The sequence below is a fragment of the Pseudomonas sp. MYb2 genome (assembly GCF_002979955.1).
Lineage (GTDB): Bacteria > Pseudomonadota > Gammaproteobacteria > Pseudomonadales > Pseudomonadaceae > Aquipseudomonas.
Genome location: NZ_PCQC01000008.1, coordinates 1 through 115,343 on the forward strand (window position 1 = coordinate 1; position 115,343 = coordinate 115,343).

The following is a 115,343-nucleotide window of genomic DNA, read 5'->3' on the forward strand; positions in this document are numbered from 1 at the left end:
CCCTCACCCCAGCCCTCCCGAAACGTCGGACCGCCCCCAAGGGGGCGAGGGGGAAAGGGAGCTCGACCGAGTTGTGCTCTGGATTAGCGGCCGCCCATGATCGCGATGTAGTCCTGCGTCCAGCGGCTATACGGCACAAACTTGCCACCTTCAGCCTGCGGGGTTTTCCAGAAGGCGATCTTGTCGAACTGGTCGAAACCGTTAGTCTTGCAACCCTCAGCGCCAAGCAACTCACTCTCCTTGCACGCCGCAGGAACAGCCGGCAACGAACCAAACCACGCCGCCACATCACCCTGGACTTTCGGTTTCAACGACCAGTCCATCCACTTGTACGCGCAGTTCGGGTGCTTGGCCTCGGCGTGCAACATGGTGGTGTCAGCCCAACCCGTTGCGCCTTCTTTCGGAATCGTCGAAGCAATCGGCTGCTTCTCGTTCATCAAACCGTTGACCTGATACGGCCATGCGCTCGACGCCACCACACCTTCGTTTTTGAAGTCGCTCATCTGCACCGTGGTGTCGTGCCAGTAGCGGTGGATCAGCGGCTGCTGCGCGCGCAACAGGTCGAGCACGGCTTTGTACTGATCTTCGGTCAGTTGGTACGGATCCTTGATGCCCAGTTCAGGCTTGGTCGACTTCAGATACAACGCCGCGTCGGCGATGTAGATCGGGCCGTCATAGGCCTGCACGCGACCCTTGTTCGACTTGCCATCGGGCAGGTCCTGCGCGGCGAACACCACGCTCCAACTGGTCGGCGCGGTCTTGAACACGTTGGTGTTGTACATCAACACGTTCGGGCCCCACTGGTACGGGGTGCCGTAAGTCTGGTTGTTGACCACGTACCACGGCGCGTCTTTGAGGCGTGGGTCGAGGGTGTTCCAGTTCGGGATCAACGCAGTGTTGATCGGTTGCACACGCTTGCCGACGATCAATCGCAGCGAGGCATCGCCCGACGCGGTGACCAGGTCGTAACCGCCCTTGGCCATCAGGCTGACCATTTCGTCCGAGGTTGCAGCGGTCTTCACATTGACCTTGCAGCCGGTTTCTTTTTCGAAACCGGTGACCCAGTCGTAAGCCTTGTCGCTCTCGCCACGTTCGATGTAACCCGGCCACGCAACGATATCCAGCTGACCTTCGCCAGCACCGATAGTCTTCAGCGGCTCGGCAGCTGAAAGGCTGGCGCTGGCCAGCAGGGCCGTGGTGATTGCACTGAGCAGTGCGGTCTTGTGCACGAACATGGTTGAACCCTCTTCTTTAAATTATGGTCGGGGCAGTTGTGAACGCGGTGAAGCATGCCGTTTTCGGCTTGTTATTAGCGTAGTCAGAGATGCTGGCCGTGGCGGGCCATGATGTGCCGCACCACGCTGTAGTCCTGCAGCGAATCACTGGATAAGTCTTTGCCGTAACCCGAACGTTTCAGGCCACCGTGGGGCATTTCGCTGACCAGCATGAAATGGCTGTTGATCCACGTGCAGCCGTACTGCAGACGCGCGGCGACCTGCATGGCCTTGTCCAGATTCTGTGTCCACACCGACGAGGCGAGGCCGTATTCGGAGTCGTTGGCCCAGTCGACGGCCTGCGCGAGCTCGTCGAAACGGGTCACGGTGACCACCGGGCCGAACACTTCGCGCTGGACGATTTCGTCGCTCTGTTTGCAACCGGCGAGCAACGTCGGTTGATAGTAGAAACCGGCGCCGGAATGCACCGCCGCACCGGTTACGCGTTCGATGTGCGGCTGACCGAGGGCGCGTTCGACGAAACTGGCGACGCGGTCGCGCTGGCGGGTGCTGATCAGCGGGCCGATCTCGTTGTCGGCATCACGTTTGCCGGCGAAGCGCAGGCTGCTGACGGCGGCGCCAAGCTCTGCGACCAATTTGTCGTGGATCCCGGCCTGCGCGTAGATCCGGCAGGCGGCGGTGCAGTCTTGGCCAGCGTTGTAGTAACCGTAGGTGCGCACGCCTTCGACCACGGCCTGAATGTCAGCGTCGTTGCAGACGATCACCGGGGCTTTGCCGCCGAGTTCGAGGTGCGTGCGTTTCAGGGTTTTCGCGGCGGCCTGAAGGATTTTCTGGCCGGTGACGATATCGCCGGTCAGCGAGACCATGCGCACCTTGGCGTGGCCGACCAAATGGCTGCCGACGCCTTCGCCGCCACCGCAGATGATGTTGATCACCCCGCGCGGAAGGATTTCGGCCAGCGCTGGCGCCAGGGCGAGGATCGACAGCGGAGTGTGCTCGGACGGTTTGAACACCAGCGTGTTGCCAGCGGCGAGGGCCGGGGCGATTTTCCACGCGGCCATCATGATCGGGTAGTTCCACGGCGCAATCGAAGCGACCACGCCAATCGGGTCGCGCCGGACCATGCTGGTGTAGCCCGGCAGGTATTCGCCGCTGAGCTGGCCAGTCTGGCAACGCACGGCGCCGGCGAAGAAACGGAACACATCGACGGTCGCCGTCAGATCGTCCTGACGCGCCAGGTGCAACGGCTTGCCGCAGTTCAGCGACTCGAGGCGGGCGAGGTGATCGGCGTGTTTTTCGACGGCGTTGGCGATGTCGAGCAGCAGGTTCGAGCGTTGCTGCGGCGTGGTGCGTGACCACTCGGCGAAGGCACGGTGGGCGGCGAGGATGGCGGCTTCGACTTGCTCGGTGCTGGCCTCGGCGATGTGCGTAAGGATTTCACCGGTGGCCGGATTGAGGATCGGCTCGACGAAACCCTGGCCTGCGACCAGTTCGCCGTCGATCAACAACGCGGTACACATCGGGGTCTGCGCGCCAGCCATTTTCCGCGATCTCTTTTCTTGTGTGGCCATTGTTGCTCCCTGATATCGGGAGCCGACCGTCTTATAGATGCAGCAAGACTAGTGCGCGGCTCCTAGGTCGACAAATTCTAAATACTGAAGGCAGCGTTCGATTAAATAGATGGCTTGCGCCCGCCGTGGGGTTGCTCGCGCGCGACGGTGAGGAAAGGGTCGACGAGAGCAGGGCGGGCGGTGCCTCGGCGCCAGGCCAATCCTACGTCCAGCGTCTGATTGAGGTCGGCGATTGGCCGTGCTTCGATGATGTCGCCCTCAAGTGACCACGGGCGGTAAGTCATGTCCGGCTGGATCGAGACACCCAAACCGGCTGCGACCAGACTTCGCACAGCCTCCGTCGATGCGGTTCTCAAAGTGATTTTTGGTTGCAGGCCAGCGCCGCGCCACAGGCGTTGGGCGTTGCGATCCATTTCATCAACGTTGAGTTGAATTAGTGGTTCGCGAGCGACGTCGGCGAGGTTGATGCTGTCGTGTTCCAGCAGCGGATGCTGGGCTGGAAGCCACAATCGGTGCGGCGAATGGGTCAGCACTTCAGTCTGCAACGCGTGGCGGTCTTCGAGGTTGGAGAGGATCAGCACACCGACATCAATCTCGCCGCTGACCAGCAAATGCTCGATGTACGGGCGCTCGTCTTCCATCACGCGGATTTCGACGTTGGGGTAGGCACGTTGAAACCGGGTAAGCAAATCCGCCAGGTAATAACCCGCAACCAGACTGGTCACGCCGACGATCAACTGCCCGGCAACTTGGTCGGTGCTCTGTTGCAGGCTGCGCTTGGCGTTATCCACGGTGGCGAGAATCAGGTGCGCCTGGCGTAGGAATTGGTGACCCTGATGCGTAAGGGTCATGCCCTTGGCGTGACGACTGAACAGACTGACGCCAATTTCCTCTTCCAGTTGCTGGATCGCCAGGGTCAGGGTCGATTGGGAAATGAATGCGGTTTGCGCGGCAGCGGAGATCGAGCCTGTCTCGGCCACAGCGATGAAGTGACGAATCTGACGCAGGGTCATCATGACAAGGTTACCCAGTGGGCGGTTTTTATAGATTGGCCTGAGTGTATATCTATTTTTGCGAAGGGCCTGTGTGAGCTGAGCAACATCTGGAAGCACACTCGTAAGTCGGTCAGGGGCACTTTCGAACTAGGCTGGAGGCCTTATAGATCCGGATAAACCCTGTTTTGGAGGCGGAACATGAACACCCGTGGATTGCTCGATCAACTGCTCAGATCCGGTCAGGATCTGTTGCAGAACAAGGCTGGCGGAACGCAAAACAAACCGGCTGCGGGCGGCTTGGGCGGTTTGCTAGGCGGCGCTTCTGGTTCCGGTGGCCTCGGCAGTCTGCTATCAGGTGCAGGTGGCGGTGCGTTGGCGGCTGGCGCAATGGGCCTGCTGCTCGGTAACAAGAAAGTGCGCAAGGTCGGCGGCAAAGTCGCGATCTACGGCGGCCTCGCTGCGCTGGGCGTGCTGGCTTACAAAGCCTACGGCAACTACAACGCGCAGAAAGGCACTGCACCGCAAAGCGAACCGCAGACACTCGATCGCCTGCCACCGGCACAAGCCGAGCAACACAGTCAGGCGATTCTCAAAGCGCTGGTCGCTGCCGCCAAGGCCGACGGCCACATCGATGATCGCGAGCGGCAATTGATCGAAGGCGAGTTCATCAAGCTCGACAACGACCAGGAGCTGCAGCACTGGCTGCACGCCGAGCTCAACAAACCGCTCGACCCGACCGATGTCGCCCGCGCTGCGGGTACGCCGGAAATGGCGGCGGAGATGTACATCGCCAGTGTGATGCTGGTGGATGAGGAGAACTTTATGGAGAAGGCGTATCTGGATGAACTGGCGAAGCAGCTTAAGCTGGAGCCGGGGTTGAAGGTGGAGTTGGAGAAGCAGGTGCGGTTGGCTACTGTTTAAGGCCGCACTTCAGAGAAAAACCGTAGCAATTTGCTGCGGTTTTTTTGCGAGTATAGAGTCAATTTTAAAAAAACCTGGAGAAGATTACGCTGCTGTAGTTGATTCCGGTGCGGCAAGTATTAAATCCCGACTGGTGTCACTTGAATGGTGGTGAGTCGGGGGAATCAAGGTCCAGTATTCGCCGGTCTGTTATTTTCTGTTTTCATAGAATCTTGTGCTATTTCACCAATGGGTGTGGTACCTGAAAATTTTTGGTAAAAAACGTGCCACCGTCTAATTCATTCCATGTATCAATTCTATTCTCTTTAGTTGAGTTGATAGTTGGTTGGGTACAATTTATAAAGCCTGCGTTTTGCTATTGATCCACTTGTCTAAAGGCAAATCTTCGGTTTTTTTTGAAAACTTCTCCTTCGCTTCTCTCAGGGTCATGTGATTGGGGGGACTATACTTTTCAAGCTCTGATGTGCCGTCATCCTCCCAGCTGCACAAATCGCAGACTTCATAGTTCGCTAGCGAAGGAAGTGTGCGATAGCCACAGCAAGGGCAAGCCTCTAAAAACTCTACTTTCCCATGCGTTTCATATTTCCCTATATTGAGTGAGTTTAGTTCTCTCGATAGGAATGAGTTTGTTACTCCTTTATATGCTGATCTTAGAGCTAGCAGGATGAGTTCGTTGTATTTGCTGTCTTGAATGTCATAGGGCAAGTCATCGTTAGCGAGAATTGTCTGCTGCAGGGTCTCTGAAAGGGAGAAGAAGTCAGGATTGCTTTCATCGATACTCCACCAGTTGAGAAGCTGAGATTCTCGCTCTTCGTGACTAAGCGAATTCAGAGTGTTTGTTGTGATTTTTTCTATTGCTTCGCTTCGGTCAATAATGTTCATTTTACAGCCCCTTGGCTAAGTCAATAGCGGATTGAAATGGGTCCGCGCTTCTCCCGTCCTCCCGATAGAATGTCCTGATCTCTCGCGATTTCAAATTCCCTATAAATATTCTTCCAGTAGCTGGATCATGCTTGATTATAGTGTTTCCGACATTCGTTTCGTTGAAAGCTCCCGATTCCTTGGAAAATTCTTTAGCCTGTTTAAGATATTCAGCTTGGCTTATATCTCCGAACTCCTTCTGGTCAACTACGTGCTTCTGATAATGAGGCTGCAATTTTCCGGCCGAAAATCCTCTCCAGTTTATTGAAGCCGCTGTAGGTGGCGACATTTCTCCCTGATTGACACGAGCTTTCTCCTCTGGAGTTTCAGCGCCTTGGCCGGGAGTGCATTTTCCGCCACCAGGACAATTATTCAACCCCAGCGGATCCACCCACCCTGTAGGGTTAGGCACGTACTGGTAGCTATTCAACCCACCCGCAAGTTTGATCGGATCCGGCGTCAAAAACCGCCCAGTGCCCGGATTGTAGTAGCGGTGTCGGTTGTAATGTAGCCCGGTTTCGGCATCGAAATACTGGCCTTGGAATCGCAGCGGGTTGTCGATTTTGGCGACGTCCAGTGCGGCAAGATTGCCGTAAGCGCGGTAATTCGCTGACCACATGATCTCGCCGCTGTAATCAGTCAGTTCCTGTGGCGTGCCGAGGTGGTCGAGTTGGTAGTAAAACGGTGTGGCCTTAAGTGGGCCTTCACCATCGAGCATCGCCAGTGGGCGGAAGCTGCCGGGCTCATAGATGTAGCTGCGGTATCGATTATCGGCGCTTTCGGCGATGAGGCGTTCGCCTTGCCAGAGAAATTCTGTGGTTTGTCCGTCGACGGTTTTTTCGATGCGGCGGCCAAAGGCGTCGTATTTGTAGCTAGCGATTCTGCCGTCCGGCAGGCTGAGGCTGATCAACCGTTGTTGGCAGTCGTAACGGTATTCGGTGACCAGCCTCTGGCCAGCACCGCGACGTTCACGGCTCAAATTACCGTAAGCGTCGTAATCGTAGTGGCGGTCGCCTTGCATGAGCAGGCGGTTGCCTTTGACATTGGCGAGGTTGGCCACGGGCAGGTCGTTCTGGCCGAGGAGATTGCCCGCCGGGTCATGGGCGAAGCTTTCCGGCATCGCACCACGGACGCTGAGGAGACGATCGAGCGGATCGTAATGATAGCTGCGGTTGCCTTTGCGGCTGTCGTCGACGCCCACGAGGTTACCGTTCGCCGCGTAGTTATAACGACGGTGAAACAGGTTTTTATCCCGCTGGCTGATGCTATGGGCTTGCAGGCGGCCCTGTTCATCGTATTGGTATTGGCTGAGCAGCAAACCCTGTTGGCGTCGCTGTTCTCGACCGGCGCTGAATTGGTGAGCTGTCAGGCGTGAACCGTTGAGGTCAATGCTGCTCAGGCGCCCGCCGGGCAGATGGCGGTAATCAAGCTTGCTGCCGTCCGGGAGACGGCAATGGCTCAGTTGGCCGACGCTGTCGTATTCATAACGCGTAGTGCCCCAGCCTTGGTGCTCAGTGATCAGACGATCCTGCTCGTCGTATTCGTAGGCGAGCGGCCAGTTTCCGTCATCGACATTTACCAAGCGCCCGAGGGCATCGTAGCCGTAGTGGATTTCATCGCCGTCGGGCAAGATTTTTACCAACAGTCGTCCGGCGGCGTCGCGCTGATACTCGGTGACCAGGTCGCTGCCGTTGTCTCCGAATTCGGTTTTCTTCAGCAGTTGGCCATTGAGATCGTATTCATACGCGGTCCGACGGCCATCGAAACCGGTTTCCTGCTGGATCAAGCCATTGGCGAAGTAATCGAGGTGGTAGTGCTCGCCGTGCTCGTTTTCGATTTCGGTGAGCAGCAGACCTGCGTTGTCGTAGCGATAACGCAGCTGGCTGCCGTCAGGATTGATCCGGCGGCTGACGAGATGCAGGTTATCAGCGTATTCGTAACGGGTGATCCGCCCAAGTTCATCCCGTTCAGCGGTGACGCGACCGTAAGGGTTGTAACTGAAAGCCCGGGTGGCGCCGCCCGGCAGAGTGATCTGGGTCAGGCGATCGACAGCGTCCCATTGGTAATGGGTGATCGCGCCAAATTCGTCCTGTCGGGTTATTTGCCGGCCGAGCGCATCGTAGCGATATTTGCGTTGACCTCCGTCCGGCAGGCGTTCTTCCAGCAACTGGCCGAGATTGTTCCAGCCCAACTGATGGTGGCTGCCATCGGGATGACGAATTTCCAGCAATCGACCCTGTGGGTTGTAGCTGTAGTGGGTTTCGTTGTCGTCGGGATCGATTTGCCGGGTGATATCACCCTGACGGTTGCGCTCGTATTTCCAGCGAGCCTTGCCTCTGCGCACGTAAGTGAGCTGCCCGTTGAAGTAGTTGTAACAGGTCGGCTCTCCTTCCGGCGGGAACACCGCCATCAAGCGCCCCGCGTTGTTGTACTGATACTCGGTGATCGCGCCCATTGGATCTTTTATGGCGACCAGACGACCTTGATCGTCATAGGCGTTCTGTGTTTCGCCGCCGTCCGGAGCCGTCTCGCTGAGCAAGCGCGCGTTTTTGTCATGCAGGTAAACCTGGGTGCTGCCGTCCGAGTTGTATGCGGTGACAGAGCCTTTGTCATCCCATTCGTACCGCGCTTCCAACTGCGAATAGTTGGCCCAGTGGCGAACGCAGCGAGACAGTTTTCCTTCACGCTCCCACTCCCAGAAGAAACGGGCTCCGCCGGCTAATTGCCGTTCCACAATGACGTGTCGTTCGTTGTATCGATAATGTTCGGCCTCACCTGCCGCATTGGTCGCGCAGACTAGCTGACTGTGGTCGTTGTAGCTGTAGGTGACCAGCGTCTGGAGGGTTAGCCAAGGTTCCTGACGCTCACCGCGATCGTTGTACCCGACACGTAGTTGCTGTCGGTCGACCGCCACGATGTGACGATCGTCATAACGCAGCAGCAGGCAGCTGCCCGCGCCATTGTCGATGCGTTGAATGCGACCGACAAAGTCATAGCTGAGATGCAGGCGATTTTCGTAGGCATCGCTGAGGGCTGTCAGTCGCCCTGCGCGGAAATGGTAGAAGCGTGTTTTCGGCCCGGCCTGGGTCAGAATGAGTTCGCCCGGCACATCCCCCAGAAAAATGGCCGCTTGCGCCAGACTATTGCTGATCGCCGGCCGTTGTTCAGTCGGCATGGGGAAGCGGGTTTGACGGTTTTCATGGTCAGTCCAGACGACGCCTTCATCTTCGATATCCAGTCGGTGTGAAAGCGAATGGCTCCAGCCATGGCCCAGACGACTGTCGATTTCAACCGCGCTGGTACGGTAGAGGCGGGTCCACTCCAGGGGTAACGAGCCGGCGAGTTCGCCGTCAGTCAGGGTGAGCAATTCTTCGCCGGTGACCATCGAGACAGGGTCATCTTTGGCGCAGGTTTTTTCAACGCGCTGTATAGGCTGATCCGCCGCGTTTCTGGATTGCTCAGGTGCGTTATCAATCTTTTCCTGTTGTTCCACGCGCGTGTCGCTGCGGGTTTTACGCCGTGCGTGAATCTGCGAATCGGGTATGACTTCTCCCCCTGCGGCGGGGGCGGGCGGTTTCATGGGGGAGGCTAGTTGTGCCGGCACGTGGGGAGTAATGTTGCTTGTTGCCTTGGTGCCCGTACTGGCGACCGTTGTCCCACTCAAAGCTACCGGCGTGTACGCCTGCGCATGGGTTTTGAAGTGCTTGCGACTAATGGCCACCAGGTTCGCGGTCAGTTTTTCAATCAACTTGAGCGCTTTGTCTGCTTTCAACGTAACGGTCACGGCCTTTGCACTGGCTCGTAATGCGATGCCAAGACCTGCGGTGAATATGACGCTGAGGACGACGTAGAGTATTTCCGTTTTCAATCTGGCCAGCACTTCCGTGCGGGTCTGGGGAGGCAGCATGGACGCCCAGGCCCAGGCAGCAGAAATGTAAATCCACAGCAGCGGCTCGTCGCAGGCAATCAGCATTGCTATTCGGCGCGCTTCGGTCGCAGCGTCATATATGCGCTTGATGCTGTCGTCGGTGAAAAATTTCTTCAGCTTCTCATAGTGTTTGAGCGGATCGCTTACCAGATCGAAGAGATCCTCGAGATCTTCCCAGATGCTCATGACGAAGCCCCAAAACCCGCCAATCTCAGCCAGCAACAGTTTGGCCGCGCGCCCGGGCAAGGATGCGTTGGTGTGCTCTTGCCAGAGAAATCTGAATTCTTTCCATTCGCTCTCCAGCCAGAGGCTCACGTCATTGATGACGACATCGTAGGACTGGAACAGACGCTCAATGTCATCTTTGCCGGTGGAGGGGAAAAACGTAATCCGGTAGCGTTGGGCGGGCAGAAGATTCGGCACTTCTTCAATACCACTCGGCCCGATGTTGGTGAGAGTCGATTTACCGATGATGTTGTTGTTCGCGTCTACCGGTTCCAGTAGCACAGGTGTGTTGCCAATCGGCACGAATCGCGCGGACTCGAAGCTGTGGATCAAGGTGAGTTTGCCGCTCTTGGGGCAGGTGGCGAAGTGCTTCGGCTGTTCTTTGATGTCTAGTGGCGTCGAAAGATGAAGTTCGTCACCGACTTTGAATTTTTGCTCAACCTCCAATGCTGGCAATTTTTTGACTGCGGACTTGTAGTCTTCCAGGCAGTTTTTGAATTTACCGATAACTATCTTGGGATCCGGCTGCTTTTCGAAGATTGCAATGACTAACGGGCTCATGCGGTCACCTCTTTCCTTGAGTTAACCAGCCCCAATCCCGGGAAGCCGGCGAAGCTCATCAAGCGTGCCATTCCGTTAACCAGGCGACGGTCCTGTCGCTTTGGTTAACCCCTTGAGAGCGCCTGTAACCTGACAAAACGTTGCTGAACTTTCCAGTGACTATTCAAGCCATTTGCGCTTTTCCTGTAGCAAAAAGTTTCAGAGCGTCTACTCCGGTACTTGTATAGGGTTGAACCCTGATAAAGCGTCTTATAAATGAAACACCGCCCTCGGCTATACTCCCCGCATTTCGACCTAGGCACGAGGAATCACTGTGAAGAACTGGACGTTGCGCCAACGCATTTTGGCGAGTTTTGCGGTGATTATCGCCATCATGTTGCTGATGGTGGTGCTGTCGTACTCGCGACTGTTGAAGATCGAAGCCAGTGAAAACAGTGTCCGCGACGATGCGATTCCCGGTGTCTATTACAGCTCGATGATTCGTGGTGCCTGGGTCGACAGCTATCTGCAGACTCAGGAATTGCTCGGCCTCAAGGAAGGTCAGGGCATCAGCAGCGAAGACGCTGCCGAGTACAAGTCCTTTGAGAGCCGTCTGCAGGAGCAGATGGAGAATTACCGCAAGACCATGGCGACCGACGAGGACCGTAGCGAATTCGCCGCTTTCGTGAAGTACCACGATAACTACATGCAGATTCAAGACGCGGTGCTCGATTTGCACAAGCGCAATCTGGAAGCCGATGCGGTGAAACTGTTCCACGAGAAGCTCACGCCGGCGTGGTACAGCGGTCGCACGAAACTCAACGACATCATCGGCGAGAACAAGAAAGTTGCCGACCAGGCCATGGCCAATATCGACGATGCCGTGGCCGCCGCCAAAGTCAGTATGTTCATTTCCCTGCTGGTTGCGGTATTGGCTGCCGGTCTCTGCGGTTTGCTGTTGATGCGCGCGATCATGGCGCCGATGAACCGTATCGTGAAGATCCTCGAAACCATGCGCACCGGCGACCTCAGTTCGCGCCTGAACCTCGACCGCAAGGACGAGTTCGGCGCTGTCGAAACCGGCTTCAACGACATGATGACCGAGCTGACCTCGCTAGTGTCCCAGGCCCAGCGTTCGTCGGTGCAAGTGACCACGTCGGTCACCGAAATCGCTGCTACCTCCAAACAGCAACAAGCTACCGCCACCGAAACCGCCGCGACCACCACTGAGATCGGCGCGACCTCCCGCGAGATCGCCGCCACCTCGCGCGATCTGGTGCGCACCATGACCGAAGTATCGACCGCCGCCGATCAGGCTTCGGTGCTCGCCGGCTCGGGCCAGCAAGGCTTGGCGCGGATGGAAGACACCATGCACTCGGTGATGGGCGCCGCCGATCTGGTCAACGCCAAACTGGCAATTCTCAATGAGAAGGCCGGCAACATTAACCAAGTGGTGGTGACCATCGTCAAAGTCGCCGACCAGACTAACCTGCTCTCGCTCAACGCCGCGATCGAAGCGGAGAAGGCCGGTGAGTACGGTCGCGGTTTTGCCGTGGTCGCCACCGAAGTGCGACGTCTGGCGGATCAGACCGCTGTCGCCACTTATGACATCGAACAAATGGTCCGCGAGATTCAGTCGGCGGTGTCGGCCGGGGTGATGGGCATGGACAAATTCTCCGAAGAAGTGCGCCGCGGCATGTCCGAAGTGCAGCAGGTCGGCGAGCAGCTGTCGCAGATCATCCATCAAGTGCAGGCGCTGGCGCCGCGGGTGTTGATGGTCAATGAAGGCATGCAGGCCCAGGCCACCGGCGCCGAGCAGATCAACCATGCGCTGGTGCAGTTGGGCGATGCCAGCAGCCAGACCGTCGAGTCGCTGCGTCAGGCCAGTTTCGCCATCGACGAACTGAGCCAGGTGGCCGTCGGGCTGCGCAGCGGCGTTTCGCGATTCAAAGTCTGATGAGCGACATCATCGCCAAACGCGGTGCCGCGCCCGTGGCGAAGCCGGCGCTGTTCCTGCTGTTTCGCATCGGCAGCGAGCGTTACGCCTTGCGCGCCACCGAAGTGGCGGAAGTGCTGCCGCGCCTGCCGTTGAAAGCGATTGCCCGCGCGCCCCAATGGGTCGCCGGAGTGTTCGCCTATCGCGGCGCGGTGGTGCCAGTGATCGACCTCAGCGCGCTGACGTTCGGCCAATCGGCCGAGGCGCGCACCAGCACGCGTCTGGTGCTGGTGAACTACCGCCCGGACGGCACGCAAGCGGCGCAATGGCTCGGGCTGATCCTCGAACAGGCCACCGATACCCTGCGCTGCCATCCGCAGGAATTTCAGCCTTACGGTCTCGATAACCGTGAGGCGCCGTACCTCGGCCCGGTGCGCGAAGATGCGCAAGGGCTGGTGCAATGGGTGCGGGTCAATGACTTGCTCGATGAGTCCGTGCGTACGCTGTTGTTCCCCACTCCACCGCTGGACCCGGCGCAGCTTGAGGCGCAGCCATGAGCAACGATCAGCGCTTTTTCGACTTCCTCAAGGAACGTATTGGCCTCGACGTGACATCGGTGGGCCCGGCGATCATCGAGCGCGCGGTGCGGCAGCGCACGACGCTCTCGCAGGCCGCGCATGCCGATGAGTATTGGCAACTGCTGCAAGGCTCGCGCGATGAACAGCAAGCGCTGATCGAAGCAGTGATCGTCCCGGAAACCTGGTTTTTCCGTTACCCGGAATCGTTCGCCACCCTGGGCAAACTGGCGCGCAATCGCCTCAACGAGCTGAATAACATGCGCGCCTTGCGCATTCTCAGCCTGCCGTGTTCCACCGGCGAAGAACCCTATTCGATTGCCATGGCTTTGCTCGATGCCGGGCTCAAGCCGCATCAGTTCAAGGTCGATGGCATGGACGTCAGTCCGCTGTCGGTGGAAAAGGCGCGGCGGGCGCTGTACGGCAAGAACTCGTTTCGCGGCCAGGATCTGGACTATCGCGAACGGCATTTCAGCGCCGAGCAGGACGGCCATCGGGTCAATGAAAATGTCCGCGAGCAGGTGCGTCTGCAAGTCGGCAATGTGCTCGATCCGGCGTTGCTGGCCAGCGAACCGGCATTCGATTTCGTGTTCTGCCGCAACCTGCTGATCTATTTCGATCAGCCCACGCAGAAGCAAGTGTTCGAAGTGCTCAAACGCCTGACGCATGTCGACGGCGTGCTGTTTATCGGCCCGGCCGAGGGCAGTCTGCTTGGACGCTTGGGCATGCGTTCGATCGGCATCCCGCAGTCTTTTGCGTTCAGTCGTCATAGCGATCCGCATCCCGAGCCGCTGCCGACGCCAAAACCTGTCACGTTGCCGATCAGTCCAGCGCCACGCAGCCCGTCGCCGCTTCCGGTGCGCAATCGGCCGTTCAGCGCCGTAACGCCACTGCCGATCACCCGCAACAGTGCCAACCCGGACGCGGCAACATTGCTGGCGAACATCGCCGCGCTGGCCAACGAAGGCAAAAGCGCCGAAGCCCGGGCTGCCTGCGAACAGTATCTGCGCAGCCACGAGCCGGTGGCCCAAGTGTTTTACTGGCTCGGCCTGCTCAGCGATGTCGCTGGCCTGACGCTGGAAGCCCAAGGTTTCTACCGCAAGGCGCTGTATCTAGAACCGCAACATCCCGAAGCGTTGATGCACCTGGCCGCATTGCTGCAGGCCCAGGGCGACAGCGTCGGTGCCAGACGATTGCAGGAGCGCGCCGCCCGCAGCGGCCGCACCGCCGACAGTGAGCGTAAACGATGATCCCGTCCGACACCTTGAACGTCACCCACGAAGACGCCCGGGCGATCGACGATTGCTGGAACCGCATCGGCATCCATGGCGACAAGTCCTGTCCGCTGCTGGAAGAGCACATTCATTGCCGCAATTGCTCAGTGTATTCCGCCGCCGCCACGCGCCTGCTTGACCGATATGCCTTGCAGCAGGACGAGCGCGACCCGGTGGCCAGCGCCGTCGAAACGGATGTGAAAACCCGTTCGCTGCTGATGTTTCGCCTCGGTGAAGAATGGCTGGGGCTGGCCACGCGCAGCCTGGTCGAAGTCGCGCCGCTGCAGGCCATTCATTCCTTGCCGCATCAGCGCTCGCGGGCCTTGCTCGGCGTGGCCAATGTGCGTGGCGCGCTGGTGGCGTGTCTGTCGCTGGTTGAATTGCTTGATCTGGATGGCAACGCCGCACCAGCCAATGGCGCGCGAATCATGCCGCGCATGCTGATCATCGCCGCCCATGGCGGGCCGGTGGTGGTGCCGGTGGATGAGGTCGACGGTATTCATGCCATCGACGAGCGCATCCTTGATGCCGCCTCGCAATCCGGTGAGCAAGCCAGTGCCAAATTCACCCGTGGCGTTTTGCAGTTTCGCGGTCGCAGCCTGCGTTGGCTGGATGAAGAACAGTTGCTGTCCGCCGTGACCCGGAGCCTGACATGACCCCCGAGCAAATGCGCGACGCCTCCTTGCTGGAGCTGTTCAGCCTCGAAGCCGAAGCGCAGACCCAAGTGCTGAGTGCCGGGCTGCTGGCGCTGGAGCGTAATCCGACCCAGGCCGATCAACTCGAATCGTGCATGCGTGCGGCGCACTCGCTCAAGGGCGCGGCGCGGATTGTCGGCATCGACAGCGGCGTCAGCGTCGCCCATGTCATGGAAGATTGCCTGGTCAGTGCGCAGGAAGGACGGTTGTTGCTGCGTCCGGAACACATTGATGCGTTGTTGCAGGGCACGGATTTGCTGATGCGCATCGCCACCCCGGCGAATGCGCCGCAGCCGAGTGATATCGACGCTTACGTGGCGTTGATGGCGAGTTTGCTCGATCCGTCGACGCCGCCGGCAACGCGGATTGCACCGCCGATGGCCGAGTTGCAACTTCAAGCGCCGCCGCTCTTTGAACCCGCGCCAGCTCCGATCATGGACGCGCCGGTTGAATCCTCCGAATCGGCGCCACGCAAAAACAAGCGCACCACCGAAGGTGGCGAACGCGTCTTGCGCGTGACCGCCGAACGCCTGAACAGCCTGCTCGATCTGTCGAGCAAATCGCTGGTGGAAACCCAGCGCCTCAAGCCGCATCTGGCCACCATGCAGCGCCTCAAGCGCATGCAGAACAACGGTCTGCGCGCGCTGGAAAACCTCAACGTACACCTCAAGGAACACGCGCTGAGCCTTGAGGCGCAGGAAGCGCTGGAAGATGCACGGCGTCTGCTCGCCGAATCCCAGCAACTGCTCAGTGAGAAAAACGCCGAGCTGGACGAGTTCGCCTGGCAGGCCAGTCAGCGCGCCCAAGTACTCTACGACACTGCGCTGGCCTGCCGCATGCGCCCGTTCGCTGACGTGCTCACCGGTCAGGTGCGCATGGTTCGTGATTTGGGCCGTAGCCTGGGCAAGCAGGTGCGTCTGGAAATCGAAGGGGAAAAGACTCAGGTCGACCGCGATGTACTGGAGAAACTCGAAGCGCCGCTCACCCATTTGCTGCGCAACGCGGTCGATCACGGCATCGAAACCCCGGAGCAACGCCTGCTCAAAGGTAAACCCGAAGAGGGCCTGATCCGCCTGCGCGCCTCGCACCAGGCCGGTCTGCTGGTGCTGGAGTTAAGCGATGACGGCAACGGTGTCGACCTGGAAAAGGTCCGCCGCAGCATCGTCGAACGCCAGTTGTCCCCAGCCGAAACCGCGGCGCAGTTGAGCGAGGAAGAACTGCTGACCTTCCTGTTCCTGCCCGGTTTCAGCCTGCGCGACACGGTCACCGAAGTTTCCGGTCGGGGAGTCGGCCTTGATGCCGTTCAACACATGGTTCGCCAGTTGCGCGGTGCCGTGGTGCTGGAACAGGCAGCGGGCGAGGGCAGTCGCTTCCATCTCGAAGTACCGCTGACCTTGTCGGTGGTGCGCAGTCTGGTGGTGGAAGTCGGCGAAGAGGCGTATGCCTTCCCGCTGGCACATATCGAACGCATGTGTGATCTGGCACCTGAAGACATCGTGCAGGTCGAAGGCCGGCAGCATTTCTGGCACGAAGGCCTGCACGTCGGGCTGGTTGCGGCCAGCCAGTTGCTCAACCGCCCGGCCAGTCAGAACAGCGGCGAAACCCTTAAAGTCGTGGTGATTCGTGAGCGCGATGCCATTTACGGTGTTGCGGTCGAGCGCTTCATTGGCGAGCGCACGCTGGTGGTCTTGCCACTCGACGAGCGTCTGGGCAAAGTGCAGGACATCTCCGCCGGCGCCTTGCTCGATGATGGCTCGGTGGTGCTGATCGTCGATGTCGAGGACATGCTGCGCTCGGTCGACAAGCTGCTCAATACCGGACGCCTGGAACGCATCGCCCGCCACGGCAATCAGGCCGCCGAGGCCGCGCGCAAGCGGGTGCTGGTGGTCGACGATTCGCTGACCGTACGCGAACTGCAACGCAAGCTGCTGCTCAATCGCGGCTACGACGTCGCGGTGGCGGTGGACGGCATGGACGGTTGGAACGCACTGCGTTCGGAGGACTTCGATTTGCTCATCACCGACATCGATATGCCGCGCATGGACGGCATCGAGCTGGTCACCCTGCTGCGCCGCGACAACCGTCTGCAATCGCTGCCGGTGATGGTCGTGTCGTACAAGGATCGTGAAGAGGATCGTCGCCGTGGCCTGGACGCCGGGGCGGACTATTATTTAGCCAAAGCCAGTTTTCATGACGACGCCCTGCTCGACGCAGTGGTCGAGCTCATCGGAGGAGCGCGGGCATGAAGATCGCAATCGTCAACGACATGCCAATGGCGGTGGAGGCGCTGCGCCGGGCACTGGCCTTCGAGCCGGCGCATCAGGTGGTCTGGGTCGCCCGCAACGGCGCCGAGGCGGTGCAGTTGTGCGCCGAAAAAACCCCGGATCTGATCCTGATGGATTTGATCATGCCGGTGATGGACGGCGTTGAAGCCACCCGGCGGATCATGGCCGAGACACCGTGCGCCATCGTCATCGTCACGGTCGACCGCCAGCAGAACGTCCATCGCGTCTTCGAGGCCATGGGCCACGGCGCGCTGGACGTGGTCGATACCCCGGCACTCGGCGCCGGTGATGCACGTGAAGCGGCGGCGCCGTTGCTGCGCAAGATCCTCAATATTGGCTGGCTGATCGGCGACAAGGCACCGCGCTCGCGCCCGGCACCGACACCTCCGCGCAGCTCGGGATCGCGCCAGCGACTGGTGGCGATCGGTTCATCGGCGGGCGGCCCGGCAGCGCTGGAAGTGTTGCTCAAAGGCCTGCCCCGGGACTTCTCGGCAGCGATTGTGCTGGTGCAGCACGTCGATCAGGTCTTTGCCGCCGGCATGGCCGAATGGCTGGCCAGTGCCAGCGGCCTGGATGTACGTCTGGCCCGCGAAGGCGAACCGCCGCAAGCCGGCGCGGTGCTGCTGGCCGGCACCAACCATCATATTCGTCTACTCAAGAACGGCACGCTGGCTTACACCGCCGAGCCGGTCAATGAGATCTACCGGCCCTCCATCGACGTGTTTTTCGAAAGTGTCGCCAGTTACTGGAACGGTGATGCGGTCGGGGTTTTATTGACCGGGATGGGACGCGACGGGGCGCAAGGGCTTAAGCTCATGCGCCAACAGGGGTACCTGACCATCGCGCAGGATCAGCAAAGCAGTGCGGTGTACGGCATGCCCAAGGCCGCTGCAGCCATTGATGCCGCCGTAGAAATTCGTCCACTGGAAAAGATAGCGCCACGATTGCTGGAGATTTTCCCCAAATGAACCGATTTATCCGCAATCCTGGCCCGCGCAGTACTCAGGTGACCGCCCATGAATGACTTACAGATCGACGACATTAAAACCGACGAAAACGCCGCCATGGTGTTGTTGGTGGACGATCAGGCGATGATCGGCGAAGCCGTGCGCCGTGGGCTGTCGAACGAAGAGAACATCGACTTCCACTTCTGCTCCGACCCGCATCAGGCCATCGCGCAAGCGGTGCGGATCAAGCCGACGGTGATTCTTCAGGATCTGGTCATGCCCGGTCTCGATGGCCTCAGCCTGGTGCGCGAATACCGCAATCACCCGGCGACCAAAGACATTCCGATCATCGTGTTGTCGACCAAGGAAGATCCGCTGATCAAGAGCGCGGCGTTTTCGGCCGGGGCCAACGATTATCTGGTGAAACTGCCGGACACCATCGAACTGGTAGCGCGCATCCGCTATCACTCGCGTTCCTACATGACGCTATTGCAGCGGGATGCGGCCTATCGCGCGTTGCGGGTCAGCCAGCAGCAATTGCTCGACACCAATCTGGTGCTGCAACGGCTGATGAACTCCGATGGCCTGACCGGTTTGTCCAATCGCCGTCACTTTGACGAGTATCTGGAACTGGAATGGCGCCGTTCGCTGCGCGATCAGAGCCAGTTGTCGCTGCTGATGATCGACGTCGATTACTTCAAGTCCTACAACGACAGCTTCGGTCACGTCGAGGGCGACGAAGCGCTGCGCAAGGTCGCCACGGCGATTCGTGACGCCAGTGCGCGACCGTCGGACTTGCCGGCCCGTTATGGCGGCGAAGAGTTTGCGCTGGTGTTGCCGAATACCTCGCCGGGCGGCGCGCGGCTGGTGGCCGAGAAGCTACGGCAGACCGTGGCCTCGCTGAAGATTCCGCACAACACCCCGGCGGATGGCGCGAGCCTGACCATCAGCATTGGCCTGGCGACCATGGTGCCGCAGGCGGGCAACGATTGCCGCCTGCTGATTTCGGCGGCAGATCGTGGCCTGTACCTGGCCAAAAACAACGGTCGTAACCAGGTCGGCATCGAATAACCGCCGCAATTCCCTGTAGGAGCTGCCGCAGGCTGCGATCTTTTGATCTGTTTCTAAAATCAAAGTCAAAAGATCGCAGCCTTCGGCAGCTCCTACAGGTGAAATGTGTCAAGCGAATCGCCTCAACACCCGCCAGACGGGCTGCCGTCACAGCCTGATTACGTTATACTCGCCGGCTTTCAAAAGTTCGCCAACGAGTGCTGCCCGTCATGGAAATCAACCCGATCCTGAACACCATCAAGGACCTGTCCGAGCGCTCCGAAACTATTCGGGGGTATCTTTGACTACGATCAAAAGCATGAGCGTCTGACTGAAGTCAATCGCGAGCTTGAAGATCCAAGCGTCTGGAACAAACCTGAATACGCCCAGGAACTGGGTCGCGAGCGCGCCGCGCTGGCACAGATCGTCGATACCCTCGACGAACTGAACGCCGGTCTGGCCGATTGCCGCGACCTGCTGGACATGGCCGTCGAAGAAAACGACGAAGGCGCAGTGGGCGATGTCGTCGCCGAGCTGGCCCGTCTCGAGGAAAATCTGGCCAAGCTGGAATTCCGCCGCATGTTCAGCCATGAAATGGACCCGAACAACGCCTACCTGGACATCCAGGCCGGTTCCGGCGGCACCGAAGCCCAGGACTGGGCCAACATCCTCCTGCGCATGTACCTGCGCTGGGCGGATAAACGCGGTTTCGACGCGACCATCATGGAACTGTCGGCCGGTGAAGTTGCCGGTATCAAAGGTGCGACCGTGCACATCAAGGGCGAATACGCCTTTGGCTGGCTACGTACCGAAATCGGCGTGCACCGTCTGGTGCGCAAGAGCCCGTTCGACTCCGGCAACCGTCGCCACACCTCGTTCTCCGCGGTGTTCGTCTCGCCAGAGATCGACGACAAGGTCGAAATCGAAATCAACCCGGCAGACCTGCGGATCGACACCTATCGTTCCTCCGGTGCCGGTGGTCAGCACGTAAACACCACCGACTCGGCCGTACGTATCACCCACGTACCGACCAACACCGTGGTCAGCTGCCAGAACGAACGTTCCCAGCACGCCAACAAGGACACCGCCATGAAAATGCTGCGGGCCAAGTTGTACGAGCAGGAAATGCAGAAACGCAACGCCGCGTCGCAAGCGCTGGAAGACACCAAGTCGGACATCGGCTGGGGTCACCAGATTCGCTCGTACGTGCTCGATGCGTCGCGGATCAAGGATCTGCGCACCAACATCGAACGCAGCGACTGCGACAAGGTACTCGACGGCGACATCGACGAATACCTGTATGCCAGCCTGAAATCCGGGCTGTAAAAAGACGCGATACAGCATCGGCAGATCCAAGCCGATCCCTGTAGGAGCCAGCCCTGCTGGCGATCCCCGGGCCGCAAGGTCCGGGGGCAACGAACCTGATGGAATATCTAAAGACATGAGCGACCAACAACTCGACCCGCAAGCCCTGCAACAGGAAGAAAACTCCCTGATCGCCCTGCGCAAGGAAAAGCTGGCTGCCGAGCGCGCCAAGGGCAACGCCTTCCCGAACGACTTCCGCCGCGAAAACTACTGCGAAGATCTGCAGAAGAAATACGCGGACAAGACCAAGGAAGAGCTGGCAGAGGCTGCAATCCCGGTCAAGGTTGCCGGTCGCATCATGCTCAACCGTGGCTCGTTCATGGTGATCCAGGACATGACCGGTCGCATCCAGGTCTACGTCAACCGTAAAACCCTGTCGGAAGACACTCTGGCCGCGGTGAAAACCTGGGACATGGGCGACATCATTGCTGCCGAAGGTACCCTGGCGCGTTCCGGCAAGGGCGACCTGTACGTTGAAATGACCAGCGTGCGTCTGCTGACCAAGTCGCTGCGTCCGCTGCCGGACAAGCACCACGGCCTGACCGACACCGAACAGCGCTACCGTCAGCGCTACGTTGACCTGATCGTCAACGACGAAGTGCGCCAGACTTTCCGCGTGCGTTCGCAAGTGATCGCGCACATCCGCAGCTTCCTGATGAAGCGCGACTTCCTTGAAGTCGAAACGCCGATGCTGCAGACCATTCCGGGCGGCGCTGCGGCCAAGCCGTTCGAAACCCACCACAACGCGCTGGACATGGAAATGTTCCTGCGTATCGCCCCGGAGCTGTACCTCAAGCGTCTGGTGGTCGGTGGCTTTGAAAAGGTCTTCGAGATCAACCGCAACTTCCGTAACGAAGGCGTTTCGACGCGTCACAACCCAGAATTCACCATGTTGGAGTTCTACCAGGCGTACGCCGACTACGAAGACAACATGGACCTGACCGAAGAACTGTTCCGTGAACTGGCGCAGCTGGTTCTGGGCAGCACCGACGTGCCGTACGGCGACAAGGTGTTCCACTTCGGCGAGCCGTTCGTACGCCTGTCGGTGTTCGACTCGATCCTCAAGTACAACCCTGAGCTGACCGCCGATGATCTGAACGACATCGACAAGGCTCGCGCCATCGCCAAGAAGGCCGGTGCCAAGGTGCTGGGCTTCGAAGGTCTGGGCAAGCTGCAAGTGATGATTTTCGAAGAACTGGTCGAGCACAAGCTGGAGCAGCCGCACTTCATCACTCAGTACCCGTTCGAAGTGTCGCCGCTGGCCCGTCGTAACGACGACAACCCGAACGTCACTGATCGTTTCGAGCTGTTCATCGGTGGCCGTGAAATCGCCAACGCCTACTCCGAGTTGAACGACGCGGAAGACCAGGCCGAGCGCTTCATGGCGCAGGTGGCCGACAAGGACGCCGGCGACGACGAAGCCATGCACTACGACGCCGACTTCGTTCGCGCGCTGGAGTACGGCATGCCGCCAACGGCCGGTGAAGGCATCGGCATCGACCGTCTGGTGATGTTGCTGACCAACTCGCCGTCGATCCGCGATGTGATCCTGTTCCCGCACATGCGACCGCAAGCGTAAACGTTTCAGTTAAAAAGCCGCCTAAAACAGGCGGCTTTTTATTGCCTGTCTGGTACAAATGTATCAATTGGTTAATTTCGCAATAGCAGAGGAAGTTCTGTCGTGATGGGTGCAATAGCTCAAGAAGGTGCAGCGGGTATCGCCACTGCGGTCGCTGAAAGTGTTCAGTACCAGGGTCGCAAGGCCAGCCGACAGGGCAGTGAGCAGCGTCGACAGGACATTCTCGACGCGGCGATGAGGATTGTCGTGCGCGACGGCGTACGTGCGGTGCGCCATCGCGCAGTGGCCGCCGAGGCTGGTGTGCCGTTGTCGGCGACTACCTATTACTTCAAGGACATCGACGACCTGCTCACCGATACCTTCGCTCAATACGTCGAGCGCAGCGCGGCGTACATGGCCAAGCTGTGGATCAACAATGAAGGTCTGCTGCGTGACATGGTCGTCAGTGGTGACGGCAGCCCCGAATCGCGTTCGCAACTGGCCGATGACATTGCGCGGTTGATGGCCGACTACGTGCATCGACAATTGGTTAACCGTCGCGAGCATTTGATGGCCGAGCAGGCATTCCGTCAGGAAGCGCTGCTCAACCCGCGCCTGGCAATTCTGGTGCGTTCGCATCAGCAGATTCTGCTGCAGGGCACCTGCCAGTTGTTCCAGGTCTTGGGTTCGCGTGAACCGCAGCAGGATGCCAAGGTGTTGACGGCGATTATCGGACGGATGGAATATCAGGGCCTGCTCAACGACACCGAGCCTTTGGCCGAAGAGGACATGCTCGGGATTCTGACGCGCTACATGCACTTGGTGCTCGCATCGGTCTGAACTGCGCTGATCGTTCCTCACGCTCTGCGTGGGAATGCCGCCCGGGACGCTCCGCGTCCCTTGCCGACATGACGCAGAGCGTCAGTGGATGCATTCCCACGCAGAGCGTGGGAACGATCGATCACCATGAGGGCGGCGAATGTTCATAGGGAGTATTGAATGAAAGCCTGGCGTGGCGTGCTGATCGCCTTGTCGTTCCTGCTGCTCAGCGGCTGTCTGGTGACCTTCAAGGAACCGCTGGCCACTACTGACCCGGCGCCCAAGGGCTTGCTCGGCAAATGGTCGAGCACCAATGCCTGGGGCGAGCCGATGAACCTTGAGCTGACGCGCCTGGGCAACGATCGCTATCAGGCCGTCACGTACTTCAAGGCCAAGCCCCGTGAACGCGAAGCCTATCCGTTCACCGTCTCGCGCCACGGCAGCCGCTGGTACCTGTCGGCGAAAGTCCCGGCGCAGTACGGCGGCCACTACACCATCGCCGGTTTCGAACTCACCGATAAACACGAACTGGTGGTCTATAACCTCGACCTTGAGCAGATCAACCAGGCGATCAAACAAAAAAACCTCGACGGTCAGGCCTTCCAGACCGACGATGGCGACGGTGTGCAAGTCGACAGCAGTCTCGACAAGGTCTTTGCTTACCTCGACGATCCGGCCAATTCCGATGTCTTCGTTGAAGCCGTGCGCTACCAGCGCCAGACCCGCGCCCAATAATTCATTACGTCAGGTTTTCTACAGGAGTTTCGGGTGGACGATTACCAGCAGACGATACGCATGTTGTCCGACCGCATTGTGCTGGCGCAGACACCGATCCGTGTGCTCGACGCGGTCAAGTGGGACGAGAACATCCGCAAGGGCTTCCTCAAGGCCAAAGGCAAGGAAATGCCGGCGGTGGATCGCGACTACTACCTCAATCGGCCACTGAGTTTCGATTCAAGCAAGGTCAAACTGGAATTCCAGAACATCGAGCGTGACATCACCCGCCAGCTCGGCCAGTTCAACCCGGTCGGGCAGATCATGCGGCGCATGTGCAAGGAATACCGCATGGTGGTGCGCATGCTCGAAGCGCGCGGCACCGAGGATTTCGGCCTGATCTCGCAGGAGTTGTACGGCGCCGCGTCCGATGCCTTCCACGCCGGTGACCCGACCCTGGCTGACCTCGGCCTGATGATGTCCGACTATTTGAACAACATCGATGGCCGTGGCGATCTGAAGGATGAGCCAAAAGTCCTCACCGCCAAAGACGCGGTGCATCTGCTGCAGACCCGTCTGAACAAGGTGTTCGGTGAAGCTGAAGAAACCATTCGCGTGTTCGAGTCCGACGGCATCGTCGCTGACGCGGCGGCGGGCGCGGATTACATCAAGATCCGCACCGACGCGATGTTCAACGATCGCGACGTGCGTGCGCTGGAAGTCCATGAGGGGCTGGTGCACGTAGGCACCACGCTTAACGGCCTGAACCAGCCAATCTGCACCTTCCTGTCCAAAGGCCCGCCATCTTCGACGGTGACCCAGGAAGGCCTGGCGATCCTGATGGAGATCATCACCTTTGCTTCCTACCCAAGCCGTCTGCGCAAACTGACCAACCGCACCCGCGCCATTCATATGGTCGAGGAGGGCGCCGACTTCCTGCAGATATTCGAATTCTTCCGCGAGCAGGGCTTCGAAATGGCGGAAAGCTACGGCAACGCCAGTCGCGTTTTCCGTGGATCGACACCGAACGGTCTGCCATTCACCAAAGACTTGTCCTACCTCAAGGGCTTTATCATGGTTTACAACTACATTCAGTTGGCCGTGCGTAAGGGCAAGCTTGAGCAGATCCCGCTGTTGTTCTGCGGCAAGACCACGCTGGAAGACATGCGTACGTTGCGTCAATTGGTGGATGAAGGGTTGGTGGTGCCGCCTAAGTATCTGCCGGAGCAGTTCCGCGACATGAATGCGTTGTCGGCGTGGATGTGTTTCTCCAATTTCCTCAATCATTTGAGCCTGGACCGGATCGAAGCGGATTACTCCAACATCCTCTAGCCCACTACAGACCGATCGTTCCCACGCTCCGCGTGGGAATGCCGCCATGGACGCTCCGCGTCCACTGTGACGCAGAGCGTCACGGGATGCATTCCCACGCAGAGCGTGGGAACGATCTGAACCTGAATTTTTGCGAGGTTTCACCGGATGAGAATCCTCGGCATCATCTGCCTGCTTCTGACCCTCAGCGGTTGCAGCTCTTTGTTGTTCTACCCCGAACCGGGGCAGATCTTCACCCCGGAAAAAGCCAGGCTCGAATACCGCACCGTTACGCTGGTCACGGCGGATGGCCTCAAGCTCAACGCCTGGTGGCTGCCGGCCAAACCCGGCGTCGAGGTCAAAGGCACCGTGCTGCACCTGCACGGTAACGGCGGCAATCTGCCGATGCATCTCGGCGGCAGTTGGTGGTTGCCAAAAAACGGCTATCAAGTGCTGTTGGTGGACTATCGCGGTTATGGCCTGTCCGAGGGCAAGCCGAGTTTGCCGGCGATCTATCAGGACATCGACGCCGCGTTCGCCTGGCTCGACAAGGCGCCGGATGTCAAAGGCAAGCCGCTGATTCTGCTCGGTCAGAGCCTCGGCGGTTCGATGGCCGTGCATTGGCTGGTGCAGCATCCAGAGCGGCAGAAACAGCTCAAGGCCTTGGTGCTCGATGGTGTACCCGCCAGCTATCGCAGCGTCGGCCAATACGCGCTCAGCACCTCGTGGCTGACCTGGCCGTTCCAGGTGCCACTGTCGTGGCTGGTGCCGGACAGTGACAGCGCAATCCATTCGATGCCGCAGCTCAACGGCGTGCCGAAGCTGATCTTTCACAGCATTGACGATCCGCTGGTGCCGCTTTCCAACGGCATCCGCCTGTATCAAGCTGCGCCGCCCCCGCGTGTGCTGCAACTGACCCGTGGCGGCCATGTGCAGACCTTCGGTGATCCGGTGTGGCGCCAGGTGATGCTGCGCTATCTGGACGATCCCGAGCATTTCAACGGCCTGCGCCGCCTCGGCGAAATCCCTAATTTCCCGACACCCCCGAATTCTGAAGATGAGAGTCCGCAATGAGTGAAGAACGTAACGCCATCCCGCTGATCATCACCGGTATCTGCAGCATCCTCGGCACCGTCGGGGCGTTGTGGTACTACGGTTACCTGCATTTCGCCAAACCCGAGGATGCGTTGCTGCTCAACGACTTCACCATGCTCAAGACCGTGCCGGGCGAAGACTACAAAGTCTCGCTCGACCCGGCGCCGCAAGTGGCGCAGTGCATCGATGGCGTGCTGGTGTTGTTCGATACCGAGCAGAAAGGTTTGACCGGTGTACTGATCAACGCGCAGAAAAAAGCCGTGCGCTGCATGGGTGAAGAGACCCCGCAAAAACTCCAGCCTTAAAAGCAAAAGATCGCAGCCTTCGGCAGCACCTACAGGAAACGCATTCCAATGTAGGAGCTGCCGAAGGCTGCGATCTTTTGATCTAAAAAAGCCCCGCCTGATCACTCAAGCGGGGCTTTTGCGCTACAGCAGGGCGCTTAGTTCGAGCTGACTGCCGAACGTGGCACAACCGGCTGGTTGTCGTTGGAAATGGTCACTTCCACACGACGGTTCATCGCACGGCCGGAGACGCTGCCGTTCTCGGCAACCGGGTATTCCTTGCCGTAGCCCTGAGCGACGATGCGCGCGGGATCAACGCCCATTTTCACCAGAGCGGTACGTACGGAATTGGCGCGACGTTCAGACAGAGTCTGGTTGTGGCTCGCAGTACCGGTGCTGTCGGTGTAACCCTCGACGATCACTTTGCGATCCGGGTTTTCCTGAAGGAACTGCGCCAGTTTGTTGATGTTGACCAGACCGCTGGATTTCAGGTCGGCACGGTCGGTGGCGAACAGCACGTCGCCGAAGGTCACCAGCGTACCGCGATCGGTCTGCTTGGCGTTCAGGCTGTCCTGCAGCTGTTTGATCTGCTGATCACGCGCATCCAGACGCGCCTGGGCACGTTGGGCTGCAGCGTTCTTCAGATTGTTTTCAGCGGTGCGCAGGGCGATGGTCTGCTTGGCCACTTCCACGCGCTGGTTGGTCAGGTAGGCCAGTTGGTCGACCTTGGCTGCGTCTTGCTTGTCCAGATAAGCCTTGTCGGCCTTGTCGAGGTAATCACTGGCGTCTTTGGTTTCCAGCGCCGCGACTTTGCTCGCTTGCGGGTTGGCTTGCAGGCCGGCGTAGTTGGTGCGTGCCTGTTCCAGATTCGGGTTAGGTGGAGTCGAGCAGGCAGCCAGAGCGACACTTGCGGCCAGAAGAGCTGGAATCATCAGTTGCTTACGCATAATTTTTCGTCCTTTCTATCGATAAAGTTTCAGCGTTGCCATCGGGATGCGCGCTTACTGCACGGTGCGCTGACTTTCCTGACGCAGTTCCTGAACACCTTTCTGGGAATCCTTCACAGCCTGTTCGGCTTTTGCGGCCTGAGCCTTGCGTTCGGCTACGCGAGCGTCCCACTCGGCTTGCTCGGACAGAGTGCGCGCTTCGTCATACTTCTTGTCATGCATGGCGATTTCGGCTTGTTTCAGTTTGTCCTGCGCCTGCTTCATCTCAACGGCAGCGAATTCGGTACCGCCGGCGCTGACCGCGCTGTTCACTGCCGATTGAGTCACGGCGTATTGCTCGGTCGGTGGGTTACCGGCGCAACCGGCCAGTACGAAGCTGGTGCCGATGGCCAGAGCCGCCAGTTTCAGACCGCGCAGGTGGGTAAACGAGGTTTGGTTTTTCATGGTCTTCAACTCCATTGGGCATCTCCTGAAAACATCTGAATCCATCCTGGTCGAGGAGCCGAAAATGTCGTATCCAAGTGCGTTATTTGAAACGCTCGTTCCAGGCGTGGTTACAGCTTCCGACCGGAGGCGTTTTTCAAAAGTTCAGAAAAGATGGCCTATCGCCAAAATATTTTTTGACCGAATGGACAAGGCTCTAGAGCGGGAACTTTGGCGGGATGAAGCGGTACGCGCGGGGATTTACGACGCCAAAAACACATCGATTTTCAGCTTGAAATACGATCCCTGTAGGAGTGAGCCTGCTCGCGATGGCGTCGTATCAGACAACAAAAATGTTGAATGAAAAACCACCATCGCGAGCAGGCTCACTCCTACAGTTTGATGTGTGTTGTGTCAGTGTTTTGGCTTGCCTTCAACAGCCGAGAGGTCATGCAAGTGCCGGCGCGACAACGCCAGAAACCGTGGCGTAGGCCCGACATCCTCATACAACGGATCACCTTCCTCATCGGTCGCTACCACCGTCGATCCCTTCACATACGGCAAGCTCGCTTCAAACTCTTCAAGGGCTGCGCCGATCAATTCGCCGAGCAGCTCTTCGGCATGCCGTTTGGGGTACATCTCGGCAATCGCTGCCAGACGCGCAGCGGCTTCAACGTCCAGATGAATCGTGTAGCCAGTGTCGGTCAGGCGACCCTTGGCGTTTTCTTCCCAATGCTGGGCGAGTTCACGAATTTTCATGATGACCTCATTTCGCGCCTGCTCTTGGCAGGCCTGGGTGAGTGTCCGGCAGCGCCGGCGGCAAGCCGTTGTACGGCTTACTGTTGAGACTAGCTTTCACCCACAAGGTTTAAAGTCCCTTGGTCGGATGCTTGTAAGAAGCGTCGTAGAGCGGCACTCTCTAGGTCATGCACTCGTTTCTAAGCCGTCCGGATTACTGCTGGGGAATTGCTGATGACCGATATTGATGCACGCTTGCGCGAAGACGTTCACCTGCTCGGAGAGCTGTTGGGCAACACCATTCGAGATCAGTACGGCGAGGCGTTTCTCGACAAGATCGAGCAGATTCGCAAGGGCGCCAAGGCCGACCGGCGTGGCTCGATGGACGCTGAACTGAGCGCCAGCCTCGATCAATTGAGCGAGGACGAATTGCTCCCCGTGGCGCGGGCGTTCAACCAGTTTCTCAACCTGGCGAATATCGCCGAGCAGTATCAGTTGATCCATCGGCGCGAAGAATCGCAGCCGGCGCCGTTCGAATCCCGCGTGTTGCCGGAATTGCTTGCGCGTTTGCGCAACGAAGGTCACAGCGCCGAGTCGCTGGCACGTCAACTGTCACGGCTGGAAATCGAGCTGGTGCTGACCGCGCACCCCACCGAAGTCGCGCGACGCACGCTGATCCAGAAGTACGACGCCATCGCCGGGCAACTCGCCGCGCAAGATCATCGCGACCTGACCACAGCCGAACGCGAACAGATCCAGAACACCCTGCAGCGGCTGATCGCCGAAGCCTGGCACACCGAAGAAATCCGCCGCACGCGCCCGACACCGGTCGATGAAGCCAAGTGGGGTTTCGCGGTGATCGAACATTCGCTGTGGCAAGCGATCCCCAACCATATGCGCAAGGCCGACAAGGCTTTGCATGAAGCGACCGGCCTGCGCTTGCCGTTGGAGGCGGCGCCGATTCGCTTCGCGTCGTGGATGGGCGGCGACCGTGACGGCAACCCCAACGTAACCGCTGCGGTAACCCGCGAAGTGTTACTGCTGGCGCGTTGGATGGCCGCCGATTTGTACCTGCGTGATGTCGATCATTTGGCTGCCGAGTTGTCGATGCAGCAAGCCAGCGATGCGTTGAAAGCCAAGGCTGGCGACAGCGCCGAACCGTACCGCGCAGTCCTTAAGCAACTGCGCGAACGCCTGCGTGCGACGCGCAACTGGGCACACGCCGCACTGACCGCGCCAACGCCTGCGCCGGCCGATGTGCTGCACAACAACCGCGATCTGCTCGATCCGCTGGAGCTGTGCTTCAACTCGCTGCACGAATGCGGCATGGGCGTGATCGCCGACGGCCCGCTGCTCGATTGCCTGCGTCGGGCGGTGACCTTCGGCTTGTTCCTCGTGCGTCTCGATGTACGCCAGGATTCGTCGCGACACAGCTCGGCGATGACCGAAATCACCGATTACCTCGGTCTCGGTCGCTATGAAGATTGGGATGAAGAACAGCGCATCACTTTCCTGACCCGCGAACTGAGCAATCGTCGGCCTTTGCTGCCAGCGCATTTCAAGCCATCAGCCGACACCGCAGAAGTGCTCAACACCTGCAAGGAAATCGCCGCCGCACCGGGCGCTTCGCTCGGTTCCTACGTGATCTCCATGGCCGGCGCCGCCTCCGATGTGCTCGCCGTGCAACTGCTGCTCAAAGAGTCCGGCGTGCTGCGGCCGATGCGTGTAGTACCGCTGTTCGAAACCCTCGCCGACCTCGACAATGCCGGGCCGGTGATGGAGCGGCTATTGCTGCTGCCGGGCTATCGCGCACGGCTGCAAGGCCCGCAGGAAGTGATGATCGGCTACTCCGACTCGGCCAAGGACGCCGGCACCACGGCGGCGGCCTGGGCGCAATACCGTGCGCAGGAACGCCTGGTGGAGATCTGTCGCGAACAGCAAGTTGAATTGCTGTTGTTCCACGGTCGCGGGGGCACCGTCGGACGTGGCGGTGGTCCGGCGCATGCGGCGATTCTGTCGCAGCCACCGGGTTCGGTGGCGGGGCGTTTCCGCACCACCGAGCAGGGGGAAATGATTCGATTCAAATTCGGCCTGCCGGACATCGCCGAGCAAAACCTCAATCTGTATCTGGCGGCGGTGCTTGAAGCAACGCTGCTGCCACCGCCGCCGCCAACACCTGAATGGCGCCATTTGATGGACGAATTGGCGGCTGACGGTGTCAGTGCTTACCGTCAGGTGGTGCGGGAAAATCCGCAGTTCGTCGAGTATTTCCGCCAGTCCACACCGGAGCAGGAACTGGGGCGTTTGCCGCTCGGCAGTCGTCCGGCCAAACGCCGTGCCGGCGGCATCGAAAGCCTGCGGGCGATCCCGTGGATCTTCGGCTGGACACAAACGCGCTTGATGTTGCCAGCGTGGCTCGGTTGGGAATCGGCGTTGAGCAAAGCGCTGGAGCGTGGCGAAGGCGAGTTGCTCGGGCAGATGCGCGAGCAGTGGCCGTTCTTCCGCACCCGTATCGACATGCTGGAAATGGTGCTGGCCAAGGCCGACGCCGACATTGCGTTGTCCTACGACGAGCGTCTGGTCGAGCCGGATCTGCTGCCGTTGGGCGCGCAGTTACGCGACCTATTGTCGCAGGCGTGCGCGGTAGTGCTCGGCCTGACCGGTCAGTCGCAGCTGCTGGCGCATAGCCCGGACACCCTCGAATTCATCCGTCTGCGCAACACTTACCTCGACCCGCTACATCTATTGCAGGCCGAGTTGCTGGCCCGTTCGCGGCAACAGGATGTCGAGCAGGGCAGCCCGGTGGAACAGGCGTTGCTGGTGTCTGTGGCGGGGATTGCCGCCGGTTTGCGCAATACCGGCTAAGGTTTTTGGCGTGGCGCGCGGCACCGGCAACATGCATCGGTTGCCGCTTGGCCTGACAGGCGAAAGTGCCGTCAGGCGACAGTTAATGATGGGGTTGCGACTTGGGTTACCGCGTCGCAAGGTCGCGGGGGCCGTCGGTTTCTCCGACTTTTGGCGTCTTGTGTGGGCGCAGCCTGCTGTGTATCTTGATCAGCCTTTGGCCGTTTCTGCGGCCACGACCCGTATTTTCAGGATTCGTCCCAAGAGGCGAATCCTTTGTTTTGTAAAAGCTTTTTATAAAAAAATTGAGGAGCACATCTAATGCGCGTCATTCTGCTGGGAGCTCCCGGGGCCGGTAAAGGTACTCAGGCAAAGTTCATCACCGAAAAATTCGGCATTCCACAAATTTCCACTGGCGACATGCTGCGTGCAGCGGTCAAGGCCGGTACTCCGCTGGGCGTGCAAGCCAAGAGCATCATGGATGCCGGCGGCCTGGTGTCGGATGACCTGATCATCGCACTGGTTCAGGACCGTATCGCTCAGCCAGACTGCGGCAACGGCTTCCTGTTCGACGGCTTCCCGCGCACCATTCCGCAGGCTGAAGCACTGGTCACTGCCGGCGTTGAGCTGGATGCAGTGGTTGAGATCGCTGTTGAAGACGAAGAAATCGTTCAACGCATCGCCGGCCGTCGTGTTCACGAAGCCAGCGGCCGCGTTTACCACATCGTCTACAACCCGCCGAAAATCGCCGGCAAAGACGACATCACCGGCGAAGAGCTGGTACAGCGCAAGGACGACACAGAAGAAACCGTGCGTCATCGCCTGTCGGTCTACCACTCGCAGACCAAGCCGCTGGTGGAGTTCTACCAGAGCCTGTCCGCCAAGAACGCTGGCAAGCCGAAGTACAGCCACATTCCGGGCGTTGGTTCGGTTGATGCGATCACCGCCAAGGTGCTGGCCGCGCTGAGCTGAAAAGTCTGATCGGCTGCATCATCCACGGCCCGCTTGCGGGCCGTAGTTGTTTATACTGACGCACTTTTTCCCACCCCTGTTTTGGAAACATCGATGAGCACCTTGCTGGCCCTGGACACCGCGACTGAAGCTTGCTCCGTTGCCTTGCTGCATGACGGCAAGGTCACGAGCCATTACGAGGTGATCCCGCGCCTGCACGCGCAGAAGCTGCTGCCGATGATCCAGCAATTGCTGGCCGACGCTGGCACGACGTTGCAAGCGGTCGACGCGATTGCCTTCGGTCGCGGGCCTGGCGCGTTTACCGGCGTGCGGATTGCCATTGGTGTGGTGCAGGGGCTGGCGTTTGCGCTGGAGCGCCCGGTGTTGCCGGTGTCCAACCTGGCGGTGCTGGCGCAGCGGGCGTTGCGTGAGCATGGCGTGAGCCAGGTCGCGGCGGCCATCGATGCACGGATGGATGAAGTGTATTGGGGCTGCTATCGCGAGACCGCAGGGGAGATGCGTCTTGTGGGTGCCGAAGCGGTGTTGCCGCCGGAAGCGGCGGCGTTGCCAGCGGATGCCAGTGGCGAGTGGTTCGGTGCCGGCACCGGTTGGGGTTATGCCGAGCGCATCGCCGTCCAACTGACCGGCTCCGACGCCGGCATGCTGCCGCACGCCGAAGACCTGTTGACCCTGGCGCGCTTCGCCTGGGAACGCGGCGAATCGATCCCGGCGGATGATGCGCAACCGGTTTACCTGCGCGACAAAGTCGCCACCCCCAAAGCTCGCTGAGCCTTTAAAAGATCGCAGCCTGCGGCAGCTCCTACACAGGTACACATGTCGGAGCTGCCGCAGGCTGCGATCTTTTGATTTTCAAAACACCAATCGTCAGTTTCCACCCTCCGGTTTTAAACCTTTTGCGCTTTATGTGTTCTAGTTATCACTCGGCGATTTGCTAAGTCGGTCAGGTGCCGCTAAATTGCCATCATCGATACCGAGCATGAAATTATGCGTATAGACGGCCTTTCCTCTCAGTCTTACCCCATCAAGCGCAAGCCTCGCAAAGGCAATGCGGCGCTGGATGAATCCGTCGACGATATCGATGGCGAGCTGGAATTCCCGACTGAAGAGCAAATGGCCGCCCGTGCTGCCAAAGCCTCCGCACAACGCCTCGCCAATCTGCCTGCCCGTCAGCAAGACATGATCTACCACCGTGCGATGAAAAAGAGCGTAGCCATGGCCCTCGCCAGCTACCTGAGTACCGCCGGTTTTGTCGATTGGGATGCGGACGTGCTGGGCCTTGATCTGTACATCTGATGGATCTGCCTTACTACCTCGGTTGTCCGTCCTGGAGCGAAAACGCCTGGCGCGAGTATCTGTACCCGGTAGACGCCAAGACCTCTGACTTCCTCGGTCTTTATGCGCAAGTATTCAACGCTGTCGAAGGCAACACGACTTTCTACGCCAGCCCGTCGCCCGCTACCGTGCAGCGTTGGGCTGAGGTCATGCCCGAACACTTTCGTTTCACCGCCAAATTCCCCGGCGACATCAGCCACAGTGGCGACCTGCGCGATCAACTGACCGCCGCCGAAACCTTTCTGCAATTACTCAAGCCACTCGGCCAGCGTGTTTCGCCGCTGTGGCTGCAGTTGTCGAAAAGTTTCACGCCGCATCGGCTGCCTGAACTGGCTGCGTTCATCGATGCGCTGGATTGCCCACTGGCGGTGGAAGTACGGCATGAACAGTTCTTCGCCAAGGGTGAGAGCGAACGCTTGCTCAATCGGCTGTTGCTGGATCGTGGTGTCGAGCGAATTTGCCTCGACCCGCGGGCATTGTTCAGCTGCCTGTCGACCGAGTCTTCGGTGATCCACGCGCAATCGAAAAAGCCCCGAGTGCCGACGCGTCCGGCGGCGTTCACGCAATTGCCGCAAGTGCGCTTCATCGGCCATCCCGAGCTTGAAGCCAACGACACTTTCCTCGTGCCATGGGTGGCGAAAATCGCCGAGTGGATCGAGGAGGGGCGCACGCCGTACATCTTCCTGCACACCGCCGACAACCTGTTGGCGGCCAAGCTGGCGCAACGTTTTCACGCAAAATTGATGCAACGTTTGCCTGGCTTGCCAGCGCTGCCTGAGCTATACAGAGAACCCGCCGCCGAGCAACTTGGCCTGCTCTGAGGCGGTTTTTTTTCCTGCCCCGGAGCCTGCCGATGGACGCGCAAACCGTTAGAGCCCACGCCTTCAAAGCGCTGCATGAGCGTCCGGAGATTTTCGTCATCCCCAATCCCTGGGATGCGGGCTCGGCGAAGATGCTCGCCAACCTCGGCTATCAGGCCTTGGCGACGACCAGCGCCGGTTATGCGTTTTCCCAGGGCAAGGCCGATGGTGCGTTGAGTCTGGATGAGACTCTGGACAATGTCCGCGCGATTGTCGCTGCGACCGATTTACCGGTGGCGGTGGATCTGGAAAACGGCTTTTCTGATGACCCGACCGAGTCCGCTCAAAGCCTGATTCGTGCAGCCGAGGCGGGCGCAGTCGGTGGTTCGATCGAAGACGCGACGGGACGCCCGGATGCGCCGATCTATTGCTTCGAACATGCCGTGGCGCGCATCGAAGCCGCCGTCGCCGCCGTGCGCACGTTGCCATTCCCCTTCATCCTGACGGCGCGCGCGGAAAACTATCTGCACGGCAATCCCGATATCAACGACACCATCCGCCGCTTGCAGGCTTTCGCCGAGGTTGGCGCCGATGTGCTGTACGCGCCGGGTTTGCGCAGCGCCGAAGAAGTGTTGGCGGTGGTGCGTGCGGTTGCGCCGAAACCGGTGAATGTGTTGATGTCCGGCGGCTTGAAGCTGACCGTGCAGGAGCTGGCAGAAATGGGCGTGCGCCGCGTCAGCACCGGATCGGCACTGGCGCTGGCGGCGTTCGGTGAATTCTTCCGCGCCGCTGAAGAAATCCAGCGCTCCGGCACGTTCGGCTTTACCTCGCAGTCGATGCCGTACGCCAAGGCCAATCAGTTTTTCAAAGGCTGAGCATGGGGCGATGGATTTTCTGGCTGGTGCTGCTGATGATTGGCGGCGCTGCGGTCAGTGTCTGGCGCGGTTGGCTCGAGGTCCCGTCGCAATGGAATCCTTGGGCGCCACTGGACGTCAAAGCCGCGCCCAACTGGCTGACCGGCTACAAGCTGATGCGCTTGCGCAGTGACCCTGAACTCTGCGCCCAGGCATTGAGCAGCTCTGACCTTCGCGTTACGCAACAATCCGCCAGCCCGGGTGCCAAGTGCCCGCTGATCGGCGCCTTGCGCGTGCAGGGCGGTGAGGTGGCGCTCAGCAGCAGCTTCCTCGCCAGTTGTCCGCTGGCGGTGGCCTACGCGATGTTCGAACACCACACGTTGCAACCCGCCGCGCAATCTGTTTACGGGCAAAAGGTCGCGCGTGTCGATCATCTTGGCAGTTTCGCATGCCGTAATGTCTACAACCGCGAAAGCGGAGCGCTAAGCCGCCACGCCAGCGCCGATGCGCTGGATATTGCCGGTTTTCGTCTGGCCGACGGGCGCAGCATCAGCGTGCTCAAGGACTGGCCGAAGCAAAATCAGGACGCGCAGTTTTTGCGCAAGGTGCGTGACGGCGCCTGCGATGCGTTCAGTGTGGTCTTGAGTCCGGATTACAACGCCGCCCATCGCAATCACTTTCATGTCGATGTCGGACGCTGGAGCGTGTGTCGCTGAAGGTTAAGCGGCGAGGCGCAGGTTCTGCAGAACGATCGGACGAGCCCAGCCGTTATCGAAGTCCAGAGCTTTCTGTTGCTCGACGATTTCTTCCGCAGGGAACGGCGGGAAAGGCTTTTGCAGCAGATCCAGATCGAACTCGGCAATCGGCAGGTACAGTGGCTTCTTCTGCGGCGCAGGGCCTGGCTCTGGGGTCGGGTGACCATTGTTGATCACGACCGGACGAACCCAGCTGCTGTCGAAATCCTGTTGCTCTTGCTGAGCTTTGAGTTCTTCAGGCGCAAACGCCGGGAACGGCTTGTCCAGCAGTTCCATTTCGAATTCGGCCATCGGCAGGAACAGCGGCTCTGGCGGGCGTACTTCGGTCTCGACCACATCGCATTCGCGCTGGCTGACGATATGCGCGTGCAGCTCGCTGCCGACAGTCGGTTCTTCCGGGCTGTTCAGGTCAACCGGTGGAAATGTGCCGCAGGCTGGCACCACTTCACTCGACTGTTCAGCCAGCGCCTGGGCGAAGAAATCCTGCCACAGGTGACTGACGCCGCTCAGTGCTTGAGTGTTTTGACGGCTAAAGTCGCCATGGGGCGAGATGTAGCCAATCGATGTGGGAAGAATGCCTGACATTTTTTTCGGTTGACGCTCAGCTCTGGCAAAATGCGCGTTGAATGAGTTATCGGCGGTTTTTGCCGCTCCTTGAATTTTTGAGCGTGTTTTCCATGATTGAGCAACCCGCGGCCTGCCGCATCCATGTTCAGGCCCTCGGCCCGACGTTTGAAGCGCAAGCCGAACAGTGGGCCGAGCGTCTCGGCTTGCCGCTGCAAGTCGCGGACGGCGAGTTTGCCTTGCAGGTCGGCGAGCAGGGTTTGCAGCTGCAACAGCTCGGCCCGGATGCACCGGGGCCGGTGCGCGTTGACTTCGTTGAAGGCGGCGCGGCGCATCGGCGTTTGTACGGTGGCGGCAGCGGGCAGATGATCGCCAAGGCTGTCGGCATTGCCCAAGGCGTGCGCCCACGCGTGCTGGATGCCACGGCGGGGCTGGGCAAGGATGCGTTTGTGCTGGCGAGCCTGGGTTGCGAGATGAGCCTGATCGAGCGCCAGCCGCTGATTGGCGCCTTGCTGGAAGATGGTCTGGCGCGCGGCGCAGAAGATTTCGATGTCGCGCCGATCGTGGCGCGGATGAAATTGCTCAAGGGCAATTCCATTGAGGTCATGCAGAACTGGGAGGGTGAACCGCCGCAGGTGATCTACCTCGACCCGATGTTTCCGCACCGGGAGAAGACTGCGCTGGTGAAGAAGGAAATGCGCCTGTTCCGGCCGTTAGTGGGTGATGATCCGGATGCGCCGGCGCTGCTCGAAGCCGCGTTGGCGCTGGCGACGCACCGGGTGGTGGTCAAGCGCCCGCGCAAGGCGCCGTGTATTGCGGGGCCGAAGCCGAGTCATGCGCTGGATGGCAAATCGAGTCGATACGATATCTACCCGAAGAAAGCGCTCAAGCCTTAAAACCGCGTCGCCCCTATCGCGAGCAGGCTCACTCCTACAATTGATCTGTGGTGCACACAAATCCACTGTAGGAATGAGCCTGCTCGCGATAGGGCCAGCCCAAACAGCACAAAAGCTAAGGTTTGTAGGCGCGCATAAACAACCCCACCACTTCCTCAATATGGCTCTGCGCAGCCTCTTCGCTCAACGGCTCCCCACACCCATACAACAGCCGAAAATTCCCCGCGCCCTTGATCAGGCAAAAGAAATGCTCGGCTGCATTGCGCGGCAGGTCGATGCTCAGCACGCCGCTGTCATGGATCTGCGTCAGCAACCGCTCCATGCCCTGCACCATGCGCTGCGGCCCCGCCTCGAAGAAGATCAGCGACAGTTTCGGATCCTGAACCCCCAACGCCATGATCAAACGGTGCAGATTCACCGACTCATCGCTGTTGATCAGCTGATGAAAGCCCCGGGCAATGTTCAGCAACACATTTTCCACGGCAATGCCTTCGGGCAATTCGAAGAACAGCGGCGGTAACTGCTCCTCGCATTTGGCCACCACGGCGGCGGAGAACAGCGTCTCCTTGTCGTTGAAATGGCTGTAGACCGTCAGCTTCGACACGCCGGCTTCGCTGGCGACCGCGTCCATGCTGGTGTTGGCATAGCCATGACTCAGAAACAGAATTTTCGCCGCCTCGAGGATCGCCTGGCGCTTGGCCAGATCCTTGGGACGGCCCGGACCGTTTGGAGCTGAAAGATTGTTCGACATTCTTCGCTTTTAATACTGGACTGGTGAGTTTGCTATTAATAACATACCCGCCAGTATAATTATTCCAAGCACCATTAGCGAAAGGTCCGTCACCATGTTCCGCCATGCGTTGTCCCTCGCGTTGCCAGTAAGTCTGGCGTTCCTTTTGTCAGCGTGTGGTCAGGAAGAGGCGACGCAAGTCACCGTGCGACCGGCCATGGTGGTGCAGCCAGAGCCTTCGGCGCAGGCGATGGAAAGTTATCCGGGCGAAGTGCGTGCCCGTTACGAACCCGATCTGGCTTTCCGCATTGGCGGCAAAGTCAGCCGACGACTGGTCGATGAAGGTCAGCGTGTAAAGGCCGATCAACCGCTCGCCGAACTCGACCCGCAGGATGTGCGCCTGCAACTGGAAGCCACCCGTGCGCAAGTCGCCGCCGCCGAAGCCAATCTCAATCTGGTCCGCGCCGAACGTGATCGCTACAAGACCCTGATGGATCGGCAGATGGTCAGCCGCTCGGCCTATGACAACGCCGAAAACCTTTACCGTTCCGGTGAAGCCCGCCTTAAACAAATCAAAGCCGAATTCAACGTATCGACCAATCAGGCCAGTTACGCGGTGCTGCGTGCGCCGCAGGATGGCGTGGTGGCCAAACGTTCGGTCGAGGTGGGGCAGGTCGTCGCCGCCGGGCAAACCGTGTTTACCCTCGCCACCGATGGCGAGCGCGAAGTGCTGATCAGCCTGCCGGAGCAGAGCTTCGGCCGCTTCAAGGTCGGTCAGCCGGTGACAGTCGAATTGTGGACCCAGCAAAACCAGCGCTTCGCCGGGAAGATCCGCGAATTGTCGCCCGCTGCCGATCCACGCTCACGCACCTTTGCGGCGCGTATTTCCTTCACCGGCGGCAAAGTCCCGGCCGAACTGGGCCAGAGCGCTCGTGTGTTTGTGCAATCGGCTGACAGCGTTTCCCTGTCGGTGCCGCTTTCGGCACTCACGGCGGAAAACGGTGCAACCTACGTCTGGGTGGTCAACGGCAACAACACCCTGAAGAAAACCCCGGTGCGCATCGGCCCGTTCGGTGAGAAAAGCGTGCCGGTGCTCGAAGGTTTGAACGCCAGTGACTGGGTGGTAGCCGCGGGCGTGCATGTGTTGCTCGAAGGGCAGCAGGTGCGTCCGGTGGATCGCTCCAACCGTGTGGTCAATCTGGCGGACAAGGAGTAAGTCCCGATGCGCTTCAACCTTTCCGAATGGGCGCTGCGTAATCGCCAGATCGTACTGTTCCTGATGCTTTTGCTGGCCATCGTCGGTGCGTTGTCCTACACCAAACTCGGCCAGAGCGAAGACCCGCCGTTTACTTTCAAAGCCATGGTCATCCAGACCCGCTGGCCGGGAGCGACCGCGCAGGAAGTCTCGCGTCAGGTCACCGAACGCATCGAAAAGAAACTGATGGAAACCGGCGAGTACGAGCGCATCGTGTCGTTCTCGCGCCCCGGTGAATCGCAAGTCACGTTCATTGCCCGCGACTCGATGCACTCCAAGCAAATCCCCGACCTCTGGTACCAGGTGCGCAAGAAGGTCAGTGATATTCGCCAGACCTTGCCGCCGGACATTCAGGGGCCGTTTTTCAACGATGAATTCGGCACCACGTTCGGCAATATCTATGCGCTGACCGGCGACGGTTTCGATTACGCGGTGCTCAAGGATTACGCCGATCGCATCCAGATCCAGCTGCAGCGGGTCAAGGATGTCGGCAAGGTCGACTTGCTCGGTTTGCAGGACGAGAAGATCTGGGTCGAACTGTCCAACGTCAAACTGGCGACCCTCGGCTTGCCGCTGGCGGCGGTGCAACAGGCGCTGCAAGAGCAGAACGCGGTGTCGACCGCCGGGTTCTTCGAAACCGGCAGTGAGCGCTTGCAGCTACGGGTCTCGGGGAATTTTCAGACGGTCGAGGAGATAAAAAACTTCCCGATCCGCGTCGGTGATCGTACGTTTCGGATCTCCGATGTCGCCGATGTGCGTCGCGGTTTCAACGATCCTCCGGCGCCGCGCATGCGCTTCATGGGCGAAGACGCGATTGGGCTGGCGGTGGCGATGAAGGATGGCGGCGACATTCTGGTGCTGGGTAAGGCACTGGAAGGCGAGTTCTCGCGCATCCAGAAAAACCTTCCGGCCGGTATGCAATTGCGCAAGGTTTCCGATCAACCGGCAGCGGTGAAAACCGGGGTTGGCGAGTTTGTTCAGGTACTGGTCGAAGCGCTGGCGATTGTCTTGCTGGTGAGCTTCTTCTCCCTCGGCGTGCGCACCGGCATGGTGGTGGCGCTGACCATTCCGTTGGTGCTGGCGATGACCTTCGCCTGCATGTATTACCTGGGCATCGGCCTGCACAAAATCTCCCTTGGCGCGTTGGTGCTGGCGCTGGGTTTGCTGGTGGACGACGCGATCATTGCCGTGGAAATGATGGCGATCAAAATGGAGCAGGGCTTCGACCGCATCCGTGCGGCGAGTTATGCCTGGACCAGCACCGCGTTCCCGATGCTCACCGGCACATTGATCACCGCCGCCGGCTTTTTGCCGATTGCCATGGCGCAGTCCGGTACTGGCGAGTACACACGCTCGATCTTCCAGGTGGTGACCATCGCGTTGCTCGCGTCCTGGGTCGCGGCGGTGGTGTTTGTGCCGTATCTGGGGGAAAAACTCCTGCCGGATCTGGCGAAAATTCATGCGGCCAAACATGGCACGGGTGACGGTCAGCCGGATCCGTATGGCACGCCGTTTTATCAGCGCGTTCGGCGCTTGGTGGAGTGGTGCGTCGCGCATCGCAAGACCGTGATCGTGCTGACAGTCGGGCTGTTTATTGCCTCGGTGATGTTGTTCCGCTTCGTCCCGCAGCAATTCTTCCCGGCCTCAAATCGACTGGAGTTGATGGTCGATCTGAAACTGGCCGAAGGCGCTTCACTGGCCAATACCACCGGTGAAGTCAAACGGCTGGAGGCGATGCTCAAGGATCACGCCGGCATCGAAAATTACGTGGCTTACGTCGGCACCGGATCACCGCGTTTCTATTTGCCGCTGGATCAGCAACTGCCGGCGGCGAGCTTCGCGCAGTTTGTGGTGTTGGCGAAGACCATCGAAGAGCGTGAGGCGCTGCGCACTTGGTTGATCGAGACGCTTAACGAGCAATTTCCGGCGCTGCGTTCGCGGGTCACGCGCCTGGAAAACGGCCCGCCGGTTGGCTATCCGGTGCAGTTTCGCGTGACGGGGGAGCACATCGAAGAGGTTCGTGCGCTGGCGCGTAAAGTCGCGGCCAAGGTTCGCGAGAATCCGCATGTGGTCAATGTGCATCTGGATTGGGAAGAGCCGAGCAAGGTGGTGTACCTGAACATCGATCAGGATCGTGCCCGGGCGTTGGGTGTGAGCACGGCGAATCTGGCGAAATTTCTGCAGAGTTCGTTGACCGGTTCGAGTGTCAGCCAGTATCGCGAAGACAACGAATTGATCGAGATTCTGCTGCGCGGCACGGTTCATGAACGCACTGAATTGTCGTTGCTGCCGAGTCTGGCGGTGCCGACGGACAACGGCCGCAGTGTGGCGCTGTCGCAGATTGCCACGCTGGAATATGGCTTTGAGGAAGGGATTATCTGGCATCGCAATCGCTTGCCGAACGTGACCGTACGTGCCGATATTTATGGCAAGGAGCAGCCGGCGACGCTGGTGAAGCAGATCATGCCGACGCTGGATTCGATTCGCGCCGAGTTGCCCGATGGTTATCTGTTGGATGTCGGTGGCACGGTGGAGGATTCCGAGCGGGGGCAGAAGTCGGTGAATGCCGGGGTGCCGATGTTCATTGTCGTGGTGCTGACGTTGCTGATGGTGCAGTTGCGCAGTTTTTCACGCACGGCGATGGTGTTTTTGACGGCGCCGTTGGGGTTGATCGGGGTGGTGCTGTTTTTGATGGTGTTTCGTCAGCCGTTCGGCTTTGTGGCGATGTTGGGGACGATTGCGTTGTCGGGGATGATCATGCGCAATTCGGTGATTCTGGTGGATCAGATCGAGCAGGATATTGCTTCCGGGCTTAAGCCTTGGCAGGCGATTATCGAGGCTACGGTTCGACGCTTCAGGCCGATTGTGTTGACGGCGTTGGCGGCGGTGCTGGCGATGATTCCGTTGTCGCGCAGTGTGTTTTTTGGGCCGATGGCGGTGGCGATCATGGGTGGGTTGATTGTTGCGACTGCGCTGACGTTGTTGTTTTTGCCGGCGTTGTATGCGGCTTGGTTCCGGGTTCGGCGCGAGGGGTGATCTTTTTTGTTACGTGGCGGCCTTCGGGCCGACCATGTTCTTGGGGTTTGGGTGAATATCCGTTTCTGCGGGTGGGGCGGCTGGCGGTTTCGCCCTTACGGCGACTCACTTTTCCAGGCGCCGAAAAGTAAGCAAAAGGCTGGGCCCCGGCGTTCGGCCCGCTCGCTGGGGCTCGGGGTTCCTTCGCTCCGGGATCGATCCGGGGGGCATCGCCTACGGTTTGCTTCGCTGCACCTCCTCTCGATGTGTTTGGCTGCGCCAAACGGTCGCTGCGCTCCCACCCCCGGATCAACCCCTCCACTCAGCCTACCGATGGGGCCGGCATGGCAAGATCAAAAGCTTTACTCGAGCTTGCGCTCATTGTTGAGTGGTGCGGCTACGCCGCGGGTTTGGTGGAGGAGGTGACGAAGGCTGCGATCTTTTGATCCTGTTTTTGCTTTCTGTGGGAGCGAGTCTGCTCGCGAAGGCGGCCTGCCAGCGACCATGCTCTACCTGAATGCACCGAATCGAATTGTGGGAGCTAGCCCTGCTGGCGATGGCGTCCTTCCAGCCGACCATTTTGAAGCTGAATGCACCGACTCCAACACAAAACCTGTAGGAGCAGCCTGCGGCAGCTCCTACACGGGACGTTACAACGTGCCGAAGACTTTCTTCGCCAGACTCGTCGCCGCAGCGGCCGGGTTCTTGCGGATGGTTTCTTCTTGTTTGCCGATCATTTCGAACAAGCCATTCAGCGCTTGTTCGGTCACGTAGTTTTCGACATTCGCGCTTTTCGCATCAACAACGCCAAACGCAGCGGCCTGACCAGCAAATGAGTTGTACTTTTGCGCCACGCCGACTTTGTCGGTCGCCTGTTTGACGATCGGCAGGAACTTGGCGCGGATCTGTTCGCGGCTGGATTTGTCGAGGTATTGCGTGGCCGAATCCGTACCGCCGCTGAGGATGCCTTTGGCGTCGGCGACGCTCATTTTTTTCACGGCGTCGACGAGGATTGGCTGGGCTTGGGTCACTGCACTTTCTGCCGCTTTGTTCATCGCGGTTTCGAGTTCTTCAACCTGGGCGCCCATGCCGAAGGCTTTCATCTTGCTCGCGGCTTTGCCGAGTTTGCCCGGCAGTTCGATTTTCACGTCGGGGTTGTTGCTGAAGCCGCCCGGGGTGCCCAGTTGTTTGACGGCGATTTGCGCGCCTTGGGTCAGGGCATCCTTGAGGCCGCCGGTGGCGTCTTGTTGGGACAGGTCGCTGAGTGACAGGGCCAGAGCGTTGGCGCTGATCATCAGGCCGGCGCACAGGCCGGCGAAGCGAAGGGTAGGGCGCAGCATGGCGGCTTCCTTGTTGCAGAAAGTGGTGGCGGACAATGAATCAACGAATCGCGTCGACGCGGATTTTCAGCGGCTGCGGGTCGTTGCCGTCGAGTTGCACGGCGTGGTTTTCGGTAGTGATGAACATCAGCTCACCGTTGACTTCGATACGCGCGCTGACCGAATAACGGTGGCCGGGTTTGACCTGCGCCGGATCGTAGCTCAAATGGAACGGCAGTGGCACCTGGCCTTTGATCGGGCCTTTCTGCTCGTCGAGCACGACCGCCGGGGCGTCGGCGAGGGAAACGTCTTGCAGGCTCACGCTCAGGGTCGCGCTCGGTGGCAGGGCGATGCGTTGCAAGTAGAACACTTCGCCATCGAGGCTGGCCTTGCCGGCGGGGGTGGTCGATTGGCAGGCGCTCAACAGCGTGGCAGCGGCGAGAAGGGTGAGTTTTTTCATCGGAACCTCTAATACTTTTGCGCCGGAAGAATCCCGGCGCCGAAGAGAAATCTAGCGGATTTTGCCATCAACGTCAGTGAACAAACGTAATGGTTTCTCCAGCCACTGCGAGATCCACTGCGATAGCCGCGAACTCAACGACGGCGAAACCGGCGCAAGTTCGACATGCCACGGCGTGACCAGAATGGATTGGTGGTAGCGATTTTCAGTGCCGCTTAGTGCATAGCGTTTGCCAGGGATAACACTCGCCGGATCGTATTGCAGATAAAACGAAGTGGCGGCTCGTTCATCGTGAGTGACCCGCGCAAGTTGTGTGTCGGGACGATCCACATCGTGCAGGCTTATCGTCACGGCTTCATGTTCAGCAACGACACTGGGCTCCTGAACTTCTACATACAGAAAGCCGATCGGGCTCAAGTGCAGCGTCTGCCGGTGCGGAGCTTTGTTGACGACAACGAAGTAGTCCAGCGCCACGAGCAAAGGCTGTTGCTCATGGAACATCTGAACGTTGATCTGATACTTCACGCCGACATCGCTGTAGTGATGCGGGAAAGAAAATTTCCAGTCGACATCGAAGACTGAAGAGTGCCGCCAGTCTTTGATGTTGATCGGAGAAGTGGAGTTAACCACTTTGACGCTGACCACCGTTTCATTCTCACCGCCCACAGGAGCGCGGAAGTTTGGGGGCAAACGGAAGTCGACGGTGACGATGGGAGTTTGTTCGTGCAGCGGGCTCATCTCGATATCCTTATCGCGATTTTTAAAGTGAGCCTATTTATCCACGAATCAACTAACGGGAGAACCCGGCGGGCTCTCCGTTAGTTATCGGCACGTTTCAGCCTTCGGCAGTTACCGCTGTTTCTGCAGCATCTTCACTGCGATGCAGAGCCACCTGACGGATCGACAAACGAATCTCCGCCGGTAACACACGTTTGGCCGCACCTTCGGCGAGTTCGCCGAGCAGCTCGTGATAACTCAGTTTGCCGGCCTCGTCGCGACGCAGCACGTCGAGGTCGAGCAGGGTCTGGATGAAGTGGCGGAACAGGCTCTTGTCGAAGAACTCCGGGGCGTTGAGGCCATGGAGGATCGACAGGCGCTGGGCCATGACCGTGCAGAGGTCTTCCAGCTCTTCGGCGCTGATGCTGTTCTGGCCGCTGTTGAGCAGCAAGGACACGGTCATGTAGAAGCGCTGCAAGGTCTGCGCGATGCTCTTCGACAGCAGTGTCAGCAGGACGAAATGCCGCGAACTTGGCGCCGGACGCAGGTAGACGTCTTTCTCGAAGCGCAGCAAGCCTTGCTCGACGAACGCTTCCAGCCATTGATCGACCACACCGTCCAGTTCGTCCAGCGTCCAGCGAATGAACAGCTCCGATTGCAGGTACGGATACAGCGCGCGGGTGTAACGCAGGATCTGTTCGCGGCTCATGCGCGACGCACTCTGGAAGAAACTCGCCAACAGCGCCGGCAGGGCGAAGATGTGCAGTACGTTGTTGCGGTAGTAGGTCATCAGGACGGCGTTCTGCTCATCGAGATAGAGAATCTTGCCCAGCGCATCGTTCTGCTCGGCGAGCAGGTCCATGTCCTTAACGTGCTCGATCAGCGCACGACCATCGCCTTCCGGCAGCGTGGTGTGCGGCGAATACGGGACCTTGCGCAGCAACGCCAGGTACAGATCGAGCACCCGGGCCATGGCGCGATCATCCAGTGCCAGACGTGTGGTCGACAGCAGCGCCAGCGCCACCAGGTTGACCGGGTTGATCGCCGCCGCTTCGTTCAAATGCTGCGCGACTTTCTCACCGAGGCGATTGGTGGTTTCGTTAAGCCACGCTGGTTTGTACTGCGGGCCGAGATCCTGCTGGCGCCAGTCCGGTTGTTCGGCGTCGAGGAATTCCGCCAGTTTGATCGGCTCACCGAAGTTGACGGCGACCTGACCGAAACGCTGCTTGAGCGCGCCGATGACTTTGAAAATGTCGAAGATCGACTCTTTCTTCTTGCTCGCCCCGCGCAGTTCGCCGAGGTAAGTGCGACCTTCCAGTACGCGTTCATAGCCGATGTACACCGGCACAAACACGATCGGCATCCGCGACGAACGCAGGAAGCTGCGCATCGTAATCGCGAGCATGCCGGTTTTCGGTTGCAGCATGCGTCCAGTGCGTGAGCGGCCGCCTTCAACGAAGTACTCGACCGGGAAACCTTTGGTGAACAGCGTGTGCAGGTACTCGTTGAACACCGAGGTGTACAGCGGATTGCCCTTGAATGTGCGGCGCATGAAGAACGCACCGCCGCGACGGAGCAGGCTGCCGATCACCGGCATGTTCAGGTTGATCCCAGCGGCGATGTGCGGCGGGGTCAGGCCGTTGCGGAACAGCAAATACGAGAGCAGCAGGTAGTCGATGTGGCTGCGGTGGCACGGCACGTAGATCACTTCGTGACCCTGCGCGACTTTCTGCACACCTTCGATGTGGTTGACCTTGATACCGTCGTAAATCTTGTTCCAGAACCAGCTCAGCACCACTTCGAGGAAGCGGATCGCGGTGTAGGTGTAGTCCGAGGCGATCTCGTTGCCGTAGCGCAGGGCCTGGGCCTTGGCTTTTTCCGCGGAGATGTTTTCGCGCTCGGCTTCGTCGAGGATCGCTTGCTTGACCAGCGGCTGGTTGAGCAGGCCTTTGACCAGGTTGCGACGGTGGGAAATGTCCGGGCCGATGACAGCGGCTTTGAGGTTGCGGAAGTGCACGCGCAGGATCCGCTGGGCCATGCGCACGGTGCGTTCGTGGCCCTTGTTGTGCTCGATCAGTTCGCGCAGGTGAATCGGCGCGGAGAACTGCACGCGGGTTTTGCGCCCGAGGACGATGATGCTCAGCAGCCGACGCAGGCGCCCGGTAACGGCCCAGCTGTCAGCAAACAGCAGTTTCCACGGACTGTTTTCGCTGTCCGGTGACTGACCCCAGAACACGCTGACCGGGATAATTTGCGCATCTTCAGCAGCGTTCTGCGTGAGGGCGCTGACCAGTCGGGTCAAGGTCGGCGGCGCACCGCGTTTGTCCTGACGGCCGAGCCAGTCCGGATCCGGTGTCAGGTAGAAAAACGCCGCCGGTTCAATCAGCGGCCCCACCGACACCGGCAGCACCGGACGCGGCAGGCCGGCCTTGGTGCACTCGGTGTCGAGCACCGCCAGATCGGTCAGCGAAGGGTTTTGCAGGACGTAGAACACCGGACGACTGCGGTCGAGGTTGAGGGTGAACGACGACTGGTTGATCGTCTCCGAGCGAACCCAGAGGTACAACAGTCGGCGCAGGGTGCCAAACACAAGACGGCGGAACGGGGAACGGGTCATACGGCTTCTGCATGAGTGGATAAAACCGAGCGGTTGCTCGGGAGGTCGACAGTTTGCCGTATTCACCGAAAATCGGCAAAAAAGCGGCGAAGTAATCTCCTGTTGAGACTTTTCGCACCTGTCATATACTCGGCGGTCTGTCGCCGGGGCCCTTGTATGGACGTCGGACGCAGGCTGACGTTCCTCTAAGGCTTTCCTGCGAAAAGCCTGTTCAATAATAAAAAAGGAGTATGAACAGATGGCAACACGTGAAACCGGCAACGTGAAGTGGTTCAACGACGCCAAGGGCTACGGCTTTATCCAGCGCGAAGACGGGGTGGACGTGTTCGTGCACTACCGCGCGATTCGCGGCGAAGGGCATCGGTCGCTGGCTGAAGGTCAGCAGGTTGAATACGCGGTGATTACTGGCGAGAAGGGTTTGCAGGCTGAGGATGTTGTAGGCCTGTAATGATCGTTCCCACGCTCTGCGTGGGAATGCCTCAACGGACGCTCCGCGTTCGCTTTGGGACGCAGAGCGTCCCGGACTGCATTCCCACGCGGAGCGTGGGAACGATCAAAGATCGCAGCCTTCGGACGATCTTTTGCTTTTAAGCGGTTTTCCAGGTGATTTCTTCTTCACCGTCTGCGCTGATGCGCATCCAGCGATCCGCCGTCTCTTCACCTTCTTCCTCGACCCACGTGCCCGGCGCGCAGCGCACTTCGACGTTCAGCGCAGCAAATGCGGCGCGGGCGCAGGCGATGTCGTCGTCCCATGGCGTCTGGTCGCTTTCCAGGTACAGGCTGTTCCATTTGCCCACGGCTTTCGGCAGCCAGGTCACGGGCACGTTGCCTGCCTTGCATTTGTAAGTCTGGCCTTTTTGTACCCAGTCACTGCATGGGCCCAATGCGGCGCCCAGCCAGGCAGAAATGGCCTTGTGGTCGACGTCGGCGTCTTTCAGGTAAATCTCGATATCCGGTTGGCGCATGGATGTCCTCACTGCGGGTCTGAAAAATCCATTCGCGGATTTAGCCGGCCCCGGGCATTTGCCCGAGACCAAAAGTTTATTGAAGAACGAAATAATCGTAGCGCATCGACACGGTGGTCTCGAACGGCTCGGCCTGTTCGATCACCGCCGCGCGACGTTCGGCACTGGCGCGCCAGCCGTGGGGCGTCATCGCCAACAGGTTGGCGCGATCCTCGGGCTTGTCCAGCGTCAGTTTGAATTCCAGGGTTTCACTGTGCGCCAGCGCCATGCCTTGCGGCACCAAGGCTAGATGCTTGTCGTCGGTGTACTCGCGCACTTCGTCGTACAGGCGTTCGCGTAACTCCATCAAGTGGCCGCTGGTCGGGCCGACTTTCATCAGACCGCCGCCGACACTGAGCAAGCGCTTGGCCTCTTCCCAATCCAAAGGACTGAAAACACTGGCGAGAAACTGGCAACTGCCCGACGCCAACGGCACGCGGGCCATGCTGGCGATCAACCAGGTGATTGCCGGGTTGCGTTTGCAGGCGCGTTTGACCGCTTCACGGGAAATATCCAGCGCGTAGCCATCAGCGTTCGGCAAGGCCTCGGCGATCTGCGCGGTGTAATAACCCTCGCCACAACCGATGTCGACCCAGCGATCCGGCGCATAACTCGCTGCCAGTTCGGCCAGTCGCTTGGCCACCGGCGCGTAATGCCCGGCGTTCAAGAAGTCGCGACGCGCCTCGACCATGGCCTGATTATCGCCAGGGTCGCGGCTGTTCTTGTGCTGCACCGGCAGCAGGTTCAGGTAACCCTGGCGCGCACGGTCGAAGCGGTGGCCGGCGGGGCAGACCACGCCGTTGTCCACCGCATTAAGCGGTTCACTGCAAATGGGGCAAGCAAGCATCAGGCGAGCAACTTGATCAGGGTCTGGTAGTAGATCTCGGTCAACACGTCGAGATCCGCTGCCAATACACGCTCGTTGACCTGGTGGATGGTCGCGTTGACCGGGCCCAGTTCAACCACTTGCGTGCCCATGGTCGCGATGAAGCGGCCATCGGACGTGCCACCGCTGGTGGACGCCTTGGTCTCGCGACCGGTGATGTCCTTGATGCTCGCCGACACCGCGTCGAGCAGTGCGCCCGGTTCGGTGAGGAACGGCAGGCCGGACAGCGCCCAGTCGATGTGCCAGTCCAGATCGTGTTTGTCGAGAATATCGGCAACACGTTTCTGCAGGCCTTCGACGGTCGATTCGGTGGAGAAACGGAAGTTGAACACCGCCACCAGATCGCCGGGAATCACGTTGGTCGCGCCGGTGCCGGAGTTGACGTTGGAAATCTGGAAACTGGTCGGCGGAAAGAAATCGTTGCCGTGATCCCAATGCTCGGCGGCCAGTTCGGCCAGTGCCGGAGCGGCGAGGTGGATCGGGTTCTTCGCCAGATGCGGGTAAGCGACGTGGCCCTGAATGCCTTTGACGGTGAGCTTGGCGCCCAGCGAGCCGCGACGACCGTTTTTGACCACGTCGCCAACCAGCGTGGTGCTCGACGGTTCGCCGACGATGCACCAGTCCAGACGCTCGTTGCGCGCGGCCAGACGCTCGACTACGGCTTTGGTGCCGTGGTGCGCCGGGCCTTCTTCGTCGCTGGTAATCAGGAACGCGACCTTGCCTTTGTGGTTCGGATAGTCGGCGACAAAGCGCTCGGCGGCAACGGTCATCGACGCCAGGCTGCCTTTCATGTCTGCCGCGCCACGGCCGCAGAGCATGCCGTGTTCATCGATCACGGCGTTGAACGGGTCGATCTGCCACGCGGTAACCGGGCCGGTCGGCACTACGTCGGTGTGGCCGGCAAAGCACAGCACCGGGCCGTCGTTGGTGCCGTGGGTCGCCCAGAAGTTATCCACATCTTCGATGCGCATCGGCTCGAGATTGAAACCGGCATCGCCCAGGCGCTGCATCATCTGCTTCTGGCAATCGGCGTCGACCGGCGTCACGGACGGACGGCGGATCAGGTCGATGGCGAGTTGGAGGGTCGGCGAAAGGTCGGCGTGGGCCGTCATGGAAAACTCCGAAGATCATGAATGTGGGCGCGGACTAACTGTAGGAGTGAGCCTGCTCGCGATAGCGGTGTGTCAGTCAACGTAACTATTGATTGTTACACCGCTATCGCGAGCAGGCTCACTCCTACAGGAATTGGGTTCGGCCAATGAGCCGAACGCCGCCAAGCCCCGCAAAATGGCGGTTATCTTAAAGCAAAACGGCGACCATTGGCCGCCGTTTAGTGCATCGATGAGGATTTAGACGACCGGCGCCGGCTCAGCCGCAGCGGCCGGTTTCGGCAGCGACGACAGGAACGCCATGATCAGCGCCGCCAGATACGGCAGCGACTGCACCAGCAACATCACCACCCAGAAGCGCATGTCGTTGCTCGGGATGCCGTTGACCAGGTAGATCCCCAGCGCCGCGCCCCACAACAGCAGCATGATGAACAGCTCTTCCCGCGCTTCGGAAATCGCCACCCAGAAACCATGGTTGTCGGCGTTTTTCGGTGTGCGGAAGAACGGAATGCTGGTGGTGAAGAAGCCGTACAGCACCGCTTTGGCGATGGTGTGCGACAACGCCAGCCCGGCCAGCGCGGCGCAGAAGGCATCTTTCAGGTTCACGCCGACGGCGCGACGGTAGAGGAAGATGATCTTGCCGACCTTGAACACGAACAGCGCCAGCGGCGGAATTGCGAAGATCAGCAGCGGCGGATCGACCCGCTGCGGCACGATGATCATCGCCGCCGACCACAACAACGCGCCGACGGTGAAGAAGATGTTCATGCCATCCGCGACCCACGGCAACCAGCCCGCGAGGAAGTGGTAACGCTGGCCGCGCGTCAGTTCGGTGTCCTTGCCGCGCAGCAGGCTGCCGGTGTGACGCTTGATGATCTGAATCGCACCGTAAGCCCAGCGGAAACGCTGTTTTTTGAAGTCGATAAACGTATCCGGCATCAGACCCTTGCCGTAGCTGTCGTGGTAATACGCCGCCGACAGGCCTTTTTCGAACACGCGCAGACCGAGTTCGGCGTCTTCACAGATGCACCAGTCGGCCCAACCCAACTCTTCCAGCACCGAACGACGGGTCATGGTCATGGTGCCGTGCTGAATGATCGCGTCACGGTCATTACGGGTGACCATGCCGATGTGGAAGAAGCCTTTGTATTCGGCGTAGCAGAGCTTCTTGAAGGTGCTTTCGTTCTGGTCGCGATAATCCTGCGGCGACTGCACCACCGCGATTTTCGGGTCGGCGAAGTGCGGCACCATGTGCTTGAGCCAGTTCGGGTGCACGCAGTAATCGGAGTCGATCACCGCGATTACTTCGGCGTCCTTGGCGGTGTGTGGAATCAGGTAGTTCAGCGCGCCGCCCTTGAAACCGGCCAGGGGCGAGACGTGGAAGAACTTGAAGCGCGGGCCGAGGGTTTCGCAGTAGTCGCGCACCGGTTCCCACACCGCCGGGTCCTTGGTGTTGTTGTCGATGATCAAGACTTCGTAGTCCGGATAATCCAGCGCGGCGAGGGCGTCGAGGGTCTGTTTGACCATCTCCGGCGGCTCGTTGTAGCACGGCACGTGAATCGAGACTTTCGGGCGATAGCTGGAGTCGCCCTCGACCGGCAGGAATTCGCGCCGGCGCTTGTGAATCCACACCGCTTCGGCCAGTTCATGCGCTTCGGTCAGCAACACGATAAACACCCCGAGCGCGCCGAGCGCCAAGAGGAACCCGACGGTCAGACTGAACCACGTGCTGTATTGCAGGCTGTAGTCGTAACCGATCCACACCAGCACCGAGCCGCAAAGGAACGCGATAAAGGTCAGGAAGATCCGCCCACGCTGGCGCAGGGCCGAGCCGTCGATCATCAGCAAGGTCAGCGACAACAGCGCCAACACCACCGAACCGATGGCCAGCACGCGCCATTGCGGAATCGCAACCACCGGGCCTTCGAAGTTGAATTTCTGCTGGCGGGCGGCGTTGAACACGCCCCAGTACGCGCCCACCGAACCTTCGTCGCTGGCCTTCCACGGCTGGTCAAACGCTTCGATCACGAAGTAGTTGAAGCCTTGGCGGTTGAGCTTGTTGACCAGCGTACGCAGGTAAATCGCTTGATCCGCCGGCGATGCATCGGCGCCACCGCGCATGCGACCGTTGCTCGGCCAGCCGACCTCGGAGAGCAGTAGCGGTTTTTTCGGGAAGAGCTTTTTCAGGTCGCGGGCACGGTCGAAAACGAACTGCCCAGCCTTGTCGACCGGAATAAATTCCCAGTACGGCAGAACGTGCGCAGCGATCAGGTCAACGTGCTTGGCCAGCTCCGGGTGTTCTTCCCAGACGTGCCATTGCTCGGAGGTGGTCACCGGCACTTTCACTGCCGCGCGCACACGATCGAGCAATACGCTCAGCTCTTGCGCGGTGATTTCCTTGCGGAAGATCGCTTCGTTACCGACCACCACGCGAACCACGCTGCGCGAAGTGTTGGCCAGCTCGATGGCGCGGGTGATTTCCCGTTCGTTGCGTTCCTGATCGGGGCTGATCCAGATCCCCAGCGTTACGCGCAGGCCGAATTCTTCAGCCAGTTTCGGGATGTCTTGCAGCGAACCGTCGACCGAGTAGATGCGGATGTTGTCCGTCAGCTTGCTCATGATCTCCAGGTCGCGGCGCATTTCTTCGTCAGACGGATACTGATCCTTCTGCGGATATTGTCCTTGCTGGAACGGCGAATAGGAGAAACCGGAGATCTGCTCCGGCCAGTTCGGCGCGGAAACCGGGCGATTGATCAGCGCCCAGAAACCGGTGAACAGGGCAGCGATTGCCAGAACCACCACCAGGTTGAGTCCAAATTTACGCGATGACATAGCTATTTCGGGTTCCAAAGGCTGTGGAACGAAGGATCGGTCGGCTAGACGCCCGAGGGGCGCGCATCCTACACCGGCAGTTCGCAAGTCGTACATCAGACAGGGAAATGCCGGACATTGGGCAGCCGACTTTGACTTAAGTTCTTACACTTGTAGCTGATGTTTAGAACTTGTCGCCGCGTAGCCCTATAATGCGCGCCGGTTTTTGGGGTAATGGTCATGAGTACAGAAGATCCGCGGTTTGCAGGCATCGCCCGTTTGTATGGCATTGAAGGCCTGGAACGCCTGCGCGCGGCCCATGTGGCGATTGTCGGCGTCGGTGGCGTCGGTTCCTGGGCGGCGGAAGCCATGGCCCGTTGTGGTGTTGGCGAGATTTCGCTGTTCGACCTCGATGACGTCTGCGTCAGCAACGCCAACCGTCAGTTGCACGCGCTGGACAGCACCGTCGGCAAACCCAAGGTCGAGGTCATGGCCGAGCGTCTGCGCGGGATCAACCCGGATTGCACCGTGCACGCGGTGGCGGATTTCGTCACCCGCGAGACCATGGCTGAATACATCACGGCGAACATCGACTGCGTGATTGACTGCATTGACGCGGTCAACGCCAAGGCTGCGCTGATCGCCTGGTGCAAGCGCCGCAAGATCCAGATCATCACCACCGGCGGCGCCGGTGGGCAGATTGATCCGACGCTGATTCAGGTGTGCGATCTCAACCGCACGTTCAATGACCCGCTGGCCTCGAAAGTGCGTTCGACGTTGCGTCGCGATTATGGCTTTTCGCGCACCGTGACCCGCCATTACAGCGTGCCGTGCGTGTTTTCCACGGAGCAACTGCGCTATCCGAAGCCGGATGGCAGCATTTGTTTGCAGAAGAGTTTCGTCGGCGATGGCGTGAAACTGGACTGCGCGGGTGGGTTTGGTGCGGTGATGATGGTGACTGCGACGTTTGGGATGGTCGCGGCGACCAAGGCTGTGGACAAGATTGTCGCGGGCGTTCGGCGCCCGGCAGAGCGGGTCAAATCTGACGCCTGACCGGTTGATCGTTCCCACGCTCCGCGTGGGAACGCAGCCCGGGACGCTCCGCGTCCCATCCAGAGCCGAACGCGGAGCGTCCGTTGAGGCATTCCCACGCAGAGCGTGGGAACGATCAGTCAGCGAGCCAACTCATTCATCCGCTGGAGCACGGCGTTAAGGCCATTGCTGCGCGATGGAGATAGCTGCCGCGAAAGGCCTAGCTGATTGAACCAGTCCGACAGATCAACCTGCTGCAATTCAGCGGCCGACAAGCCGTTGACCCGCAACAGCAACAACGCCACCAACCCGCGAATCATCCGTGCATCGCTACTCGCCGCGAACTGCCAGTGACCATCGCGCAACGCCCCGACCAGCCACACCTGACTCTCACAGCCATGCACCCGGTTTGCGTCGCACTTTTGCGCGTCATCCAGCGCCGGCAATCGATCACCAATCTGCATCAACAACCGCGCCCGCTGTTCCCAGCCCGCTGCATTCTGAAAAGTCTGCAGCGCTTCAGCTGCCTCGACCGGCAGGCTCATCGCAACAACTCCAGCGCCTGATCCAGGGCTTCAAAGAAACGCTCCAGATCCTCCGAATCGTTGTACAACGCCAGCGACACGCGAATCGCCCCGGCCAGCTCGAAGCTTTTCAACAGCGGCATCGCGCAATGATGTCCGGCGCGCACGGCAATGCCTTGCTCGGTCAGCAAATGCGCCAGATCCGCGTTATGCACACCCTCGACGACAAAACTCGCCAGCGCCAGTTGCGGCTTGCCGAGCAAGCGAATGCCGTTACGCGCCGCGAGTCCACGCAGCAAATAGTCATGCAGCGCGGCTTCGTGGGCCGACACTGCGTCCTGATCGAGCCCGGCCAGATAATCCAGCGTCGCACCGAGGCCGATCACGCTGGCAATCGGCGGCGTACCCGCTTCAAAACCCAGCGGAGCAGGGCGGAAACGCGCGTCGTGATAGTTGGCTTCCAGCACCATTTCGCCGCCGAACTGCCAAGGCTTCAACTGCTCAAGCGCAGCGTTGCGCCCGAACAGCACGCCGAGGCCATCGGGGCCATAGAGCTTGTGGCTGGAAAACACATAGAAGTCGCAACCCAGCGCCTGCACGTCATGCCGACCATGGACAACGCCTTGCGCGCCATCGACCACGGTCAGCGCGTTCTGCGCCTTGGCCATGCCCAGCAAGGCCGGCAATGGCTGCCACGAACCCAGCACGTTGGACAACTGGCTGACCGCCAGCAATCGCGTGCGCGGGCCGATGAGGTGCACAGCGGCAGCAAGGTCGATCAGACCGTCGGCATCCAGCGGCAGAATCACCAGCTTCAGATTGCGCCGTTGCGCCAGTTGCTGCCACGGCAGCAGGTTGGCGTGATGCTCCAGGGCGCTGATGACAATTTCATCGCCCGGGTGGAAAAGATGTTCCAGGCCATAAGCCAGGAGGTTCAGCGCACTGGTGGCGCCGTGGGTAAAGATGATCTGCCCGCTGTCACCGGCATTCAGCCACTGGGCAACCTTGAGTCGACTGTCTTCGAACGCCTGCGTCGCGTGAGCGCCGGGCAGGTGTTGCGCACGGTGCACATTGGCTGCGCCGTTGGCGTAGTAATGCGTCAGTGCGTCGAGCAGGGCTTGGGGTTTTTGCGTGGTGGCGGCGTTGTCCAGATAGGTCTGGTCTTGCCGTTGCAGCGCGGCGATGGCCGGAAAATCGGCACGCCACGGGGAGGGAATCATCACGGTCTTTAGCCCTGGTGAAGAGGGGCGGGATGTACGCCAAATCCTGTAGGAGTGAGCCTGCTCGCGATGGCGTCCGTGAGGGCGCTAAAGGCATCGCGAGCAGGCTCACTCCTACAATGGATTATCCAAGCACTTAGTTGTGAGCGTGCAGCGCTTCATTCAGCTCGATCGCCGATTTGTGGGTCTTGCATTCCACAGCACCGGTTTCCGAATTGCGACGGAACAGCAGATCAGTCTGACCGGCCAGTTCACGCGCCTTCACAACTTTAACCAGGTTGTTGTTTTCGTCGAGCAGCGCAACCTTGGTGCCGGCGGTCACGTACAGGCCCGACTCAACAGTGTTGCGGTCGCCCAACGGAATACCGATACCGGCGTTGGCGCCGATCAGGCAGCCTTCGCCGACCTTGATCACGATGTTGCCGCCGCCCGACAGGGTGCCCATGGTCGAGCAACCGCCGCCCAGATCGGAACCCTTGCCGACGAACACGCCAGCCGATACGCGGCCTTCGATCATGCCCGGGCCTTCGGTGCCGGCGTTGAAGTTGATGAAACCTTCGTGCATCACGGTGGTGCCTTCACCGACGTAAGCGCCCAGACGCAGACGCGCGGCGTCAGCGATACGCACGCCGGCCGGAACCACGTAGTCGGTCATTTTCGGGAACTTGTCCACCGAGAACACTTCCAGCAGCTCGCCACGCAGACGGGCTTCCAGTTGCATTTCCGCCAGTTCGCTCAGGTCGATTGCACCCTGGCTGGTCCACGCGACGTTCGGCAGCAGCGGGAAGATCCCGGCCAGGCTCACGCCGTGTGGCTTGACCAGACGGTGCGACAGCAGGTGCAGCTTGAGGTAGGCCTCAGGTGTCGAGGTCAGCTGTGCGTCTTCGGCCAGCAGGGTGGCGACCAGCGGCTTGTGGCTTTCAGCCAGACGGGTCAGCAGCTTGCCTTGCACGGCATCGATGCCTTTCACGGCTTCGGCCAGTTGCGCAGCCTGAGCGGTGGTGAAGGTGATGGCCTGGTTGCCTTCGGTGTAACCGAGGATCGGCGCAACCGCCGCGACCAGCTCGGCCGATGGGTTGAGCAGTGGCTGTGCGTAGAACACTTCCAGCCACGCGCCTTGACGGTTCTGAGTGCCGACACCAAAGGCGATGCTGAACAGGGAATTGGACATGTAAATACACCTCTACAAAGAGTGACGGGCTGCTTACTTCAGAGCGGCCGCGTAGATATCTGGCTTGAAGCCAATCAGGGTTCGGTCACCGAGATCGAGCACCGGGCGCTTGATCATCGAGGGTTGAGCGAGCATCAGTTCGATGGCTTTCGATTGGTCGAGATCGGCTTTGCGTTCGTCGTCGAGTTTGCGAAAGGTCGTGCCTGCGCGGTTCAACACCGTTTGCCAGCCATGCTCGTCACACCATTGGGTCAGGTGTTCACGGTCGATGCCGGCGGTTTTGTAATCGTGAAAGTCGTAGCTGACAGCGTGCTCATCAAGCCAGGTGCGCGCCTTTTTCATGGTGTCGCAGGCTTTGATGCCGAAAAGGTGCAACGTTTTACTTGAAACGGTCAAGGAATTGCCCCCTTTACAGGTGCTGGAGAAAAATGGTGTCGGATTATGCCATGACCAAACGGTTTCGTCGGCCACGGTTGTCGTAACGCTGCAAAACCTGTGGGAGCGAGCCTGCTCGCGAAGGGGCCGTGTCAGGCAATATCTCTGTTGAATGACGCACCGCATTCGCGAGCAGGCTCGCTCCCACAAGGGGACTGCGTTCCAGCAGCTGCGACATAGGTGCAAGGGTCAGACGCATGCTAAACGGCTAATATGGCAGTTCAACGCTGTCGATTGTCTGAGATTTCCGCTTTATGCAAACCGCTTACACCGTCCTGATCCTGCTGATGCTGGTCAGCGTCTCGCGTCTGGTCGGACGGGTCATCCCGTTGCCACTGCCACTGGTGCAGATCGCCGCCGGCGCTTTGCTCGCCTGGCCGACCCTCGGTCTGCATGTGGCCCTTGATCCCGAACTGTTCCTGTTTCTGTTCCTGCCACCGCTGCTGTTTTCCGATGGCTGGCGCATGCCCAAACGCGAGTTCTGGCATCTGCGCGGGCCGATTCTGACGCTGGCGGTGGGTCTGGTGCTGTTCACCGTGGTCGGTGCCGGCTACTTCATTCATTGGTTGATGCCGAGCATTCCGCTGGCGGTGGCCTTCGCACTCGCCGCTGTGCTGTCGCCGACCGACGCGGTGGCGGTCTCGGCGATTTCACAGAATCGCTTGCCGACGCCGCTCATGCATATCTTGCAGGGCGAAGCGTTGATGAACGACGCCTCGGGCCTGGTAACGTTCAAATTCGCGCTGGCCGCGGCGATCACCGGGGCGTTCTCGTTGGCCAATGCCAGCCTGACGTTTGTGCTGGTGGCAGTCGGCGGGCTGGCAGTCGGCGTGGCACTGAGCTGGCTGGTCGGGCGCTTGCGCGCGTGGATGATTGCCCGGGGCTGGGACGATCCGGCCACCCACGTGGTGTTCATGTTGCTGCTGCCGTTCGCCGCGTATGTACTGGCCGAGCGACTGGGTGCCTCGGGTATCCTTTCGGCGGTGGCGGCGGGGATGATGCAGAGCTGGCTCGATCTGCTGCCACGGCAGACGAGCACCCGCCTGCTCAACCGCAGTGTCTGGTCGCTTCTGGAATTTGCTTTCAACGGATTGATCTTTCTGCTGCTGGGCCTGCAATTGCCGGACATCATCAAAGCGGTGGTCAGTCACGAGCCGACGTTATGGCCGACCCTGTTCTATCGCTGTCTCGACGTGGTGGCGATCTTTCTTGCATTGGTCCTGCTGCGGTTCATCTGGGTACAGAGCATCTGGCGCTTGTCGGTGCTGCTGCGGCGTTTGCGTGGCAAGAACGAGCTGACTCAGGTGCCGACAGCGCGCTCCTGCTGGCTGTTGACGGTCGGCGGCGTGCGCGGTGCGGTGACGCTGGCGGGTGTGATGTCGGTGCCGATGTTGATGGGCTCGGAGGCGTTTCCCGAGCGTGATCTGCTGATCTTCATCGCTGCCGGGGTGATTCTGCTGTCGCTGATCTGCGCCTGCATCGCCTTGCCGTTGCTTTTGCGCGGCATTGAGAAAAGCCCGGACGACAAGCGGCGCCAGGAAGTGCGCGACGCCTGGCGCAAGACCGCCGAGGCAGCGATTCATGCGCTGGAAACCGAGGAGGTCGGCCCGCAGGATGCAGCGCAGGCCGCACTCGCGGCAGAACTCAAGGCGCGGATCATGTCCGAGTACCGCCATCAGCTCGATGTCTTCAACGACTCGGCCGAAGCACAGGCCCTGGCGTTTCAGATGGATCTGCTCGAGCGTCGTTTACGCCTCAAGGCACTGCGCGCGCAACGTCTGGAACTCTACAGCCTCAGCCGTCATCACCAGATCGGTGATGACGTATTGCGCGAGGTATTAGGTGAGCTTGATTTGAGTGAGGCCAATCTGGGAACGTTGAAGTAGTCCCGCATGGGTGTTGATCGGATTGCGGGTTTTATCGGGGATAAACGGTTCGCGCCATGTGTATATCCAATCTACTTAGTTCGGTGTTTTCAGTGACCTCAAATACTCCGTCGGTGAAGGTTTTTTCTATCGGATAGTGCATGATCGACTTTGGATCATAAGCGGTCACAGACATCTTTTGATTGATCTTGGTGAAGAAGTTTTCGTCAATGGCGGCTCTGCTCATGCCGAGTCGAGTGAAGTGGTCGTAAACCTTTTGCTTGTTCCAGGGGATGTTGGCGTACGGGTGCAAATGCTCGTGTTCGAAGCCCAGGGCGTGGCCGAACTCGTGCAGTAATACCGTTCTGAATCTGCTGCTGCCTGGCTTTTCGGCAATGTACATCGTTGGATTCTGCACATCGACGGTGAGTGCGTCTGTGCCAACGGCAGAGCTGTTGTCACTGGTTTTGGTCTTGATGCGAATGTCGGCATCGCGCTCGCTCGTGAACACGATATCCAGGTTGATATGGTTACCCCATTCCCGAATGACTTCCCGATACTGCGTTTGCTCTTCGTTCGTCAGGTTATCGAGAAACGTGACGCTAAGCGTCCTGAACGCTTTCCATACCTTTCCATCAAGGGCCACGCCCAGTAAGGAAATACCCTGCCTGCTGACGTTGGCAGGGTTCTCGGCAAGCGCGGCCTGATAGGAAAGACTTTGGCTTTTCGGCGGCAGTGTCGTGCAGATTTTGCAGTCTGGCATTCTTGAAGTCCTTTTTAAGTAATGCATGAGGTAGGTGGTTTTGATGAAGCCTGACGTCCTGTCAGGCATCGGGGTGTGGATAAGCGGCGGCCATGAAAGCCTTGTCTTTGTCGCTGAGCTGCAGATTCAGCTGAATCTGGAAGTCACCCTGGGTCCAGCTCTGGCGGATGGCGTAGTGCATGATGGACTTCGGGTCGTAAGTCGAGTTGTCGACTTCACTGGCATCGAGAAGATTGAAATAGCGCTCGTCGATGTTGCTGCGAGCCAGATCATCATCATCATCTTCTGCGCCAAAGTGCTCGTAGACGGCTTGCTTGTCCCAGGGAATGGTCATTTGTGGGTGCAGATGTTCATGTTCGGCACCCAGTACGTGACCAAACTCATGCAAGGCATTGGCCATGAAGAACTTGGGCGACAAGTTGTGATCAGGCGAAAGATTCATGGTTGCTTCGCTTTGATCATCTTGGGTCAATGCGTCAGTACCGATCAACGACCAGTAGTCGCCGTTGTCATCGGATATGCGAATCTCGGCATCGCCTTCATCAACAAAGTCGAAGTTCAGATTGATAAACGCTGTCCATGTTGCTGCCGCCGCGCGGATGGCTTGCTTGTAGGCTGCGTCACCCGCTAGCACGCGAACGCGCAGGGTTCGGCCGGGTGCCCAGAGTTTGCGGTGCTTGATCGCGGCTCTTTTCTGACGACCGCCGGACGTACCGCGATTGGCGGAGTTCTCGTTGATGGCCGCTTGGTAGGACACATTAATGTCTTGCGGTGCTTTAACAAGACAATCTTTTATATCATCCATGAATTACTTTCCGTAGTTGATGATTTGCTGTTTGGTTTATTAATGGGATTTGATATTTAAACAACCAGGTTCAGCTTGAGCGGACAGAGTAAGTATCGATGGGGGAGATAGGAAGATGAAAGAAGAGTTGATGTGTTGCGTAGTGTTTGTTTCCGCACGACATTGCGTCGTGCGGAAATATATAAACGCTTGTTAGCGACGCTTGATGAAGTCGCGAATACGTTCCGCAGCCTCGACACATTCTGCCAGCGGCGCAACCAGCGCCATGCGCACGCGACCTGCGCCCGGGTTGACCCCATCGACATCGCGGGACAGGTAAGAACCCGGGACTACGGTCACGTGTTCCTGTTCGAACAGATCGCGGCAGAACGCAGCATCGTCATCCTGCACGTTCGGCCACAGGTAGAAGCTGCCATCCGGACGCTGGACGTCCATCACCGGACTGAGGATTGCCAGCACGGCGTCGAATTTCTCGCGGTACAGCGCGCGGTTGGCGCGAACGTGGACTTCATCGTTCCAGGCGGCAACAGAGGCCAATTGGGTTTGTACCGGCATCGCGCAGCCATGGTAGGTGCGATACAGCAGGAAGCCCTTGAGGATATCGGCGTCGCCGGCAACGAAACCGGAACGCAGGCCCGGCAGGTTGGAGCGTTTGGACAGGCTATGGAACACCACGCAGCGTTTGAAATCCTTGCGGCCCAACTCAACGCAGGCCGTCAGCAGGCCCGGCGGCGGGGTCTGTTCTTCGAAATACAGTTCGCTGTAGCACTCGTCGGCGGCGATCACGAAGTCGTATTCGTCAGCCAGGGCGATCAGTTTCTTTAATACATCGACCGGGATCAGCGCGCCGGTCGGGTTGCCTGGAGAGCACAGAAAAAGGATCTGGCAGCGCTTCCAGATGTCTGGCGACACCGCATCGAAATCCGGGTTGAAGCCGTTCTCGTCAAGGCACGGCAGATAGTGCGGTTTGGCCCCGGCGAGGAACGCCGCACCTTCGTAGATCTGATAGAACGGGTTCGGGCTGACTACCAGAGCGTCATCACCGCGATTGACTACGGTCTGGGTGAAGGCGAACAGCGCTTCGCGGGTGCCGTTGACCGGCAGTACGTTACGCGCCGGATCGATCCAGCCGCTTGGCACGCCAAAGCGACGCTCGCACCAGCCGGCGATTGCTTCGCGCAGGGCCGGGATGCCGAGAGTGGTCGGGTAGACCGCCATCTGATCCAGGTTGTTCGCCAGCGCTTCGGCGACAAAGCTCGGCGAGCGATGTTTCGGCTCGCCGATCGACAGGGCGATCGGGCGTTTGTCCGGGTTCGGGGTCACGGTGCCGAGCAGGGCGCGGAGCTTTTCGAACGGGTAAGGCTGGAGCTGGTTCAGAGCGTTGTTCATGGGGGCCTCGTTGAATGTGGGAGGGATTGCCTCAATACCCGCCATCCACAAAACCTGTAGGAGTGAGCCTGCTCGCGATGAGGAAGACTCATTCAATATCTATGCAGCTGATGAACCGCTATCGCGAGCAGGCTCACTCCTACAAGGGGTTTGTTGAACAGGCTGGTATCGGAGTCTTCCTTCCCACAGGAGTAATGGTTACTTCAATTCAAATACTGATACGCGAAAGCTTGATATCGGGTTCCTGATTGACGCTCAACTGCTCAACGATCGCATCCTGCAAGCGGCTGCACAGCAGCGGGTCGGACAGCGGCTGATTGTGCGCATCGGTGATGAAGAACACGTCTTCCACTCGCTCGCCCAGTGTCGCAATCTTGGCGTTCTGCAGCGACAGGTCGAATTCAAGGAAAATTCCGCCGATCCGCGCCAGCAGTCCCGGGCGATCAGGTGCGGTCAATTCCAGCACCGTCACCGGGCGTTGCGCGTCGTTGTGGATCGTCACTTGCGGCGCAAAGGCGAAATGCTTGAGCTGGCGCGGCACCCGGCGCTGAATGATCGTCGGGTAGTCATCCGGGTTGCGCAGGGCTTCGGTCAGGCCTTCGCGGATCTGCTTGACCCGCGCCGGGTTGTCGCCGATGGATTCGCCTTCGTTGTCGAGCACGATGTAGGTGTCGAGGGTGAACTGGCTGCTCGACGTGATGACCCGGGCGTCGTGAATGTTCAGGTTGAGCTGATCCATCGCGGCCACGGTCACGGCGAAGAAGTCATGCTGATCCGGTGCATAAATGAAGATCTGCGTGCCGCCCTCGAACTCGCGCTGAGTGGTTTCCTTGATCAGTACCAGCGGCCCGCCATCGACGGGCTGCTGCAGGATCGCGTCGCTGTGCCAGGCCACATCGCCAGCGGTGTGGCGCAGGAAATAGTCATCACCCAACTGCGCCCATAACTGCTCGACGTCGTCCGGATCGGTGCCGCCTCGCACCAGAATATCCAGGGCCGCGCTTTGGGTCTGGCGGATCTGCTCTTCGCGATCCACCGGGTTTTCCAGACCACGACGCAGGGCGCGTTTGGTTTCGGTGTAGAGCTGACGCAACAGGCTGGCGCGCCACGAGTTCCACAGCGTCGGGTTGGTCGCGTTGATGTCGGCCACGGTCAGCACGTAGAGGTAGTCGAGACGGGTTTCATCGCCGACCGCCAGGGCAAAATCGTGAATCACCTGCGGATCGGACAAGTCCTTGCGCTGGGCGGTGGTCGACATCACCAAGTGGTTCTGCACCAGCCAGACGATCAGGCGACTGTCCCACACCGGCAACTGATGGCGCTGGCAGAACGCTTCGGCATCGACCGCGCCGATCTCCGAGTGGTCGCCGTGTCGCCCCTTGCCGATGTCGTGGTACAGACCGGCCATGTAGATCAGTTCGGGCTTGGGCAGTTTGGCCATGAGTTTGGCGGCCAACGGAAATTTTTCCGACACTTGCGTGTACTGCAATTTGCGCAGGTGCTTGATCAGGTTCAGCGTGTGCGCGTCGACGGTATAAATGTGGAACAGGTCGTGCTGCATCTGCCCGACGATAAAGCCGAACTCCGGCAGATAACGCCCGAGAATGCCGTAACGGTTCATCCGGCGCAGGTTGCGATGGATGCCGATCTTGCACTTGAACAGCTCGATGAACAGGCTGGTGTTGCGAATATCGTTGCGGAAAGTGTCGTCGATCAGATGACGGTTCTCGCGCAGCAGGCGAATGGTATCGGCGCGCACACCTTTGATTTCCGGCTGCTGGGCCATCAGCACGAAGATTTCGAGCATGGCGAACGGTGTGCGGCAGAACACATTGTCGTTTCGCGCTTCGATGTAGCCATCGTGCAGCTGGAAGCGCGAGTTGATCGGCTGTGGCGGGGCTTCGTCTTCCGGCGCGAGGATGACTTCCTCGAAATGCTGAATGATCAGGTCGCTGAGCTGGGCGATGCTCATCACCACGCGAAAGTATTGCTGCATGAAGTTTTCGACCGCTTGTTTCGCGTCGTCACCTTCAAAACCGAGCAAACCGGCAATGGTGCGCTGATGATCGAACAGCAAGCGGTCTTCCGAGCGACCTGCCAGCATGTGCAGCGCATAGCGCACTTTCCAGAGAAATTCCTGAGAGGAGGCGAGCAGGGCGTTTTCGCTCTCGACCAAGAAGCCTTCACCGGCGAGGGCGCGCAGGTTGAGCGTGCCGTATTGGCGACGCGCAACCCAGAGAATCGTCTGAATATCCCGCAGTCCGCCCGGCGAGCCTTTGACGTTGGGTTCCAGGTTGTATTCAGTGTCGTTGTATTTGTGGTGGCGGGCTTTTTGCTCGGCGCGCTTGGCCAGGAAAAACTCCTTGGCCGGCCACATGTGGGCGGTGCTGGTGACATCGAGCATGCGCTGGCGCAGGCGCTCGGGGCCGCAAATGGTGCGGCTTTCCATCAGGTTGGTAACCACGGTCAGATCGGCGCGGGCTTCTTCGGCGCATTCATCGACCGAGCGCACGCTCTGACCGACTTCCAGGCCAATGTCCCACAGCAGCGTCAGAAAACGCTCGATGGAGTCACGAAAGACTTCGTGATCGGCGCTGTCCAGCAGGATCAGCAGATCGATATCGGAATAAGGGTGCAGCTCACCGCGACCATAGCCGCCGACCGCGACCAGCGCGATGTCGGCGTCTTCGCTCCAGTTGAACTGGTCCCAGGCCTTTTGCAGGATGTTGTCGACGAACCAGGCGCGGTCTTCGATCAGGCGGCGAATGTCGCGGCCATTGCGAAAACGCGTGTCGAGTACCTCGCGAGCCTGGCGGATCGCCTTCTTGAACGCCGCGATAGGACTCGCTTTCAGGGCCAGTTCAGCCTGGAACTGGCCGCGGTCGAAGAGTTCGGGATCCACCTGCGGCATCGATTGGCTTTCCTTTTATAAGGCTGGGAGCGGTGTGTGGATCAGGCCGAGATGCGCGGGATGGTATCGTCGGCGCGCAGGGTGAAGATCTCGTAGCCGGTGTCGGTGACCAGCAGGGTATGTTCCCACTGCGCCGACAGCTTGCGGTCCTTGGTGATTGCGGTCCAGCCGTCACCCAATACTTTGGTGTCGGCCTTGCCCTGGTTGATCATCGGCTCGATGGTGAAGGTCATGCCGGCTTTCAGTTCCATGCCGGTGCCGGCGCGGCCGTAGTGCAGAATCTGCGGCTCTTCGTGGAAAACCTTGCCGATGCCATGCCCACAGAACTCGCGAACCACCGAGAAGCCGTTCTTTTCAGCGTGCTTCTGGATCACTTCGCCGATGTCGCCGAGGCGGCAGCCGGGTTTGACGATTTCGATCGCCTTGTACATGCATTCCTGAGTGATCTGTGACAGGCGCTCGGCCCAGACCGGTACTTCGCCGACGTGGAACATGCGGCTGGTGTCGCCGTGGTAGCCGTCCTTGATTACGGTTACATCGATGTTCAGGGTGTCGCCGTTTTTCAGCGGCTTGTCGTTCGGAATGCCGTGGCAGACCACGTGGTTGATCGAGGTGCAGATCGACTTCGGGTAGCCCTTGTAATTCAGCGGGGCAGGGATGGCCTGCTGCACGTTGACGATGTAGTCGTGGCAGATCTGGTTCAGCTCATCGGTGGTGATGCCCGGTTTTACGTGTTCGGCAATCATTTCCAGCACATCGGCGGCCAGTTTGCCGGCGACACGCATGCCAGCGATGTCCTCGGGAGTTTTGAGGTTGACGGTCATACAGGCTCTCTCTGCGCTCGGCGGCGCTTGCTGGTACGAATGGGGTGGCAGTGTTCGTTTTGCGACCCTGAAAAACGCGATTCTAACAGACGCGCGGCGCAATTCAGCGCCTGCGTGCATCGCTTCTCTCTATACAATGGTGCCCCTGAAGCCGATTCCAAGGGGGCTGCGCCCATGTCCTTGGTGCGAATACAGATTTCGTGTTCCGTTTCTGCGCACCCTGTGGTATAAAATGCGCCGCTTTCCGGGGATACCCCGAGAAGCTTAAATCCACACACGTGTCGACACGATGACCTGGGTGCTTTTGGCTTTATGCCACTGGTTGGTCATTGGGATACGTGGAGGCCAAACCCGACTTATTAAGGAACTATCATGTCCCAAGTCAATATGCGCGATATGCTGAAGGCCGGTGTGCACTTCGGTCACCAAACCCGTTACTGGAATCCGAAAATGGGTAAGTACATTTTCGGCGCGCGTAACAAGATTCACATCATCAACCTTGAAAAAACCCTGCCAATGTTCAACGAAGCTCTGACTTTCGTAGAGCGTCTGGCCCAGGGCAAAAACAAGATTCTGTTCGTCGGCACCAAGCGTTCCGCTGGCAAGATCGTTGCTGAAGAAGCAGCACGTTGCGGTTCGCCGTACGTCGATCACCGCTGGTTGGGCGGCATGCTGACCAACTTCAAAACCATTCGTGCTTCCATCAAGCGTCTGCGTGACCTTGAAGTTCAAGCCGAAGACGGTACTTTCGCCAAGCTGACCAAGAAAGAAGCGCTGATGCGCTCCCGTGATCTTGAGAAGCTGGATCGTTCGCTGGGCGGCATCAAGGACATGGGCGGTCTGCCAGACGCACTGTTCGTGATCGACGTTGACCACGAGCGCATCGCGATCACCGAAGCCAACAAGCTGGGCATCCCGGTAATCGGCGTTGTCGATACCAACAGCAGCCCGGAAGGCGTTGACTACATCATCCCAGGCAACGATGACGCAATCCGCGCTATCCAGCTGTACATGGGTTCGATGGCTGACGCAGTGATCCGCGGTCGCAACAATGTTTCCGGCGGCACTGTAGAATTCGCAGCTGAAGAAACTCAGGCTGCAGCTGAGTAATTGACGCCCTGGCGTTGACTCAGTAAGCAAAAAGGGGGCTTGGCCCCCTTTTTGCCACCTCGAAAACCATTTGTCGGCGCCCGCGGCACTATTTGTAATGTGCGGCAGCTAACAAGGGTGGTTCGGGAAGAATTGAACGCCCGTTCGATCGGGTGGAATGGTTGAAAACCTATCCAAGAGGAATTTGAAAATGGCAGCAATTACTGCAGCGTTGGTTAAAGAACTGCGCGAGCGTACCGGCGAAGGCATGATGGATTGCAAGAAAGCCCTGGAAAAGGCTGACGGCGACATCGAAAAAGCCATTGATGACATGCGTGCTTCGGGCGCGATCAAAGCTGCGAAAAAAGCTGGCAACGTTGCCGCTGAAGGCGCAATCGCTATCAAGGACGACGGTAAAGCTGCCGTTATCCTGGAAGTGAACTCGCAGACCGACTTCCTGGCTCTGCAAGACGACTTCAAAAACTTTGTTGCTGCCAGCGTTGAAAAAGCGTTCGCTGACAAACTGACCGAAGCTGCTCCGCTGATCGCTGCTCAAGAAGCCGCTCGCGAAGCACTGGTTGCCAAAGTAGGCGAAAACGTCAACATCCGTCGTCTGACCCGTATCGAAGGTGACGTTGTAGGTTCGTACCTGCACGGCAACAAGATCGGTGTGGTTGTGGCTCTGAAAGGCGGTGACGTCGAGCTGGCCAAAGACATCGCGATGCACGTAGCTGCAAGCAACCCTGAGTTCCTGCTGCCTTCGCAGGTTTCGGCTGAAGCGATCGAGCGTGAAAAAGCTGTGTTCCTGCAGCTGAACGAAGAGAAAATCAAAGGCAAGCCGGAAAACATTGTTGAGAATATGGTCAAAGGCCGTATCAGCAAGTTCCTGGCAGAAGCAAGCCTGGTTGAGCAGGCGTTCGTCAAGAACCCTGAAATCAAGGTTGGCGAGCTGGCCAAGAAAGGCGGCGCAGAAATCGTTTCCTTCACTTACTACAAAGTAGGCGAAGGCATTGAGAAGCCGGTCGACAACTTCGCTGAAGAAGTTGCTGCCCAGCTGGCTGCCGCCAAGCAATAAGACGGTTTTCCAACTGTCGCCCGAAAGAGGCTGCCCGCTTACGCGCGCAGCCTCTTTTCAGATGGGGTTGCCAATTTTTAATTGGTTTCCACTTGGAACTGACTTACAAAGCCATGTTCCGATGGCGCTGAAGCAGCGCCAAGCTAGAGTGAACGCCAGCTGTAAACAGCTCGCAAAGAATTTTTAAATACGCCGCAGGAGAGATTCGCAATGGCTCAGCAGGGCAGTGGTTATCAGGCTCGCTATAAACGCATTCTACTCAAGCTTAGCGGCGAGGCCCTGATGGGCTCGGAAGAGTTCGGGATCGATCCGAAAGTTCTCGATCGCATGGCGCTGGAAGTCGGCCAACTGGTTGGCATCGGCGTGCAGGTCGGTCTGGTGATCGGTGGCGGCAACCTGTTCCGCGGTGAAGCATTGAGCAAAGCCGGTATGGATCGGGTGACAGGCGACCACATGGGCATGCTGGCCACTGTGATGAACGCCCTGGCCATGCGCGACGCGCTGGAACGTGCCAATATTTCGGCCATCGTGATGTCGGCCATTTCCATGGTTGGCGTGACCGATCATTATGATCGCCGCAAAGCCATGCGCCACCTGAACTCCAAGGACGTGGTGATTTTCGCGGCCGGTACCGGTAATCCGTTCTTCACCACGGATTCGGCAGCCTGCCTGCGTGCAATCGAAATCGATGCCGATGTCGTGCTCAAAGCGACCAAGGTCGATGGCGTCTATACCGCTGACCCGTTCAAAGACCCGCATGCCGAGAAGTTCGATCATCTGACTTATGATGAAGTGCTGGATCGCAAGCTGGGTGTAATGGATCTGACAGCTATTTGCCTGTGCCGCGACCACAAGATGCCGCTGCGCGTATTCAACATGAACAAGCCCGGCGCTCTGCTGAACATCGTACACGGCGGCGCTGAAGGCACCCTGATCGAGGAAGGTCAACAATGATCAACGAAATCAAGAAAGACGCTCAAGAGCGCATGCAGAAATCCCTGGACTCTCTGGCCCACGCTTTCGGTCAGATTCGTACCGGCAAGGCTCACCCAAGCATTCTGGGTAGCGTGATGGTGCCTTACTACGGCACTGATACCCCGCTGAGCGGCGTCGCCAACGTCACCGTGAAAGACTCGCGTACTCTTCAAGTCGTGGCCTTCGAGCGCAATATGCTCGCTGCCGTCGATAAAGCGATCCAGAGCGCTGGTCTGAACCTCAATCCGACCAACCTTGGCGAGTTGCTGTTGATCCCGATGCCTGCCCTCACCGAAGAAACCCGCAAAGGTTTCACCAAGCAGGCGCGTAGCGCAGCGGAAGACGCCCGTGTTGCGGTGCGCAACATTCGTCGCGATGCGCTGGGCGATCTGAAGAAGCTGGTCAAGGACAAGGAAATCAGCGAAGACGAAGAGCGTCGTGCTGTCGCTGATATCGACAAGCTGACCAAAGATGCCGAGGCCCAGATCACCAAGGCCACGGACGAGAAAGAAAAAGACCTGATGGCCGTATAAGGGTCGAGCTTTAAATGGACAAGACCAAGCAGACTGCGCCGTCCGCGGTGCCGCGCCATGTCGCGATCATCATGGATGGCAATAATCGCTGGGCGAAAAAACGCTTTATGCCGGGTGTCGCCGGGCATAAAGCGGGCGTGGATGCTGTGCGTGCCGTCATCGAGGTGTGTGCCGAGGCCAAGGTCGAGGTGCTGACCCTGTTCGCGTTTTCCAGTGAGAACTGGCAGCGGCCGGCCGATGAAGTCAGTGCCTTGATGGATCTGTTTTTCAAGGCGTTGCGTCGTGAGGCCAAGCGCCTCAACGACAACAACATAAGCCTGCGCATCATCGGCGATCGTTCGCGCTTTCATCCGGAACTTCAGGCAGCAATGCGTGAAGCTGAAGCGATGACGGCGGGTGCCAACCGTTTCATCCTGCAGATCGCTGCCAATTATGGCGGTCAGTGGGATATTGCGCAGGCTGCTCAGCGTCTGGCGCGTGAAGTCCAGGCCGGGCACCTGCGTCCGGAAGACATCACCCCGGATCTGCTGCAAACCTGTCTGGCAACTGGCGACCTGCCGTTGCCTGATCTGTGCATTCGTACTGGCGGCGAGCATCGCATCAGCAACTTCTTGCTGTGGCAACTGGCTTATGCCGAGTTGTACTTCTCCGACCTGTTCTGGCCGGACTTCAAACACGATGCCATGCGCAATGCGCTGGCTGATTACGCTTCGCGTCAACGTCGTTTCGGTAAAACGAGCGAACAGATCGAAGCTGGAGCCCGGGTTTAATGCTTAAACAACGAATCATTACTGCGCTGATCCTGCTGCCGATCGCCTTGTGCGGGTTTTTCCTGCTCGAAGGTTCGGGCTTTGCACTGTTCATCGGTCTGGTCGTGAGCCTGGGTGCCTGGGAATGGGCGCGTCTGGCGGGTTTCACTGCGCAAGCGTTCCGTGTCGGCTTTGCCGCCGTGGTCGCCTTGATGCTGTTCGTCATGTACATCCTGCCGGGCCTTGCGCCATGGGTGTTGGGTGCGTCCGTGTTGTGGTGGGCGGTGGCGACCTGGCTGGTCCTGACCTATCCGCGTTCGAGCGGGCACTGGTCCAGTGCCGCGAGCAAACTGGTCATTGGTCTGTTGATTCTGCTGCCGGCCTGGCAAGGTCTGGTGCAGATCAAACAGTATCCGCTGGGTAACTGGCTGATCATGGCGGTGATGGTTCTGGTCTGGGGTGCTGACATCGGTGCCTACTTTTCCGGCCGGGCTTTCGGCAAGCGCAAGCTGGCGCCACACGTCAGTCCCGGTAAAAGCTGGGAAGGTGTCTATGGCGGTCTGGCTCTGAGTCTGGTGATTACCGCGATTGTCGGCCTGGTGCGCGACTGGACGGTGGCCGAGTTGCTCAAAGGGCTGATCGGCGCTGCATTGATCGTATTCATTTCGGTTGTGGGCGATCTCACGGAAAGCATGTTCAAGCGTCAATCCGGCATCAAGGACAGCAGTAACCTGCTGCCTGGCCATGGTGGCGTGCTCGATCGTATCGACAGCCTGACCGCGGCCATTCCGGTATTTGCAGTGTTGTTGTGGATGGCTGCACCTTGAGCCGTCCACAGCAGATCACTGTTCTGGGGGCGACCGGCTCGATCGGTTTGAGTACTCTCGATGTCATTGCGCGTCATCCTGAGCGTTATCAGGTGTTTGCGCTCAGCGGTTTCACTCGACTGAGTGAGTTGTTCGCTTTGTGCGTGCGTCATGTGCCGCAGTACGCGGTTGTCCCGCAAGCAGAAGCGGCGCGCAGCCTGCAGGATGACTTGCGGGCGGCCGGGTTGCCGACCCGTGTGCTGGTCGGGGAGGAGGGCTTGTGCCAGGTCGCAGCGGCCCCTGAGGTCGATGCTGTCATGGCGGCCATCGTGGGTGCCGCCGGGCTGCGTCCAACGCTGGCGGCGGTCGAGGCGGGCAAGAAGATTCTTCTGGCCAACAAGGAAGCGCTGGTAATGTCCGGCGCCTTGTTCATGCAAGCCGTGCGTAAAAGCGGTTCGGTGCTGCTACCGATCGACAGCGAACACAATGCGATTTTCCAGTGCATGCCGCAGGATTTCGCTCGCGGATTGAGTGCTGTAGGGGTGCGTCGGATTTTGCTGACCGCTTCTGGTGGTCCTTTCCGGCAGACGCCAATGGCCGAGTTGGCGCACGTTTCGCCTGATCAGGCCTGTGCGCACCCGAACTGGTCCATGGGGCGCAAGATTTCCGTGGATTCGGCGAGCATGATGAACAAAGGACTTGAATTGATCGAGGCCTGCTGGCTGTTCGATGCCAAGCCTGCGCAGGTCGAGGTGGTGATTCACCCGCAGAGCGTGATCCATTCGTTGGTCGATTACGTGGATGGTTCGGTGCTGGCGCAGTTGGGCAACCCCGATATGCGTACACCGATTGCCAATGCGCTGGCCTGGCCTGAACGCATCGACTCCGGTGTTGCGCCGCTGGATCTGTTTGCGATTGCCCGGCTGGATTTCGAAGCGCCGGATGAAGAGCGCTTTCCATGCCTGCGTCTGGCTCGTCAAGCTGCTGAAGCAGGCGACAGCGCGCCGGCGATGTTGAATGCGGCCAATGAGGTCGCCGTGGCAGCGTTTCTCGACGGACGGGTTCGTTACCTCGAAATCGCGAGTATCATCGACGAAGTCTTGAATCTCGAACCGGTGGTCGCACTGGATGATCTCGAAACAGTGTTCATCGCGGACGCGAAAGCGCGAGTACTGGCTGAACAGTGGTTGAGTCGTCACAACCGATAGGTTTTGCAACACAATGGCTACACGCGGCACTGAACAGGATTGCGGAGAAAGTAGATGAGCGCGCTCTATATGATTGCCGGCACCCTGATCGCCTTGGGAGTGCTGGTCACTTTTCACGAATTCGGCCATTTCTGGGTCGCGCGTCGCTGTGGCGTCAAGGTTCTGCGTTTTTCCGTAGGCTTCGGCATGCCGCTGCTGCGCTGGCACGACAAGCAAGGCACCGAGTTTGTTGTTGCCGCGATCCCGTTGGGTGGCTACGTCAAGATGCTCGATGAGCGCGAAGGCGAAGTACCGGTCGATCAGCTGGATCAGTCGTTCAATCGCAAGTCCGTGCGTCAGCGTATCGCTATTGTGGCGGCGGGTCCCATCGCCAACTTTCTGTTGGCCCTGGTGTTTTTCTGGGTGCTGGCCATGCTCGGCAGCGAGCAGATACGTCCGGTTATCGGTGCGGTCGAGTCCGGCAGCATCGCCGCCAAGGCTGGCTTGACTTCAGGCCAGGAAATTGTCGCCATCGATGGAGAGCCGACGTCGGGTTGGGCGGCTGTCAATTTGCAGTTGGTGCGTCGTCTCGGCGAAAGCGGTTCCTTGCAGTTGATGGTGCGCGATCAAGGTTCCACCGCGGATTCGCCGCGTGAACTGGCGCTGGATCACTGGCTCAAAGGTGCCGATGAGCCGGATCCGATTCGCTCGCTGGGTATTCGTCCATGGCGTCCGGCACTGCCGCCGGTACTTGCCGAACTTGATCCGAAAGGTCCGGCGCAGGCGGCGGGTCTGAAAACCGGTGATCGTTTGCTCGCCCTTGATGGTCAGGCGCTGAACGACTGGCAGCAGGTGGTCGATACCGTTCGTACGCGTCCTGATACCAAAATCATGCTGCGCATCGAGCGCGACGGTGCTCAAATCGACGTCCCGGTCACCCTCGCGGCGCGCGGTGAAAGCAAGTCGCCAAGCGGATATCTGGGCGCTGGTGTAAAAGCTGTCGACTGGCCACCGGAGATGATCCGCGAGGTCAGTTACGGGCCTTTGGCCGCGATTGGCGAGGGCGCCCGTCGTACTTGGACCATGAGCATCCTGACGCTGGATTCACTGAAGAAAATGCTCTTCGGCGAGCTCTCGGTAAAAAACTTGAGTGGACCGATAACCATTGCTAAAGTGGCGGGCGCTTCTGCCCAGTCGGGCGTCGCTGATTTCCTGAATTTCCTTGCTTATCTGAGTATTAGCCTGGGCGTTCTGAATTTGCTGCCCATTCCTGTACTGGATGGGGGGCATTTGTTGTTTTATCTGATCGAGTGGGCGCGTGGTCGTCCCTTGTCGGATCGGGTGCAAGGTTGGGGGATACAGATCGGTATCAGTTTGGTGGTCGGAGTGATGTTGCTTGCTCTGGTCAACGATCTGGGTCGACTGTAACGCTTCGCTGAATTGCGAATCTGCCGCATTTTGCGGCAGTTTGTTTATTGCCAGTTGGAATAAGAAAGGACTTCATGAAACGTCTGCTGCTAACTGCGGTTCTCACCGTATTGATGATCGCCGAAGTTCACGCCGAGTCCTTCACTATCTCTGATATTCGCGTCAATGGCCTCCAGCGGGTCTCCGCGGGTAGCGTCTTTGGTGCCTTGCCGTTGAACGTCGGCGAGCAGGCGGATGATCGTCGCCTGGTGGAATCCACTCGTGCGTTGTTCAAAACCGGTTTCTTTCAAGATATCCAGCTGGGCCGCGAAGGCAACGTCCTGGTAATCACGGTTGTCGAGCGCCCATCCGTCGCCAGTATCGAGATCGAAGGTAACAAGGCGATCTCCACTGAAGACCTGATGAAGGGCCTCAAGCAATCCGGTCTGGCCGAAGGCGAGATCTTCCAGCGTGCCACCCTCGAAGGCGTGCGTAACGAACTGCAACGTCAGTACGTTGCGCAAGGCCGCTATTCGGCTACCGTCGATACCGAAGTGGTATCGCAGCCGCGTAACCGTGTCGGTCTGAAAGTGAAGATCAACGAAGGCACCGTTGCGGCTATTCAGCATATCAACGTGGTAGGCAACACGGTGTTCCCCGAGGAAGACCTGACCGACCTGTTCGAACTGAAAACCACCAACTGGCTGTCGTTCTTCAAGAACGACGACAAGTACGCCCGTGAAAAGCTTTCCGGCGACCTGGAGCGTCTGCGTTCCTACTACCTGGACCGTGGCTATATCAACATGGATATCGCTTCGACCCAGGTGTCCATCACCCCGGACAAGAAGCACGTCTATATCACCGTCAACGTGACCGAAGGCGAGAAGTACACCGTTCGTGACGTCAAGCTCAGCGGTGATCTGAAAGTCCCTGAAGATCAGGTCAAGTCCCTGTTGCTGGTACAGAAAGGCCAGGTGTTCTCGCGCAAGCTGATGACCACCACTTCCGAGTTGATCACCCGCCGTCTGGGTAACGAGGGTTACACCTTCGCCAACGTCAACGGCGTACCTCAGCCACACGATGAAGACCACACTGTCGACATCCTGTTTGCTGTCGATCCAGGCAAGCGTGCCTACGTCAACCGTATCAACTTCCGTGGCAACACCAAGTCCGAAGACGAAGTGCTGCGTCGTGAAATGCGCCAGATGGAAGGCGGCTGGGCTTCGACCTACCTGATCGACCAGTCCAAGACCCGTCTTGAGCGTCTGGGCTTCTTCAAGGAAGTCAACGTTGAAACCCCTGCTGTTCCGGGTGTCGACGACCAGGTTGACGTGAACTACGCCGTTGAAGAACAGGCTTCCGGTTCGATTACCGCCAGCGTCGGTTTTGCGCAGAGTGCCGGTCTGATCCTTGGTGGTTCGATTACCCAGAACAACTTCCTCGGTACCGGTAACCGCGTCAGCGTCGGCCTGACCCGAAGTGAATACCAGAGCCGCTACAACTTCGGCTACGTTGACCCGTACTGGACCGCCGATGGCGTGAGCCTGGGCTACAACGCGTTCTATCGCACCACCGACTACAAAGACCTCGACGTCGACGTAGCAAGCTATGCGGTAGACAGCCTGGGCGCTGGCGTCAATATCGGTTACCCGATCAGCGAGACTTCGCGCCTGACCTTCGGTCTGTCCGCTCAGCAGGACGAGATCAAGACCGGTACTTACACCGTTGACGAGATTTTCGACTTCGTTAACAAGGAAGGCGACAAGTACCTGAACTTCAAGGCTTCGGCCGGCTGGTCCGAGTCGACCCTGAACAAGGGCGTATTGCCGACCCGTGGTCGTTCCCAGAGCCTGACCCTGGAATCCACCATTCCGGGCAGTGACCTGTCGTTCTTCAAACTTGATTACCGTGGTCAGCTGTTCCAGCCGATCACCGAGAATTACACCCTGCGTCTGCATACCGAACTCGGTTATGGCGACGGTTACGGTTCGACTGACGGCTTGCCGTTCTATGAAAACTACTATGCTGGTGGTTTCAACTCGGTTCGTGGCTTCAAGGACAGCACCCTCGGTCCGCGCAGTACGCCAAGCCGTGGCACCAACCCGGGTACGCTGGCTGACCCGGACCAGGACCCGCTGCCGTTCGGCGGTAACGTCCTGATCCAGGGTGGTGTCGAGGTTCTGTTCCCGCTGCCATTCGTCAAGGATCAGCGTTCCCTGCGTACTTCGGTATTCTGGGATGTGGGTAACGTATTTGACTCGCAGTGCAAGGACACTACCAATGCCAACGGCTCGACGTCGAACACCAAGTGCAACGACATCAGCCTGAGCAACATGGCAAGTTCCGTGGGTGTGGGTGTGACCTGGGTCACCGCACTGGGTCCTCTGAGCTTCGCGTTGGCCATGCCGATCAAGAAACCGGATGACGCTGAAACTCAAGTGTTCCAATTCTCCCTCGGCCAGACGTTCTAAGCGTCTGACCCAAGATAACGACAATGGATTTTGTAGGAGTGCATCGTGCGTAAGTTGACTCAATTGGTTCTCCTGGCCTCCTTGATGGTGGCAGGCCCGGCATTTGCCGACATGAAAATCGCCGTTCTGAACTATCAGATGGCTTTGCTGGAATCTGACGCGGCCAAGAAGTACGCCGTGGATGCCGAGAAGAAGTTCGGTCCGCAACTGACCAAGCTGAAAACCCTGGAAAGCAGCGCCAAAGGCATTCAGGACCGTCTGATGGCTGGTGGCGACAAGATGCAGCAAGGCGAACGTGAGCGTCTGGAGCTGGAGTTCAAGCAAAAGGCCCGTGATTTCCAGTTCCAGTCCAAAGAACTGAACGAAGCCAAGGCTGTTGCCGACCGCGAAATGCTCAAGCAACTGAAGCCGAAACTGGATAGCGCAGTGGAAGAAGTCATCAAGAAAGGTGGTTTTGACCTGGTGTTCGAGCGTGGCGCAGTGATCGATGTCAAACCTCAGTACGACATCACGCGCCAGGTTATCGAGCGCATGAATCAGCTGAAGTAACCCATGACCGTGACTATAAAGCTCGGCCAGTTGGCCGAGTTCCTCGGCGCCACCCTGCGTGGCGACCCGGAGAAGCAAATTACTGGGCTAGCCACTTTGCAAGAGGCTGGCCCAGCTCAGTTGAGCTTTCTGGCAAATCCTCAATATCGCAAGTACCTGGCTGGTTCGCAGGCAGCGGCCCTGTTGCTCAAGGAAGCTGACGCCGAAGGTTTCGCCGGTAATGCGTTGGTCGTGCCTGATCCTTATCTGGCGTACGCGCGTATCTCGCACTTGTTCGACCCCAAACCAAAAGCCGCGGCGGGTATCCACCCATCGGCGGTCATTGCGGACGATGCAGTGGTTGATCCAACCGCCAGCATCGGCCCGTTCGTGGTGATCGAAGCAGGTGCGCAGATCGGTGCTCAAGTGACCTTGGGTGCACATTGCTTCATCGGTGCGCGCAGTGAAATTGGTGAAGGCGGCTGGCTTGCGCCGCGCGTGACCCTGTATCACGACGTGCGCATCGGCAAGCGGGTGGTGATCCAGTCCGGTGCGGTACTCGGTGGTGAGGGCTTCGGCTTCGCCAACGAAAAAGGCATCTGGCAGAAAATCGCCCAGATTGGCGGCGTGACCATCGGCGACGATGTCGAGATTGGTGTAAATACCGCGATCGACCGTGGTGCGCTCGCCGACACCGTAATCGGCAATGGTGTGAAACTCGACAACCAGATTCAGATTGCGCATAACGTCCAGGTCGGTGATCACACCGCGATGGCCGCGTGTGTCGGTATCTCCGGCAGCACCAAAATCGGCAAGCACTGCATGCTCGCCGGCGGTGTTGGTCTGGTTGGCCACATTGATATTTGCGACAACGTTTTCCTCACCGGGATGACCATGGTGACCCACTCGATTACCGAGCCAGGCGCCTACTCTTCCGGTACAGCCATGCAACCGGCGGCCGAATGGCGCAAAAGCGCGGCCCGCATCCGTCAGCTCGATGACATCGCGCGACGTTTGAAACAGCTGGAAAAGCGCGTAGGGGAAGTGACCCCTGACGGCAATGCTTCATCAGATGGCTGATACCATTTCCATATCAAGTGTGCACAGCCTCTAGACTGCCTCCTTGATTTGCTAGAGGAGTGCGCGTCAGTCGCGCTCCCAATCTTTACATAGGCTTCCCCCCGAAATGATGGACATCAACGAGATTCGCGAATACCTGCCTCACCGTTACCCGTTCCTGCTGGTGGACCGGGTGGTGGAACTGGACACTGAAGGCAAGCGCATTCGCGCCTACAAGAATGTCAGCATCAATGAACCGTTCTTCAATGGTCACTTCCCGGCGCATCCGATCATGCCAGGCGTACTGATCATCGAAGCGATGGCTCAGGCTGCCGGGATCCTCGGTTTTAAAATGCTTGATGTGAAGCCTGCCGACGGCACGCTTTACTACTTCGTCGGTTCCGACAAACTGCGCTTCCGTCAGCCTGTGCTGCCGGGCGACCAGTTGATCCTCGAAGCCCGGTTCATCAGCTGCAAACGTCAGATCTGGAAGTTCGAGTGCCAGGCTTCGGTCGATGGCAAGCCAGTCTGCTCGGCTGAAATCATCTGTGCGGAACGCAAGCTATGAGTTTGATTGACCCTCGCGCAATCATCGATCCGTCGGCCGTTCTGGCTGACGGCGTCGAGGTCGGCCCGTGGTCGATCATCGGCGCAGGTGTGGAAATCGGCGAGGGGACCGTGATCGGGCCGCATGTAATCCTCAAAGGCCCGACGCGTATCGGCAAGCACAATCGCATCTACCAGTTTTCCTCGGTAGGCGAAGACACGCCCGATCTGAAGTACAAAGGTGAAGAGACCCGTCTGGTCATCGGTGACCACAACGTCATCCGTGAAGGCGTGACCATTCACCGTGGCACCGTTCAAGACCGATCGGAAACCACCCTGGGCGATCACAACCTGATCATGGCCTATGCCCACATCGGTCACGACAGCGTCATCGGCAACCACTGCATTCTGGTCAACAACACTGCATTGGCTGGTCACGTGCACGTTGATGACTGGGCGATCCTTTCCGGTTTCACTCTGGTTCACCAGTATTGCCACATCGGCGCCCACAGCTTTTCCGGCATGGGCACCGCCATCGGCAAGGATGTGCCAGCGTTCGTCACCGTGTTTGGCAACCCGGCCGAAGCGCGCAGCATGAACTTCGAAGGCATGCGTCGCCGTGGTTTCAGTGAAGACGCCATCCACACCCTGCGTCGCGCCTACAAAACCGTGTACCGCCAAGGGCTGACGGTCGAGCAGGCACTGGCTGAGCTGGTTGAGCCGGCGGCACAGTTTCCGGAAGTCGCGATATTCCGTGACTCCATCCAGTCGTCGACTCGCGGCATCACTCGCTGATCATGGCCAATCTGCGTATTGCGCTGGTGGCGGGTGAAGCTTCCGGTGACATTCTCGGCGCGGGTCTCATGCGGGCCCTCAAGGCACAGCATCCGGCGGTCGAGTTCATCGGCGTCGGCGGCCCGCTGATGCAGGCTGAAGGCCTGACCTCCTACTTTCCCATGGAGCGTTTGTCGGTCATGGGCCTGGTCGAAGTCCTCGGACGTCTGCGCGAGCTGCTCAAGCGCCGCAAAGACTTGATCGCCACGCTGATCGCCGAGAAACCGGATGTGTTCATCGGCATCGATGCCCCCGACTTCAACCTCAATATCGAACTGAAGCTGCGTCAGGCCGGGATCAAGACCGTGCATTACGTCAGCCCGTCGGTATGGGCGTGGCGGCAGAAGCGTGTGCTGAAGATCCGCGAAGGCTGCGATCTGATGCTGACGCTGCTGCCGTTCGAAGCAAAATTCTACGAAGAGAAGGGCGTGCCGGTGCGGTTCGTTGGCCACACGCTGGCCGATACCATTCCACTGGAGGCCGATCGCGCTGCGGCGCGCGCCGAGTTGGGCCTGCCCGATGGGCCGCTGGTAGCGTTGATGCCCGGTAGCCGTGGCGGCGAAGTGTCCCGATTGGGCGCCTTGTTTCTCGACACCGCCGAACGTCTGCGCGCCATGCGCCCAGGTGTGCGCTTTGTCATTCCGTGTGCCAACCCGGAGCGTCGCGCGCAGCTTGAAGAGTTGCTCGCCGGCCGCGATCTGCCGGTAACCCTGCTCGATGGCAAGTCGCATCTGGCGCTGGCCGCATGCAACGCGGTGTTGATCGCCTCTGGCACCGCGACCCTCGAAGCGCTGCTGTACAAACGGCCAATGGTCGTGGCTTACCGCCTGGCACCGCTGACGTTCTGGATTCTCAAGCGCATGGTCAAGAGCCCGTACGTGTCTTTGCCGAACCTCCTCGCCCAGCGCTTGCTGGTGCCAGAATTGTTGCAGGATGATGCGACAGTCGAAGCACTGGCTCAGACCTTGTCGCCGCTGATTGAAGGCGGCGAAGAGCAGACCCGTGGTTTCGACGAAATCCACCGCACGCTGCGGCTGGACGCTTCCAATCAGGCGGCGGACGCCGTCCTTAACCTGATCGGTCAGACACGATGAGCAAGACAAGCATGCAGATGGGCCTGGATTTCACCTTGGTCGCCGAAGTCGAAGAACTGGTCGCCGGTGTCGATGAAGTCGGGCGCGGCCCGTTGTGCGGCGCCGTGGTGACGGCAGCGGTGATCCTCGATCCGAACCGGCCGATTCTCGGCCTCAACGACTCGAAGAAACTCACTGACGCCAAGCGCGAAAAGCTCTACGACGAGATCATCGAGAAATCCCTGAGCTGGTGCATCGCCCGCGCCGAAGTCGAAGAAATCGACGAGCTGAATATCCTCCACGCGACCATGCTGGCCATGCAGCGCGCGGTCGCCGGTCTGCACATCCAGCCGAAACTGGCGATGATCGACGGCAACCGTTGCCCGCAACTGCCGATGCGCGCCGAAGCCGTGGTGCAGGGCGACGGCAAGGTGCCGGCCATTGCTGCCGCGTCGATTCTGGCCAAGGTCAGTCGTGATCGTGAAATGGCCGCGTTCGAATTGATCTACCCGGGTTACGGCATCGGCGGTCATAAAGGCTACCCGACGCCCGTTCATCTGGAAGCGTTGGTGCGGCTTGGCCCGACGCCGATTCACCGGCGCTCGTTCGCCCCGGTGCGTCAGGCTTATGAAGTGCTCGAAGGCCTGACGCAGGTTTAGTCGCAAGGCTGATGTTTTGCTCGAGGCCCGGTACAATCCGGGCCTTGTTGTCTCTATGTAACTGGACAGGATCACTATGCCGGCTTCATTCGTTCATCTACGCCTGCACACTGAATACTCGCTGGTCGACGGGCTGGTACGGATCAAGCCGCTGGTCAAGGCGCTGACCGCCATGAACATGCCGGCGGTCGCGGTCACCGACCAGAACAACATGTGTTCCCTGGTCAAATTCTATAAAAACACCATGGGCGCCGGCATCAAGCCGATCTGCGGCGCCGACCTGTGGCTGTCGAACAAAGACCCGGACGCACCGCTGAGCCGGCTCAGCCTGTTGGTGATGAACGCCAAGGGCTATCGCAATCTTACCGAGTTGATCTCGCGCGGCTTTATCGAAGGCCAGCGCAACGGCATGATCATTGTCGAGCGTGAGTGGGTCGCTGAAGCCAACGAAGGCCTGATCATGTTGTCCGCCGCCAAAGAAGGCGAGATCGGCATGGCATTGATCGGTGGCAACCCGGCAGAAGCCGAAGCCTTGGCGCGTGAATGGATGACGGTGTTCCCGGATCGTTTCTATCTGGAAATCCAGCGCACCAATCGTCCTAACGATGAAGAGCAACTGCACGGTGCCGTAGCGCTTGCCGACAAACTTGGCGCGCCGCTGGTGGCGAGCAACGATGTGCGCTTCATCAAGCAGGAAGACTTCGCCGCCCACGAAACCCGCGTCTGCATCGGTGAGGGCCGCGCCCTTGACGATCCGCGGCGTTCGAAGAATTACAGCGATCAGCAATACCTCAAAAGCGCCGAGGAAATGATCGAGCTGTTCAGCGACATTCCCGACGCGATTGAAAACACCGTCGAGATCGCCAAGCGCTGCAACATCGAAGTCAAACTGGGCACGCACTTCCTGCCCAACTTCCCGATTCCCGATGGCATGACCATCGACGAGTACTTCCGCAAAGTCTCCTTCGGCGGTCTCGAAGAGCGCCTGGCGGTGCTGCTGCCCAAGGACACCACCGAAGACTACGAAGCCAAGCGCCAGGTCTACGTTGATCGCTTGAATTTCGAACTGGATATCATCATCCAGATGGGTTTCCCCGGTTACTTCCTGATCGTTATGGACTTTATCCAGTGGGCCAAAAGCAACGGCGTACCGGTAGGTCCGGGCCGTGGTTCGGGTGCCGGCTCGCTGGTGGCCTACGTGCAGAAGATCACCGACCTCGATCCGCTGGAATACGACCTGCTGTTCGAACGATTCCTTAACCCGGAACGGGTCTCGATGCCCGACTTCGACGTCGACTTCTGCATGGACGGTCGTGACCGCGTAATTGATTACGTGGCCGAGAAATACGGGCGCAACGCGGTAAGCCAGATCATCACCTTCGGTTCCATGGCCGCCAAGGCTGTGGTGCGCGACGTGGCGCGGGTGCAGGGCAAGTCCTACGGTTTGGCGGATCGTCTGTCGAAGATGATTCCGTTCGAAGTCGGCATGACCCTGGAAAAAGCCTACGAGCAGGAAGAGATCCTGCGTGACTTCATCAAGGTCGATGAAGAGGCCGCAGAAATCTGGGAGATGGCGCGCAAGCTCGAAGGCGTGGTGCGTAACGTCGGTAAACACGCCGGTGGTGTGGTTATCGCCCCGACCAAGCTGACTGACTTCTCGCCGATCTATTGCGACGAGGCCGGTGACGGTCTGGTAACCCAGTTCGACAAGGACGACGTTGAAGCCGCCGGTCTGGTGAAATTCGACTTCCTTGGTTTGCGGACGCTGACGGTAATCGACTGGGCGCTGAAGACCATCAATCGCGACCGTGCCAAGGTCGACGAGCCTCCGCTGGACATCGCGTTCATCCCGCTCGACGACAAGCCGACGTACACGCTGTTGCAAAAAGCTGAAACCACAGCGGTGTTCCAGCTTGAATCGCGCGGCATGAAAGAGCTGATCAAAAAGCTCAAGCCCGACTGCCTGGAAGACTTGATCGCACTGGTGGCCCTGTTCCGTCCGGGCCCGCTGCAATCGGGCATGGTTGACGACTTTATCAACCGTAAGCACGGTCGCGCCGAGCTGGCGTATCCGCACTCCGACTATCAATACGAAGGCCTCAAGCCGGTATTGGCGCCGACGTACGGCATCATCCTGTATCAGGAACAGGTGATGCAGATTGCCCAGGTCATGGCCGGTTACACCCTCGGCGGTGCGGACATGCTCCGTCGGGCGATGGGTAAGAAAAAGCCCGAAGAAATGGCCAAGCAGCGCGGCGGTTTCATTGAGGGTTGCAAGACCAACAATATCGATGCCGACCTGGCCGGTAACATTTTCGACCTGGTGGAAAAATTCGCCGGTTACGGCTTCAACAAGTCTCACTCCGCCGCTTACGGCCTGGTTTCGTACCAGACTGCCTGGCTGAAGACTCACTACCCGGCACCGTTCATGGCCGCGGTACTGTCGGCGGACATGCACAACACCGACAAGGTCGTGACCTTGATCGAAGAAATTCGCACCATGAAGCTGCGTCTCGACGCGCCGGATGTGAATACTTCGGAATTCAAGTTCACGGTGAACGACGAAGGCCGCATCATTTACGGTCTCGGCGCGATCAAGGGTGTGGGCGAGGGGCCCGTTGAAGCGATTACTGAGGCGCGTGAGGACGGGCCGTTCAAGGATCTGTTCGATTTCTGCGCGCGGGTCGACCTCAAACGCATCAACAAGCGCACACTCGACGGTTTGATCCGCAGCGGTGCGCTGGATCGTCTCGGCCCGTTCTTCCATGAAGAGCAAAAGGCTTATCAGGCCAACATCGACCGCAACCGCGCGGTGCTGCTGGCTGCAATGGAAGAAGCGATCAAGTCCGCAGAACAGACCGCGCGCACCCACGACAGTGGTCACGCCGACCTGTTTGGCGGGCTGTTTGTCGAGGAAGACGCTGATGTTTACGCAGTGCATCGCAAGGCCAAGGAACTGACCCTGAAGGAACGCCTCAAGGGTGAGAAAGACACCTTGGGCCTGTATCTGACCGGTCATCCGATCGACGAATACGAAGGCGAGATCCGCCGTTTCGCCCGTCAGCGCATCATCGACCTGAAACCGGCCCGGGATACCCAGACCATCGCGGGGATGATCATTGCCCTGCGGGTGATGAAGAACAAGAAGGGCGACAAGATGGGTTTCATCACCCTCGATGACCGCTCGGGGCGCATCGAGGCGTCGCTGTTTGCCGATGCGTTCCATTCGGCGCAATCGTTGTTGCAGACCGACGCGATGGTGGTGGTCGAAGGCGAGGTCAGCAACGACGACTTCTCCGGTGGCCTGCGCCTGCGGGTCAAGCGAGTGATGAGCATGGAAGATGCGCGCACCAACCTTGCCGAGAGCTTGCGCCTGAAGCTGCAAACCCAGGATCTGAAAGGCGATCAGCTACGCTGGTTGGGTGATTTGCTCAAGCGTCATCGCGGTGCATGCCCGGTGACCATGGAATACACCAGCCCGGATGCGAAGACCTTGCTGCAGTTTGGCGAGACCTGGCGGATCGACCCGGCAGATGCGTTGATTCAAGCACTGCGTGACCAGTTCGGGCGAGACAACGTCTTCCTCCAATACCGTTGACCGGCAAGTGCCCTCATGGCGCTTGCCCGCAACCTGAATTTTTAATCTCGACCTCAGCGCGCCTCTCCCTTAAGGTAGGGCGCGAATAGACAACCGGCCGGCCCAAGCTCATTTGGGACACGACCCAAGACGGACGCCTATGAACCCGAATTTTCTAGATTTCGAACAGCCGATCGCCGACCTGCAAGCCAAGATCGAAGAGTTGCGCTTGGTCGGTAATGACAATTCGCTGAATATCGGCGATGAGATCTCCCGCCTGCAGGACAAGAGCAAAACGCTGACCGAAGACATCTTCGGCAAGCTGACCAGCTGGCAGATCGCACGCCTGGCGCGTCACCCGAAACGCCCGTACACCCTCGACTACATTCAGCACATCTTCACCGAGTTCGACGAACTGCACGGCGATCGTCACTTCTCTGACGACGCCGCCATCGTTGGTGGTATCGCCCGCCTGGAAGACCAGCCGGTGATGATCATCGGTCACCAGAAAGGCCGCGAAGTGCGCGAGAAGGTGCGCCGCAACTTCGGCATGCCGCGTCCGGAAGGCTACCGCAAGGCTTGCCGTCTGATGGAGATGGCCGAGCGTTTCAAAATGCCGATCCTGACCTTCATCGACACTCCGGGTGCTTACCCTGGCATCGATGCTGAAGAGCGCAACCAAAGCGAAGCGATCGCCTGGAACCTGCGCGTGATGGCGCGTCTGAAGACCCCGATCATCGCCACCGTTATTGGTGAAGGGGGTTCCGGCGGTGCGCTGGCGATTGGCGTCTGCGATCAGCTGAACATGCTGCAGTACTCGACCTACGCGGTGATCTCGCCGGAAGGTTGCGCGTCGATCCTGTGGAAAACCGCAGAAAAAGCGCCGGATGCTGCTGAAGCAATGGGCATCACCGCTGAGCGTCTGAAAGGCCTGGGCATCGTCGACAAGGTGATTGGCGAACCTCTGGGCGGCGCGCACCGTGATCCAGCCGCTGCGGCTGCGTCGATCCGTGCCGAGCTCAGCTCGCAACTGGCGATGCTGAAGAAGTTCGATAACGAAGCGCTGTTGAAGCGCCGTTATGATCGACTGATGAGCTACGGCCTCTAAGTCGAACGCAGTACCCCTGTAGGAGCTGCCGAAGGCTGCGATCTTTTGACTTTGTTTTTCAAGATCAAAAGATCGCAGCCTTCGGCAGCTCCTACAGGGATCTTTGAGAAGCGGCCCTCTCCATGAACTCATCGAAGAGCGATTTGTCTTCACGGCTTCTGCCGCACCTTGAGCCTTGGCGCAATGCCGCTCATTGGCGTATCGCGTTTTCCGGTGGTCTCGATTCCACCGTTCTGCTGCATCTGCTTGCCGATCTGGCAAAAAACGTATCACTCCCTCCGTTAAGCGCCATCCATATCCATCACGGCCTTCAGGCTGCGGCTGATGCGTGGCCGCAGCATTGCCAAGCAGTTTGCGATGCACTGGGCGTGCCGTTGCTGATTGAACGGGTGAAGGTGCAACCGGGCGCGAGTCTGGAGCGGGCGGCGCGGGATGCGCGGTACGCGGTGTTCAGTTCTCTGACGCAGGCCAATGATGTGTTGCTCACCGGTCAACATCGCGATGATCAGGCGGAAACACTGATGTTCCGGCTATTGCGCGGCGCGGGTGTACGCGGGTTGTCTGCGATGCCGGCGCAGCGGTCAGTGGGGCAGGGCACGCTCGTTCGTCCGTTGCTGGACATCTCCCGAGCCGAGCTGGAGGCGTACGCACAGGCTCATCAATTGAACTGGATCGAAGACCCGTCCAATCAGGATCGGCAATTCTCGCGCAATTATCTACGCCATCAAGTCATGCCGCTGCTGACCGGGCGCTGGCCGCAAGCGCAGGCGAGCATGGCTCGCAGTGCCGCGCATCAGCGTGAAGCGCAGGGGTTGCTCGATGAGCTGGCGCAGATGGACCTGGCGCAGGCCGCCGCGACCGCCCATGATTTCCAATGGCTGGGATTACCGTCGCTGAAGTTGACACCGCTGACCGCTCTGTCGGTTGCGCGTCAACGAAACGCGATCAGCCATTGGCTCGAGCCACTGACTCGTTTGCCTGACACCGACCATTGGTCGGGTTGGAGCGATCTCTGCGAGGCCGCTCATGATGCCTCGCCAATCTGGCGACTGGCCGATGGCGAGCTGCACCGCAGCGCCGGTCGGGTCTGGTGGCTCAGCGATGCCTGGCTGCGCGCGCCAGTGATCGGATGTGAGTGGCAGACGCCGTCGTCAGCGCTACGCTTGGCCGATAACGGACGTGTCATGTTTAGCGGGCAGGCTCCCGCCGGGCCGTTGCGCATTGGCTTTCGTCAGGGGGGCGAAGTGATGCAACTGGCCGATCGCGGTCATCGCGACCTCAAGCGCCTGTTCAATGAGCGCGCGGTACCGGGGTTCGTGCGTGGCAGATTGCCGCTGCTGTTTCGCGGTGACGAATTGCTCGCGGTGGCGAACCTGCCGGGGCTTGATGGCGATGGGCACGGCGGTTGGAAATTGCATTGGCAGCCAACAGACGAAGATCAAGGTTTGAGCTGAAAGGAGCATTCCGGTAGACTACGCTCCCTTCTTGATACAACTTCTGTGGATTCGCCTGAATTGCAGGAGTTGCCGATTACCAAGCAGTCTTTGCTGGGCGATTCCAAAAAATGTGTAGCGAGCAACGTACCGGCGTTTCATCTGCCGGTCTGTCCCAACGCGGCGGTTTTTTTGAAAGGTGCACTGTGATTAATGCAGGTGATCGGGGGCTTCGGCCTTCCTTCGCTTTCCCCGGCGGCTCGTACCGCTTTAACGCAGACTTCTAGGGTTTTTCATGACGCGCTACATATTCGTCACGGGCGGTGTTGTTTCTTCATTGGGGAAAGGCATTGCCTCGGCTTCATTGGCGGCTATCCTGGAGGCGCGGGGGCTTAAGGTCACCATGCTTAAGCTGGATCCGTACATCAACGTTGACCCGGGCACCATGAGCCCGTTCCAGCACGGTGAAGTGTTCGTCACCCACGACGGCGCCGAGACCGACCTGGACCTGGGCCACTACGAGCGGTTCATCCGCACGACCATGACCCAGAACAACAACTTCACCACTGGCCGTGTCTACGAACACGTGCTGCGCAAAGAGCGCCGTGGTGACTACCTGGGTGCAACCATCCAGGTGATTCCGCACATCACCGACGAAATCAAGCGCCGCATCATCAAGGGTGCTGGCGATGCTGACGTGGCCATGGTCGAAATCGGTGGCACCGTCGGTGACATCGAGTCGCAACCGTTCCTCGAAGCGATCCGTCAACTGCGTTTCGAAGTCGGCGCCAAGCGCGCGATGCTGATGCACCTGACGCTTGTTCCGTACATCGCCACCGCTGGCGAGACCAAGACCAAGCCAACTCAGCACTCGGTAAAAGAACTGCGTTCGATCGGTCTGCAACCAGACGTGCTGGTGTGCCGTTCCGATCACCCGATCGACGTCTCGTCGCGTCGCAAGATCGCTCAGTTCACCAACGTTGAAGAACGTGCGGTGATCGCGCTGGAAGACGCCGACACCATCTACAAGATCCCAGGCATCCTGCACTCGCAGGGTCTGGACGATTTCGTCGTTGAGCGTTTCGGTCTGCAGTGCGGTAGTGCCGATCTGTCCGAGTGGGAAGCGGTGGTTGACGCCAAGCTGAACCCGGAACACGAAGTGACGATTGCCATGGTCGGCAAGTACATGGAACTGCTGGACGCCTACAAGTCGCTGATCGAAGCGATGAGTCATGCCGGCATCAGCAACCGCACCAAGGTCAACCTGCGTTACATCGACTCCGAAGACATCGAAAACCAAGGCACTGCGCTGCTCGAAGGTGTCGACGCGATCCTCGTACCGGGCGGCTTCGGTCTGCGCGGCGTGGAAGGCAAGATTACTGCCGTGCAGTACGCTCGCGAAAACAAGGTTCCCTACCTGGGTATCTGCCTGGGCATGCAAGTGGCGGTCATCGAGTTCGCTCGTAACGTCATGGGCTGGAAAGACGCCAACTCCACCGAGTTCGACCGCGCCAGCGGTCACCCGGTTGTCGGTCTGATCACCGAGTGGGAAGACGCGACCGGCGCCGTTGAAGTGCGTACCGAAGCGTCCGACCTGGGCGGCACCATGCGCCTCGGCGCTCAGGAATGCCTGCTCGAAGCCGGCTCCAAGGTGCACGACTGTTACGCCAAGGATGTGATTGTCGAGCGTCACCGTCACCGTTACGAAGTGAACAACAAGCTGCTGCCACAACTGATCGAAGCCGGCCTGAAAATCTCCGGTCGCTCGGCTGACGCAGCGCTGGTTGAAGTGGTAGAAGCGGCCGATCACCCATGGTTCGTTGCTTGTCAGTTCCACCCTGAGTTCACCTCGACACCACGCGATGGCCACCCGCTGTTCAGCGGTTTCGTCAAAGCAGCGTTGGCTCAACACCAGAAGAAGGCGTAACCCCGATGGCACAGAAGATCATCCGCGTCGGCGACATCGAGATTGCCAACGACAAACCCATGGTGCTGTTCGGCGGCATGAACGTGCTGGAAAGCCGTGACATGGCCATGCAGGTTTGCGAGGAATACGTGAAGGTCACCGAGAAACTCGGTATCCCTTATGTGTTCAAGGCCAGTTTCGACAAGGCGAACCGGTCTTCTGTGACCTCCTATCGTGGTCCTGGCCTGGAAGAGGGCATGCGCATCTTCCAGGACATCAAACAAGCCTTCGGCGTGCCGATCATCACCGACGTCCACGAGCCTGATCAGGCCGCGGTCGTCGCTGAGGTCTGCGACATCATTCAACTGCCGGCCTTCCTGTCGCGCCAGACCGATCTGGTCGTCGCGATGGCCAAGACCAATGCAGTGATCAACATCAAGAAAGCCCAGTTCCTCGCGCCTCAGGAAATGAAACACATCCTGAACAAGTGCGTAGAAGCGGGTAACGATCAACTGATCCTCTGCGAGCGTGGTTCGAGCTTCGGCTACAACAACCTCGTGGTCGACATGCTCGGCTTCGGCATCATGAAGCAGTTCGAGTACCCGGTATTCTTCGACGTGACCCACGCCCTGCAAATGCCAGGTGGTCGTGCCGATTCCGCCGGCGGTCGCCGTGCACAGGTTCTGGATCTGGCCAAGGCCGGCATGAGCCAGTCGCTGGCGGGTCTGTTCCTCGAAGCTCACCCGGATCCGGACAATGCCAAATGCGACGGCCCTTGCGCCTTGCGTCTGGACAAACTGGAGCCATTTCTGGCCCAGCTCAAAGCTTTGGACGAACTGGTGAAGAGTTTTCCGACGGTAGAAACCGCGTAACACTCAATTCTCCGGTAAAGTACCGCACGATTTGTCGCTCATGCCCTCGGGCATGAGCGTTATCGTCTGCAAGTCTGCCCGCTGCACACCCCTTGCCGACGGTAAAAAGATTTCCTCTAGCTGCGTCGTTTTCGTCAACTTTGGAGTGTTTACAACAATGGCAAAAATCGTCGACATCAAAGGTCGTGAAGTTCTCGACTCCCGTGGCAATCCCACCGTGGAAGCGGACGTGCTTCTCGACAACGGCATCATCGGCAGCGCGTGCGCGCCATCCGGTGCATCCACTGGCTCGCGTGAAGCGCTCGAGCTGCGTGATGGCGACAAGAGCCGTTACCTGGGCAAGGGCGTGCTCAAAGCGGTAGCCAACATCAACGGTCCGATCCGCGATCTGCTGCTGGGCACCGACCCAAGCGACCAGAAAGCCCTGGATCACGCGATGATCAAGCTCGACGGTACCGAAAACAAAGCGACCCTGGGCGCCAACGCCATCCTCGCCGTGTCCCTGGCTGCGGCCAAGGCTGCTGCGCAGGATCAGGACCTGCCACTGTACGCACACATCGCCAACCTCAACGGCACGCCGGGTGTCTACTCGATGCCGGTGCCGATGATGAACATCATCAACGGTGGCGAGCACGCCGATAACAACGTCGACATCCAGGAATTCATGGTTCAGCCGGTTGGCGCCAAGTCTTTCTCGGAAGGTCTGCGCATGGGCACCGAGATTTTCCATCACTTGAAAGCTGTGCTGAAGGCCCGTGGCCTGAGCACTGCCGTTGGCGACGAAGGCGGTTTTGCACCGAACCTGGCGTCCAACGAAGACGCGCTGAAAGTGATCTCCGAAGCTGTCGCCAACGCCGGTTACAAGCTGGGCACCGACGTGACCCTGGCACTGGACTGCGCGGCGAGCGAGTTCTACGAAGACGGCAAATACAACCTGTCCGGCGAAGGCCAGGTGTTCACCGCTGAAGGTTTCGCCGACTACCTGAAAGGTCTGACCGAGCGTTACCCGATCATCTCGATCGAAGACGGCCTGGACGAGTCCGACTGGGCTGGCTGGAAGATCCTTACCGACAAGATCGGCGAGAAGGTTCAACTGGTGGGCGACGATCTGTTCGTGACCAACACCAAGATCCTGAAAGAAGGCATCGATAAAAAGATCGCCAACTCGATCCTGATCAAGTTCAACCAGATCGGCACCCTGACCGAAACCCTGGAAGCCATCCAGATGGCCAAGGCTGCCGGTTACACCGCAGTGATCTCGCACCGTTCCGGCGAAACCGAAGATTCGACCATTGCCGACCTGGCTGTGGGCACCTCGGCTGGCCAGATCAAGACCGGTTCGCTGTGCCGTTCCGACCGCGTTTCCAAGTACAACCAACTGCTGCGTATCGAAGAGCAGTTGAATGGCAAAGCCAAGTACAACGGTCGCAGCGAGTTCCGTGGCTGAGTACCAACTGATAAAAGGACACCGGATTGTGTCGAAAAAGTCGTGACAGCGATGGATTTGCCACTAATCTGATGCCTTAAAGCACAAGCCTGGATCTTTCCAGGCTTGTGCTATCAGATGCTTCAAAGTTTTGGCGTGGCTGTCTTTTTTCACTGGATACCTGATATTCGATGCGCAGTCCTTACTGGTTGTTTCTCGTTTTGCTCCTGCTGCTGGCCGGTCTGCAGTACCGCCTGTGGGTGGGCAATGGCAGTCTGGCGCAGGTCGCCGAGCTGAATCAGCAGATTGCTGATCAACACGCCGAGAACGAGGGTTTGCTGGAGCGCAACCGAGTGATGGACGCTGAAGTCAGCGAGTTGAAGAAAGGTATGGAGACCGTTGAGGAACGGGCTCGTCACGAGCTGGGCATGGTCAAGGACGGCGAAACCCTTTACCAGTTGGCCCAATGATCAATTCCCTGCCGGCCTTCTGGGCCGTGATTCCTGCCGCGGGCGTCGGTGCCCGAATGGCCGCGGACCGTCCCAAGCAATACCTGCAACTGGGCGGGCGCACAATTCTCGAACACAGCCTCGGCTGTTTCCTCGATCACCCAAGCCTCAAGGGTTTGGTGGTCAGTCTTGCTGTTGATGATCCTTATTGGCCGAATCTGGCCTGCGTCAGCGACTCGCGTATTCAGCGCGTTGAAGGCGGGGCCGAGCGCTCCGGGTCGGTGCTCAATGCCTTGCTGCACCTGCATGCGCAGGGTGCCGATGATGAAGATTGGGTACTGGTGCACGATGCGGCACGACCGAATCTGAGTCGCGAAGATCTCGACAAGTTACTCGATGAACTGGCGGATGATCCGGTCGGCGGATTGCTCGCAGTGCCTGCGCGCGACACCTTGAAACGGGTCGACAAGCACGGTCGGGTGGTGGAAACCGTCGATCGAAGTGTGATCTGGCAGGCGTATACACCGCAGATGTTTCGCCTCGGTGCGTTGCATCGGGCGTTGGCGGACAGTCTGGTTGCGGATGCCGTGATTACTGACGAAGCGTCGGCGATGGAGTGGGCGGGGCTGAAGCCGCGACTGATCGAAGGGCGCGCGGATAACCTCAAGGTTACCCGGCCGGAAGATCTCGAATGGTTGCGCCAGCGTTGGGCTAACCGCCGCTGAGTGCAGTGGCGCTTTTCAGATTGCATTCGCGAGCAGGCTCGCTCCCACATTTGATTTGCGCCTGACCCCAAATTGGCATTCACCGCCGATCCCCTGTGGGAGCGAGCCTGCTCGCGAAAGCGATAGTTCAGGCAACCCATCACTCAGCTTCGATACTCCGGCCGCTCAGCCAACCCCTCCTTCAAAAAATCCACCAACTTGCGCACCTTCGGCGACAGATGCCGCTGCTGCGGATACAGCGCCCACACCGCCGTATTCGGCGGCTGATGCGCCTCCAGCAACGAAATCAACGCGCCACTGTGCAGATGCTCCAACACGTAATAATCCGGCAACTGACACAGCCCGACGCCCTGCAACGCCGCATCCAGCACCGCCTGCCCACTGTTGCAACGCCAGTTTCCCTGCACGCGCTGAGAAAACTCCCGCCCATTCTGCTCAAGTTGCCAGATGTCCGAGCTGCCGATCAGGCAATTATGCCGGCTCAGTTCCGACAAACTGTGTGGGCGGCCATACCGCTCAACGTAGGACGGTGACGCGCAGAGAAACATCCGACGAGGCGCCAGCCGCGTCGCGACCAACCGCGAATCCTGCAGCCGCCCCAAACGAATCGCCAGGTCCAATCCTTCATGCACCAGATCGAGCTGGCGGTTGCTCAATTCGATATCGATGCGCAGCTGCGGATAAAGCCCCATGAAACGCGTCACCAGCGGCACGATAAAACGTTCGCCGTAAGCCACCGCGCAGGTCATGCGCAGCATGCCTTTCGGTTCGCTGGTCAGATCGCCGACCGCTCGCAACGCCTCTTCGCGACCGTCCTGCAAGCGTTGGCAATGTTGCAGAAAGGTTTGCCCCGCCTCGGTCAGTGTCACGCGACGGGTACTGCGATAAAGCAGACGCGTCTGAAGCCGCTCTTCCAATCGTACGATTTGTCGGCTGACATGGGAGGAAGAGACCCCAAGGCGCTCGGCAGCGGCGGTGAACTGGTTGCATTCGGCAACGGCGACGAACTCGTCGATACCTTCCCAGCGATTTTCGGACATCGGGATTATCCCTGTATGGCAATAATGTTTTGCTTTTGTCCTGATTATTCATCGTAAGGCCATGTATTACACTCCTTGTCTGGTTTTTTTATTTAATGGATTCACTGGAGAGTCAGCATGATCAAGTCGCGCGCCGCCGTTGCCTTCGAGGCCAAGAAGCCGCTGGAAATCGTAGAAGTCGATGTCGCCATGCCCAAGGCCGGTGAAGTGCTGCTGCGCGTGGTGGCTTCCGGGGTTTGCCACACTGACGCCTACACCCTGTCCGGCGCGGATCCGGAAGGCATCTTCCCGTCGATCCTCGGTCACGAAGGCGGCGCCATCGTTGAAGCGATCGGCGAAGGCGTGACCTCGGTTGCCGTCGGCGATCACGTGATTCCGCTGTACACCCCGGAATGCGGCCAGTGCAAATTCTGCAAGTCGGGCAAGACCAACCTGTGTCAGGCGATTCGCGCCACTCAGGGCAAAGGCCTGATGCCGGACGGCACTTCGCGTTTTTCCTACAAAGGCGAAACGATTTTCCACTACATGGGTACTTCGACGTTCTCGGAATACACCGTGTTGCCGGAAATCTCCGTGGCCAAGATCTCCAAGGATGCACCGCTGGAAAAGGTCTGCCTGCTCGGCTGCGGCGTCACCACCGGTATCGGTGCCGTGCTCAACACCGCCAAGGTCAAACCGGGTGACACCGTGGCCATCTTCGGTCTGGGTGGTATCGGCCTGTCAGCGGTGATCGGCGCAGTGAAAGCCAAGGCTGCGCGCATCATCGCCATCGACATCAACCCGGCCAAATTCGAGATCGCCAAACAACTCGGCGCAACCGACTGCGTGAACCCGAAAGACTTCGATCGTCCGATCCAGGAAGTGATCGTCGACATGACCGATGGCGGCGTCGACTTCTCCTTCGAGTGCATCGGTAATGTGCAACTGATGCGTGCAGCCCTTGAGTGCTGTCATAAAGGTTGGGGTGAGTCGGTGATCATCGGTGTTGCCGGTGCTGGTCAGGAAATTTCGACCCGTCCGTTCCAGTTGGTGACCGGTCGCGTCTGGCGCGGTTCGGCATTCGGCGGCGTGCGCGGTCGTACCGAGTTGCCAAGCTACGTCGACATGGCCCAAAGCGGCGAAATCCCGCTGGATACGTTCATCACTCACACCATGGGCCTGGAAGACATCAACAAGGCGTTCGACCTGATGCACGAAGGCAAGAGCATCCGTACCGTCATTCATTTCTGATCAATCGTTGGGACATGGCAGCAATTCGTGAAGGCTTGTTGCCGTGACCGCGTAGGAGTCTTTACATGAGTCTGGAAAACATCTCCTGTCAGAAGAGTTTCGGCGGTTGGCACAAACGCTATCGCCATCGCTCCGACGTGCTCGGTTGCGACATGGTGTTTGCTGTGTACCTGCCACCGCAGGCGGAGCAGGGCGGAAAACTGCCGGTGCTGTACTGGCTGTCGGGCCTGACCTGCACCGATGAAAACTTCATGCAGAAGGCTGGCGCGATGCGCATGGCCGCCGAACTGGGTTTGATCATTGTCGCCCCGGACACTAGCCCGCGTGGACCGGATGTCCCGGGTGATCCGGATGGCGCGTGGGATTTCGGTCTAGGCGCCGGGTTCTATCTGAATGCCACGCAGGAGCCTTGGTCGCGCCACTATCGGATGCATGACTATGTCGTGCAGGAATTGCCTTCACTGGTTGAGGCGCATTTCCCCGCTTCGGACAAACGCAGCATCAGCGGCCACTCCATGGGCGGCCACGGTGCGTTGGTCTGTGCGTTGCGCAATCCGGGTCGCTATCAATCGGTGTCGGCGTTTTCGCCGATCAACAATCCTATGGATTGCCCATGGGGGCAAAAAGCCTTTTCCCGTTTTCTGGGCGAAGACCGTTCGAAGTGGAAGGAGTGGGATGCCTGTGCGCTGATCGCCGAAGCGCACGAAAAACTGCCGCTGCTGGTCGATCAAGGCGATCGCGATGACTTCCTCGCTACCCAGCTCAAACCCGAAGCCTTGCAACAAGCAGCAAAACAAGCGGGCCATCCACTGACGTTGCGCCTTCAACCGGGCTACGACCACAGCTATTTCTTCATCTCAAGCTTCATAGACGACCACTTGCAGCATCACGCACGCGCCCTGCGCGGTTAATGCAGGTAGAATCACGCCCTGACAAAAATCGGGGCGTTTTTTTATGCGTATTGGCCACGGCTACGATGTGCACCGTTTCGCTGAAGGCGATTTCATTACTCTGGGCGGCGTGCGCATCGCACACAGCTTCGGGCTGCTCGCTCATTCCGACGGTGACGTCCTGCTGCACGCCTTGAGCGATGCCTTGCTCGGCGCTGCGGCGCTGGGTGATATCGGCAAACACTTCCCGGACACCGACCCGCAATTCAAGGGCGCCGACAGTCGTGCGCTGCTGCGTCATGTGGTCGCGCTGATCCATGGCAAAGGCTGGAAGGTCGGCAACGTCGATAACACCATCGTTGCCCAGGCGCCAAAAATGGCGCCGCATATCGAATCGATGCGCGCGCTGATCGCGGCGGATCTTCAAGTTGAGTTGGATCAAGTGAACGTGAAAGCTACCACCACCGAAAAGCTTGGCTTTGTCGGTCGCGAAGAAGGCATTGCCGTGCACTCCGTTGCCTTGTTGCTGCGCGCATGAACGAACTGCAATTGCTCGGCCCGCGTGCTTATGGCGAACCTCTCGGCAGCGCAGTACTGAAAGCTATCGCTGAAGATTTCCAGGTCGATGAAGTGCTCGATATCCCGTTCAGCGGCGACGGCGAGCACCTGTGGATCTGGGTCGAAAAGCGTGGCCTCAACACTGAAGAAGCCGCACGGCGTATCGCCAAGGCTGCCGGCGTGCCGCTGCGTACCGTCAGCTATGCCGGCCTCAAGGATCGTCAGGCGCTGACCCGCCAATGGTTCAGCGTGCAACTGCCGGGCAAGGCTGATCCGGACCTGTCGGCGGCGGAAAACGATACGCTGAAGATCCTCAAGACCACTCGCCATAAACGCAAGCTGCAACGCGGTGCGCACTCGGCCAACGGTTTCACCTTGCGCCTGACTCAGTTCACTGGCGACAAAGACGCGATTGAACAACGTCTGCAACTGATCGCCCAGCAAGGCATCCCCAATTATTTCGGCGCCCAGCGTTTCGGCCATGACGGCGGTAACGTCGTCGATGCGCGTTCGTGGGCGACGCGTAAAGCCTTGCCGGAGCAGCGCAACGTGCGTTCGCGTCTGCTGTCGACGGCGCGCAGCTTTCTCTTCAACAAAGTGCTGGCGGCGCGTGTGGCTGATGGCACTTGGCAAAAAGCTCAGGTTGGCGATCTGCTGGCGTTCACCGACAGCCGCAGCTTTTTTCCGGCCGGTGAAGCTGAATGCAGTGACCCGCGCCTGGCGATTCTCGATCTGCACCCGACAGGTCCGCAGTGGGGCGAAGGTGACTCGCCGACCGCAGGCGCTGTCCATGAACTGGAGCAGGAAATTGCCGCCGGTGAAGCCGAGCTGCGAGATTGGTTGATTCACGCCGGCATGAGCCACGAACGTCGCATCCTGCGGCTGCCCATTGGCGAGTTGACGTGGCATTATCCCCAGCCTGACATTCTGCAACTGGAATTCGTCCTCCCGGCCGGATGCTTCGCCACCGTATTGGTGCGCGAGCTCGTTGATCTGGTGCCGGTGGGGCAGACGGACAGCCCATGCGTATTCTGATTTCTAACGACGATGGGGTAACCGCACCCGGTCTTGCCGCGCTTTATGCTGCGCTGGCAGATTACACCGAATGCGTGGTTATCGCCCCTGAACTGGACAAAAGCGGCGCCAGCAGTTCGCTGACGCTTGACCGTCCGCTGCATCCGCAATATCTGGCCAACGGCTTCATCAGCCTCAACGGCACACCGACCGACTGCGTGCACCTGGGTCTGAACGGCTTGCTGGAGCGCGAGGCGGACATGGTGGTTTCCGGGATCAACCTCGGGGCCAATCTGGGTGATGACGTGCTGTATTCCGGGACAGTCGCCGCAGCGCTCGAAGGGCGATTCCTCGAACGTCCGTCATTTGCCTTTTCACTGGTCTCGCGTCAGGTGGATAATCTGCCAACGGCGGCTTACTTTGCGCGCAAACTGGTCGAGGCCCATGCCGGGCTTGATCTGCCGCCGCGCACGGTGCTAAACGTGAACATTCCCAATCTGCCGATCGAGCACATTCGTGGCATCCAGCTGACCCGTCTCGGCCATCGTGCCCGTGCGGCGGCGCCGATGAAAGTAGTCGATCCACGGGGCAAGGCCGGCTACTGGATTGCTGCTGCCGGAGATGCCGAAGACGGCGGGCCGGGCACCGACTTTCATGCGGTGATGCAGGGCTATGTGTCCATCACGCCGTTGCAGCTCGATCGCACCTTCAACGATGCTTTCAGGAACCTTGACGGCTGGCTGGAGGGACTGCGCTGATGGCCCGTGAGCACGAAGATCGATTGCGCAGCGGGATCGGCATGACCTCCCAGCGCACCCGCGAGCGCCTGATCCAGCGTTTATATGAAGAAGGCGTATCAAACGCCAAAGTGCTGGAGGTCATTCGCCGCACCCCGCGTCACCTGTTCGTCGATGAAGCGCTGGCTCATCGCGCTTACGAAGACACGGCGCTGCCGATCGGCAACAACCAGACCATTTCCCAGCCTTATATGGTGGCACGCATGAGCGAGCTGCTGTTGGAGGCGGGACCGCTGGATAAAGTGCTGGAGATCGGCACCGGCTCCGGGTATCAGACCGCTGTATTGTCGCAACTTGTCGAGCGGGTGTTCTCGGTGGAGCGCATCAAGGTACTGCAGGACCGCGCCAAGGAGCGCCTGGTCGAATTGAACCTGCGCAATGTGGTGTTTCGTTGGGGCGATGGTTGGGAAGGCTGGCCAGCACTGGCACCGTACAACGGCATCATCGTCACGGCGGTAGCCACCGATGTACCGCAAGCGTTGCTCGATCAACTGGCACCGGGTGGGCGCCTGGTGATTCCGGTCGGAGCCGGAGAAGTTCAGCAACTGATGCTGATCGTGCGCGAAGAAAATGGCTTTTCCCGACATGTTCTAGGTGCTGTTCGCTTCGTGCCTTTGCTCAACGGGCCACTGGCCTGAGCATTTATTGGCAGGCGCTGAATTCCTTTCGTTCGCCCATGTCTTACTCCGGCAACGATGGTTTAAACGCGCAGATTGTCAGCTTGCAAACGTGTGCGCGAAGCGATTTCGCTTCATTAAAGGTAAAGCCGATTCGGCCCGTTATACTTGCGACACCTCGTGCCGAAATCCGGCATTCCAAATTTTTCAGCCACCACAAAGGGAGCGGCGGGTGAGTCTCACAGTCATTGCGCAGCGTATGGGTAACACGAGCTTTCAGCGCCTGGTGACTGGCCTTGTCTTGAGCACCTTGCTGGTGGGTTGCTCCAGCACCAAATCGAACAATGTGCGCGTGGTCGATCGCAACAACGCGGTGGCGCAGCGTCCTACCGTAACGACTGGCCAGTATGTAGTCCGTCCGGGCGATACGATGTTTTCGATCGCATTTCGCTACGGCTGGGACTACAAAGCCCTCGCGGCCCGGAACAATATTCCTACGCCGTATACGATCCATCCGGGTCAGACAATTCGCTTCGATGGCCGCACCGGTTCAACGCCGACCGCGGTGGTGAGCAGCAGCAGTTCTTCGCCTTCCTCGTCGAGTAAAACCACGGTAATCCGGCGCCAGGCAAATGGCACGACGACCACTACAACCACCGGTTCTACGGGGGCTGCACCGTCCGTCGGCAACAAGTCAGCGCCTGCTCCACTGCCTCCCGCAGGCCCGGCCCCGACCGGCTGGGGATGGCCATCTAATGGCATTCTGATTGGAAAATTCTCTTCAAACGGTAGTTTGAATAAAGGAATTGATATCGCCGGAGATTTGGGACAGCCTGTTTTAGCTGCGTCTGATGGGACGGTGGTTTACGCCGGGAGTGGCTTAAGGGGCTACGGCGAATTAGTCATCATCAAACACAGCGAAACCTACGTCAGTGCCTACGGCCATAACCGCAGGCTTTTGGTTCGGGAGGGACAGCAGGTCAAGGTCGGACAGACAATTGCCGAAATGGGGTCAACGGGTACAGACCGGGTGAAACTGCATTTTGAGATTCGCCGCCAAGGTAAACCTGTGGATCCGCTGCAGTTCCTGCCAAGACGTTGATTTGTAAGCCAGCCTGTTCCGTCGCGTAGAGGGGACAGGCTCCAGCGCTGCCAAGGATAAAGGCGTCGCTTGAGCTTGGGGTCGAACTCACCAAAGGACTATAACAATGGCTCTCAGTAAAGAAGTGCCGGAGTTTGACATCGACGATGAGGTTCTCCTTATGGAGGCCGGCATCGATTCGGATTCTTCGATGTCGAATGATGAAGGGGCTGCTCCACCTTCCGTTCGTTCCAAATCCAAACAATCTGCGTCACTTAAACAACACAAGTACATCGATTACACGCGGGCACTTGATGCCACGCAGTTGTATCTCAACGAAATCGGCTTTTCCCCACTGCTCTCTCCGGAGGAAGAAGTTCATTTTGCGCGCTTGTCGCAAAGTGGCGATCCCGCCGGGCGCAAGCGCATGATTGAAAGTAACCTGCGGCTGGTGGTGAAAATCGCCCGGCGTTACGTCAATCGGGGGCTGTCGCTGCTGGACCTGATCGAAGAGGGCAACCTCGGACTGATCCGCGCGGTGGAAAAGTTTGACCCTGAACGCGGCTTCCGCTTCTCGACCTACGCGACCTGGTGGATTCGTCAGACCATCGAGCGCGCGATCATGAATCAGACCCGGACCATCCGGTTGCCGATCCATGTGGTCAAGGAGCTCAACGTGTACCTGCGGGCTGCACGGGAGCTGACGCAAAAGCTCGACCACGAACCTTCACCCGAAGAAATCGCCAACCTGCTGGAAAAACCGGTGGGTGAGGTCAAGCGCATGCTGGGCCTGAACGAACGGGTTTCTTCGGTCGACGTCTCGCTGGGTCCGGATTCGGATAAAACCCTGCTGGACACCCTCACCGATGATCGTCCGACCGATCCCTGCGAGCTGCTGCAGGATGACGACCTGTCGCAGAGCATCGATCAATGGCTGTCGGAGCTGACCGACAAGCAGCGCGAGGTGGTTATTCGCCGCTTTGGCCTGCGCGGCCACGAGAGCAGCACGCTGGAAGATGTAGGCCTGGAGATCGGCCTGACCCGGGAGCGGGTGCGGCAGATCCAGGTGGAGGGCCTCAAGCGCCTTCGCGAGATCCTCGAGAAGAATGGCCTGTCGAGCGAGTCGCTGTTCCAGTAAGCGCCTCGGACGACCGCCCGCAAAAAGCCCCGACTGGTTCGGGGCTTTTTGTTGCCTGCTGCTTTTGATGTCGGTGCTGTTGCTTGTGCAGGAGCTGCCGAAGGCTGCGATCTTTTGATCCTGGTTCAAGATCAAAAGATCGCAGCCTTCGGCAGCTCCTGCACGGGAGGGTTTGTAGTCTTGTGCTGTAAGCCTTGGCTTACTCTTCCGTAGGTGTTCGTTATTTTTACACTTCGGTAGACGACTACTCAGTCAGTCGACTAGAAATAACTGACTGATAAATAAGCTTAATTTTAAATATGAAGCGGTTATGACAAACGATTTCGGCGCCAATGGTCGATTGCTCCCGCCGCAGAACTCTCTAGTATCTGAATTGTGTCGACGGACAGACACGCCCTTCAAGGAAGAGGGGAACGGACATCGCAGGAAGCGATTCATCAGGACGATGAAAAGGAATACAGGGAATAGGGAAAAAATGTGGGCGGGTCATACCGCCCCTTTTTTTTGCCCGTAGAAAAGTCAGCATGCGCAGCTTGGCGTCTCTGTCGGAGGCATTGCGCGAAAAAAAAGGCCCCTAAGGGCCTTTTTGTCGAACGCGAGACAGATCAGCGTTCGAGGTCTTTGATCTTGCCTTTGACGCCATCCCACTCTTCGGCATCCGGCAGCGATTCTTTCTTCTCGGTGATGTTTGGCCAGATTTCTGCGAGATCAACGTTCAGTTGAATGAATTCCTGCATGTCCTCTGGGACTTCGTCCTCGGAGAAAATTGCCACAGCGGGGCATTCCGGTTCGCACAGGGCGCAGTCGATGCACTCATCCGGGTGAATCACCAGGAAATTCGGGCCTTCGTAAAAGCAGTCCACCGGACAGACTTCTACGCAGTCGGTGTACTTGCACTTGATGCAGTTGTCGGTGACGACGAAGGTCATTTCTAATTTTCTCCTCAGGCGGCGGCAGCGTTGCCCCTTCACGGTTGGGGTCGCCAGGTTCGGGAGCGATACCTGCTGGCCAGGCTATTAGCCAGCAGCATCCCAAACCGCGCGAGATTCTAACAGCTTGAAGCGGTTTGCGTTATATCCGCTTCTTCAGTGCTTATATCCGGTTCTTCAGTGCATAGAGCATTTCGAGCGCACGGCGTGGCGTCAGGTCATCCAGATCCAGTTTAGCCAGTTCATCGAGTACTGGATGCGGCAGGCTGGCGAACATGTCGCTTTGTTGTGGCGTTGCCGGTTTGCCCTTGGCGACCGGTTTCGGTGCTTCATGTGGCAAAGCAGTTTCTTCCAGTCGGCTCAGGTGCTCGCGGGCACGTACGATCACTTCGCTCGGCACACCGGCCAATTGCGCCACTGCCAGACCGTAGCTCTGGCTGGCAGGGCCGGGCAGCACGTGGTGCAGGAAGACGATGCGTTCATTGTGCTCGGTGGCGTTAAGGTGGACGTTGGCCACCAATGGCTCGGCTTCCGGCAACACGGTCAGTTCGAAGTAGTGCGTAGCGAACAGCGTATAGGCACGCAGGTGTGCCAGGCGCTCCGCCGCAGCCCATGCCAGCGACAGACCGTCGAAGGTGCTGGTGCCGCGACCGACTTCGTCCATCAGCACCAGGCTGCGTTCGGTAGCGTTGTGCAGAATGTTGGCGGTTTCACTCATTTCGACCATGAAGGTCGAACGGCCGCCCGCGAGGTCATCACTGGAACCGATTCGGGTGAAGATGCGATCCACCAGCGACAGTTCGCAACTGGCCGCTGGTACGAAGCTGCCGATATGCGCCAGCAGCACGATCAAAGCGGTTTGCCGCATGTAGGTGGATTTACCGCCCATGTTCGGGCCGGTGATCACCAGCATGCGCGTGTTGTCGTCCAGGCTCAGGTCGTTGGCTACGAACGGCGTGGTCAGCACTTGCTCGACCACCGGGTGACGACCCTGGGAGATGCGCATGCACGGCTCGCTGACGAAGCGCGGGCAGTTCAAATCAAGGTTGAGCGCGCGCTCGGCAAGGTTGCTCAGCACGTCCAGTTCGGCCAGCGCGCCAGCGGTATCCTGCAACGGTGGCAACTGGCTGATCAGGTCCTCCAGCAGCGCTTCGTAAAGCATCTTTTCGCGGGCGAGGGCGCGGCTCTTGGCCGACAGCGCCTTGTCTTCGAATTCTTTCAGCTCAGGCGTGATGAAGCGTTCCGCACCTTTCAGTGTCTGGCGACGGATGTAATCCGCTGGCGCCGACTCGGCCTGCTTGCTCGGCAATTCGATGAAGTAGCCGTGAATGCGGTTGTAGCCGACTTTCAGATGGCTCAGACCGGTGCGGGCTTTCTCACGGGCTTCCAGATCGATGAGGAACTGGCCGGCGTTTTCGCTCAGCGACTGCAGTTCGTCGAGTTCGCTGTCATAGCCGGTTTTCAGCACGCCGCCGTCACGGATCACCGCCGGCGGATTGTCGATGATGGCTTTATCCAGCAACGCCGCCAGTTCCGGGTAGGTGCTGGTGATGGTCGCCAGACCTTGCAGGTGCGGCGCTTCCAGATCGGTCATCGCCACTTGCAGTTCAGGCAGTGCGCCAAGGGCGTCGCGCAGCCGGGCAAGGTCACGAGGCCGCGCGTTGCGCAGGCCGATCCGCGCGAGAATTCGCTCGATGTCGCCGATTTCCTTGAGCTGTGGTTGCAGCTTTTCGAAACGATAGCGATCGAGCAGGCAAGTGATCGAGGTCTGGCGCGCCAGCAATACCGTCAGATCGCGCAACGGGCGATTCAGCCAGCGGGTCAGCAAACGGCTGCCCATGGCGGTCTGGCAACGATCGACCACCGATTGCAGGGTATTGTCGCGGCCACCGGCGAGGTTGGTGTCGAGTTCAAGATTGCGGCGGCTCGCACCGTCCAGTACCACGGTGTCATCCAGGCGTTCGTGGCGCAGGCTGCGCAGATGGGGCAGGGCGGTGCGCTGGGTTTCCTTGGCGTAGGCCAACAGGCAACCAGCGGCGCCGATGGCCAGGGTCAGGTTCTCGCAGCCAAAGCCCTTCAGGTCTTGGGTGGAGAACTGCTGGCAAAGGCTTTTCAACGCCGAATCACGCTCGAAATCCCACGGCGCACGACGACTGACGCCACGGCGTTTTTCCGCCGGCAGGTCCCTTGGCCAGTCATCCGGGATCAGCAACTCCACCGGATTGATCCGCTCCAGTTCCGCCAGCAGATTCTCCCAGCCTTTGATTTCCGACACGCTGAAACTGCCGCTGGTGATGTCCAGCACGGCCAGGCCGAACAGACGCTCGTCACCCAGCAACGCAGCGATCAGATTGTCGCGGCGCTCATCGAGCAACGCCTCATCACTGACCGTACCCGGCGTGAGGATGCGCACTACCTGACGCTCCACCGGGCCTTTGCTGGTTGCCGGGTCGCCGACCTGCTCGCAGATCACCACCGACTCGCCAAGCTTGACCAGTTTGGCCAGATAACCTTCCGCCGCGTGATAAGGAATCCCGCACATCGGAATCGCCTGTCCCGCCGACTGCCCGCGTGCCGTCAACGTGATGTCGAGCAACTTGGCGGCCTTCTTCGCGTCTTCGTAGAAGATCTCGTAGAAGTCGCCCATTCGGTAGAACATCAGCTGATCCGGGTGCTGATTCTTCAAGCGCCAGTACTGCTGCATCATCGGAGTATGGGAGGACAGGTCTGAAATAGCTTTATTCATCAGGGGTTTAGCTTTACCGGAAAAAGTGACAAGGCAAAAACGGGGTCGTTTGCATCTACGAAATGGCGAGTGTTTGCCAGCGATGCGGCCCGTGGGTTGATTCAGTGGGGCTGAGTATGAAGTTTTTTTGAGGTGGATGCAGCAACGCACGGCCGCTTGGGTTGGCATTGTGTCCTATAGTGCCGAAAAGCTATCGAATGATCGGAATTCGAGGATTGCAGATCAGTTGAGGATGCAGCTTGGAACAATCAGAGGGCATCGGCTCACAAGCGTCAGCGAGCGATTGTTACTACGATGCAGAAAAAATGACCCTCAGCCGGGCGCGGCAGGCAGCGGTGCTGGGCAGCAATGAAAGCGACCTGCTGTTGGCACTGATAGCCGGCGTGACCGATAAGGAACAGCTCATCTCCAGGGTCTGGGGGGAGCGGGGGCTGGTGATTTCCGACAGCAGTTATTACAAGACGCTGCACATGCTCCGCGCGCATTTCGCTCACGTCGGGTTACCTCGGGACAGTCTTAAGACCTTGCCTCGCCGTGGCGTGGTGCTGTTGTGTGAAATTCGGTTGGTTAGCGCGCAGACTCAAGCCTCTGAGTCGCCGCCAGCGCTGGTAAATGATGCTGAACCCTTCATCGTCTACGCTCCCACGGTGAAAAAGCCATTCAGTCGTTACTGGCGCTTCCTTTTGCCGACAATCCTGGTGCCAGCGATTGCTCTTCCGGTCTTTTACGCTTATCTGGTGGTTAAAAAACCTGCTGATCTGGAGGAGTGGAAACTCATCTGGCAAGAAGGCGAAGCGAAATTGTATGTAGAAGAAAGTGAAAGAATGTCCAAAGAGGATATTGTCAAAGCGCTCAGCGAGTTCGAACCTCCCATTGTATTGTCCGATATTAACTACTATGTGCGAAAACCGCTCTCCCAATTACTGGTCAAGTGCATCAAGCCGGAAAGCAAAGGGGAGGCCATATGCGTGAACTACCAACTCGTTGGAAAAAAATAATCGCAGTGATTGCTGCCTTGTCGGTATTTATCTTTGGTGCTCTGGTTGTAAAGCATTTTTATTTGCTCAGTCGCGATATTCCAGGCGCACCTTGTTTTGCATCCATTGATTTTGTCCATACTCATGATCACAAAGTTCGTTGGCATGGCGTTGGGGAAATGACGATCGACCCAAGGGAAGGCGCTCTCTATGTGCACTACGTCGTTAAAACCCCTGAAGGCAAAGTCTATACTTATGATCGTAAGTTCGAAATTGTACTAACGCATCTGGATACTTCCAGGTTTCTGTTCAAGACGCGTTCGATTGTAAAGTTTGATGCGGACACCGCCGGCGATGAGCTTCCGTTTATGGAAAGAGGCTTTCAAGGTGGTATGGTGACATTCAATTACTTCTCCGATACCGAGTACTACTACAACATTAATAACCTGGTCAACGGCGTATGCCACGTCCCTCGCTAGGGAGAATCCCCGGGGTGCAAGGCCTCTGGGCGATTAAGTAAGACTGAGTAAGACGCCAGTAAGGCCTCAGCGCTCCTGCGTTGTTAATGTGATTCGAGTCAGGCCAACAGCCCCTGCGACTGCCGGAGAGTCAGCGCAGTTTGGCTATTAGTTGCCTTGAATAACATGACGATGTTTAGGCTGTTGAGGAACGTTATAGATGCTCTGGTTTTGCCTGCGCAGTTCTCATGGAACCAAGTCTCCCGCCTGGAAGCGATCAATTGCAATTAACCGGGAAGGTATTGTGTTTGTGCCAGCGGTGATTGCTGGAAAAGAAAAGGATGTGAGTCTTTTCACATTGTGTGATCGCACGCCTGTTCTGCTGTGTTTCGATCATGTTTACGTACCAGTGGCGTGGATGGTCAAGCATTTTCCAACGTGTAGAGCTCGCTGTCGCGACATGATGATGGCGGCACTTTCTGGCGTACAAGAAACGTTAGGTTGCCGTAATGCATGGTCTCGGGTGAGCAACTTCCGTGGCCGTGCTGGAGAAAAAAATTATCTGGGATTTGTCTCGTGAGACCGAATCTTTTTTGCAATCTGTCTCTGCTGATTGTTAGCGTTTTAATCATCGATAGTGCATGGGCTGGTGTGCGAGAAAGTTGCGCGCAGCGGCGTACCGAACTTTTGTTGCAGATTGAGCGCGCTGAGGCGGCGGACAATTTGTATCGCAAGTCCGGTCTAGAGCGGGCACTTGCCAATGTCGAGCGCCATTGCCAAGAACCCTCCGCGCAAGATGACCGTTCAAGCGCCATCCAAAAGGCCGCAGCCGAAGTGCGACGCAGACAGAACTTTCTGGAGGCCGCGCGTCAGTACGGTGATGTGAAAGTCATCAAGAAACAGGAAGCCAGGCTCGAACGGGCTCAGACAAAACTGCAAAGGCTTATGGATGAGTAAAGAGTCAATCACCGCCAAAGATTCGCAGGGGGGGGCTCTTTCTTCAACCCTGCAATTCAACGTGTTCATCAGTGACGCCGGGAAATCGAATATGAAAAACATCCTTATTTTTTCTTCAGTCTTTACTTCTGCTGTGCTGATCTCTGGCTGCACCGCCACCGACTGGGTGCACGCTGCCGGGGGAATCATGGGCGCCAAGGACGATTACGACAGGAAGGCCAGAACCGATCGACTTAAAAAAGCCAATGCTGCCGCACGTCGCGTCAAAGGCTGACCACACGTTGGAGCTGGGCCGTTATTCAATGCAGAATGATGGCCCGGCAATATCGTTTTGCAGCTGAATTCATATTTATGCGTTAATTATGCAAATCAGCATTTGTCTTAACGAATAACTTCAAGCACTATGCGCGTTATGCAAAAACGCAACGTAGCCTCCGTCTTAAGAGCACTGCTCGACCAGCACGGGATCTCCCCCACGGAGCTCCACCGTCGCACCGGCGTGCCTCAATCAACTCTCTCGCGAATTCTCAGCGGGAAGATCGTCGATCCCTCGGATAAACACATCTCGAAGATCGCCGAGTACTTCGCCGTGAGCACCGATCAATTGCGCGGGCGCGCGGATGTCACGCCGTCGGCCGGTGCCGTGCGTGATGACGTGCACGCGGAGCTCAAGGACATAATGCTGTGGGACGACGATACGCCTGTCGATGATGACGAGGTGTCGGTGCCGTTCCTTCGCGAGGTTGAATTGGCAGCAGGATCAGGAAGATTCGTCATCGAAGAGAGCGAGCGCTCTAGCCTGCGCTTCGGCAAGCGCAGCCTGCGCCATAATGGTGTGCAGTTCGACCAGGCCAAATGCGTGACTGTACGCGGCAACAGCATGTTGCCGGTGTTGCGTGATGGCGCCACTGTTGGCGTCAACGCGGGCAAGTGCGGCATCGGCGACATCATCGATGGCGACCTGTACGCGATCAATCACAACGGCCAGTTACGCGTAAAGCAGCTTTACCGCTTGCCTACCGGCATTCGTCTGCGCAGCTTCAATCGCGATGAGCATCCGGACGAGGACTACAGCTTCCAGGAAATCCAGGAAGAGCAAATCGTCATCCTTGGTCACGTCTTCTGGTGGGGCATGTACGCCCGCTGATCTGATCGACTTGAAATGAAACCCGCCCTCCCGGCGGGTTTTTTTTCGCCTGCAGAAAACCCTCAAAGCCTTTCTGGACGGGGCCTCCATGCATCCGTGCATTTTCAGCGCATAAATAAATGCATTTATGCATTGACTGTATATGCATCCATGCATATTCTTGCCACCAAGCCGCTCGACAAAGCGGCTGGCAAGACAAGCTCTTTAGTTCCACAAGAACAGGCAGCGATGAACCGGCCTCAACGGTTCAGAGGGTTGGCAACTGACCCGGGTGTGCAGCGTAAAGCACCAGAAGCAGTTATCCGGCGGGCAGGGACCGCGGTCGGAAAAACAATTTGAATGGACTCGTACCGCGCCAGTAGCGCCGAAAAGTCAGCTTCCTTCTTGAACACAGGATTTGAAGGAAGGCGAAGGAGCGCATTACTGAAAAGCCCGGTGCATCACCGGGCTTTTTGGAATGCCTGCCAGGTTTCATCACTGCAATACCTAATGGATGTTCAACACTTTTTCGGAACGATCAGAGCAGGTACCGGAAAAAACAGAGGCAAGGACAATGAATCGTTACGTTTTGGTCGGGGCTGTTTATAAAACGGGTTATCAAGTGGCCCTGCAAATACTGGAAACGGAAGACGCCATGCCCACCACGCTCCCGGAAGGAGTATCGGATGCGTGGTGGTATGACATCACCGGTTACACGACCGCTCATGTCGGATGGAAAGTCTTCAACCTGGATGAGGAGGGCCTGCTGTTCGTCGAGCCGACAGAGCAAGAACACCTCAAAATGACCACAGCCCGCATGCAAGAACGGTTTGACATCGCTGCGCAATGGATAACGTTCAATCCGTTGCAATATCAGGTAGACCTTGGCGTTGCAACGCCAGCGCAAGTAACGGCGTTAGCGCTTTACAAGCAGTACTGGGTCGCCATCAGCGAAGTCAGGAATCAGTCTGGCTATCCATCCTCGATCAACTGGCCAGTGGCTCCCTTCTAGTCGAAAAAACGAGAGCGCATTACTCAAAAGCCCGGCCCGAGCGCCGGGCTTTTGGGAATGCCTACCTCAAGAGAAAACGATTGAACCCAACACACATCACTCATCAATCACCCCCGGGAGGCGTGACATGACAAGCGAGCAACAAGCGTTGGCGGACATGCCGATCTGGCTGGTCATCCTCCTGGCCGTCGTCGGCGGGGTGTCCGGCGAAATGTGGCGCGCCGACAAGGAAGGTGCCCGCGGCTGGTCGCTGCTGCGGCGACTGGCCTTGCGCTCCGGCGCCTGCATGATCTGCGGTGTGTCGGCGATCATGCTGCTGTATGCCGCAGGACTTTCGATCTGGGCCGCTGGCGCGTTTGGTTGCCTGACAGCGATGGCTGGCGCCGACGTCGCCATCGGCTTGTACGAGCGCTGGGCCGCGAAGCGCATCGGCGTCTGCGAAGTCCCGCCCCGCGACCAACCTTAACCGTATTAATTCTCCGTGCCTCCATTTCGGCGGCAGGGCTGCGCGTGGACGCTCGAAAAGGAGGTCATGTATGCCCACACCGATCCAGCAGCCGTCGCAACTGTTCACAGCCATCGCGACGACACTGCGCAACACTGCCGGTCTCAACCTCAATGTAGGCAATCACGATGATTTCACTGCCGCGGGCGATCAAGCCTGGGTGTTGATCGACTTCGATCGCAATGCAAGCGGAGTGCGCGCCGCTGATGGGCGCATAGCTCATGTCATGACGGTGTCCCTGCAAGTCATCCCGGCCCTTGTCGCCAGCGCATTCGCGGCGTGCGATCTGATCGCTGTGTTGAAAAACCTGATCACCGACAACGCTTGGACTTTGCCCGGCGACCAGTGCGATCTGCCAATGAACATCGATGGCTTGCCGTCATTGCTCATCCGCGCCGACCAGCAATACAAGGCCTGGACCCTGACGTTCAACCAGACCCTCTACCTCGGCCCGACCTTGCTCGATGATCCGCTGGGTACGCCGAAATTCGCTCGCACCTGGGAAGTCAGCAACATCGACGACCCCGAACAGTACACCGCGCTGGAGGCCTGACCAATGTTCGACGCATTACTGCGCATGCAACTGGGTCCGATCATCGAGCGCCTGGCCGAAATGGAAGCCGAAATCGACGACCTGCACCGCCGCGCCGAAAGCTTCTGCCGCATCGGCATTTGCCAGACCGTCGACGCTGCGAGCAACACCTGTCAGGTCAGTCACGGTGGCTTGCTCACGCCAGCCATCAAGTTTTTCAATCCGAGTGCCGGTGCGCAGAGTGAGTCGCGGATTCCGACCGTGGGTGAGCAGTGTCTGTTGTTCAACTACGGCAGCGGCGAAAGCGGCGCACAGAGCGTGGCGTTGTTCGGCTTGAACAGCGACCGCTTTCCGCCAGCCTCCACCGTGCCGACGCTGACCCGTCGAGTACATCAGGACGGCAGCGAAAGCGGTTACGACGACGCCTCGCACACTCTGCACTGGCAAAACGGCCCGGCAGCCTTCAGCGGTTCACGCGATTCGCTGGAGCTGAGCATCGGCCTGGCCCGGTTAGCGATGACACCACAACTGATCACCCTGCAACTCGGTGCCGTCGGCCTGACCATCGACGCCTCGGGCGTGCACTTCAGCGGCCCCTTGGTCGATCACCAGGGCCGCGTCATCAGCCCCTGATTCAAGAGCCTTCCATGATCGGAATCGATAGAGACAGCGGGGCCACGGTCGACGACTGGCTGCAGTTTGTGCAGCGCGCGACCCGGGCCCTGACTACGCCGCTGGGCACCCGGCAAAAACGGCCCCTGTATGGCTCGTTGATCCCCTCGCTGCTGGGGCAGAACCTCGGTGACGACGTTCTGCTTCTGGCCCAGAGCCACGCGGCGCAAGCGTTCTATAACGCGCAGAACGGGATCAGCGATTTTCAGCCGCAAGTGATCGTCGCCAGTCGTCAGGGCGCCGGCCTGTTATTGCGTTTCGCCGGCACCTGGAAAAACCGTCAACAAACCTTCGAGGTCGTGACATGAGCATGTTGATCCCCGGTCAGAATCAATTGGCCGAACCCGCGCTGATCACCGTTGAAGCCTTCGAAGATCTGCTCTCCGAGTTCCAGGCTTTCGTCATCGAATACGTCGGAGCGCGCTCGCCAGAAAGTGCCGCGAAACTCAAGACCAGTCTGGAAAACGAGAGCGAACTGCTGACGCTTGCGCTTGAAGCTTTCTGCGTGCGGTTGCAAACCCACGAGCGCAAATACAACGCTCGCATCAAACAGATGCTGGCGTGGTGGGCGACCGGCAGCAACCTTGATGCGCGGCTGGCGGACATGGGCCTTGAGCGGCAGTTGCTCGATCCCGGCGATCCGGCGGCATTCCCGCCGGTGCCGGCGATTTATGAAAGCGACGACGACGCTCGCTTGCGTTATTACCTGGCGCCCCATGCGCCGGCAGCAGGTTCGCGGATGCAGTATCGCCGCGAAGTCTTCACCCTCGGCGAGCGTCCGACGGTGCAGGTCGAATCCACCGAGGCAGGTGTGGTGAATGTCACTTACACCTTCAACCCGGACGGCCTCGCTGCACAGGTCAAGGATGGCAATGCTCGGCGCACGGCACCGGGCGAAGTGCAGGTCACTGTCCTGTCCCGTGACGGTGATGGCACGCCCTCCACGACATTACTTGACGGTGTTCGTCAGCACTTCTCGCGACCGGATGTTCGACCGGAAACGGACCTCGTCACCGTCAAGGCTGCTGACATTCAGCGCTACAAGATTCGCGTTGTCGCGAAGATCAATTCCGGCCCCGATTCGGGCCTGACCAAGGTTGCTGCGCAAGCGCAGTTGCAGGCTTACGCCGACAGTTGCCATCGCCTCGAAGGCCGGGTCGATCCGAGCTGGATCGACTACACGCTGCACAGCGCCGGTGCCGTGCAACTGCAGATTCTTGAACCGCTGGCGCCGATCGTGACCACGGCGTTTCAAGCGCCGTATTGCACGGCGGTCGAGGTTGAGGTGCTGACGCTATGAGTGAAAAAACTCAGCGCCCCACACTGCTGCCGGCCAACAGTTCGGCCCTCGAACGCGGCCTGGATCTGGGTTTCGGCGCACTGCTTGATCGCATCGTGCCGCCGTTCCCCGAACTGATGAACCCCGCAGAAACCCCGGTCGCTTTTCTGCCGTATCTGGCAGCGGATCGCGGTGTTGCTGAATGGAGCACCGCCGCACCGGAGGCAGAAAAGCGCCTGACCGTTGAACTGGCCTGGCCCACCGCGCGCCAGGCCGGCACTCGCAAGGCGCTGGAAAACGCCGCCAAGGGTTTGCAACTGCGCCCGGAAATCCGCGCCTGGTACGAACAGACACCGCCCGGTGCGCCGTACAGCTTTTCCGTACGAGCCTTCAGCGACCAACCCTACAGCGAAGAAATCGACGCCCGTCTCGACCGGCGCCTGGCAGATGCCAAGAGCGAGCGCGATGTGCTGACGGTCTCCGTTGGCTTGAGCGCTTTCGGCAATCACGTCATCGGCGCCACGACGTTCTGCGGCGAACTGACCACGGTTTATCCGGTGTTCATCGAAGGGCTCGCAACCTCGGGAGAGGCATTCATGGCCGCCGGCATGTACACCGTCGAAACATCCACTATTTATCCTCAGGGGGCCTGAATGGCTGACTATTACACCCTGCTCACCAACGCAGGGATTGCCTACGAAACGGCGTGCAAGGCCGCGGGCACGCCGATCAAGTTGACGCAGATTTCCGTCGGCGACGGCGGCGGCTCGGTCTACAACCCGGCCGCGACCGCCACCGCGTTGAAACGCGAAGTCTGGCGCGGGCCGCTCAATGCGCTGTTCCAGGACGAGAAGAATCCGAGCTGGCTGCTCGCCGAAGTGACCATTCCGCCGGATGTGGGTGGCTGGTATGTGCGTGAAGCGGGGTTGTGGACTGATACCGGCATTCTTTACGCCATCGTCAAATATCCGGAGTCGTTCAAACCGGTGCTGGCCACATCCGGTTCGGGCAAAGAGTTCTACATTCGCTCGATTTTCGAAACGAGTAATGCGTCGCTGGTGACGTTGTTGATCGACGACACCGTGGTTAAAGCCACGCGTGCCTGGGTCATGAGTTATCTCGCCGAAGAACTCGGCAAACTCGATGGCAAGCAGTCGGTGCGTGTTGCTGCATCCAGCAACATCGTGCTGAGCGGTGCGCAGCAAATTGACGGTGTCGCAGTGATTGCTGGCGACCGTGTGCTTGTCGCGAATCAGGCGCTGGCGAAAGACAACGGCCTGTGGATCGTCGCCAATGGTGACTGGGTGCGGGCGACGGATGCCAACAGCAGCGCCAAGGTGACGCCGGGTCTGACGGTCATGGTCGAGGAGGGCACGGCGAATGGAGATTCGTTGTGGCATCTGACCACCAATGCGCCGATTACGCTTGGCACGACCGCACTGATGTTCAAGATGCTCGCGGGGCGAACCGGGATTGCTGCCGGGACGTACAAGAGTTTGACCGTTGATGAATATGGTCGCGCGACGGCAGGTGCGAACCCTGAGACGCTGGCCGGGTTTGGCATCAAGGATTCGTACACCAAGGGTGAAGTTGAGGCGTTGATTGCCAAGGCGTCGGCGTTGCCGGTGGGCTCGATTGTCGCGTTCCCGGTTGATGCGCCACCACCGGGTTTTCTTGAGCTGGATAACAGCGTCAAAAGCAGTGCGACTTACCCGGACTTGAGCGCCTATCTAGGTAGCAAGTTCAACAAAGGTGATGAGGGTGTCGGGAACTTCCGGTTGCCTGAGGCGCGTGGGGAATTCTTGCGCGGTTGGGATCATGGGCGTGGCGTGGATGCTGGGCGTGGTCTCGGCAGTTGGCAGGCCGACGACAACAAGTCGCATGCCCATACGGTCACCCGCATGCAGGCGTTCGCCAATGCCACCGGCAGCAATCCGAGTGCCGTAGTCGTAGACAACGGCAATACGGCCGTAATGACCAATTTCGCAGCAGGCTTCAATAGTTCTGGTGGCGCGGAGGCACGACCTCGCAACATCGCCGTCATGTGGTGCATAAAAGCCTGGAACGCCCCGGTCAATCAGGGAACCATCGATGTCGCCGCGCTGGCCAAGGAAGTAGAACGGCTCAAATCCGCCGTTCCGATTGGCGCTGTTCTCGCATTCCCGACGGGTATTGTCGCTCCCGGTTATCTGGAGCTGGATGGCAGTGTGCAAAGCATTGCGACTTATCCGGATCTGGCCGCCTATCTCGGCACTGTCTATAACAAAGGCAATGAAGGCGCGGGTAACTTCCGATTGCCGGAATCGCGCGGTGAGTTCCTGCGCGGCTGGGATCATGGGCGCGGTGTGGACGCGGGGCGAACTGTCGGTAGTGTCCAAGCCGAATCGTTCAAAGCTCACAACCACCGTTATTTTGATGAGACCGGTGCAACACTTGATCCGGCTGGCGCGTGGCAGGCGGGTAAAGTCAATGGCGCGGCTGCAGTCATATCTACAGGCGCTTTTCTTTCGGCAGTAGATACCGGGGTCACGATGCAAACAGTGACTGCCGTCACGACTGTGGATACCGGTGGGGCGGAAACTCGTCCTCGTAACGTCGCCGTCATGTGGTGCATCAAAGCCTGGAACGCGCCGGTCAATCAGGGAAGCCTTGATATCGCTGCGCTAGCCGTTCTGGGGCAACAAGCGACCGAAATCAAACAAGGCACGGCTAAAGTTTCAACCCAAGAGCAGACCGACTCTGGGGCTGACGACAGCACAATCGTAACGCCTAAAAAACTGCGCTGGGGTTTTCAAATCCTCAAAGCTATCAACGGTTACATCATTTTCCCGTCGTGGCTCGGTGGCTTGATTGTTCAGTGGGGCAGGGCCTCCGGAAATGGCGGTACGGATATTGCCACTGCCTTTCCGATCCCTTTCCCAAATGCCATGTACAGCTTGAATGCCACCTTGAACTACACGCCTGGGTCACCAGTGAACGGGTATGTGGACGTGGGAGTATCAAATCTCACTGCATTCTACGGAAAGCACACATTTCCTGGGGTCACCGTCTTTCATTGGGTCGCGGT

Annotated in this window: 106 protein-coding genes (1 of these 106 running past the window's edge); 76 read left to right on the forward strand and 30 right to left on the reverse strand. The window is 58.9% G+C overall.

The features are described from left to right. Positions 1-83 precede the first annotated feature (83 nt). The 3 genes from ydcS to CQ009_RS15425 all read right to left on the reverse strand — a co-directional run bounded on the left by ydcS (position 84) and on the right by CQ009_RS15425 (position 3,822). Positions 84-1,235: a putative ABC transporter substrate-binding protein YdcS gene (gene ydcS / locus CQ009_RS15415; RefSeq protein WP_105707268.1), complete on the reverse strand. Its 1,152-nt coding sequence runs from the start codon at positions 1,233-1,235 to the stop codon at positions 84-86. An 83-nt stretch (positions 1,236-1,318) separates the two neighbouring features. Beyond that, positions 1,319-2,776 carry a gamma-aminobutyraldehyde dehydrogenase gene (locus tag CQ009_RS15420; protein WP_105707270.1) on the reverse strand — a complete coding sequence of 486 codons (1,458 nt, stop codon included), beginning with the start codon at positions 2,774-2,776 and terminating at the stop codon, positions 1,319-1,321. A gap of 131 nt (positions 2,777-2,907) precedes the next feature. Continuing rightward, positions 2,908-3,822: a LysR family transcriptional regulator gene (locus CQ009_RS15425; protein ID WP_007967749.1), complete on the reverse strand. Its 915-nt coding sequence runs from the start codon at positions 3,820-3,822 to the stop codon at positions 2,908-2,910. Positions 3,823-3,999: 177 nt separating this feature from the next. Here CQ009_RS15425 and CQ009_RS15430 point away from each other — a divergent pair, with 177 nt between their 5' ends. Further along, a complete protein-coding gene (locus CQ009_RS15430) occupies positions 4,000-4,722 on the forward strand; it encodes a tellurite resistance TerB family protein (RefSeq protein WP_064393233.1) in 723 nt (240 codons plus the stop codon). A gap of 336 nt (positions 4,723-5,058) precedes the next feature. On the opposite strand, the gene CQ009_RS15435 is transcribed toward CQ009_RS15430, so the two are convergent. Next, positions 5,059-5,604 carry a CPCC family cysteine-rich protein gene (locus CQ009_RS15435; protein ID WP_105707272.1) on the reverse strand — a complete coding sequence of 182 codons (546 nt, stop codon included), beginning with the start codon at positions 5,602-5,604 and terminating at the stop codon, positions 5,059-5,061. Between the two features lies 1 nt (position 5,605). Continuing rightward, positions 5,606-10,357, reverse strand: a complete 4,752-nt coding sequence (locus CQ009_RS15440) for an RHS repeat-associated core domain-containing protein (RefSeq protein ID WP_105707274.1) — start codon at positions 10,355-10,357, stop codon at positions 5,606-5,608. A 313-nt stretch (positions 10,358-10,670) separates the two neighbouring features. On the opposite strand from CQ009_RS15440, the gene CQ009_RS15445 reads away from it, so the two are divergent. The 14 genes from CQ009_RS15445 (at position 10,671) to CQ009_RS15515 (ending at position 26,265) form a co-directional block, all read left to right on the forward strand. Further along, on the forward strand, positions 10,671-12,293 hold the full coding sequence (locus CQ009_RS15445) for a methyl-accepting chemotaxis protein (RefSeq protein WP_064393231.1): 1,623 nt from the start codon (positions 10,671-10,673) through the stop codon (positions 12,291-12,293). Then, the gene (locus CQ009_RS15450) at positions 12,293-12,829 is read left to right on the forward strand and encodes a chemotaxis protein CheW (RefSeq protein WP_105707276.1); all 537 of its coding nucleotides are present in this window, start codon (positions 12,293-12,295) and stop codon (positions 12,827-12,829) included. The genes CQ009_RS15445 and CQ009_RS15450 overlap by 1 nt, the downstream gene beginning before the upstream one ends. Beyond that, positions 12,826-14,097 carry a CheR family methyltransferase gene (locus CQ009_RS15455; protein ID WP_105707278.1) on the forward strand — a complete coding sequence of 424 codons (1,272 nt, stop codon included), beginning with the start codon at positions 12,826-12,828 and terminating at the stop codon, positions 14,095-14,097. The genes CQ009_RS15450 and CQ009_RS15455 overlap by 4 nt, the downstream gene beginning before the upstream one ends. Then, positions 14,094-14,777, forward strand: a complete 684-nt coding sequence (locus tag CQ009_RS15460) for a chemotaxis protein CheW (RefSeq protein ID WP_105707280.1) — start codon at positions 14,094-14,096, stop codon at positions 14,775-14,777. The genes CQ009_RS15455 and CQ009_RS15460 overlap by 4 nt, the downstream gene beginning before the upstream one ends. Then, positions 14,774-17,062: a hybrid sensor histidine kinase/response regulator gene (locus tag CQ009_RS15465; RefSeq protein WP_105707282.1), complete on the forward strand. Its 2,289-nt coding sequence runs from the start codon at positions 14,774-14,776 to the stop codon at positions 17,060-17,062. The genes CQ009_RS15460 and CQ009_RS15465 overlap by 4 nt, the downstream gene beginning before the upstream one ends. Continuing rightward, positions 17,059-18,069 (forward strand): chemotaxis response regulator protein-glutamate methylesterase, encoded by a 1,011-nt coding sequence (locus CQ009_RS15470; protein ID WP_105707284.1) that lies wholly within the window; start codon positions 17,059-17,061, stop codon positions 18,067-18,069. The genes CQ009_RS15465 and CQ009_RS15470 overlap by 4 nt, the downstream gene beginning before the upstream one ends. Positions 18,070-18,117: 48 nt before the next feature. Further along, a complete protein-coding gene (locus tag CQ009_RS15475; RefSeq protein WP_064393226.1) occupies positions 18,118-19,119 on the forward strand; it encodes a PleD family two-component system response regulator in 1,002 nt (333 codons plus the stop codon). A 209-nt stretch (positions 19,120-19,328) separates the two neighbouring features. Further along, positions 19,329-20,424, forward strand: a protein-coding gene (prfB, locus tag CQ009_RS15480) for a peptide chain release factor 2 (protein ID WP_105707287.1) whose coding sequence is annotated in 2 segments (ribosomal slippage) — positions 19,329-19,400 and positions 19,402-20,424 — 1,095 coding nt in all. Because the reading frame shifts where the segments join, the coding sequence is not laid out codon by codon here. Positions 20,425-20,539: 115 nt separating this feature from the next. Next, positions 20,540-22,042, forward strand: a complete 1,503-nt coding sequence (gene lysS, locus CQ009_RS15485) for a lysine--tRNA ligase (protein WP_064120555.1) — start codon at positions 20,540-20,542, stop codon at positions 22,040-22,042. A 105-nt stretch (positions 22,043-22,147) separates the two neighbouring features. Further along, on the forward strand, positions 22,148-22,861 hold the full coding sequence (locus CQ009_RS15490; RefSeq protein WP_105707289.1) for a TetR/AcrR family transcriptional regulator: 714 nt from the start codon (positions 22,148-22,150) through the stop codon (positions 22,859-22,861). A gap of 159 nt (positions 22,862-23,020) precedes the next feature. Continuing rightward, positions 23,021-23,575, forward strand: a complete 555-nt coding sequence (locus tag CQ009_RS15500) for a hypothetical protein (protein ID WP_064393224.1) — start codon at positions 23,021-23,023, stop codon at positions 23,573-23,575. A gap of 60 nt (positions 23,576-23,635) precedes the next feature. Then, a complete protein-coding gene (locus tag CQ009_RS15505; RefSeq protein ID WP_177330993.1) occupies positions 23,636-24,886 on the forward strand; it encodes a flavohemoglobin expression-modulating QEGLA motif protein in 1,251 nt (416 codons plus the stop codon). Positions 24,887-25,033: 147 nt separating this feature from the next. Beyond that, complete coding sequence (locus tag CQ009_RS15510; RefSeq protein ID WP_105707293.1) at positions 25,034-25,939, forward strand: alpha/beta hydrolase; 906 nt, start codon at positions 25,034-25,036, stop codon at positions 25,937-25,939. After that, on the forward strand, positions 25,936-26,265 hold the full coding sequence (locus CQ009_RS15515) for a hypothetical protein (RefSeq protein WP_064393221.1): 330 nt from the start codon (positions 25,936-25,938) through the stop codon (positions 26,263-26,265). Before CQ009_RS15510 ends, CQ009_RS15515 begins: the two co-directional genes overlap by 4 nt. Before the next feature lie 137 nt (positions 26,266-26,402). Here the strand turns inward: CQ009_RS15515 and CQ009_RS15520 are convergent, their stop codons facing one another. Both CQ009_RS15520 and CQ009_RS15525 read right to left on the reverse strand, forming a co-directional pair. Then, positions 26,403-27,191 (reverse strand): OmpA family protein, encoded by a 789-nt coding sequence (locus CQ009_RS15520; protein ID WP_064393220.1) that lies wholly within the window; start codon positions 27,189-27,191, stop codon positions 26,403-26,405. Between the two features lie 54 nt (positions 27,192-27,245). Continuing rightward, positions 27,246-27,650 (reverse strand): DUF4398 domain-containing protein, encoded by a 405-nt coding sequence (locus CQ009_RS15525; protein ID WP_034154861.1) that lies wholly within the window; start codon positions 27,648-27,650, stop codon positions 27,246-27,248. On the opposite strand from CQ009_RS15525, the gene CQ009_RS29945 reads away from it, so the two are divergent. Continuing rightward, positions 27,634-27,978, forward strand: coding sequence for a hypothetical protein (locus CQ009_RS29945; protein WP_177430961.1), 345 nt, complete (start codon positions 27,634-27,636; stop codon positions 27,976-27,978). The two genes, CQ009_RS15525 and CQ009_RS29945, sit on opposite strands and share 17 nt — an antisense overlap. A gap of 50 nt (positions 27,979-28,028) precedes the next feature. Here the strand turns inward: CQ009_RS29945 and CQ009_RS15530 are convergent, their stop codons facing one another. After that, on the reverse strand, positions 28,029-28,373 hold the full coding sequence (locus CQ009_RS15530; protein ID WP_064393219.1) for a hypothetical protein: 345 nt from the start codon (positions 28,371-28,373) through the stop codon (positions 28,029-28,031). Between the two features lie 213 nt (positions 28,374-28,586). Between CQ009_RS15530 and ppc the strand changes: the two genes are divergently transcribed. The 8 genes from ppc to CQ009_RS15570 all read left to right on the forward strand — a co-directional run bounded on the left by ppc (position 28,587) and on the right by CQ009_RS15570 (position 35,870). Then, positions 28,587-31,217 (forward strand): phosphoenolpyruvate carboxylase, encoded by a 2,631-nt coding sequence (ppc, locus tag CQ009_RS15535; RefSeq protein ID WP_105707295.1) that lies wholly within the window; start codon positions 28,587-28,589, stop codon positions 31,215-31,217. A gap of 10 nt (positions 31,218-31,227) precedes the next feature. Then, positions 31,228-31,518: a hypothetical protein gene (locus CQ009_RS15540; RefSeq protein ID WP_146117544.1), complete on the forward strand. Its 291-nt coding sequence runs from the start codon at positions 31,228-31,230 to the stop codon at positions 31,516-31,518. Next, a complete protein-coding gene (adk, locus tag CQ009_RS15545; RefSeq protein ID WP_105707297.1) occupies positions 31,518-32,168 on the forward strand; it encodes an adenylate kinase in 651 nt (216 codons plus the stop codon). Before CQ009_RS15540 ends, adk begins: the two co-directional genes overlap by 1 nt. Before the next feature lie 93 nt (positions 32,169-32,261). After that, entirely contained in the window at positions 32,262-32,936 is a 675-nt protein-coding gene (tsaB, locus tag CQ009_RS15550; RefSeq protein ID WP_064393216.1) for a tRNA (adenosine(37)-N6)-threonylcarbamoyltransferase complex dimerization subunit type 1 TsaB, read from the forward strand. A gap of 216 nt (positions 32,937-33,152) precedes the next feature. After that, positions 33,153-33,461 (forward strand): hypothetical protein, encoded by a 309-nt coding sequence (locus tag CQ009_RS15555; protein ID WP_064393215.1) that lies wholly within the window; start codon positions 33,153-33,155, stop codon positions 33,459-33,461. Beyond that, positions 33,461-34,321 (forward strand): DUF72 domain-containing protein, encoded by an 861-nt coding sequence (locus CQ009_RS15560; RefSeq protein WP_105707299.1) that lies wholly within the window; start codon positions 33,461-33,463, stop codon positions 34,319-34,321. Before CQ009_RS15555 ends, CQ009_RS15560 begins: the two co-directional genes overlap by 1 nt. Positions 34,322-34,353: 32 nt before the next feature. Further along, positions 34,354-35,175: an oxaloacetate decarboxylase gene (locus CQ009_RS15565; protein WP_105707301.1), complete on the forward strand. Its 822-nt coding sequence runs from the start codon at positions 34,354-34,356 to the stop codon at positions 35,173-35,175. Between the two features lie 2 nt (positions 35,176-35,177). Next, on the forward strand, positions 35,178-35,870 hold the full coding sequence (locus CQ009_RS15570; protein ID WP_064393212.1) for an extensin family protein: 693 nt from the start codon (positions 35,178-35,180) through the stop codon (positions 35,868-35,870). 3 nt (positions 35,871-35,873) lie between these two features. Here the strand turns inward: CQ009_RS15570 and CQ009_RS15575 are convergent, their stop codons facing one another. Then, positions 35,874-36,494 carry an energy transducer TonB gene (locus tag CQ009_RS15575; RefSeq protein WP_105707303.1) on the reverse strand — a complete coding sequence of 207 codons (621 nt, stop codon included), beginning with the start codon at positions 36,492-36,494 and terminating at the stop codon, positions 35,874-35,876. A 92-nt stretch (positions 36,495-36,586) separates the two neighbouring features. Here CQ009_RS15575 and CQ009_RS15580 point away from each other — a divergent pair, with 92 nt between their 5' ends. Further along, positions 36,587-37,369, forward strand: a complete 783-nt coding sequence (locus CQ009_RS15580) for a class I SAM-dependent methyltransferase (protein ID WP_105707531.1) — start codon at positions 36,587-36,589, stop codon at positions 37,367-37,369. Between the two features lie 115 nt (positions 37,370-37,484). Here CQ009_RS15580 and CQ009_RS15585 read toward each other — a convergent pair whose 3' ends face one another. After that, on the reverse strand, positions 37,485-38,120 hold the full coding sequence (locus CQ009_RS15585; RefSeq protein WP_105707305.1) for a TetR/AcrR family transcriptional regulator: 636 nt from the start codon (positions 38,118-38,120) through the stop codon (positions 37,485-37,487). A 94-nt stretch (positions 38,121-38,214) separates the two neighbouring features. Between CQ009_RS15585 and CQ009_RS15590 the strand changes: the two genes are divergently transcribed. After that, positions 38,215-39,315 carry an efflux RND transporter periplasmic adaptor subunit gene (locus tag CQ009_RS15590; RefSeq protein ID WP_105707308.1) on the forward strand — a complete coding sequence of 367 codons (1,101 nt, stop codon included), beginning with the start codon at positions 38,215-38,217 and terminating at the stop codon, positions 39,313-39,315. Between the two features lie 6 nt (positions 39,316-39,321). Further along, the gene (locus CQ009_RS15595; RefSeq protein WP_105707311.1) at positions 39,322-42,390 is read left to right on the forward strand and encodes an efflux RND transporter permease subunit; all 3,069 of its coding nucleotides are present in this window, start codon (positions 39,322-39,324) and stop codon (positions 42,388-42,390) included. A 629-nt stretch (positions 42,391-43,019) separates the two neighbouring features. Here CQ009_RS15595 and CQ009_RS15600 read toward each other — a convergent pair. The 4 genes from CQ009_RS15600 to plsB form a co-directional block, all read right to left on the reverse strand. Next, the gene (locus CQ009_RS15600) at positions 43,020-43,709 is read right to left on the reverse strand and encodes a DUF4197 domain-containing protein (RefSeq protein ID WP_064393207.1); all 690 of its coding nucleotides are present in this window, start codon (positions 43,707-43,709) and stop codon (positions 43,020-43,022) included. Between the two features lie 40 nt (positions 43,710-43,749). Beyond that, positions 43,750-44,148, reverse strand: coding sequence for a YbaY family lipoprotein (locus CQ009_RS15605; RefSeq protein ID WP_053117584.1), 399 nt, complete (start codon positions 44,146-44,148; stop codon positions 43,750-43,752). Between the two features lie 51 nt (positions 44,149-44,199). Beyond that, complete coding sequence (locus tag CQ009_RS15610) at positions 44,200-44,886, reverse strand: hypothetical protein (RefSeq protein ID WP_105707313.1); 687 nt, start codon at positions 44,884-44,886, stop codon at positions 44,200-44,202. Between the two features lie 97 nt (positions 44,887-44,983). Then, the gene (gene plsB, locus CQ009_RS15615) at positions 44,984-47,482 is read right to left on the reverse strand and encodes a glycerol-3-phosphate 1-O-acyltransferase PlsB (protein ID WP_064393204.1); all 2,499 of its coding nucleotides are present in this window, start codon (positions 47,480-47,482) and stop codon (positions 44,984-44,986) included. 238 nt (positions 47,483-47,720) lie between these two features. Between plsB and CQ009_RS15620 the strand changes: the two genes are divergently transcribed. After that, on the forward strand, positions 47,721-47,930 hold the full coding sequence (locus CQ009_RS15620) for a cold-shock protein (protein WP_053117589.1): 210 nt from the start codon (positions 47,721-47,723) through the stop codon (positions 47,928-47,930). Between the two features lie 139 nt (positions 47,931-48,069). Here CQ009_RS15620 and CQ009_RS15625 read toward each other — a convergent pair whose 3' ends face one another. From CQ009_RS15625 to CQ009_RS15640, 4 genes are all read right to left on the reverse strand, one after another. Next, a complete protein-coding gene (locus tag CQ009_RS15625; RefSeq protein ID WP_007908869.1) occupies positions 48,070-48,447 on the reverse strand; it encodes a hypothetical protein in 378 nt (125 codons plus the stop codon). Between the two features lie 76 nt (positions 48,448-48,523). Then, positions 48,524-49,333 (reverse strand): putative RNA methyltransferase, encoded by an 810-nt coding sequence (locus CQ009_RS15630; protein WP_105707316.1) that lies wholly within the window; start codon positions 49,331-49,333, stop codon positions 48,524-48,526. Beyond that, positions 49,333-50,484, reverse strand: coding sequence for a succinyl-diaminopimelate desuccinylase (gene dapE / locus CQ009_RS15635; RefSeq protein ID WP_064393202.1), 1,152 nt, complete (start codon positions 50,482-50,484; stop codon positions 49,333-49,335). The genes CQ009_RS15630 and dapE overlap by 1 nt, the downstream gene beginning before the upstream one ends. Positions 50,485-50,721: 237 nt before the next feature. Beyond that, the gene (locus tag CQ009_RS15640; protein ID WP_105707320.1) at positions 50,722-53,313 is read right to left on the reverse strand and encodes a glycosyltransferase; all 2,592 of its coding nucleotides are present in this window, start codon (positions 53,311-53,313) and stop codon (positions 50,722-50,724) included. A 213-nt stretch (positions 53,314-53,526) separates the two neighbouring features. Between CQ009_RS15640 and tcdA the strand changes: the two genes are divergently transcribed. Next, positions 53,527-54,345 carry a tRNA cyclic N6-threonylcarbamoyladenosine(37) synthase TcdA gene (gene tcdA, locus CQ009_RS15645; RefSeq protein WP_105707322.1) on the forward strand — a complete coding sequence of 273 codons (819 nt, stop codon included), beginning with the start codon at positions 53,527-53,529 and terminating at the stop codon, positions 54,343-54,345. Positions 54,346-54,464: 119 nt separating this feature from the next. Here the strand turns inward: tcdA and CQ009_RS15650 are convergent, their stop codons facing one another. From CQ009_RS15650 to CQ009_RS15665, 4 genes are all read right to left on the reverse strand, one after another. Further along, the gene (locus tag CQ009_RS15650) at positions 54,465-54,869 is read right to left on the reverse strand and encodes a SufE family protein (protein WP_105707325.1); all 405 of its coding nucleotides are present in this window, start codon (positions 54,867-54,869) and stop codon (positions 54,465-54,467) included. Continuing rightward, a complete protein-coding gene (locus tag CQ009_RS15655; protein ID WP_105707327.1) occupies positions 54,866-56,071 on the reverse strand; it encodes an aminotransferase class V-fold PLP-dependent enzyme in 1,206 nt (401 codons plus the stop codon). Before CQ009_RS15655 ends, CQ009_RS15650 begins: the two co-directional genes overlap by 4 nt. Positions 56,072-56,204: 133 nt before the next feature. Further along, on the reverse strand, positions 56,205-57,239 hold the full coding sequence (dapD, locus tag CQ009_RS15660) for a 2,3,4,5-tetrahydropyridine-2,6-dicarboxylate N-succinyltransferase (protein ID WP_041478134.1): 1,035 nt from the start codon (positions 57,237-57,239) through the stop codon (positions 56,205-56,207). Positions 57,240-57,272: 33 nt separating this feature from the next. Beyond that, positions 57,273-57,635 carry an ArsC family reductase gene (locus CQ009_RS15665; RefSeq protein WP_003222107.1) on the reverse strand — a complete coding sequence of 121 codons (363 nt, stop codon included), beginning with the start codon at positions 57,633-57,635 and terminating at the stop codon, positions 57,273-57,275. 293 nt (positions 57,636-57,928) lie between these two features. Between CQ009_RS15665 and CQ009_RS15675 the strand changes: the two genes are divergently transcribed. Continuing rightward, the gene (locus CQ009_RS15675) at positions 57,929-59,560 is read left to right on the forward strand and encodes a Na+/H+ antiporter (protein ID WP_105707330.1); all 1,632 of its coding nucleotides are present in this window, start codon (positions 57,929-57,931) and stop codon (positions 59,558-59,560) included. 31 nt (positions 59,561-59,591) lie between these two features. Here the strand turns inward: CQ009_RS15675 and CQ009_RS15680 are convergent, their stop codons facing one another. The 5 genes from CQ009_RS15680 to map all read right to left on the reverse strand — a co-directional run bounded on the left by CQ009_RS15680 (position 59,592) and on the right by map (position 66,231). Next, on the reverse strand, positions 59,592-60,302 hold the full coding sequence (locus CQ009_RS15680; protein ID WP_158260933.1) for a M12 family metallopeptidase: 711 nt from the start codon (positions 60,300-60,302) through the stop codon (positions 59,592-59,594). 61 nt (positions 60,303-60,363) lie between these two features. Then, positions 60,364-61,059: a hypothetical protein gene (locus CQ009_RS15685; RefSeq protein ID WP_236708345.1), complete on the reverse strand. Its 696-nt coding sequence runs from the start codon at positions 61,057-61,059 to the stop codon at positions 60,364-60,366. Between the two features lie 240 nt (positions 61,060-61,299). Then, the gene (dapC, locus tag CQ009_RS15690; RefSeq protein ID WP_064393194.1) at positions 61,300-62,496 is read right to left on the reverse strand and encodes a succinyldiaminopimelate transaminase; all 1,197 of its coding nucleotides are present in this window, start codon (positions 62,494-62,496) and stop codon (positions 61,300-61,302) included. A 208-nt stretch (positions 62,497-62,704) separates the two neighbouring features. Next, on the reverse strand, positions 62,705-65,407 hold the full coding sequence (locus tag CQ009_RS15695) for a [protein-PII] uridylyltransferase (RefSeq protein ID WP_064393193.1): 2,703 nt from the start codon (positions 65,405-65,407) through the stop codon (positions 62,705-62,707). A gap of 41 nt (positions 65,408-65,448) precedes the next feature. Then, on the reverse strand, positions 65,449-66,231 hold the full coding sequence (gene map / locus CQ009_RS15700; protein WP_105707334.1) for a type I methionyl aminopeptidase: 783 nt from the start codon (positions 66,229-66,231) through the stop codon (positions 65,449-65,451). A gap of 372 nt (positions 66,232-66,603) precedes the next feature. On the opposite strand from map, the gene rpsB reads away from it, so the two are divergent. The 23 genes from rpsB (at position 66,604) to ispD (ending at position 92,718) form a co-directional block, all read left to right on the forward strand. After that, complete coding sequence (gene rpsB / locus CQ009_RS15705) at positions 66,604-67,341, forward strand: 30S ribosomal protein S2 (protein ID WP_064393191.1); 738 nt, start codon at positions 66,604-66,606, stop codon at positions 67,339-67,341. A 190-nt stretch (positions 67,342-67,531) separates the two neighbouring features. Further along, complete coding sequence (gene tsf, locus CQ009_RS15710) at positions 67,532-68,395, forward strand: translation elongation factor Ts (protein ID WP_064393190.1); 864 nt, start codon at positions 67,532-67,534, stop codon at positions 68,393-68,395. A gap of 210 nt (positions 68,396-68,605) precedes the next feature. Continuing rightward, positions 68,606-69,349: a UMP kinase gene (gene pyrH / locus CQ009_RS15715; RefSeq protein ID WP_003222124.1), complete on the forward strand. Its 744-nt coding sequence runs from the start codon at positions 68,606-68,608 to the stop codon at positions 69,347-69,349. Further along, positions 69,346-69,903: a ribosome recycling factor gene (frr, locus tag CQ009_RS15720; protein WP_064393189.1), complete on the forward strand. Its 558-nt coding sequence runs from the start codon at positions 69,346-69,348 to the stop codon at positions 69,901-69,903. The genes pyrH and frr overlap by 4 nt, the downstream gene beginning before the upstream one ends. 14 nt (positions 69,904-69,917) lie before the next feature. Continuing rightward, positions 69,918-70,673 carry a polyprenyl diphosphate synthase gene (uppS, locus tag CQ009_RS15725; RefSeq protein ID WP_064393188.1) on the forward strand — a complete coding sequence of 252 codons (756 nt, stop codon included), beginning with the start codon at positions 69,918-69,920 and terminating at the stop codon, positions 70,671-70,673. After that, on the forward strand, positions 70,673-71,479 hold the full coding sequence (locus CQ009_RS15730) for a phosphatidate cytidylyltransferase (protein ID WP_064393187.1): 807 nt from the start codon (positions 70,673-70,675) through the stop codon (positions 71,477-71,479). The genes uppS and CQ009_RS15730 overlap by 1 nt, the downstream gene beginning before the upstream one ends. Beyond that, positions 71,476-72,666, forward strand: a complete 1,191-nt coding sequence (gene ispC / locus CQ009_RS15735) for a 1-deoxy-D-xylulose-5-phosphate reductoisomerase (RefSeq protein ID WP_064393186.1) — start codon at positions 71,476-71,478, stop codon at positions 72,664-72,666. Before CQ009_RS15730 ends, ispC begins: the two co-directional genes overlap by 4 nt. 54 nt (positions 72,667-72,720) lie before the next feature. After that, positions 72,721-74,073, forward strand: coding sequence for a sigma E protease regulator RseP (gene rseP / locus CQ009_RS15740; RefSeq protein WP_064393185.1), 1,353 nt, complete (start codon positions 72,721-72,723; stop codon positions 74,071-74,073). A gap of 74 nt (positions 74,074-74,147) precedes the next feature. Next, positions 74,148-76,523, forward strand: coding sequence for an outer membrane protein assembly factor BamA (gene bamA, locus CQ009_RS15745; protein WP_064393184.1), 2,376 nt, complete (start codon positions 74,148-74,150; stop codon positions 76,521-76,523). Positions 76,524-76,568: 45 nt separating this feature from the next. Further along, positions 76,569-77,072, forward strand: coding sequence for an OmpH family outer membrane protein (locus CQ009_RS15750; RefSeq protein ID WP_007908849.1), 504 nt, complete (start codon positions 76,569-76,571; stop codon positions 77,070-77,072). Positions 77,073-77,075: 3 nt separating this feature from the next. Then, positions 77,076-78,131, forward strand: a complete 1,056-nt coding sequence (lpxD, locus tag CQ009_RS15755) for a UDP-3-O-(3-hydroxymyristoyl)glucosamine N-acyltransferase (RefSeq protein WP_064393183.1) — start codon at positions 77,076-77,078, stop codon at positions 78,129-78,131. A 106-nt stretch (positions 78,132-78,237) separates the two neighbouring features. After that, positions 78,238-78,678 (forward strand): 3-hydroxyacyl-ACP dehydratase FabZ, encoded by a 441-nt coding sequence (gene fabZ, locus CQ009_RS15760; protein ID WP_025110881.1) that lies wholly within the window; start codon positions 78,238-78,240, stop codon positions 78,676-78,678. After that, entirely contained in the window at positions 78,675-79,451 is a 777-nt protein-coding gene (lpxA, locus tag CQ009_RS15765; protein WP_064393182.1) for an acyl-ACP--UDP-N-acetylglucosamine O-acyltransferase, read from the forward strand. Before fabZ ends, lpxA begins: the two co-directional genes overlap by 4 nt. Positions 79,452-79,453: 2 nt before the next feature. Continuing rightward, on the forward strand, positions 79,454-80,584 hold the full coding sequence (gene lpxB / locus CQ009_RS15770; RefSeq protein WP_064393181.1) for a lipid-A-disaccharide synthase: 1,131 nt from the start codon (positions 79,454-79,456) through the stop codon (positions 80,582-80,584). A gap of 11 nt (positions 80,585-80,595) precedes the next feature. Further along, positions 80,596-81,222, forward strand: coding sequence for a ribonuclease HII (rnhB, locus tag CQ009_RS15775; RefSeq protein WP_105707337.1), 627 nt, complete (start codon positions 80,596-80,598; stop codon positions 81,220-81,222). 76 nt (positions 81,223-81,298) lie between these two features. After that, a complete protein-coding gene (gene dnaE / locus CQ009_RS15780; protein ID WP_105707339.1) occupies positions 81,299-84,820 on the forward strand; it encodes a DNA polymerase III subunit alpha in 3,522 nt (1,173 codons plus the stop codon). A 139-nt stretch (positions 84,821-84,959) separates the two neighbouring features. After that, positions 84,960-85,907: an acetyl-CoA carboxylase carboxyltransferase subunit alpha gene (locus CQ009_RS15785; RefSeq protein WP_064393178.1), complete on the forward strand. Its 948-nt coding sequence runs from the start codon at positions 84,960-84,962 to the stop codon at positions 85,905-85,907. A gap of 122 nt (positions 85,908-86,029) precedes the next feature. Further along, entirely contained in the window at positions 86,030-87,361 is a 1,332-nt protein-coding gene (tilS, locus tag CQ009_RS15790; protein WP_105707343.1) for a tRNA lysidine(34) synthetase TilS, read from the forward strand. A gap of 274 nt (positions 87,362-87,635) precedes the next feature. Next, positions 87,636-89,267, forward strand: coding sequence for a CTP synthase (locus tag CQ009_RS15795; protein ID WP_105707346.1), 1,632 nt, complete (start codon positions 87,636-87,638; stop codon positions 89,265-89,267). Positions 89,268-89,272: 5 nt separating this feature from the next. Continuing rightward, the gene (kdsA, locus tag CQ009_RS15800; protein ID WP_016985082.1) at positions 89,273-90,118 is read left to right on the forward strand and encodes a 3-deoxy-8-phosphooctulonate synthase; all 846 of its coding nucleotides are present in this window, start codon (positions 89,273-89,275) and stop codon (positions 90,116-90,118) included. Between the two features lie 157 nt (positions 90,119-90,275). Beyond that, a complete protein-coding gene (gene eno, locus CQ009_RS15805) occupies positions 90,276-91,565 on the forward strand; it encodes a phosphopyruvate hydratase (RefSeq protein WP_042557893.1) in 1,290 nt (429 codons plus the stop codon). A 170-nt stretch (positions 91,566-91,735) separates the two neighbouring features. Next, positions 91,736-92,014: a cell division protein FtsB gene (ftsB, locus tag CQ009_RS15810; protein WP_007908838.1), complete on the forward strand. Its 279-nt coding sequence runs from the start codon at positions 91,736-91,738 to the stop codon at positions 92,012-92,014. Next, on the forward strand, positions 92,011-92,718 hold the full coding sequence (gene ispD / locus CQ009_RS15815) for a 2-C-methyl-D-erythritol 4-phosphate cytidylyltransferase (RefSeq protein WP_105707348.1): 708 nt from the start codon (positions 92,011-92,013) through the stop codon (positions 92,716-92,718). The genes ftsB and ispD overlap by 4 nt, the downstream gene beginning before the upstream one ends. A 143-nt stretch (positions 92,719-92,861) precedes the next feature. On the opposite strand, the gene CQ009_RS15820 is transcribed toward ispD, so the two are convergent. Further along, the gene (locus tag CQ009_RS15820; protein WP_105707350.1) at positions 92,862-93,758 is read right to left on the reverse strand and encodes a LysR substrate-binding domain-containing protein; all 897 of its coding nucleotides are present in this window, start codon (positions 93,756-93,758) and stop codon (positions 92,862-92,864) included. A 117-nt stretch (positions 93,759-93,875) separates the two neighbouring features. On the opposite strand from CQ009_RS15820, the gene CQ009_RS15825 reads away from it, so the two are divergent. The 8 genes from CQ009_RS15825 to rpoS all read left to right on the forward strand — a co-directional run bounded on the left by CQ009_RS15825 (position 93,876) and on the right by rpoS (position 101,083). After that, positions 93,876-94,988, forward strand: coding sequence for an S-(hydroxymethyl)glutathione dehydrogenase/class III alcohol dehydrogenase (locus CQ009_RS15825; RefSeq protein ID WP_008081726.1), 1,113 nt, complete (start codon positions 93,876-93,878; stop codon positions 94,986-94,988). 65 nt (positions 94,989-95,053) lie between these two features. After that, on the forward strand, positions 95,054-95,899 hold the full coding sequence (gene fghA / locus CQ009_RS15830) for an S-formylglutathione hydrolase (RefSeq protein ID WP_105707353.1): 846 nt from the start codon (positions 95,054-95,056) through the stop codon (positions 95,897-95,899). Positions 95,900-95,942: 43 nt separating this feature from the next. Then, positions 95,943-96,416 carry a 2-C-methyl-D-erythritol 2,4-cyclodiphosphate synthase gene (gene ispF, locus CQ009_RS15835; RefSeq protein WP_064393172.1) on the forward strand — a complete coding sequence of 158 codons (474 nt, stop codon included), beginning with the start codon at positions 95,943-95,945 and terminating at the stop codon, positions 96,414-96,416. Then, the gene (truD, locus tag CQ009_RS15840) at positions 96,413-97,471 is read left to right on the forward strand and encodes a tRNA pseudouridine(13) synthase TruD (RefSeq protein WP_105707355.1); all 1,059 of its coding nucleotides are present in this window, start codon (positions 96,413-96,415) and stop codon (positions 97,469-97,471) included. Before ispF ends, truD begins: the two co-directional genes overlap by 4 nt. Beyond that, on the forward strand, positions 97,459-98,208 hold the full coding sequence (surE, locus tag CQ009_RS15845; RefSeq protein ID WP_105707357.1) for a 5'/3'-nucleotidase SurE: 750 nt from the start codon (positions 97,459-97,461) through the stop codon (positions 98,206-98,208). The genes truD and surE overlap by 13 nt, the downstream gene beginning before the upstream one ends. 41 nt (positions 98,209-98,249) lie before the next feature. After that, the gene (locus tag CQ009_RS15850; protein ID WP_177330992.1) at positions 98,250-98,885 is read left to right on the forward strand and encodes a protein-L-isoaspartate(D-aspartate) O-methyltransferase; all 636 of its coding nucleotides are present in this window, start codon (positions 98,250-98,252) and stop codon (positions 98,883-98,885) included. 211 nt (positions 98,886-99,096) lie between these two features. Beyond that, complete coding sequence (locus tag CQ009_RS15855) at positions 99,097-99,966, forward strand: peptidoglycan DD-metalloendopeptidase family protein (protein WP_064393168.1); 870 nt, start codon at positions 99,097-99,099, stop codon at positions 99,964-99,966. Between the two features lie 106 nt (positions 99,967-100,072). Next, complete coding sequence (gene rpoS, locus CQ009_RS15860) at positions 100,073-101,083, forward strand: RNA polymerase sigma factor RpoS (RefSeq protein ID WP_064393167.1); 1,011 nt, start codon at positions 100,073-100,075, stop codon at positions 101,081-101,083. A gap of 605 nt (positions 101,084-101,688) precedes the next feature. Here rpoS and fdxA read toward each other — a convergent pair. Further along, positions 101,689-102,012 (reverse strand): ferredoxin FdxA, encoded by a 324-nt coding sequence (gene fdxA, locus CQ009_RS15870; RefSeq protein ID WP_064393166.1) that lies wholly within the window; start codon positions 102,010-102,012, stop codon positions 101,689-101,691. Positions 102,013-102,175: 163 nt separating this feature from the next. Beyond that, on the reverse strand, positions 102,176-104,746 hold the full coding sequence (mutS, locus tag CQ009_RS15875) for a DNA mismatch repair protein MutS (protein WP_177430970.1): 2,571 nt from the start codon (positions 104,744-104,746) through the stop codon (positions 102,176-102,178). A gap of 251 nt (positions 104,747-104,997) precedes the next feature. Here mutS and CQ009_RS15880 point away from each other — a divergent pair, with 251 nt between their 5' ends. The 15 genes from CQ009_RS15880 to CQ009_RS15940 all read left to right on the forward strand — a co-directional run. Continuing rightward, positions 104,998-105,756, forward strand: a complete 759-nt coding sequence (locus CQ009_RS15880) for a DNA-binding protein (protein ID WP_105707364.1) — start codon at positions 104,998-105,000, stop codon at positions 105,754-105,756. Further along, positions 105,723-106,214 (forward strand): hypothetical protein, encoded by a 492-nt coding sequence (locus CQ009_RS15885; RefSeq protein ID WP_105707534.1) that lies wholly within the window; start codon positions 105,723-105,725, stop codon positions 106,212-106,214. The genes CQ009_RS15880 and CQ009_RS15885 overlap by 34 nt, the downstream gene beginning before the upstream one ends. Before the next feature lie 199 nt (positions 106,215-106,413). Beyond that, positions 106,414-106,773, forward strand: coding sequence for a hypothetical protein (locus CQ009_RS29830; protein ID WP_146117546.1), 360 nt, complete (start codon positions 106,414-106,416; stop codon positions 106,771-106,773). Next, a complete protein-coding gene (locus CQ009_RS15890) occupies positions 106,770-107,150 on the forward strand; it encodes a DUF1090 domain-containing protein (protein WP_105707366.1) in 381 nt (126 codons plus the stop codon). Before CQ009_RS29830 ends, CQ009_RS15890 begins: the two co-directional genes overlap by 4 nt. Further along, complete coding sequence (locus CQ009_RS30230; protein WP_256585439.1) at positions 107,143-107,424, forward strand: hypothetical protein; 282 nt, start codon at positions 107,143-107,145, stop codon at positions 107,422-107,424. Before CQ009_RS15890 ends, CQ009_RS30230 begins: the two co-directional genes overlap by 8 nt. Before the next feature lie 138 nt (positions 107,425-107,562). After that, on the forward strand, positions 107,563-108,297 hold the full coding sequence (locus CQ009_RS15900; protein WP_064393160.1) for an XRE family transcriptional regulator: 735 nt from the start codon (positions 107,563-107,565) through the stop codon (positions 108,295-108,297). 15 nt (positions 108,298-108,312) lie between these two features. Next, a complete protein-coding gene (locus CQ009_RS29835) occupies positions 108,313-108,636 on the forward strand; it encodes a hypothetical protein (RefSeq protein WP_146117547.1) in 324 nt (107 codons plus the stop codon). A gap of 214 nt (positions 108,637-108,850) precedes the next feature. After that, complete coding sequence (locus tag CQ009_RS15905) at positions 108,851-109,288, forward strand: tail fiber assembly protein (protein WP_105707368.1); 438 nt, start codon at positions 108,851-108,853, stop codon at positions 109,286-109,288. A gap of 127 nt (positions 109,289-109,415) precedes the next feature. Then, the gene (locus tag CQ009_RS15910; RefSeq protein ID WP_038357950.1) at positions 109,416-109,754 is read left to right on the forward strand and encodes a phage holin family protein; all 339 of its coding nucleotides are present in this window, start codon (positions 109,416-109,418) and stop codon (positions 109,752-109,754) included. 70 nt (positions 109,755-109,824) lie between these two features. Continuing rightward, a complete protein-coding gene (locus tag CQ009_RS15915) occupies positions 109,825-110,346 on the forward strand; it encodes a hypothetical protein (RefSeq protein WP_105707371.1) in 522 nt (173 codons plus the stop codon). Positions 110,347-110,349: 3 nt separating this feature from the next. Beyond that, complete coding sequence (locus CQ009_RS15920; RefSeq protein ID WP_064393156.1) at positions 110,350-110,958, forward strand: phage baseplate assembly protein V; 609 nt, start codon at positions 110,350-110,352, stop codon at positions 110,956-110,958. Between the two features lie 14 nt (positions 110,959-110,972). After that, positions 110,973-111,305 carry a phage baseplate protein gene (locus tag CQ009_RS15925; RefSeq protein WP_007908814.1) on the forward strand — a complete coding sequence of 111 codons (333 nt, stop codon included), beginning with the start codon at positions 110,973-110,975 and terminating at the stop codon, positions 111,303-111,305. Next, entirely contained in the window at positions 111,302-112,297 is a 996-nt protein-coding gene (locus tag CQ009_RS15930; RefSeq protein ID WP_105707373.1) for a baseplate J/gp47 family protein, read from the forward strand. Before CQ009_RS15925 ends, CQ009_RS15930 begins: the two co-directional genes overlap by 4 nt. Then, positions 112,294-112,929, forward strand: a complete 636-nt coding sequence (locus CQ009_RS15935) for a phage tail protein I (RefSeq protein WP_105707375.1) — start codon at positions 112,294-112,296, stop codon at positions 112,927-112,929. Before CQ009_RS15930 ends, CQ009_RS15935 begins: the two co-directional genes overlap by 4 nt. Beyond that, a protein-coding gene (locus tag CQ009_RS15940; protein WP_105707377.1) for a phage tail protein crosses the window boundary here: on the forward strand, positions 112,930-115,343 show its 5' portion. The gene runs 10 nt beyond the window's last position; only the first 2,414 of its 2,424 coding nucleotides appear in the window; its start codon is at positions 112,930-112,932; its stop codon lies off the right edge, out of view.

Bases quoted from the DNA above. Each gene is read 5' to 3' on its own strand.
- ydcS (WP_105707268.1), bottom strand. From the start codon at position 1,235: ATGTTCGTGCACAAGACCGCACTGCTCAGTGCAATCACCACGGCCCTG.
- CQ009_RS15420 (WP_105707270.1), bottom strand. From the start codon at position 2,776: ATGGCTGGCGCGCAGACCCCGATGTGTACCGCGTTGTTGATCGACGGC.
- CQ009_RS15425 (WP_007967749.1), bottom strand. From the start codon at position 3,822: ATGATGACCCTGCGTCAGATTCGTCACTTCATCGCTGTGGCCGAGACA.
- CQ009_RS15430 (WP_064393233.1), top strand. From the start codon at position 4,000: ATGAACACCCGTGGATTGCTCGATCAACTGCTCAGATCCGGTCAGGAT.
- CQ009_RS15435 (WP_105707272.1), bottom strand. From the start codon at position 5,604: ATGAACATTATTGACCGAAGCGAAGCAATAGAAAAAATCACAACAAAC.
- CQ009_RS15440 (WP_105707274.1), bottom strand. From the start codon at position 10,357: ATGAGCCCGTTAGTCATTGCAATCTTCGAAAAGCAGCCGGATCCCAAG.
- CQ009_RS15450 (WP_105707276.1), top strand. From the start codon at position 12,293: ATGAGCGACATCATCGCCAAACGCGGTGCCGCGCCCGTGGCGAAGCCG.
- CQ009_RS15455 (WP_105707278.1), top strand. From the start codon at position 12,826: ATGAGCAACGATCAGCGCTTTTTCGACTTCCTCAAGGAACGTATTGGC.
- CQ009_RS15460 (WP_105707280.1), top strand. From the start codon at position 14,094: ATGATCCCGTCCGACACCTTGAACGTCACCCACGAAGACGCCCGGGCG.
- CQ009_RS15465 (WP_105707282.1), top strand. From the start codon at position 14,774: ATGACCCCCGAGCAAATGCGCGACGCCTCCTTGCTGGAGCTGTTCAGC.
- CQ009_RS15470 (WP_105707284.1), top strand. From the start codon at position 17,059: ATGAAGATCGCAATCGTCAACGACATGCCAATGGCGGTGGAGGCGCTG.
- CQ009_RS15475 (WP_064393226.1), top strand. From the start codon at position 18,118: ATGAATGACTTACAGATCGACGACATTAAAACCGACGAAAACGCCGCC.
- lysS (WP_064120555.1), top strand. From the start codon at position 20,540: ATGAGCGACCAACAACTCGACCCGCAAGCCCTGCAACAGGAAGAAAAC.
- CQ009_RS15490 (WP_105707289.1), top strand. From the start codon at position 22,148: ATGGGTGCAATAGCTCAAGAAGGTGCAGCGGGTATCGCCACTGCGGTC.
- CQ009_RS15500 (WP_064393224.1), top strand. From the start codon at position 23,021: ATGAAAGCCTGGCGTGGCGTGCTGATCGCCTTGTCGTTCCTGCTGCTC.
- CQ009_RS15505 (WP_177330993.1), top strand. From the start codon at position 23,636: ATGTTGTCCGACCGCATTGTGCTGGCGCAGACACCGATCCGTGTGCTC.
- CQ009_RS15510 (WP_105707293.1), top strand. From the start codon at position 25,034: ATGAGAATCCTCGGCATCATCTGCCTGCTTCTGACCCTCAGCGGTTGC.
- CQ009_RS15515 (WP_064393221.1), top strand. From the start codon at position 25,936: ATGAGTGAAGAACGTAACGCCATCCCGCTGATCATCACCGGTATCTGC.
- CQ009_RS15520 (WP_064393220.1), bottom strand. From the start codon at position 27,191: ATGCGTAAGCAACTGATGATTCCAGCTCTTCTGGCCGCAAGTGTCGCT.
- CQ009_RS29945 (WP_177430961.1), top strand. From the start codon at position 27,634: ATGGTCTTCAACTCCATTGGGCATCTCCTGAAAACATCTGAATCCATC.
- CQ009_RS15525 (WP_034154861.1), bottom strand. From the start codon at position 27,650: ATGGAGTTGAAGACCATGAAAAACCAAACCTCGTTTACCCACCTGCGC.
- CQ009_RS15530 (WP_064393219.1), bottom strand. From the start codon at position 28,373: ATGAAAATTCGTGAACTCGCCCAGCATTGGGAAGAAAACGCCAAGGGT.
- ppc (WP_105707295.1), top strand. From the start codon at position 28,587: ATGACCGATATTGATGCACGCTTGCGCGAAGACGTTCACCTGCTCGGA.
- adk (WP_105707297.1), top strand. From the start codon at position 31,518: ATGCGCGTCATTCTGCTGGGAGCTCCCGGGGCCGGTAAAGGTACTCAG.
- tsaB (WP_064393216.1), top strand. From the start codon at position 32,262: ATGAGCACCTTGCTGGCCCTGGACACCGCGACTGAAGCTTGCTCCGTT.
- CQ009_RS15555 (WP_064393215.1), top strand. From the start codon at position 33,153: ATGCGTATAGACGGCCTTTCCTCTCAGTCTTACCCCATCAAGCGCAAG.
- CQ009_RS15560 (WP_105707299.1), top strand. From the start codon at position 33,461: ATGGATCTGCCTTACTACCTCGGTTGTCCGTCCTGGAGCGAAAACGCC.
- CQ009_RS15565 (WP_105707301.1), top strand. From the start codon at position 34,354: ATGGACGCGCAAACCGTTAGAGCCCACGCCTTCAAAGCGCTGCATGAG.
- CQ009_RS15570 (WP_064393212.1), top strand. From the start codon at position 35,178: ATGGGGCGATGGATTTTCTGGCTGGTGCTGCTGATGATTGGCGGCGCT.
- CQ009_RS15575 (WP_105707303.1), bottom strand. From the start codon at position 36,494: ATGTCAGGCATTCTTCCCACATCGATTGGCTACATCTCGCCCCATGGC.
- CQ009_RS15580 (WP_105707531.1), top strand. From the start codon at position 36,587: ATGATTGAGCAACCCGCGGCCTGCCGCATCCATGTTCAGGCCCTCGGC.
- CQ009_RS15585 (WP_105707305.1), bottom strand. From the start codon at position 38,120: ATGTCGAACAATCTTTCAGCTCCAAACGGTCCGGGCCGTCCCAAGGAT.
- CQ009_RS15590 (WP_105707308.1), top strand. From the start codon at position 38,215: ATGTTCCGCCATGCGTTGTCCCTCGCGTTGCCAGTAAGTCTGGCGTTC.
- CQ009_RS15595 (WP_105707311.1), top strand. From the start codon at position 39,322: ATGCGCTTCAACCTTTCCGAATGGGCGCTGCGTAATCGCCAGATCGTA.
- CQ009_RS15600 (WP_064393207.1), bottom strand. From the start codon at position 43,709: ATGCTGCGCCCTACCCTTCGCTTCGCCGGCCTGTGCGCCGGCCTGATG.
- CQ009_RS15605 (WP_053117584.1), bottom strand. From the start codon at position 44,148: ATGAAAAAACTCACCCTTCTCGCCGCTGCCACGCTGTTGAGCGCCTGC.
- CQ009_RS15610 (WP_105707313.1), bottom strand. From the start codon at position 44,886: ATGAGCCCGCTGCACGAACAAACTCCCATCGTCACCGTCGACTTCCGT.
- plsB (WP_064393204.1), bottom strand. From the start codon at position 47,482: ATGACCCGTTCCCCGTTCCGCCGTCTTGTGTTTGGCACCCTGCGCCGA.
- CQ009_RS15620 (WP_053117589.1), top strand. From the start codon at position 47,721: ATGGCAACACGTGAAACCGGCAACGTGAAGTGGTTCAACGACGCCAAG.
- CQ009_RS15625 (WP_007908869.1), bottom strand. From the start codon at position 48,447: ATGCGCCAACCGGATATCGAGATTTACCTGAAAGACGCCGACGTCGAC.
- CQ009_RS15630 (WP_105707316.1), bottom strand. From the start codon at position 49,333: ATGCTTGCTTGCCCCATTTGCAGTGAACCGCTTAATGCGGTGGACAAC.
- dapE (WP_064393202.1), bottom strand. From the start codon at position 50,484: ATGACGGCCCACGCCGACCTTTCGCCGACCCTCCAACTCGCCATCGAC.
- CQ009_RS15640 (WP_105707320.1), bottom strand. From the start codon at position 53,313: ATGTCATCGCGTAAATTTGGACTCAACCTGGTGGTGGTTCTGGCAATC.
- tcdA (WP_105707322.1), top strand. From the start codon at position 53,527: ATGGTCATGAGTACAGAAGATCCGCGGTTTGCAGGCATCGCCCGTTTG.
- CQ009_RS15650 (WP_105707325.1), bottom strand. From the start codon at position 54,869: ATGAGCCTGCCGGTCGAGGCAGCTGAAGCGCTGCAGACTTTTCAGAAT.
- dapD (WP_041478134.1), bottom strand. From the start codon at position 57,239: ATGTCCAATTCCCTGTTCAGCATCGCCTTTGGTGTCGGCACTCAGAAC.
- CQ009_RS15675 (WP_105707330.1), top strand. From the start codon at position 57,929: ATGCAAACCGCTTACACCGTCCTGATCCTGCTGATGCTGGTCAGCGTC.
- CQ009_RS15680 (WP_158260933.1), bottom strand. From the start codon at position 60,302: ATGCCAGACTGCAAAATCTGCACGACACTGCCGCCGAAAAGCCAAAGT.
- dapC (WP_064393194.1), bottom strand. From the start codon at position 62,496: ATGAACAACGCTCTGAACCAGCTCCAGCCTTACCCGTTCGAAAAGCTC.
- CQ009_RS15695 (WP_064393193.1), bottom strand. From the start codon at position 65,407: ATGCCGCAGGTGGATCCCGAACTCTTCGACCGCGGCCAGTTCCAGGCT.
- map (WP_105707334.1), bottom strand. From the start codon at position 66,231: ATGACCGTCAACCTCAAAACTCCCGAGGACATCGCTGGCATGCGTGTC.
- rpsB (WP_064393191.1), top strand. From the start codon at position 66,604: ATGTCCCAAGTCAATATGCGCGATATGCTGAAGGCCGGTGTGCACTTC.
- tsf (WP_064393190.1), top strand. From the start codon at position 67,532: ATGGCAGCAATTACTGCAGCGTTGGTTAAAGAACTGCGCGAGCGTACC.
- pyrH (WP_003222124.1), top strand. From the start codon at position 68,606: ATGGCTCAGCAGGGCAGTGGTTATCAGGCTCGCTATAAACGCATTCTA.
- frr (WP_064393189.1), top strand. From the start codon at position 69,346: ATGATCAACGAAATCAAGAAAGACGCTCAAGAGCGCATGCAGAAATCC.
- uppS (WP_064393188.1), top strand. From the start codon at position 69,918: ATGGACAAGACCAAGCAGACTGCGCCGTCCGCGGTGCCGCGCCATGTC.
- CQ009_RS15730 (WP_064393187.1), top strand. From the start codon at position 70,673: ATGCTTAAACAACGAATCATTACTGCGCTGATCCTGCTGCCGATCGCC.
- rseP (WP_064393185.1), top strand. From the start codon at position 72,721: ATGAGCGCGCTCTATATGATTGCCGGCACCCTGATCGCCTTGGGAGTG.
- bamA (WP_064393184.1), top strand. From the start codon at position 74,148: ATGAAACGTCTGCTGCTAACTGCGGTTCTCACCGTATTGATGATCGCC.
- lpxD (WP_064393183.1), top strand. From the start codon at position 77,076: ATGACCGTGACTATAAAGCTCGGCCAGTTGGCCGAGTTCCTCGGCGCC.
- fabZ (WP_025110881.1), top strand. From the start codon at position 78,238: ATGATGGACATCAACGAGATTCGCGAATACCTGCCTCACCGTTACCCG.
- lpxA (WP_064393182.1), top strand. From the start codon at position 78,675: ATGAGTTTGATTGACCCTCGCGCAATCATCGATCCGTCGGCCGTTCTG.
- lpxB (WP_064393181.1), top strand. From the start codon at position 79,454: ATGGCCAATCTGCGTATTGCGCTGGTGGCGGGTGAAGCTTCCGGTGAC.
- rnhB (WP_105707337.1), top strand. From the start codon at position 80,596: ATGCAGATGGGCCTGGATTTCACCTTGGTCGCCGAAGTCGAAGAACTG.
- dnaE (WP_105707339.1), top strand. From the start codon at position 81,299: ATGCCGGCTTCATTCGTTCATCTACGCCTGCACACTGAATACTCGCTG.
- CQ009_RS15785 (WP_064393178.1), top strand. From the start codon at position 84,960: ATGAACCCGAATTTTCTAGATTTCGAACAGCCGATCGCCGACCTGCAA.
- tilS (WP_105707343.1), top strand. From the start codon at position 86,030: ATGAACTCATCGAAGAGCGATTTGTCTTCACGGCTTCTGCCGCACCTT.
- CQ009_RS15795 (WP_105707346.1), top strand. From the start codon at position 87,636: ATGACGCGCTACATATTCGTCACGGGCGGTGTTGTTTCTTCATTGGGG.
- kdsA (WP_016985082.1), top strand. From the start codon at position 89,273: ATGGCACAGAAGATCATCCGCGTCGGCGACATCGAGATTGCCAACGAC.
- eno (WP_042557893.1), top strand. From the start codon at position 90,276: ATGGCAAAAATCGTCGACATCAAAGGTCGTGAAGTTCTCGACTCCCGT.
- ftsB (WP_007908838.1), top strand. From the start codon at position 91,736: ATGCGCAGTCCTTACTGGTTGTTTCTCGTTTTGCTCCTGCTGCTGGCC.
- ispD (WP_105707348.1), top strand. From the start codon at position 92,011: ATGATCAATTCCCTGCCGGCCTTCTGGGCCGTGATTCCTGCCGCGGGC.
- CQ009_RS15820 (WP_105707350.1), bottom strand. From the start codon at position 93,758: ATGTCCGAAAATCGCTGGGAAGGTATCGACGAGTTCGTCGCCGTTGCC.
- CQ009_RS15825 (WP_008081726.1), top strand. From the start codon at position 93,876: ATGATCAAGTCGCGCGCCGCCGTTGCCTTCGAGGCCAAGAAGCCGCTG.
- fghA (WP_105707353.1), top strand. From the start codon at position 95,054: ATGAGTCTGGAAAACATCTCCTGTCAGAAGAGTTTCGGCGGTTGGCAC.
- ispF (WP_064393172.1), top strand. From the start codon at position 95,943: ATGCGTATTGGCCACGGCTACGATGTGCACCGTTTCGCTGAAGGCGAT.
- truD (WP_105707355.1), top strand. From the start codon at position 96,413: ATGAACGAACTGCAATTGCTCGGCCCGCGTGCTTATGGCGAACCTCTC.
- surE (WP_105707357.1), top strand. From the start codon at position 97,459: ATGCGTATTCTGATTTCTAACGACGATGGGGTAACCGCACCCGGTCTT.
- CQ009_RS15850 (WP_177330992.1), top strand. From the start codon at position 98,250: ATGACCTCCCAGCGCACCCGCGAGCGCCTGATCCAGCGTTTATATGAA.
- rpoS (WP_064393167.1), top strand. From the start codon at position 100,073: ATGGCTCTCAGTAAAGAAGTGCCGGAGTTTGACATCGACGATGAGGTT.
- fdxA (WP_064393166.1), bottom strand. From the start codon at position 102,012: ATGACCTTCGTCGTCACCGACAACTGCATCAAGTGCAAGTACACCGAC.
- CQ009_RS15885 (WP_105707534.1), top strand. From the start codon at position 105,723: ATGCGTGAACTACCAACTCGTTGGAAAAAAATAATCGCAGTGATTGCT.
- CQ009_RS29830 (WP_146117546.1), top strand. From the start codon at position 106,414: ATGCTCTGGTTTTGCCTGCGCAGTTCTCATGGAACCAAGTCTCCCGCC.
- CQ009_RS30230 (WP_256585439.1), top strand. From the start codon at position 107,143: ATGAGTAAAGAGTCAATCACCGCCAAAGATTCGCAGGGGGGGGCTCTT.
- CQ009_RS15900 (WP_064393160.1), top strand. From the start codon at position 107,563: ATGCAAAAACGCAACGTAGCCTCCGTCTTAAGAGCACTGCTCGACCAG.
- CQ009_RS29835 (WP_146117547.1), top strand. From the start codon at position 108,313: ATGAAACCCGCCCTCCCGGCGGGTTTTTTTTCGCCTGCAGAAAACCCT.
- CQ009_RS15905 (WP_105707368.1), top strand. From the start codon at position 108,851: ATGAATCGTTACGTTTTGGTCGGGGCTGTTTATAAAACGGGTTATCAA.
- CQ009_RS15910 (WP_038357950.1), top strand. From the start codon at position 109,416: ATGACAAGCGAGCAACAAGCGTTGGCGGACATGCCGATCTGGCTGGTC.
- CQ009_RS15915 (WP_105707371.1), top strand. From the start codon at position 109,825: ATGCCCACACCGATCCAGCAGCCGTCGCAACTGTTCACAGCCATCGCG.
- CQ009_RS15920 (WP_064393156.1), top strand. From the start codon at position 110,350: ATGTTCGACGCATTACTGCGCATGCAACTGGGTCCGATCATCGAGCGC.
- CQ009_RS15925 (WP_007908814.1), top strand. From the start codon at position 110,973: ATGATCGGAATCGATAGAGACAGCGGGGCCACGGTCGACGACTGGCTG.
- CQ009_RS15930 (WP_105707373.1), top strand. From the start codon at position 111,302: ATGAGCATGTTGATCCCCGGTCAGAATCAATTGGCCGAACCCGCGCTG.
- CQ009_RS15935 (WP_105707375.1), top strand. From the start codon at position 112,294: ATGAGTGAAAAAACTCAGCGCCCCACACTGCTGCCGGCCAACAGTTCG.